Source organism: Undibacterium sp. Tian12W (genome assembly GCF_049339405.1).
Lineage (GTDB): Bacteria > Pseudomonadota > Gammaproteobacteria > Burkholderiales > Burkholderiaceae_D > Undibacterium.
The window spans coordinates 1-115,343 of record NZ_JBMPPK010000006.1; the positions used below are offsets into that span (position 1 = coordinate 1).

The following is a 115,343-nucleotide window of genomic DNA, read 5'->3' on the forward strand; positions in this document are numbered from 1 at the left end:
ATTCTGCTTGTTTGGAGAAGCTGTCGGCGATTTGGTTCAGTGTGAAACCTTGAGCCATCCAGTAAGCCAGACCATTTGGGTCTGCTGGGCGGTTGAAGTATGCGATGTAAAGCTTTTGGATATCAGCTGATGTGTTGGCCATTTAAGTGTCCTGTTTGGTTATTGTTAATATTAAAAATGTACGATCCCTGTCTTCAACCGTTTAAAGCATTAAATAAATAGATGCGGGGGATCTTATTAATTTGCGAACGCAGATTAGCATGTGACATTATTTTTCAATGTGACGTCAGTCACATTAAGTCACAATGTTACAGATATTTACTTCATTTCCATCGAATTCCATGACTTATTTGTACCTCTGATAATCACACTTTAATTTCCACATACTTTTTTCCAAATAAAAAAATTTCTCATAGGTATATACTAAAATTAAACGACTATGACTAAGCCACATCACCTTCAAAGGGGGAAACATGCGTTTGAAATTAATGGCAGTTGCTGGCGCGATATTATTATCTGCAAATACAAGTTGGGCTGCGAATAGCATACAAGATGTGCAATGGCTGCAAGGCTGCTGGCAGGCAGCAGGTGCAGAAGCTGGTTCGGAAGAACACTGGCTGGCACCGGCAGGCGGCTCCATACTGGGCATGGGTCGTACAGTGCGCAAATCAAAAACCGTCGCATGGGAATTCATGCGCATACAAGAAAATGCAGATAGCCTGGTTTTTACTGCCCTCCCCTCGGGTAAACCAGAAGCCAGTTTTCAATTACTGTCATTGGACAAGCAAAGAGTGGTTTTTGAAAACCCCAGGCCTGAATTCCCTCAGCGCGTCATCTATCAATTAAATGCAGACGGCAGTTTGCTAGGACGCATAGAGGGCAAGATGAAAGATCAGGAAAAAGGAATCGATTTTCTCATGCAAAAGATTAGCTGCAATAAGTAATATTGAATTGCTTATCCAGCGCTTAATGAATACACAACAAACACCCAATAAAAAAACCGCATCACGCGGTTTTTTTATTGGGTGTTTGTTGGATGTTTTTTATGGATACCGCGACCAGAACACTTTCATTACAGACCGGTATTTTTTGCGATATAGGCCTTCATCGCATTAACATCGGCAGTCATGACTTCAAATCGTTGCGGCAGCGCCTCTATGTTTTCAAAGCCAGCCGGGCGCTCAGCATCGCGATCCAATGCCTCTTTGATCGTTTCATTGAATTTGGCTGGCAAGGCTGTTTCCAGTACGACCATAGGCACGCCCTCTTGCAGGTGCTCAAATGCGACTTTGATGCCATCGGCAGTATGCGTATCAATAGTGATGTTGAATTCTTTCTCTACCTGGCGTATGGTTTGCAAGCGGTCTGCATGTACAGATTTGCCTGATACAAAACCAAACTTGGCAATCTTGTTGAATTCATCGCCATCACTGCCTGGTCTGCCTGACAAATCAAAGCCACCTTCGGTTTCAACTTTCTTGAACAAGGCAGCAACACGGGTAGCGTCCCTATCCAGCAAGTCGTAGATAAAACGTTCAAAATTCGACGCCTTGGATATATCCATCGATGGGCTGGTGGTATGCCAGGTTTCTGCTGATTTGCGCACGCGATAAATGCCTGTGCGGAAAAATTCATCCAGCACATCGTTTTCATTGGTCGCTACGACCAGCTTATCGATAGGCAAACCCATCATGCGGGCAATATGGCCGGCGCAGATATTACCGAAATTACCAGACGGCACAGTGAATGAAACTTTTTGTTCATTGCTGGTGGTCGCGCTCAGGTAACCACGGAAGTAATACACCACCTGCGCTACCACACGTGCCCAGTTAATCGAATTGACCGTACCTATTTTTTGGCGATTTTTGAATTCCAGATCATTTGACACAGCCTTGACCATGTCCTGGCAATCATCAAACACGCCTTCGACAGCGATATTGAAAATATTCGGGTCTTGCAGGCTGAACATCTGGGCAGTCTGAAAGGCGCTCATTTTATTATGCGGGGACAGCATGAAAACACGTATGCCCTTCTTGCCGCGCATCGCATATTCAGCAGCGCTGCCAGTGTCGCCAGAAGTGGCGCCAAAGATATTCAGCTCTGCATCATTCTTGGCCAAGGTGTATTCAAACAAGTTACCCAGCAATTGCATGGCCATGTCCTTAAAGGCAAGGGTTGGGCCATTCGACAAGGCTTGCAAAACCAGCTTGCGGCCATCCTTGTCTTGCAATACACGCAAGGGTGTAATTTGTGCTGTAGACTCATCACTGCGGGCATTTTTATAGACATCTGACGTATAAGTTTTTTCTGCCAGCGCCCTTAAATCAGCCTCGGGAATATCTGTAGCAAATTTTTTCAAGACTTCAAACGCCAACCCGGCGTAAGACAACTTGCGCCACGCATCGAGTTCTACATCAGTTACCTGCGGGTAGGTTGTTGGCAAATAAAGGCCACCATCGGGAGCCAGGCCGCCTAAGAGAATTTCCGAGAAATTTTGTGCTGCGGTATGCCCGCGTGTTGAAGCGTATTGCATAAGTCGACAGGATGAAGAAAAATTGATTGGAAGGAAAGAACGAATATTCTTCCTATTATAACTTTCTTACAGGCCTAAAACCTGTGTAAATTTGGTAAAAATCCAATTTCATCCCTGCTTCATTCGGCCAGCAGTCTTTCTGGATGCGTGTAAACCACGTAACCATGTTGCCGTACAAAGCCGATCAGGCAAATCCCCGCTTGCTCAGCAAGATCAATGGCAAGCGCAGTTGGTGCCGATAATGCGGCTAAAATAGCAATATTGGAGCGTGCTGCTTTTTGTACCAGCTCATAACTAAGCCGGCTACTCATAAGGACGAAACCTTCAACTTGCAATTTGGTTTTTACTTTTGCAATTGCTAAAGCACCAAGCAATTTATCCAGAGCATTATGCCGGCCTACGTCTTCACGCAACACCAGTATTTCCCCTTGCATATCAACCCAGGCCGCAGCATGCACAGCCCCCGTTTGCAAATTAATGGCCTGCAAAGAACTCAAGCCCTCCAGTGCCTTTGATAAACTGGCTTTGGATAATTGTTGAATAGCTTCGGTCTTGATCGCCGGGAGATGCAGTTGCAAAGCCTGCAAACTATCTTTGCCACATAAACCACAACCAGTATTACCTGCAAGATGACGGCGACGCTCTTTTAACGCAGCAAATCTCGGTGCGGATATCTGCATTTGCACCTCTATGCCCTGCATTTCTGGATTTGACTGGCATTCCATGTCATAGATTTCACTGGCATCATCAACTATGGCTTCAGACAGGCTGAAACCTAGCGCAAAGTCTTCCAGATCAAGAGGAGTTGCCAGCATGACTGCATGTGAGATACCGTTATAGACCAGCGCAACCGGCACTTCCTGTGCAATCTGGTCTATCAACTCCTCAGCAACCTGGTTTGAAAAAGCATGTCTTTGTACCTTGCGACTGACGACGCCTATCTGCATCTCAGGCTCACCATCTGACTGGCTCGCTGTCGATTCGCAAACACGCCGGCCTTCTTCAGTCAGGCTCAGCAAACTACGGTCACCATCCTGTTGCAAATGAACCCACCCTGCCCCTTTGTGCTGACCGATAGATTCTTGACCCAGATAAGCAATGCAACGCAGCAAAGTACTTTGTCGTACCCCCAGCTTTTTGCACAGACGTGGCAATGACAAAGCTTCGGCATGCTGTGCCAGTTCTGCCATCAAGGCATGACTGAGTTGATCCCGCGAATAATTAAGCGATTCCATTGAAACCCACACTAAACCAAAGCTTGATGCGCGTGGATGATCACAGGTATAGATTTGGATGTCGGCGTACGTGCATGATCAGCGAAACTTGATAAAGCTACCAAGCCATTCGTCTCTGGGAAGTAGGCTGCCAGGCAACCCTGGGGAATATTGTAGGCCACCAGCATGAAACGTTTTGCCTGACGCTTTACACCGTCGTCACACAGACTTTCCATATCCACCCAGTCACCAGCCTGCATGCCCAGAGCATTGATATCTTCCTGACCTATGAACAGCACACGACGTTCACCGAATACGCCACGGTAGCGGTCATTCATGCCATAGATAGTCGTGTTGTATTGATCATGCGAACGCATGGTAGCCAGATTGAAAACAGGGGATTGCCTGTTCCTGCGCGCCTGATGAATAGGCAAATCAACCGGGACAGCATGAGTATTGAAATTAGCTTTGTTAGTTGCCGTTACCCATAGCCTTTCAGCGGCAGTATTACGCAAATGAAAGCCACCCGGCACTTTGACGCGTGCATTGAAATCAGCAAAATCATCAAACACGGCGGCAATTTTGTCACGTATGCGGCTATAGTCAGCCAGTAACCAGGCCCAAGGTGTTTTGCTACTGTCTTTCAGGGTAGCTTGCGCCAGACGCGCAACTATGGCCACTTCAGACAGTAAATCTGTAGAAGCTGGCGGATTGATACCAGATGACAGATGCACCATGCTCATGGAATCTTCCACTGTCACCGCCTGCGGGCCAGTCTCTTGAATATCTATTTCTGTACGGCCAAGGCAAGGCAGGATGATCGCTTCATGACCGCAAATCAAGTGACTGCGGTTGAGCTTGGTAGTCACATGCACGGTCAATGCGCAATTTTTCAGGGCTTTGTGGGTGACTTCTGTATCCGGCGTAGCAGTGGCAAAATTCCCGCCCATGCCAAAAAACACTTTACCGCCTTCCCTCAACATCGCCTCAATAGCACCCACGGTATCATGACCATGTTTTTGCGGCGGCGTAAAATCAAATACCTGCCCCAAACGTTCAAGAAATGCCTGTTTCGGTTTTTCTATGATGCCCATGGTGCGGTCGCCTTGCACATTACTGTGACCACGCACTGGACATGGGCCTGCACCAGGACGACCGATATTGCCACGCAAGAGCAAGAGGTTGACAATCATTTGTATGGTAGCCACAGAATGCTTGTGCTGGGTGATGCCCATGCCCCAGCAGGCGATCACTTTGCCAGCACCCATATAGGTATCAGCCGCACGCTGTATCTGCGTCCTGTCGAGACCGGATTCACGGATAATGACATCCCAGGATTCTGCCAGTGCCTCGGCAGCGAATTGCTCAAAATTGGCCGTGTGCTCTGCGATGAAATCTGTATCGATAACTCTGGCGCGCCCTTCTGCCTGCGCCAGTTGATCCGCTTCCAGCACACATTTGATCATGCCTTTGACGGTTGCCAGATCCCCGCCAATTTTCAACTGAAAATAATCAGATGAAATAGTCGAAGACTGATCTGTCAGCATATCCAGCGCATTTTGCGGGTTCTGGAATTTTTCCAGGCCGCGCTCACGCAAGGGATTGAAAGAGACAATGGCAGCGCCACGCTTGGCGGCAGAACGCAACTCGCCCAACATGCGCGGGTGATTGGTACCGGGGTTTTGACCAAAAATCAAAATCGCATCGGCAATCTGGAAGTCAGACAGCAATACCGTCCCCTTACCCACACCTATCGCTTCACGCATGGCAAAGCCAGAAGGCTCATGGCACATGTTTGAGCAATCAGGAAAATTATTGGTGCCAAATTCACGTACAAATAGCTGGTACAGAAAAGCAGCCTCATTACTGGTACGGCCTGAGGTATAGAAAATGGCATCATCAGGTGTTGGCAAGGCATTCAGGCGTGTTGCGATCAACTCAAAAGCCTGATCCCAGCTAATGACTTTGTATTTGTCACTGGCGCGCTCATATTGCATGGGTTGGGTCAAACGTCCCTGCGCTTCCAGCCAGTGATCAGATTTTTCTGTCAGTTCACTTACCGTCAAACTGGCGATCAGTTCTGGTGTGGCGCGGCGTGCTGTCGATTCAGCCGCCACAGCCTTGGCACCATTTTCACAAAATTCAAAGGTCGATGTGTGATCTGCATCTGGCCAGGCGCAACCAGGGCAGTCAAAACCATCTGGTTGGTTGGCGGACAACAGGGTCAATGCCCCTTTGCCAGGTATGCCTTGTTCTATGATTTGCTGGGCAACACTTTTCAATGCACCCCAGCCACCTGCTGGCCGATTATAGACTTTGATTGTTTCGTTCTTACTCATACTGCTTAATCTCCACGCTACCAAGGCTTGATACGACCAACATTATTGCAGCCAAATGGCAAAATATTATGTGGTGAACAAGTTTTCAATCCAAATGTTACCAGAATCCATGCTTCAGCATGGCTGTTGAGCGCTATCGATGGATCACTACCAGCAAAGCCTTTGCCTCGGTCTTACCCAAGTTGCGTATAGCATGATTCTTGTCGGCGTTATAACGTGCAGTTGCGCCCAGCTTCAATTTTTTGCATACACCATCGACTTCCACCTCAACACTGCCATGCAGCAAAGTCAGATGCTCGGATGCCCCGGGATCATGGGAATTCGACACCAGTGCGCCGCCGGGTGCCAGCGTCAGCTCATACCATTCATATTTACCCGCCAGTTCCATAGGGCCAAGTATGCGCAGGATATAGCCTGCGTGTTCACCCGGCAAGGTGGGCGTTTCATGCGATTCCAATACCCGTATCGCGTCTGGCTTAGGTGATTCTGATGACAACAGCTCCGCGATACTGACACCCAGAGCATTTGCCAATCGCCATGCAACGGCTATAGTGGGATTAGCCTTTTCTCTTTCTATTTGGGACAGCATGGACTTTGACACGCCAGCGGTACGCGACAAATCTTCCAGCGTCAGGCCGCGTTCCAGACGCATTTTTTGCAAAGTCGCGCCCACTTCTGGCGGTGTATTGGGTAAAACTTTTTTCATAGAGACTCTTGCATCAGTAAAAAAGCTAGCTTAATATTCGATATATCGAACTTTAGTTCTAGATATTGAATTATTCAATCATTTTAGAAATTTCTAACAATAGTGTAACAGTGCGATTGATATGCAAGCATGAAATTGCCAGTGATTAAGCAATAACTATCTGAAAACAATCAATCCGCACAGCAACACAACAGTAAATAATAATCAGGGGACATCATGAGCCAGAACACTTCCAGGACAAACTTCATCAGCAATTTAGCTGGCAATCTGGACAATTTGCGCGAACAAGGTCTTTACAAGCCAGAACGTGTGATCGCCTCGCGCCAGGGTTCTGAAGTCACTTGCGATGATGGCCGCAAGCTCATCAATTTGTGCGCAAACAATTACCTGGGCTTGTCTGGTGATGAATCCATGGTGCAGGCATCCATTGCGGCGACTGAGCAATATGGTTATGGCCTGTCCTCTGTACGTTTTATCTGCGGTACACAAACTGTACACAAGCAACTGGAAAAAGCATTGTCGAGCTTTCTCGGCACAGAAGATTGCATCCTGTACGCAGCCGCATTTGATGCCAATGGCGGCGTATTTGAGCCCTTGTTTGATGAAAATGACGCCATCATCTCTGATGCGCTGAATCATGCCTCCATCATAGATGGTATACGCCTGTGCAAGGCAGCACGTTTCCGTTATGTCCATAACGATATGGCAGATCTGGAAAAACAATTGATCGCCGCTGCTGACAAGCGTCACCGCATCATCGTGACTGACGGCGTTTTCTCCATGGATGGCACGATCGCCCAGCTCGACAAGATTTGTGACCTGGCCGACAAATATGATGCATTGGTCATGATCGATGAATGTCATGCATCAGGCTTCATGGGCGCAACGGGTCGCGGCACCCATGAGCATCACAATGTCCTGGGCCGTATAGATATTATTACAGGCACTTTGGGCAAAGCACTGGGTGGCGCCATGGGTGGTTTCACCGCGGCACGTAAGGAAGTCATCGACACTCTGCGTCAAAAATCCCGCCCTTACCTGTTTTCCAATACCCTGGCACCGTCGATAGCCGGCGCCTCTCTGTCTGTCCTGGAACGTCTGTCCAGTTCCACCGAACTACGCGACCGCCTGCATGTGAATACGGCACACTTCCGTCGTGAAATTGAAGCTTTGGGCTTTACCATCAAACCCGGCACCCATCCTGTCGTGCCCGTCATGCTGTTTGACGCGCCGGTTGCGCAAAAATTTGCTGCACGCCTGTATGAACTTGGTGTACTGGTAACCGGCTTCTTTTACCCAGTCGTACCCATGGGCCAGGCCCGCGTGCGCGTACAACTGTCTGCCGCACATACGACTGAACAATTGAATACTGCTCTGGCTGCATTTGCGCAGGCTGGCCGCGAATTAAACATCATTAAGTAAGGGATATCCATGGAACGCATATTAGTGATCGGTGCCAACGGCCAGATCGGCAGTGAATTGGTAGAAGCACTGGCAAACCAGCATGGCGCAGATAATGTCATCGCTGCCGACATCAGGCCAGAGAGCCTGTATGGTGCAAAAATCTATGAAGTCATTGATGTATTGAATACAGAAAGACTGGCGCAAGTCGTTGCTCAATACGACATTACCCAGGTCTATCAACTGGCAGCCATGCTGTCAGCTACGGGCGAACAAGCACCATTGAAAGCCTGGACCTTGAACATGGATGGCCTGCTCAATATCCTTGAACTGGCGCGTATTCGCAATGAAGCTGGCAAACCCCTGAAAGTATTCTGGCCATCATCGATTGCTGCATTCGGCCCGAACACGCCGCCAGTCAATACGCCACAATACACAGTGATGGACCCAAGCACCATCTACGGTATCAGCAAACTGGCAGGCGAACGACTATGCGAATATTACTTTCAAAAATATGGCGTTGATGTCCGCAGCATACGTTACCCTGGCATCATCAGCTACAAGTCCCCTCCTGGCGGCGGCACTACGGACTATGCAATTGCCATTTTCCATTCAGCGCTGCGTGGCGAAACCTATGAATGCTTCCTGGAGTCAGAGACTAGTTTACCCATGATCTACATGCCTGATGCGATACGCGCCACCATTTCATTGATGGATGCACCAGCAGCCAAACTTTCTATACGTTCTTCTTACAATGTTGCAGGTTTAAGCTTTAATCCACGGGAATTAGCGTTTGCAATCAAACAAAATTTGCCTGCATTTGACATACACTACGCGCCTGACAGCCGTCAGGCAATCGCCGCATCCTGGCCACAGAGTCTGGATGACACAGTGGCGCGAGCAGACTGGGGCTGGCAAGCACAAGTAGGCCTGCAACAACTGGTGGAAGACATGCTGAAGAATATTCGTGTCGATCAAAAGAAGTTGAAGGAGTTGAACCAGGCTGCATAAATAATTATCAGAGACAAGTAAAAAAGAGGTGAATTGATGGACATGCGTGTATTCGAATTATTTAAAATAGGCGTGGGTCCGTCCAGTTCCCATACGGTAGGCCCCATGTTGGCTGCCCGACGTTTTTTACTTGAATCTGCCGATCTCTACAAAGCTGTCAAAATACAGGTAGCTTTATATGGATCCCTCGCCTTGACAGGTCATGGTCATGCGACTGACAAAGCAGCCTTGCTGGGTTTGATGGGTGAAACCCCGCAGGACGTGGTGCCTGAAAGCGTCGATGAAAAACTCGCCAACCTGGCAACCTCAGGGAAATTGAATTTATTGGGTGAATACCCCGTCAAGTTCGATACCGCCACCGATATTCTTTGGTTCAAGCAGGAAGTATTGCCTGGCCACCCGAATGGCATGAAGTTCATACTGACCCGCAATGACGGCAGCAGTTTTGAAAAGGTCTATTACTCCACTGGCGGTGGCTTCATTTATTCGGCAGAAGAACTCGCGAATACTGATAGCTCTGAAAACACTGACAAGAAACCACTGCCCTATCCTTTTGCGACGATGGCAGAACTGCTGGCCCATGGCAAGCGTACCGGCTTATCCATCACGGATATGTTGCGTGCCAATGAAAATGTGTATTGCACCGATGAAGAACTGGATGCAGGCCTGGATAAAATCTGGGCAGTCATGAAGGGCTGTATTTCACGTGGTCTGCAAACATCGGGCGAATTACCGGGCGGTTTGCACGTCAAGCGCCGCGCTGCCAAATTATGGCGCGCTGCTAATGAAACTGCCGACGTATTACCACATGATGGCTTGCACCGTGTCAGCCTGTATGCCATGGCAGTAAATGAGGAAAATGCCGCTGGTGGCCGTGTTGTCACAGCTCCTACCAATGGCGCAGCTGGCATTATCCCGGCAGTGCTGCGCTATTACGCCGAAGACTGCAAACCCAGCCACCCGGAACAAGGCATACGCAATTTCATGCTGGCAGCGTCTGCCATAGGCATGCTATGCAAAACCAATGCCTCTATTTCTGGCGCTGAAATTGGTTGCCAGGGCGAAGTCGGCGTAGCATGCGCCATGGCTGCCGCTGGCCTGACTGCCGCTTTGGGCGGCACCAATGAACAAATTGAATCAGCCGCTGAAATTGGTATAGAACATCACCTGGGCATGACTTGTGACCCTATTGGTGGCCTGGTACAAATTCCTTGTATAGAACGCAATGGCATGGGGGCAGTCAAGGCAATTACGGCTGCGTCATTATCTTTGCGCAGCGACGGCACACATCATGTCAGCCTCGATGACGTGATAGAAACCATGCGCGCAACTGGCTTTGACATGCAGGCCAAATACAAGGAAACCTCATTGGGTGGCCTGGCGGTGCATGTGGTTACCGTCAACTACGCAGCCTGCTGATATCTCAAATTTAAATGAAGCACTGCGACAGTGCTTCATTCCTTGGACTTGCCCCCAAAACTGTAACGCACGCCCAGCCATATCATGCGTGGCGCACTGGGCGTGTAGAAAGTCGTCCCCTTGGCGTCAGAATTGCTGTAGCCACCATTAGCGGTGATGGCATAAGGGCCAAGCTGTCCAGCCGTGTAATAACGCTGATCAAACAGATTGCTGACATTGACAGACAATTTCCATTGCGGGTTTGGTCTGTAACTCGCAGACAGGCTGACGACTGCATACCCCGGCATATTACCCGCCCCAAAATTTGTCAGACCATCAGGTGCATGGGCATTGTTTTCATTGCCCCGCACAAAACTCTTGCCTACTCCTAGCACTTCAATGCCTGCCGAGGTTTGTGCATTAAATTCATAATTTGCATGAGCTTTAAAAATTTGCTGCGGAATCAGCGGTATCAGGTCTCCGGGCTTGACGCTGATATTGGCACTAGCATTTGCAAGGCTGTTATTTTGCGAACCCAGGATGTCTGTACTTTGGTAGCTTGCCTTTATCCAGGTGTAGTTCAGCCCATAACTGAAATTATCCTGACTGCTTGCAATACCTGCCTCAACCCCCTGCCGCCTGGTTTGTCCAAAGTTCTTGAAATAACCAGTCGCAGCGGAATTGGCCACGAACAGGATGTCATCTTCGTTGACACCCCTGAAAACACCTGCAGTCCATACAATTTTGCCAGGTAATTTACCACGCAGGCCAGCTTCCCAGGTTTTGGAAATCACCTGCTTCAATGCCGGGTCGCCTGCCATGGAATTTGGCAAGCGGCAGCCAAAGTCAGGGTCAGCACAACCCAGCTCTATAGAGGTTGGCGCCCTGCTGCTCTCGCTATAAGCTGCATAGATATTCGTGGCCGGACTTGCCACATAGCTGACACCGACAGCCGGATTAAAACGCCTGAAGACGTGATCCCCATCCAGGGAACCACGTTGAGCACCCTTGGTCGTGGCATTGTTATAGGGGTAAAGTCGGTCAGTATTTTTAAGGCTGGTGTTATTGTAACGGGCAGACACAGTCAGATGCCAGGCATCTGCCAACGTCAGGGTGTCGCTACCAAACAGGCTCCAGGTCATTGTTTGCCCATCCAGATTGACGCGCTGGTCAAAAGCATTTTCAGAATTCTGTGTACCATCTGCATAAGCATTGACAGCCGTGATGCTGCGATCAGGATTCAGGTAACCAAACTGGCTAGCCTGATTAAAGCTGGTGCGACTGGCATCATAAGCAGCACCGAAGACAATCCGGTTACTATATCCAGGCGCTCTGCTTAGTGAACTCAATTGCGCACTGAGGCCATAGTTTTGCTGACGGGTATTGGTATTGGTAATAATGCCAGTGCATTTTTCATTTGGTTCAGCATTCGTACCCGCCTGGGCAATACAGCGCAGACTAGGGAAGGAGAAAGCAGAGCTTATCCTGCTGTTGCTACTTTCAATTACAGGGTTATAGCCATGCGCCAGCAACCAGTTCTTGTCCGCCGTTTGACCGGTGTAATACAGGGACTCGCCAAGAGCCTCCTCATTCAGGTCACCATTCGTAGTAACAGTATGAGTATTGCGATAGTAGGCATTGGCGGATAATTGCAAGGTGTCACCGAAATTTGTTTTGGCTTCCAGATTGATGAAACTGGCCCGGTTTTTTGTCACATCTGGCAGGGTGAACACACTGGCATAGCGACTATCCAGCAACTGCTGCTCCTGCGATCCATTACCGGTCATCTCACTGCTGGCCCATGCATAGCCAAGCTTGAGTTCGCTTTTGGTATCATGCCAGCCCAACTTGCCAAAGAATTGCTTCAACTTAGATGGAGAGGCATCCCTCCAGCCATCTTCCTGGTAATTATTAGCGATAAAGTACCAGTCCAGGCCTTGTTGATTTGTTCCACCATGCTCAATGCTGACATTACGACGCGCATAAGAACCTGCGCCTAGTTCCAGCGAGGTGCCGGCATCATGCCTGCCATCTTTGGTTTGCAGCGATAAAGCACCCCCAAGTGTATTGAGACCGAATAAAGGGTTTGATCCCGACATCAGTGTCACGGAAGAAATAGCGGACTTTGGAATCAAATCCCACATCACTACGTCACCAAATGGCTGATTCAGGCGTACACCATCCAGATAAACAGATAATCCCTGCGGCGTACCCAATAATGACGATGCGGTGTAACCACGGTAGTTCACATCATTCATGAAAGGATTGCCCTGCACATCATTGACATGCACGCTACCCAGATAGCGGTTGAAGAAGTCAGAAAGATTCAGTGCCCCGCTCTTCTCAATATCTTTGCTATTGACAGTTTGCACAGCAGATGGGATTTGCTCCTTGTTCAAACCTGTGCCAGGCAAGACGGTGATGCCTATAATTTCTACTGGAGGACTGATGATGGTTTCAGTAGCAGCACTGGCCTGATCAGTGAGGGTGGAAAGAGATAGGGCAAAAACACAGAACAGGGGTTTGGGGAAAGGCAAATAATTCATAGCTCCACACATTTGCTATTTTCATAATTTAATTATATATAATATAATAAATATGAAATAGACAAAAAAATATCACCCCAAGTGTGGCCTCAGGGTGACATTTGAGAAATATGGACTAACCATAAGCAGTAATTGATGGCAGCTCTACATCAGGGCTGCAAAGAAAATCCTTTTTGCCCTGTCTGCCAAAGCAGGAATGCCCAGTTATCAGCCTGCTCGGCCAGAGCGTCCGCCTTCCACGCATTCGCGAAATCAGTACGAAATAAAACAGGTCTGGACTTGTTCACAGTTGCCGCCTGCAAACGTGCGACGAATTTGCTGCTCATCCAAATCGGTGCATCGGCAAGACCAAAACGTGCAGAGATCAGGGCAGCAGGATAAGACTGCCCATCACGCAAGCCCAGGTAGGGGTTGCTACTTGCAAGCCTGGACTTGTCTGTCGCAGTGAGTTTTTTGGATTTACCAGTGCCTGTTGACTCAGACTGCAAAGCTGCACTTTGTACCGCAGCAAATAACTCCGGACGCCGGCTAATGGCTTGCGCCAGCCAGCGTCTACCTGGAGTTGGCTCTTGTGTGACCAGCTTGGCTGAACTGGTATAAGCCTCGCTCACAAGATAGTCAGCAGCAGCGAGAAATTCATCCAGCCCTGCATTAGCGCTTCTTTGTTTGATATTCTCATTTGCAGGAACATAGACGATCGCCATCACAGCATCCTGCTCCAGCCAGGCCAGGCGCAATGCGTCGAATTTCGCCAGCTTCGACAAACCTGTACCAGTTTCCATTGTCAGCAATAAGGGATGTTTGCCATCGAGTTCCATGCCTTGCGGATATAAGAGCGTCAGTGCAATTTGCTTATTACTGCCCGGCTTGGTGAAGCTCAAGTTTTTACTGGCAATGCGATGAAAGCCAACTTGCGGCGAACGGAAAACTTCTACATTCCTGATTTGCCCGCCTGCCAGAGCGCGATAAGACAAGGGCGCGGCATTCGCCGCCTCTAATATAAACAAGGCACCATCGCTGTCTATATCTGCATTCAATTCACTGATGCGGCCAGAATAAGGCAAAGTCAGCTCTTCTTTTTTGCTGCCATCCAGCTCAGTTTTGATGAGCTTGCTATAACCAGCTTCAGCCACATGCATGTACAGCGCATTTTTCGCGACCACCATGTTCAGCAACTCATCGCTAGTAGCTGGAACTACCTCCTTCGCAGCAATCAATTGTGGCATTTTTAAATCCAGCTTCAGGATCGCTCCCGTATTTTTCTTTTTTGTTGAGAGCAGATAAAGCTGCTCACCTGCCAGCCAGGCATTTTTGATTTTGTCTGTGGGTGAAGCCAATTTTTGCCAGGCAGTTGCTGCGCCCTTTAGCTGATCTTGCTTGATAAGATACAAACTGCGATCCTGACTCTGTCCGTGTTGAACCTCGGCCAACAGGTAAGGAGAATTTTGACTACTTTTAATTACTACCGCATCAGTGGCGGTAAATCGCCGACTCTTGCTGACACCCGGACCTATGAGCGGCAAATCTGTTTCCAGTTTGCTTCCCAGCACATGTTGCCAGACTGCGCCGCGGTCGGCACCAGTTTTGGCAGGTGCCTTGCGATAATAAATCGCAGTCGAGTCAGACTTCCAGGCTACTTCCTTGTTGTCCGGGGCTATTGCATCGAGATTGTCCTTTAACATGCCAGCGTCGCTGGTTTTGATAATGCGCAGGCTATGCCGCTGGCGCCCGGCGTTAACGATATCAACAGCCACATGACTGCCATCGAGAGATGGGGTAAAAAATCCCAGACTCTGTCCAGACTCGGTTAGTAATAACAGGCGCTCAGCATTGGTAGCAGCATTGCGCATGAATAGTTGGTGTCGGTTATCAGCCGTCGTGCGGGCAAAAAACTGCATGCCACGCACCTCAATCAACCTGCCCGCACCAAATTCCGTTGCCTGCAAGACTTTGAGACGCTTCAGCAATGCATCACGCCCACTGATGCGGGCCAGCACGGTATTACTAAAGTCCGTCTGCTTTTTCATCCAGGAGCGGACTTGCGTGTCGCTTAATGACTCCAGAAAGCGGTAAGGATCAGTCAGTGTTGAGCTTTGCTCTGTCGCCCCCTGCTTGGGTAATGCAGGGTAATCACCCCAGGCCTGCAACTGGGCATGCGCCAGCGCAGGCACAATGCCAAGTACTGCCAATAGCTGTTTTATGTTCTGTTTTGCTGGCATGCTGGTTCCAAGTCCTGGTTTCCTGACAGGGCTACAGTATCTCTCACACCTGCGGAAAATTGCAAAAATCACCTGATTTTTTTAATGCAGTCTTCACTGCTCATGTTTCAATTCTTGAATTTCATCCCTTACTTTCTGCATTTCATCGCAAACGCATGGCAGACAGGGGGCAGCTTGCTTAAAGTGCTCACATCGCAAGAACAAATGAAAACCAGGGAGAAAAAAATGAACATCATTAAGAAAAGCAATTTAACACTCTTAACCATTTGCGTATTTGCTGCTACCATAGTGCCAGTGGCCACATATATTAATAGACTTGCTGTAAAAACAAGTATCCCCACAGTCACAATAACAGCGCAAAGACTGACAGAAGAGCAAAAGATAGCTTTTGATATCGAACAGACTGGCAATACGATGCAAACCGTCTTCATTGCGGCTAAACGCCTCAGCGCAGAAGAAAAATTCGCTTTTGACCAGCTCGACAGACAGACTCAACAGGCAAAAGTGCGCGTACACAAGAAACCGCAATTGCTTGTCTAAGCCCTGCTATCCAAAAGATGCACTTTTGCAAAAATGAGCATAAAGTCACTCACCGCATTTAGCACATTTGCCATGTTGCCTGGTTTGTAATGATGAGTGATATTTGTTTTGATATTTGTTTTGATATACGCAGCACTTATTAATTTGCAGGCAATCATGTTAAAAAAATCCATCTTCCTGTGTTTGCTGTCTTCCACTTTGCTGGCTGGCATTGCCTTTTCGCAGGATTTTATGTTTGCGCCTTCCATTCCGACTCAACATGATGAGCAAGACAAGACGACAGAGATAATGCAGGAAGCGCCGGCACAGACACCGGCAGCACCGGCACCTTTGCAACTAGACCGTAGCGGGGTCGATCGCGCATCAGTACACTTGCAAATACTGCAGCAATCGAACCAGCGTTTTTCTGACAATGCACAAACAGCTCCTGCGCCCACCAAGAAAACAGCTTCAGATGATAAAAAATCTCAAGCCAAGTCAGCGAGTAGTACTTAATACTTCCTGTACAACCCGGATTTCATCGTGACATCCGGGGTTCCATCGCAAGCGGCTACAGTGCACCGCGGTCTATCCTCTTGCTCAGTATGATTGAGGTTGAAGTCTGCCTGACCCCATCCAGAGCACCTATCTGATCAAGTAGTTTATCCAGCGTTTCTGTATTACTGCACCGTAAGGTCAGCATATAGTCAATAGCACCACTGACTGCGCATAGCGTCTCAGTTTCTGGTAATTGCTGCAGATATTTGATCAGGCCTGCAGCATAACGCGCCTCCACCGACAAGCCTACATAAGCACGGACAGCAGGCTGCACCATTTTTTGATTCAACTTTAAACCATAGCCGGCAATGACACCGCGCTTCTCCAGCGCTGCTATACGGGCGATGACTGTCGTCCGCGCTATGCCTACCGATTTGGCGATGCTGGTCACGGGCAAGCGGGCATTGTCCATGAGCAAGGCCAGGATTTTGTCATCTATATCATCAAGATCAGGTTTCATGTCGTCATTATGTCCAATTATTTAGTCATATTATCTCGCAAATACACAATATGACGATAACTTTGCTGCTATTAACTGACAAAACTAAGCCCTAGACTTCCATATCAATCTTACATTTTCCTTTTCGTAAGAAACGACTACAAACCACAACAATCAGATAACGGAGACTATGATGGCAACTAAATTAATTCTTTTGGGCGCAGGCAAAATCGGCGATGCGATCCTCAATTTGCTGTCCCATACTGGCGATTACCATATCACCGTTGCAGACCGCGACCCGGAACGCCTGAAATATGTAGAACAGGCTGGCTTCCCTAACACCCGCATCGTACAGGCTGACCTTGGCGACAAAGCAGCAGTGACAGAGTTGATACGCGGCCATAAAGTCACCATGTCTGCCTGCCCTTACTTTTTGACGCCCATCATTGCTGGCGCCGCACGTGAAGCCAACTCGCATTATTTTGATTTGACTGAAGACGTGGAAAGCACACGCATCGTCAAACAACTGGCCGAAGGTGCTGATTGTGCCTTTGTTCCACAATGCGGTCTGGCGCCAGGCTTTATTTCCATCGTGGCCAATGATGTAGCCAAGCGTTTTGAAACCTTGCGTGATGTCAGCATGCGCGTCGGCGCCCTGCCCACCTTCCCTAATAATGCATTGAAATACAACCTAACCTGGAGCACTGACGGCCTGATCAATGAATATTGCAACCCATGCGAAGCGATTGTTGATGGTCAACTGCGCGAAACCGCAGCACTGGAAGAAATCGAGCATTTCTCTCTCGATGGCATAGATTACGAGGCTTTCAATACTTCCGGCGGCCTGGGTACTTTGTGCGAAAGTCTGGAAGGTAAAGTGCAAAACCTGAATTACAAAACCGTGCGCTACCCTGGTCACCGTGATATCGTCAAAGTGTTGATACGCGACCTGCAACTGGGCAAACTGGAGCGTCGTCCAATTTTGAAAGAAGTCATGGAAACAGCGATACCCATGACCAAACAAGACGTGGTACTGGTGTTTGTCAGCGTCGTTGGCATGCGTGATGGCCGCCTGGAGCAAGAATCCTATGCCAAGAAAATCTATGCGCAACAAGTCAATGGTCAACTATTGTCCGCCATACAATTGACAACAGCCTCCGGCATTTGCGCCATGGTTGATCTGGTGGTGACAGGTAAATTGCCTCAACATGGCCTGGTACGTCAGGAACAAGCTGTACTGGCTGATTTCCTGGCCAATCGCTTTGGTCAATACTACTCCGCGTAATCAGAGGCGATGCAGCACTGGGCACAAGATTGCTGCCAGCGCTACAATATAGACACTGGCATTAAACCCATCCAATAAACGAATCCATTAACGAAGGCAGGCTTTCCAAAAGAAAGCCTGCCTTTATAAAACATACCGAGGCAAACAAGATGGAAAACACCACTTTGCAAGCAATCCTGAAAGAGCTTGATATCAATTTGAGCGATTATCAGGGTAGCGACATACACAGCATTTCCCCTATAGATGGCAAAAACCTGGCCAGCCTGCGTGCCCATACAGCAACAGAAGTCAAACAGCGAGTAGATCGCGCCCATGCCGCATTTTTACAATGGCGCAACGTGCCAGCACCACGTCGCGGTGAACTGGTACGCCTGTTTGGTGAAGAATTGCGCACGCACAAACTGGCACTGGGTCAGCTGGTAACGCTGGAAGCGGGCAAAATCCTGCAAGAAGGCCTGGGCGAAGTACAGGAAATGATCGATATCTGCGATTTCGCCGTTGGCCTGTCGCGCCAGTTGTATGGCCTGACTATCGCCTCTGAGCGTCCTGGTCATCGCATGATGGAACAATGGCATCCGATTGGCGTGGTTGGCGTGATCTCGGCTTTTAATTTCCCGGTCGCCGTCTGGGCCTGGAATGCAGCACTGGCCTTTGTCTGCGGCAACAGCGTGACCTGGAAACCATCTGAAAAAACGCCCTTGACAGCCATCGCTACGCACGCCCTGTTCATGAAGGCAGTCGCCCGCTTTGGCAGCGATGCCCCTGCTGGTCTGGCAGAATTGATCATAGGTGGACGCGATACTGGCGCACAAATGGTAGAAGACAAGCGCATCGCCCTGGTCAGCGCCACTGGCAGCACACGCATGGGCCGCCAGGTCGCCGAAGTCTGCGCCAAGCGCCTGACGCGCACCATACTTGAACTCGGCGGCAATAACGCCATGATCGTTGCTCCTAGTGCAGACCTGGAAATGGCTGTTCGTGCCATCACCTTTTCTGCAGTAGGTACTGCCGGACAGCGCTGCACCACCCTGCGCCGCCTGTTCGTGCATGACAGTATTTATGACACACTGGTGCCACGCCTGAAGAAAATCTACGCAGGTCTGCCTGTCGGCAACCCTCTGGAAAAGACGACTCTGGTTGGCCCCTTGATCGATGCCGGTTCTTTCGATGCCATGCAAAGCGCGCTGGCAATTGCCAAATCAGAGCAAGGCCAAGTATTTGGCGGTGAACGCAAAGTTGTCGCTGGCTATGAAAATGGTTTTTATGTCAGCCCGGCCCTGGTAGAAATGCCAGCCCAGACGGCATCCATGCACCATGAAACCTTTGCGCCTATCATGTACATCGTACGTTATAGCGATTTACAGCAAGCGATCAGTTTGAATAATGAAGTGCCGCAAGGCTTGTCGTCTTCGATCTTCACGACAGATATGCGCGAAGCTGAGACCTTTGTTTCTGCTGCTGGCAGCGACTGCGGTATTGCCAATGTCAATATCGGCCCTTCTGGCGCAGAAATTGGTGGTGCATTTGGTGGTGAAAAAGAAACTGGCGGTGGCCGTGAATCTGGTTCTGATGCATGGAAAGCTTATATGCGTCGCACTACAAATACCTTCAATTACAGCAACTCATTGCCCTTAGCACAAGGCATCAGCTTTGATATTTGATGTAATATTTGATCCAGATCAAATTGATTAGTTTTAAGAAGACCGCCTTTTGGCGGTCTTTGACTTTATAGGAACAGAAATTAGTTTTAAAATTTCATCTTCAGCGACCCAAGCAGCCAGAAGAATAAAAAGACTTATGAAAAAAGCACTCACTTGCAAGGATATCAAACAGTTGGAGCAACTGCCAAATGTCGGCAAGGCGACGGTGGCTGACTTGCACCTGCTGGGAATTACCGAGCCAAAGCAACTCAAGGGACGCAATCCCTACCAGATGTATGATGAACTTTGTGCGCTGACCAAAGTCAGGCATGACCCCTGTGTCTACGACGTTTTCATTTCCATAGTAAAATTCATGGATGGCGAACCACCTCAGGCTTGGTGGCATTACACAGCAGAGCGCAAAGCTCATCTGGCATCACCCTCCTCACTATAAGCCTATTCCTGACAAGATTACTCAAGTTTGCTATACTTGACTAAAATGCTCAACAACTCAGGGCATTCAGCTTTTTCTTGCGTGGAGTATCCCGGAGTAACTATGCGACTGACCACCAAAGGACGTTTTGCCGTGACGGCAATGATAGACCTGGCCCTGCGCCAGGATAAAGGGCCTGTAACCCTGGCTGGCATTAGCCAGCGTCAGGACATTTCCCTGTCCTATCTTGAGCAATTGTTTGGAAAACTGCGTCGCCATGAAATCGTTGAATCCGTGCGTGGACCTGGCGGCGGCTATAATCTTGCCCGCAAGGCACAGAATGTCACCGTTGCCGATATTATCATCGCAGTTGATGAGCCTCTTGATGCAACGCAATGCGGTGGCAAGGGCAATTGTCATGGCAGCGACCATGAAAATGGCCTGCACTGCATGACGCACGACCTGTGGGCGACGCTGAACGCCAAAATGGTCGATTACCTGGATTCTGTTTCACTCCAGGATTTGGTCAATCAGCAAAGACAGAAAGCATCAGAAAATCATGTTGTCGTCATGCATCATGTGCATGCCAGCCACATTGCCTCTTGAATATTTGGAGTTTTGAATGAACGCCCCTTTGGAACAAAGCCTGCTGGACACACTGAAGTCACCACACTTTCCTATTTACATGGATTATTCGGCGACGACGCCAGTTGATCCTCGTGTTGCTGACAAGATGATTCCCTTCCTGCGTGCGCAGTACGGCAATCCGGCTTCGCGCAGCCATATGTATGGCTGGGATGCAGAAAAAGCGGTGGAAGATGCGCGTGCGCAAGTGGCAAATCTGGTCAATGCTGATCCGCGTGAAATCATCTGGACTTCCGGTGCGACAGAAAGCAATAACCTGGCGCTCAAGGGTGCAGCAAACTTCTACAAGTCCAAGGGCAAGCACATCATCACAGTAAAAACCGAGCACAAGGCTGTGCTGGATACCGTGCGTGAACTGGAGCGTCAGGGTTTTGAAGCTACCTACCTGCAGCCAGGTGATAATGGACTGATCACCATAGAACAATTAAAAGAAGCCATACGTCCAGATACCATCCTGGTATCGGTGATGTGGGTCAATAATGAGATTGGCGTGATACAGCCTATCGCTGAAATTGGCGAACTGTGCCGCGAAAAAGGTATTGTTTTCCATTCCGATGCTGCCCAGGCAACTGGCAAGGTGCATATCGATCTGGAAAACACCAAGGTTGATCTGGTCTCTTTCTCTGCCCACAAATCCTATGGCCCGAAAGGCATAGGCGCTCTGTATATTCGCCGTAAACCACGCGTACGCCTGGAAGCACAGATGCACGGTGGTGGTCATGAACGCGGTTTCCGTTCTGGCACGCTGGCGCCTCACCAGATCGCCGGTATGGGCGAAGCCTTCCGTATCGCCAAAGAAGAAATGGAAAGCGAACTAGCGCATGTACGCGCCATGCGTGACCGTCTGGCAAAAGGCTTGCAAGAAATTGAAGAAACTTATGTCAATGGCGACATGGAGCACCGTGTACCGCACAACCTGAATGTCAGCTTCAACTATGTTGAAGGCGAATCCCTGATCATGGCGATCAAGGATATCGCAGTATCATCCGGCTCTGCGTGTACCTCTGCCAGCCTGGAACCTTCTTATGTATTGCGCGCACTGGGCCGTAGCGATGAACTGGCGCACAGCTCGATACGTTTTACCATAGGCCGCTTTACGACAGAAGAAGATATCGACTTTACGATAGACCTGTTGAAAACCAAGGTTGCCAAGTTGCGTGAATTGTCACCGCTCTGGGATATGTACAAGGACGGCATTGATATCTCCACTATCCAGTGGGCTGCGCATTAATTCAATTTGAATGCGTATTTGAACAAGCGTATTTAAGAAACGCATTTAAGAAACATCAAGGAGCATCAAAATGGCTTACTCTGAAAAAGTTTTAGATCACTACGAAAACCCCCGCAATGTCGGCGCTTTTGAAAAAGGCGATGACACCGTAGGTACAGGCATGGTCGGTGCACCTGCTTGTGGCGACGTCATGAAATTGCAAATCAAGGTGGGCGCTGATGGCGTCATCCAGGATGCAAAATTCAAGACTTATGGTTGCGGCTCTGCGATTGCCTCCTCTTCCCTGGTGACTGAATGGGTCAAGGGCAAGACACTGGACCAGGCACTGGAAATCAAGAACACGGCTATTGCTGAAGAGCTGGCGCTGCCACCAGTCAAGATCCACTGCTCCATCCTAGCGGAAGATGCGATCAAGGCTGCTGTACTGGATTACAAAAACAAGCACAGCGCTGAACAAATCGTCTGAAATTAGCTTCAAGATTCGTTTCAAAAAAAGCAACGGCAAAAGTTTAGTAGCAAAAAACTGGAATAAATATGGCTATCACACTCACAGAAAAAGCGGCAAAACATGTGACCCGTTATATGGAACGTCGCGGCAAAGGCATAGGCCTGCGCTTTGGGGTACGTACAACCGGCTGCTCGGGCATGGCCTACAAGCTTGAGTATGTGGATGAAGTCGGCAACGACGATCAGATTTTTGAATCCCATGGTGTCAAGGTATTTGTCGATCCAAAAAGCCTGCCTTACATCGACGGCACTGAACTGGATTTTGCGCGCGAAGGCTTGAACGAAGGCTTTAAATTCTACAATCCCAACGTCAAGGACGAATGTGGCTGTGGCGAAAGCTTCAGGATTTAAGGCTGGTGCAGATGCAGAATCATTTTGAGCTGTTTCAGTTGCCGCAGCAGTTTGCGCTTGATCAGGGACAATTGGATGCAGCTTACCGCGAAGTGCAAAATCGCGTACATCCGGACAAGTTCGTGCAAGCCAGCGAAGCTGAAAAACGCGTTGCCATGCAATGGGCAACGCGAGCCAATGAAGCCTACCAGACGCTGAAGAAACCTTTGAAGCGCGCCCGCTATTTATGTGAATTGCAGGGCGTGGATTTACAGACAGAATCCAATACCTCCATGCCTGGTGCATTTTTAATGCAGCAGATGGAATGGCGCGAATCCTTTGATGACGCGCGCAAGGATAATAATCAGGCTGCGCTACTGAGACTGGAGCGCGAGTTGAACAGCGCCATGAGAACACAGTTACACGCTGTGGGAGATTCGCTTGACCAGAATAATTTTCAGGATGCGGCGTTGCAAATCCGCACCTGCATGTTCCTGGAAAAATTCATTGCGGATATCGCTGCTCTCGAAGAGTAATTTCGAATAACCCGGCAAATCTGTCACTGCTGATTTGCCCTTTTTTGGATGTCAAGTCATCCCACCTCATCATGGCATTACTGCAGATTTCTGAACCTGGCATGTCCACAGCTCCACACCAGCACAGGTTGGCAGTAGGCATAGATCTGGGCACCACCAACTCTCTGGTTGCAACCGTACGCAATAGTATCCCTGAAGTGCTGAACGATGAAGAGGGTCGCCCGCTGCTGCCTTCAGTAGTGCGCTATCTGCCGAATGGTCATGCGCATATAGGTTTCAAGGCACAGGCAGAACAAAGCAATGACCCCAGGAATACCATAGCCTCAGTCAAGCGCTTCATGGGTCGCGGCTTGAAAGACATCGCTTACGCTGAAAACCTGCCCTATGATTTTCATGATGAACCTGGCATGGTGCAGATCAAGACTGTGGCCGGCATCAAGAGCCCAGTAGAAGTGTCGGCGCAAATTCTGGCAACCCTGCGGCAGCAGGCAGAAGACGCGCTGGGCGATGACCTGGTTGGCGCCGTCATTACCGTCCCTGCCTATTTTGATGATGCACAAAGACAAGCAACCAAGGATGCCGCCAAACTGGCTGGCCTGAACGTCTTGCGCTTATTGAATGAGCCTACCGCCGCGGCAATTGCCTACGGCCTGGACAATTCTTCAGAAGGCATCTATGCCGTCTATGATCTTGGTGGCGGTACCTTTGATATTTCCATCTTAAAAATGAGCAAGGGTGTATTTGAAGTATTGTCTACCGGCGGCGACTCTGCCCTCGGTGGCGATGATTTTGATCACCGACTGTTTTGCTGGATCTTGCAAGAATCCAAATTACCGCCCTTGTCTGATGAAGATACCAGTGCACTGATGATCAAAGCGCGCGAAGCCAAGGAAATATTATCCAGCAAGCCCAGCACTTTTATTGATGCCAAACTCAATTCTGGTGAGTCCGTGCACTTGCAAATCAGTGCAGCAGCATTTGCCGAGATGACGCAAAACCTGGTGGTAAAAACCACGACGCCTTGCCGCAAAGCCCTGCGCGATGCTGGCCTCACTGTAGATGATATCGATGGTGTGGTACTGGTAGGCGGCGCTACGCGCATGCCGCATGTACGCAAGGCTGTTGGTGAATTCTTCCAGACCACGCCACTGGCCAATATTGATCCCGACAAAGTGGTAGCTCTGGGTGCTGCAATACAAGCCAACCTGCTGGCGGGCAATCGTGCCCCTGGTGATGACTGGCTGCTGCTGGATGTGATTCCTCTGTCATTGGGTGTGGAAACCATGGGTGGTCTGGCTGAAAAAGTCATCCCGCGCAATTCCACCATCCCCTGCGCACGCGCGCAAGAATTCACCACTTTCAAGGATGGACAAACTGCCATGGCCATTCATGTTGTGCAGGGCGAACGTGAACTGGTCAGCGAATGCCGCTCACTGGCACGCTTTGAGTTGCGTGGCATCCCTCCCATGGCTGCAGGTGCTGCGCGTATACGCATTACTTACCAGGTCGATGCTGATGGTTTGCTTTCAGTTTCAGCACGCGAACTGCGCTCTGGTGTGGAAGCAGCGATCACTGTCAAACCATCATATGGCCTGGCCGATGATGAGATTACACGCATGCTGCAAGACTCGTTCACCTCGGCAGATGCCGATATGCAAGAACGCGCATTGCGTGAAGAAGTCGTCGAAGCCGAACGTATTTTATTGGCAACCCAGTCGGCCCTAAATGGCGACGCCCAATTACTCAGCGACGCCGAGCAAACACAAATCAAGATGTTGATGGACCAGGTCGCCAGCCTCAAAAATGGCAAAGACCATCAGCTACTGCATGATGCGATAACCGCACTCGCTGATGGGACGGAAGAATTTGCCGCCCGCCGCATGGACCAAAGCGTGCGCAGTGCACTGGCCGGAAAAAAACTCGACGAGATTGTCTGAGCAACATCAGACATCGTTACAGACAGCGCCCATATATATTGAAATAGCCAGATTACGAGAACAACATGCCACAAATTATTGTCTTGCCCCACCCTCAGCTTTGCCCAGAAGGAACAGTCATTGATGCACCAGAAGGCAAATCGCTGTGCGAGGCTTTGGTCGAAAGTGATGTCGAAATCGAGCATGCCTGCGAAATGTCTTGTGCCTGCACCACTTGCCACGTTGTCGTGCGCGAAGGTTTTAATTCCTTGAATGAATCTACTGACGATGAAGAAGATTTGCTGGACGCCGCCTGGGGTCTGGAAGCAACTTCACGCCTTTCTTGCCAGGTCAAACTGGGCAAACAGGACATCACCATAGAAATTCCTAAATACACCATCAATCACGCACGCGAAAATCACTAATACTGATTTCCCCCGTCGTTGGCATAGTCAGAAGTGGAGCACATCATGAAATGGACTGATACCTTCAGAATCGCCGAAGCACTCTACGATAAATTCCCTGATATTGATCCACTGACAGTACGATTCACTGACCTGCACAACTGGATCGTCGATCTGGGAGAGTTTGATGATGACCACACGCGAGGGGGTGAAAAAGTATTGGAAGCAATACAGATGGCATGGGTAGAAGAAAGCAAATAACCTTTTCTTCTGCTTTCGTAATTTACATATCTTAGATACAACTCTTGCGCAACAATTTGTCCTTTTTTGGACAATTGAACACACTGAGTAAGCACTCAAGAATCATATCTTGCCGAAACGCAAAAAACCTTTTAGTATTTTAAAATTGTTTGTGCGATCATCAAGCATGGTTGTCCATGCCTGATCTGTATATGAATGTCTGGTGGAAATGTATGATGTTCCGTCTGACTATATCTTCCGGGAAGTGTTGCACAAGGACCTCGCAATGCAGTTTCGACATCTTTTATCCGCACTACGCCGCCGAATCACGCTAAGACTGGCGATTATTCTGGCTGTTGTATTCGGATTAACCGTCCCGGCTGCCATCCTCATCCCTTATCACCTGCACACCATAGAAACTGCGGCACAGCTCAGGAATGCCGAAGATCACAATCGCCTGGTCGAAATTCTCTCCGTTATCCTGAGCGAACCCCTGTGGCAGATCACGCCCGAGATTGCCAATATCTCCAGCGAAGTGGTGTATTCCGATCCCAGGGTGGCAACCATAGAAGTGATTACCCTGCCCGACCGCAAAGAATTCATCAAGAACGATACCCGCAAGCAAACTCAAAAAGGACCGTTCACCAGCATGGTCAGGGAAATCAAGCACGGTGGTCAGGTGATAGGCCAGGTCAGGCTGACACTGGCAGAAGACCTGCTGCAAGAGAGTCTGGCATCCGACTTCCGTCGTTATGTCACGACCGCTGTGCTTTCGCTGATACTGGCTATTATATTTATCCTGGTGGTATTGCAATGGCGTCTGGTACAACCAGTAAGAATACTGATGGGCGAGTCGGACAGACTGGCAAATGGCGAACTGAATGACCCTATTGCCCTGAACCGCGAAGATGAACTGGGTCACCTGGCAACCAGTCTCGAAGCCACCCGCCAGGCTTTGCAAAGATCATTTGGTGAACTGGAAATCAAGAATCAACAATTGCTTGAATACTCAGGCACACTGGAATCCAAGGTCCGTCAGCGCACTCAGGAACTGGAAACAGTCAACCAGAACCTGGAAGCCGCCCTGAATAATGTGAATTCAGCGCAGGCAGAACTGGCAAGGGTAGAACGCATGGCAGCACTGGGCTCTATGGTGGCAGGCGTAGCACATGAATTAAATACCCCGCTGGGCAATTGCCTGCTGGTTGCTAGCACCCTTGAAGAAGAAACCCGCAACCTGGTCAGAATGGTCGAAGAAGGCAAAATGAAGCGTTCTGACCTGACACGCTATGCAACCACAGCTGTAGATTCCACCAAATTGCTATTACGAGGATTGCAACAGTCTGCCCATCTGGTTGGTGACTTCAAACAGGTAGCCGTTGATCAGTCCAGCGCCCAGCGCCGGCAATTTGCCCTGCTGGTCATGCTGCAAGAACTCACTGCCCTGCTGCACTCGAGCTTGCGCAAAACTCCTTTCACGCTGGAACTTGATATTCCTGGTGAAATACAGCTAGACAGCTACCCAGGTTTGTTAGGTCAAGTGTTCACCAATCTGGTCAATAATGCAGTCGCTCATGGTCTCGAAGGACGTGAAGAAGGTCATATGCGCTGCACTGCGACGCAACAGGGTGACCACGTCATTATTATTTTTGAAGACAATGGCAAGGGTATCTCAGCAGAAATCATTAACAGAATATTCGAACCCTTCTTTACCACCAAGTTTGGTCAGGGTGGCAGCGGCCTGGGTCTGAGTATTACTTTCAACATCATCTCCAATGTACTCGGCGGCACTATCCATGCAAGCAGCATAGTCGATCAGGGCACCCGGTTTGAAATCAAATTGCCGCTGGTAGCACCCGGCGAACCGGAATCCAGCAACCCCCTGTTGAGCAAACGCTAAACCAATTAGACCGGATCTCAAAAAGCTGGCTCATTGCCTCAACTGAGTCAGTCTCTCTACAATCTCCAAGTGTTTTTTCCTGCCCTAAGGTATACTGCCGCCTTAGATAAGATAGCAACTAACATAGCAATTTATTAAGCACCATGCACCAATACCTTGACTTCATGCGCCATGTGAAAGAACACGGCACCCAAAAAACGGACAGAACCGGCACTGGCACAGTGTCAGTCTTTGGCTATCAGATGCGCTTTGACCTGAGCAAGGGCTTTCCATTGGTAACCACCAAGAAGCTGCACCTGAAGTCTATCGTGCATGAACTGATCTGGTTTCTGGCAGGCTCCACCAATATCAAATACCTGACAGACAATGGCGTCTCTATCTGGAATGAATGGGCAGATACCAATGGTGATCTTGGTCCGGTTTATGGTTCACAATGGCGCAACTGGCCTACACCGTCCGGCGAACACATAGACCAGATCAAGCAAGTCATAGAACAGATACGCAATAATCCTGACTCACGCCGACTTATCGTCTCTGCCTGGAATGTTGCTGACATCCCGCAAATGAAGCTGCCACCATGTCACATGATGTTCCAGTTCTACGTCGCTGACGGCAAATTATCTTGCCAGTTGTATCAGCGCAGTGCCGATATCTTTCTGGGTGTGCCTTTCAATATCGCATCCTATGCCTTGTTGACCCATATGGTGGCGCAACAAACAGGTCTGGAAGTTGGTGATTTTATCTGGACCGGTGGTGACTGCCACTTGTATTCCAATCACATGGACCAAGTTAACGAACAATTATCACGTAGCACTTTGCCATTGGGTCAATTGATTATCAAACGCAAACCTGAATCCATCTTTGATTATCAGTTTGAGGATTTTGAGTTTGCCAATTACCAATTCCACTCTGCAATCAAAGCACCTGTTGCTGTTTAAACTCTGGATTCATGAGCATGTCATCTTTAAGTATTATTGTTGCAACCGACTCCAGACTGGGCATAGGCATAGATAATAAGCTGCCCTGGCATTTGCCTGAGGATCTTGCCCACTTTAAGCGGACCACCACTGGTCACGCCATTATCATGGGCAGGAAAACCTTTGAATCCATAGGTCGGGCGTTGCCAAACAGGCGCAATATTGTAGTCACGCGTAATCATGACTGGCAGCATGCGGGCGTAGAAACTGCGGCATCACTTGATGCCGCCCACGCTTTGCTGAATGATGATCTGGCCTACATTATTGGCGGTGCCGAGATTTATCAGCAAAGCCTGGATCTGGCCAATGAACTGATCGTGACTGAGATACAACAGGAATTTGCATGTGATGCTTTTTTCCCTGCCATCGATCCACTACTATGGAAAGAGACAGGAAGAGAAAAACATTACTCCGAAGCAAGTAATTTACATTTTGCATTTGTCACTTATAAAAAGATTTAGGATTACTATGTCAGGACACGGTTTTCACGTACACGGACCACATGACCATGAATTGGAACATGCGGCTCACAGCAATGACGATTTCGCTAGCAAAATTGCAGTAATGACTGCCATTATGGCAACTGTAGGTGCTTTGTTTGGTTATGAAGGTGGTGCGACACAAAATGATGCAGCCATGCACAAGAATGATTCAGCCATTAAAAAGACAGAAGCATCGAACCAATGGAATTTTTATCAGTCAAAATCGAGCAAGCAAAACCTGGCGGAATTGGCAATGGTTATTCCTGGCGCTGATACTGCAAAATACAAGGCAGAAGTAGAGCGTTACAAGCTAGAAAAAGAAGAAATCAAGAAAAAAGCAGAAGCATTGGAAGAAGAAAGCAAAGCTTGGGAAAAAAAATCTGAGGAAGCGCTGCATCAACATCATCGCTGGGCGCAGGCCATGACTGCAGTGCAAATTGCCATTTCGCTGGCAGCAATTACCTTGCTGACGAAGAAAAAATGGCTGCAATATGCTTCCTATGGTGTAGCTGGCGTTGGTGTTGTATTGGCGGGGCTCGCCTGGCTGCACAAATAAAATAGAATGAGAAAAAAATAATGAAAAAAATACTGGGTATCACATTATTGGCGATAGCGTGCTCAGCAGGAGCACAGACCTCGCAATTTGTGCAACTGGTTCCCACTAGCTACCTGCCCAAGGATGTGAATTTCTCTCTGGGTGCTGTTGCGCTAAGTATGCCCAAATATACAGGCTCCGATGAGCGCCGTCTGGCTGCTTATCCCATGTTTGATGCACAATGGAAAAACGGTGCTTTCTTCAGTGCTGTGAATGGCCTGGGCTATAATTTCTCCAAGGATGCAAGCCTGCAATATGGTTTGCGCATGTCTCTGGAAGCTGCCCGTGATGAATCGCGCTCCGGCAAGCTGCATGGCCTGGGCGACGTCAACACTGCCATTGAACCAGGTGCATTCCTGAATTTCAATCTGGATCAAAATTTCTCTCTGGCCTCGTCCGTACGCTATGGTTCTGGCCTGGATCACAATGGGGTACAAGTCAGCTTTGGCGCGCGCGCCACTACTTTATTGAGTCCACAACATAGATTGTCTGCCAGCATAGGGGCAAACTGGGTTAATTCTGCCTATATGCAGTCTTACTATGGCGTGACTGCTGCGCAATCTGTAGCTAGTGGTTATGCGCAGTACACCCCATCGTCAGGCATTTCAGATATCAAACTGGGTGCCAGTTGGCATTGGAATATTGATAGCAACTGGTCATTGACAACCGGTGCATCCATCAGCCACCTGAATGGTGATGCCGGCAGAAGCCCGTTTGTCTTCCAAAAAAATCCCGTCACAATCTTTTCTGCCGCAAGTTATCGCTTCTGACAATTATCTTAGCAATTCTTGCCAGGACAAAAGAGTGCTTATATGAGCACTCTTTTTTACTTTTGCTTGACTGAGTAAGCAGGTCGAACTGAGGATTTATTGAATAAAATTCATCCTGAAACGTGTTTCACAATGCAAGATACGGCACAACAACTGCTTTGATGACAATCAGATGAAATTTTGCATTTTCCAACCAAAAACAGCGATTTTTTCACATCAGCCCCCACATATCTGAGAGAATTCGCTTCTTTGAATTTTCGGCGCGCAAGCGGTTGATTTAACTTGCCCAGGCGTCTCCCTTGTAACAAGCTTTTTTGGAGACCTCCATGAAATTCCGCTTCCCCATCGTCATCATCGACGAAGACTTCCGTTCTGAAAACACTTCTGGCCTTGGCATACGCGCGCTTGCTGACGCAATAGAAACCGAAGGCATGGAAGTACTGGGTGTGACCAGCTATGGTGACTTATCCCAGTTTGCCCAGCAACAATCGCGTGCGTCGGCCTTCATCCTGTCGATTGACGATGAAGAGTTCGGTGACGGCACCGATGAAGAAACAGATTACGCGTTGAAGTCCCTGCGTGCCTTCGTAGAAGAAATTCGCTACAAGAATGCGGACATCCCAATTTACCTGTACGGTGAAACCCGCACTTCCCGCCATATCCCGAATGATATCCTGCGCGAATTGCACGGTTTCATTCACATGTTTGAAGATACGCCAGAGTTCGTGGCACGTCATATCATCCGTGAAGCACGTTCTTACCTGGATGGCCTGGCACCGCCGTTTTTCCGCGCGCTGGTGCATTATGCCAATGATGGTTCCTACTCCTGGCATTGCCCGGGTCACTCAGGCGGCGTGGCTTTCCTTAAGTCACCGATAGGCCAGATGTTCCACCAGTTCTTTGGTGAAAACATGTTGCGTGCCGACGTGTGTAATGCCGTAGAAGAGCTGGGGCAATTGCTTGATCATACCGGTCCGGTCGCCGCGTCCGAACGCAATGCCGCACGCATTTTCAATGCAGATCATTGCTACTTCGTGACCAATGGCACCTCGACATCCAACAAAATGGTCTGGCATTCCACGGTTGCACCTGGCGATATCGTCGTGGTCGATCGTAACTGCCATAAATCCATCCTGCATTCCATCATCATGTGTGGTGCGATACCGGTTTTCCTGATGCCTACAAGGAATCACCTTGGTATCATCGGCCCTATCCCGCTGGAAGAATTCAGCATGGAAAGCATACAGAAGAAGATAGAAGCCAATCCTTTTGCCCGCGAAGCCAAAAACAAGAAACCACGTATCCTGACCATCACGCAATCGACTTACGACGGCGTGCTGTACAACGTCGAAGTATTGAAAGACTTGCTGGATGGTGAGATCGACACCCTGCACTTTGACGAAGCCTGGTTGCCACATGCGACTTTCCATGACTTTTATAAAGACATGCACGCCATCGGCAAGGACAGGCCACGTGCCAAAAAATCGATGATTTTCTCGACTCAGTCCACGCATAAACTGCTGGCTGGCATTTCACAGGCATCACAAATTCTGGTACGTGAATCCGAAACACGCAAACTGGACCGCGACAGCTTCAACGAAGCCTATCTGATGCATACTTCGACATCGCCTCAGTATTCGATTATTGCATCTTGCGATATCGCAGCAGCCATGATGGAAGCACCTGGCGGCACGGCACTGGTAGAAGAATCCATCCTCGAAGCACTGGACTTCCGCCGCGCCATGCGCAAGGTAGATCAGGAATGGGGCAAAGACTGGTGGTTCCAGGTCTGGGGGCCGGAAGAATTCGCAGCAGATGGCATAGGTTCGCGCGAAGACTGGATGATACGTGCTGAAGATGACTGGCATGGCTTTGGCAAACTGGCACCAGGCTTCAATATGCTCGACCCGATCAAAGCGACTATCGTCACACCTGGCCTGTCACTGGAAGGCAAATTTGGTGAAACAGGCATTCCTGCCTCTATCGTTACCAAATACCTGGCTGAGCATGGCGTTATCGTTGAAAAATGCGGTCTGTACTCATTCTTCATCATGTTCACTATCGGCATTACCAAAGGCCGCTGGAACACTTTGCTGACAGCCTTGCAACAATTCAAGGACGATTACGACAAGAATCAGCCTATGTGGCGCATTTTGCCCGAGTTTGCAGCCGCCAACCCACGCTATGAAGGCGTGGGCCTGAAAGACCTGTGCCAGGGCATACATGAAGCCTACAAAGGTCATGACGTTGCACGTCTGACGACAGAGATGTATTTGTCTGACATGCAACCAGCGATGAAACCATCTGACGCCTTTGCCATGATGGCGCACCGTGAAACTGAGCGAGTATCGATAGATGAACTCGAAGGCCGCGTCACGGCAATTCTGTTGACGCCTTATCCTCCAGGTATTCCATTGTTGATTCCTGGCGAACGCTTCAATCAGACTATTGTTGATTACTTGCGTTTCGTGCGTGATTTCAATGAAAAATTCCCTGGCTTTGAAACTGATTGCCATGGTCTGGTCAAAGCAGAAATCGATGGCAAACGTGGCTATTTTGTAGATTGCGTCAAATCCACAGCAGAAAGCGGTAAATAAGGCATCATCAAAAAACCTTAGTCTTTAGTCCTTACAGAGCACTTATTGCCATTCCCTGGCAATAAGTGCTTTTTATTATACAAAGGCACAACAAGACGCTTAATTTGCTCCAATTTTCGATATACAATCAGATTGATAATCAAGACTATGGATACAGTAAATGGGTGGTGCAACAGGACTAATGCCGATCAAGCATACGGAAATCAGCGTAGGTCAGACTGCGCCATGGCCTATCTATGACGAGCAAGGCCATCTGTTGATGGCGTCTGGTGTCAAAATTGAAAGTCAGCATCAACTGGAAGGCCTGCTTGAACATGGGTACTGCAATCCAGATGCCATGTGGGACACTATCCCCTCAAAACTCACGCCCATTTCCAAACCAGTTTCATCTCAATCTTCAGCACCTGGTTCCAGTCCTGCTCCGCAAGACGCGCACAAAGATACGCTGATGGAGTTGGACAGCGTACGCTGGAACGTGGGCGAAACCCTGTATCTGCAAGTCCACGACCATACCGCTGTGCGCTACACAGTGAAGTTGATCGGCTTTGTCAAAAATATGTCCATCATGGTGACAGCGCCGGCCATTGATGGCAAGGCCGTCATTATTCGTGACGGACAAACCTTTATAGTCCGGGCGTTCCCAGGTAAAAAAGCCTATGCGTTCACCGCATCGGCCATCAAATCCGTATATTCGCCCCACCCTTACCTGCATATCTCTTATCCCAAGCAAGTCCGTTGCACCACCATACGCCAGGGTTCGCGTGCCAATGTCAAAATCATTGCGTCCGTCACGATCGGTGATCCCGAGCAAACCGCAGCAGCTACTCTGGGTGACCTGAGTATGGGCGGTGCTTCCGGCGTGATGAAAAAAGTGGTCGGCAAAAAGGGAGATGTAGGTACCATTAAATTCAAAGTCAGTGCGGCGGGTAACGATGAATACCTGAGTCTGAATGTAATATTGCGTTCGCAGGCACCTACTGAAAACGGTCTGGAATACAGGCACGGATTTGAATTCGTCGATGTTTCTGCCCAATCCAAACTCATCCTGTCAGCGTTTGTTCATCAAACACTGGCCGAGATGGACTAAGGGATTATTATTAATTTCATTAACTTGCATTTGAATATAGACGCAAAATCTACAGTTAAGAAATTAATACCATAACAATTACATTTGCTTACCTTTGGTGGGCGTTTATGTGTTGCTTCACTGATTTGTTACACTTTTTGGCGTTGTGATTTTAGGGCATGGATTAAAATTGGCTTTCCCAAATGGAATTGTCTGGGAATGAACTTTCAGGAGTGACCATGCCGCTATTCAGGCTTAACACCGTCAAGCATTGTTTGCTTGTTTTATCCGTTTTTGCATTGAGCTCGTGTGGTGGCGATCAAAAAGCCAGCACATCTTCTGGCGAGGTTACGCCGGCCCCTCCTACAGTACTGGAGCGCCTGTTTGCGCCCGCACCAGTGGTCACCAGTACTACCATCAGTTTTGGTGGTAACCGTTCAAATTATGCGATTACCCAGACCAGCACTGGTTATTCAGTCAAAGACAATATTGGCACAGATGGCACGACCGATGTCAATTCCAGCATTCAGCAACTGATATTTAAAGATGTCTCAATCAATCTGCAGATTGCCAGCCTGTCTTCCAGCATTGCCGCAACTGACCTGAATAACATCATTGAGTTGTATATCTCCTATTTCAACCGCATTCCTGATGCGAATGGCCTGGCCTACTGGGTTACCCAATTCAAGAATGGCATGTCGATAGAAAAAATTGGTGATTCATTTTACATTGCAGCCATACAAGATGCGGCACTGACTGGTTATGCACCAGACGCCAACAATGTCGATTTTGTCACCAATGTTTACCGCAATGTATTGAGTCGCTCGCCACCAGACAAGGCCGGGCTGGATTACTGGACAAGCAGCCTCGCCAATGGCACTGTGACGCGCGGCATAGTCGTGCGCTCCATGCTGATTGCTGCCCATGGTTATGCGGGTGACGCAGTCAATGGCTGGGTCAGTACCCTGCTCGACAACAAAATCAGTGTTGCCAAAAATTTTGCGATTCAGCAGGGTTTCACCTATATAAGCAAAGCAGATTCCATCACCAAGGGCATGGCGCTGGCATCTACAATCACGCCTACAGATTCCAGTATTGCCAATGGCATGATACAAGCTCTGGTGGGCTTTCAGTCAACCAATACTGCCAATGCGCCTACTCCAGCCCAGGCTTCACGCTTCCTGGCGCAGGCCAGTTTTGGTGCGAACAATTCTGACATCAATAACCTGACTAACAGCAGCTATAGTGCCTGGATAGACAAACAACTGTCCATGCCACAGAAATTGCACCGCAGTTATATGGATGCGCAAGCTGCTGGCTTCATCAATGGCTTGAGTGATCTAAGTCAGAATAACTTCTTTGAATCATTCTGGCAGCAGGCAATCAAAGGCGACGACCAATTGAGACAGCGGGTCACCTTTGCCCTCTCACAAATATTCGTGGTGTCCTTCCAGGACAGTAATGTGTCCAACTACCCGCGTGGTGTTGCTGGCTATTACGATACGCTTGGGGCCAATGCCTTTGGCAACTTCCGCAATTTACTGGAATCTGTCAGCCTGCATCCTATGATGGGCAATTACCTGACTTCCTTGCGCAATCAAAAAGAATCTGGCACCCAGGTTCCCGACGAGAATTATGCGCGTGAAGTCATGCAGCTCTTCACCATAGGTCTGTATCAGTTAAATCAGGACGGTACTTATGTCATGAACGGTGGCAAACCAGTCGAGACCTATTCCAGCACAGATATACAGGGTCTTGCCAAGGTATTCACCGGATGGAGCTGGGCAGGCCCGGACAAGAGTGACAACCGTTTCTTTGGCGGTAATGCAGACGCCAACCGTGACTGGTTGCCTATGCAAAGCTACCCCAAATACCATTCAGTTTCGGCCAAGACCTTCCTGGGTGTGACGATTCCAGCGCAATCACCAGCCAATCCCGAAGCGAGTTTGAAAACTGCGCTGGACACGCTGTTCAATCATCCAAATGTTGGTCCTTTCATCGGCAAACAGTTGATACAGCGTCTGGTCACCAGCAACCCTAGCCCGCAATATATTTCCAGGGTTGCGGCAGCTTTCAACAACAATGGCTCGGGTACCAGAGGTGATATGCGTGCCGTCATCAAAGCAATTTTGCTGGACAATGAGGCGCGCAATGACACCACCCTGGCCTTTGCCAACACTGGCAAACTTAGAGAGCCGGTATTACGTCTGGCGAACTGGATGCGCGCATTCAATGTGAGTTCCACTTCTGGCCGATTCTTGATGACCAGCATGGATGACCCGCTCAGTGGATTATCAGAAACGCCAATGCGTTCACCAACGGTATTCAATTTCTACCGTCCGGGTTATGTACCACCAAATTCAGGCATCGCCAGCGCAGGCCTGGTATCGCCAGAAATGCAAATCACGGGTGAAACCTCGGTCGTTGGCTATCTGAACTTCATGCGCGATGTAATTCCTAACGGCACCGGTTCATCGCGTGACGTCAAGGCGGATTACAGCAGCCTCATCAATTTGGCGGCAACGCCGGACCAATTGCTGGATCAATTGAACCTGACGCTGATGTCGAATCAGATGAGCAGCAACTTGCGCAGCCAGATTTTGACAGCTGTTAATTCGGTAACGATACCGACCAACAATACAGCCAATGCGGATGCAGCGAAGAAGAATCGCGTCTATTTGTCAATTTTCCTGACTATGGCCTCTCCTGAATATCTGGTCCAAAAATGAACGGGATCCATCATGACTAAATTAAACGCTTCGCGCCGCGAGTTTTTGCGCTTCTCCACTGCACTTGGTGTTGCCGGTGCTGCAGGCAGCGCCAGTCTACCCTTTGCCATCAATCTGGCAACCATGGGTTCCGCTGCGGCACAAACCTCTTCCGGTGGTTACAAGGCACTCGTATGCCTGTTCCTGTATGGTGCCAATGATCATGCCAATACGGTATTGGCAACAGACAGCACGTCATGGACGCAATACACGACCGTACGCACCACCAACGAAGCGGGATCAATAGCCCTGCCCGCAGTAGGCAGCAATGGCGGCGTCTTGCCCATCAGCCCGACCACATCACAGGCTGGTCGCAGCTTCGCATTACATCCACAGTTGGGGCCATTGAAAAGCCTGTTTGACAATGGCCGTGCCGCAATACTCAGCAATGTCGGCCCATTGATTGTGCCCACCACTCTGGCACAGTACAAGGCTGGCAGCGTACCTCTGCCGCCGAAATTATTTTCCCACAATGACCAGCAATCCCTGTGGCAAGCCTATGCACCAGAAGGTGCAGCTTATGGCTGGGGCGGGCGCATGGGTGACATGCTGGCCTCTTCCAATGCCTATCCCGTATTTACGGCCATCTCAACGTCAGGCAATGCAGTGTTCCTGGCTGGCCGTAACATCAATCAATATCAGGTCAGTGCATCTGGCGCTGTGCCCATCAATGGCTTGACTGGCAGCCTGTTTGGTTCCAGTACCGCTGGCAACCCGCTGAAAAATATCATCTCATCGGACTCTGCCAATTTGTTCCAGAAAGAACATGCGGCAGTCACCAATCGCTCCATCAATGCACAAAGCCTGCTGAGCCCTGCAATGGCACCTGCAGGCGCTACTGGCGTACCCAACCCGACGCAATATACCAACCCGAACAATGGCAATCTGGCCAACAATGGACTGGCTTCCCAATTGCAAACGATCGCCAGGATCATCGCCGGACGCAGCGCCCTGGGCGCGCAACGACAAGTGTTCTTTGTCAGCCTGGGCGGGTTCGATACACATGATTTCCAGCGTACGGCGCATGCAGACCTGATGGCCAGACTGGCTCATGCCATCAGTTATTTTGATGGCGTCCTGGGTAATTTGCAGGGCACTGACATGCGCAAACAGGTGACCCTGTTCACGGCATCAGATTTTGGCAGAACCTTTACCAGCAATGGTGATGGCACCGATCATGGCTGGGGCTCACACCACTTCATCGTTGGTGGCGCGGTCAAAGGTAACAATATTTATGGTGACTTCCCGGTAACAGGTCTCAAGCATAGCCTGGATGTAGGCTCAGGCAGCTTGCTGCCACAAATCTCGGTTGATCAGTATGGCGCCACACTGGCAAACTGGTTTGGACTGAGCACGAGCCAGATCAATGATATTTTCCCGAATATCACTAATTTTTCTAACCGTAATCTGGGTTTCCTGACTTAAGCAATATAGGCCGCTGCGCGCTTGAGGGCGTGTAGTGGCAACTCATTAGCAGCTCAGTAGCAACCACTAGAAATCAGAATATGGACCTGGCCGTCAGCGTAGTAAATCGCTCCAGCGCATAGGTGCCCGCCAGCGAATTACCGGTAGCATCCAGCCCCGGCGACCAGACGGCCACAGCCAGTTCACCTGGTACCAGTGCCAGAATACCTCCACCAACACCGCTCTTGGCTGGCAAACCAACACGATAAGCAAAATCACCTGCCGCATCATAAGTGCCACAAGTCAGCATCAATGCATTCAGGCGTTTGGATGAACTGGCATCAAGGATTTGCTGCCCACTCCAGGGCACAGTACCATGATTGGCAAGGAAGCCGCCTGCCTTGGCCAATTCAGCACAAGTCATGGTCAGCGAGCATTGGCGGCAATAGCTATCGATGACGGTTTTGACGGGATTATGCAGATTGCCAAAATCTTTCATTAAATGGGCAATTGCATAATTGCGGTGCGCTGTCTGACGCTCAGACTGGGCGACCGCCATATCAAAATCGATGGTGGGTTCGCCAGAAATGGTACGGGCAAACTGCTGGACCGCAATATCAGATTGCACAAAGCGGGCCGACAAAATATCAGCAATGACCAGCGCACCCGCATTAATGAAGGGATTACGTGGCTTGCCACGTTCGTATTCCAGCTGCACCAGGGAATTGAAAGGATTACCGGAAGGCTCGCGCCCTACCCGTTCCCAGATCGCATCGCCCTCACGAGAAAATGCCAGCGCCAGCGCAAACAGCTTGGTGACACTTTGCAATGAGAATTTTTGCTGGCTATCACCAATACTATAGGTGCTGCCATCCAGGCAATACACAGCCATACCAAAATGCTGGGCCGACACTTTGGACAACTCAGGGATATAGGAAGCGACTTTCCCCTGAGACAATAAAGGCTGAACTTCAGCAAAAATAGTCTGAAGTATGGCTGCGTAATCCGGCTGCATGAATTTCTTGTATCAGTATTGTATTCAGTCTTGAATTCAGGTTTTCGGTAAAGTTACGCCAACTTGTCCCTGATATTTACCACCGCGGTCTTTGTAGGATGTTTCGCAAATTTCATCACTCTCAAAGAACAAGACCTGAGCACAACCTTCACCTGCATAAATCTTGGCTGGCAATGGTGTGGTATTTGAGAATTCCAGCGTCACATAACCTTCCCATTCAGGCTCGAACGGCGTGACATTGACGATGATGCCGCAACGCGCATAAGTGGATTTACCGAGACAGATAGTCAGTACGCTGCGCGGAATACGGAAATATTCCATCGTGCGCGCCAACGCGAATGAGTTTGGAGGAATGATGCAAACATCACCCTTGAAATCAACAAAGGATTTTTCATCGAAATTTTTTGGATCAACAATGGTGCTGTTGATATTCGTGAAAATCTTGAATTCGTCGGCGCAACGTATATCGTAACCGTAGGAGGAAGTGCCATAGCTGACGATGCGGTTACCATCACGTTCACGCACCTGGCCCGGCTCAAACGGCTCTATCATGCCGGTTTGCTCTGCCATGCGGCGTATCCACTTGTCTGATTTGATACTCATATACTTCTCCTGCCAAATTGATATTGGCGCGATTTTACGCGAAAACAGCTATATCTAATATGGAATTAGCTCTCAAAAAGATAAACAAATTCGAAAAAATTTACATCAATCACGCTACGTCAGATAGCGGCAGAGCAGCTTTAAAGCAAACATGGCAATGCTACAAAATCGCCTGATGCGTCTCAAAGCCCAGGATCACAAGAATAAATTATTAACAAATACATCATCGCACTTGCATGCAAGCTTTTGATTTTTCAGAAGAATTTCCTTATTGCCGCGCAAAACCAACAGCTTTCCGGTACAATTCCGTCAATGAACGCTCAGCCTAAAAATCTTTTCTCTTTTCCCCGTTTTCGCCCGGAAGTTGGCGGGAAAAATACTGCACCTTTCCTCCCCATGTCACGCGCCGAAATGGATGTGCTGGGCTGGGATAGTTGCGACGTTATCCTCGTCACTGGCGATGCCTATATCGACCACCCCAGCTTTGGCATGGCCCTGATAGGCCGTCTGCTCGAGCATCATGGTTTCCGCGTCGGTATCATCAGCCAGCCGGACTGGCAATCTGCCGATGCTTTCCGTGCACTGGGCAAACCAAATCTGTATTTTGGTGTCACTGCCGGCAATATGGATTCCATGGTGAACCGCTACACTGCCGACCGCAAGATACGCTCTGAAGATGCTTATACGCCAGATGGTGACCGCACCAAGCGCCCGGACCGTGCCCTGGTGGTTTATGCCCAACGCGCGCGCGAAGCTTATCCAGATGCCAATGTCGTCGCTGGTAGTATAGAAGCCAGTTTGCGCCGCATAGCCCATTATGATTACTGGTCTGACAAGGTAAGACGCTCAGTTCTGCCAGATTCCAAAGCCGACATCCTGCTGTTTGGCAATGCCGAACGCGCCCTCATTGATCTGACGCATAGACTGGCACAGGGCGAAGCCATCAAGGATATCCGCGATTTGCGTGGTACTGCCTTCATGACACCCAAAGGTTGGCTACCAGATGAAGAATGGACGGAAATCAACTCGGTCAAAATTGACACGCCAGGCAAGATAGAAGCGCATACCGACCCGTATGCCATGGTGCCTGAGAAAGAAGCAAAATGCGCCACGGGCGATGCACCTGCCACTGCTGCCGTTTCTACGCAAGCCAAGCCTGAAGTCAAAGCAGAAACCAAGGCTGACGTTGTGCAACTGCAAGCCATACGCATCATGAGTCGTGAAGAGCGCCAGCTCATGCTGCGCAACAAGCAACACAAATCGGTCATACGCCTGCCATCCTTTGATGAAGTCAAGGAAGATGCTGTCCTGTATGCCCATGCCTCACGCGTATTCCACCTGGAAGCAAATCCAGGCAATGCCAAGGCACTGGTGCAGGGCCACGGCGACCGTGATGTCTGGCTGAACCCGCCACCGCTGCCACTGGCCATGGATGAGATGGATGGCGTGTATGACCGCGCCTATGCACGTGCGCCCCACCCTGCTTATGGCAAGTCACGCATACCAGCCTGGGAGATGATACGTTTCTCGGTGAATATCATGCGTGGCTGCTTTGGTGGCTGTACTTTCTGCTCCATTACCGAGCATGAAGGCCGCATCATACAAAGCCGCTCCGAGCCATCGATTTTGCGCGAGATAGAAGAAATCCGCGACAAGGTCAAAGGCTTTACTGGCACTATCTCTGATCTGGGCGGCCCAACAGCCAACATGTACCGTCTGGCCTGCAAGGACAAAAAGATAGAAGAATCCTGCCGCCGCCTGTCCTGCGTCTATCCAAGCATCTGTTCAAACCTGGGCACTGACCACAGCAAGTTGATCTCAATTTACCGCAAGGCACGCGCCCTGCCAGGCATCAAAAAGATATTAGTCAGTTCCGGGTTGCGCTATGACCTGGCGGTGCGATCACCTGAATATGTAAAAGAACTGGTGACCCATCACGTTGGCGGCCTACTGAAGATCGCGCCTGAACATACTGAAGCTGACACTTTGTCCAAGATGATGAAGCCCGGCATAGGCAGCTATGATGAGTTCAAGGCTATGTTCCAGAAGTATTCAAAAGAAGCGGGCAAGGAACAGTATCTTATCCCTTACTTTATCGCGGCTCACCCAGGTTCTACCGATGAAGACATGGTGAACCTGGCTGTCTGGCTCAAGAAAAATGATTTCAAGCTGGACCAGGTGCAAACCTTCATGCCTACCCCTATGGCGCTGGCAACCACCATGTACCATACCCGCAAGAATCCACTGAAGAAAGTCACAGCAGATTCAGAAGTAGTGGAAACGGCACGTTCAGGCAAGGTACGAAAACTGCACAAGGCGCTGCTGCGCTATCACGCACCGGAAAACTGGGAAATCATCCACGAAGCTCTGGTACGCATGGGCAGGCGTGATTTGATAGGTAGCGGGCCCAAGCACCTGATCCCGCTGCGCCAACCGCACATCCCGATTACCATCGATGAAAGTGGTGTCGCCAATGGCAAACGCGTAGCAGCACCAAAAATTGATACTTTTGGCAAAAAGTCTTATTCTCGATCTGCAGGAAATGCAAAAACAACACCAGGCAAACCTGCTGCCACCAGTTCTGCACGGCCTGCGCTGGCGCACAAGGCAGCAAAGCCTAAGGCTGCGACCAGCAAGACAGGCAGACGCTAGCAAATTAACAATCAACAATAATCTGAAATAAATGGAAGCTGTGTTGACCTCGTCGGTCAGCACAGCTTTTTTTTAAGCTTGCCCTTTTTATGTCCTGCCACTGATGTAGAATCAAATCGTCACTTGCCACCAAATCCAGGTCATCAACACCACAGGGAGGAAGTATGAAACACATGAAAACAGTATTAATACTTGAGCATACTGAAGAAGTTTTCGACAAGCTCACCTGTGATGTCTGTGGTACAGAATCCAAATGGGATGAGAACTGGGCGACCAAAGAGCATGAAAAGTCCATCACCACCCTGCAACTGGAAGAGGAAGAGTCCTTCCCCCATGGCGGTCAGTCTACCCAGACGCAATACCATATCTGTCCATCCTGCTTCAAAACCCATCTGGCAAAGTGGATGGAAAGCCACAGAGAGTCGAAACCTACCGTCACCAACTCTGTCTGGTAACGATAAGCGTGCTGTACTAACGATCACTTTTGGCAAGTAATCAATAAACCCTGACAAATCTGTCGGGGCTTATTCGGAATTTAATATCATTTAAACATATCCACGTGAGCAAATTACATCAAGCGTCCTGCAGCAAGGTATAATGCAAGGTTTGATTGCATTAGAAAAGTATAAAATCATGGAAGCTGAACGCCTCAATAGCCTGTCCGCCCTGCTCGCCGACCTGACAGTCCGCGAAGCCGAACTCCGGAGGTATCTTTGACTTCGATATCAAGTCAGAGAAACTGGAACAAGTCAACGCCGAACTGGAAGACCCTGCCGTCTGGAATGATCCCAAACGCGCCCAGGAATTAGGCAAAGAAAAAAAATCCCTGGAAAACGTCGTCAATACGCTTGTCAAAGCGGATAGCGGCCTGCGCGACGCGAACGACCTGTTCGCCATGGCGCGCGAAGAAAATGACGACGATACCCTGGAAGCGATAGAAGTTGATGCCCAGAGCCTGCGTGAACTGGTTGAAGGCATGGAATTCCGCCGCATGTTCAATAACCCCATGGACCCGAACAACTGCTTTATCGATATCCAGGCTGGTGCTGGTGGTACTGAAGCACAGGATTGGGCATCCATGCTGCTGCGTCAATATTTGCGTTATTGCGAACGCAAGGGTTTCAAAGTCGAAATCATGGAACAGTCTGACGGCGACATCGCTGGCATCAAGACTGCCACCTTGAAGGTCGAAGGCGAATACGCCTATGGCTTCTTGCGTACAGAAACCGGTGTACACCGCCTGGTCCGCAAGTCACCATTTGACTCCAACAATGGTCGCCACACATCCTTCTCCAGCCTGTTTGTTTATCCTGAAGTGGATGACTCTTTTGAGATTGATATCAACCCGGCAGATGTGCGCACCGACACTTACCGCGCCTCTGGTGCTGGTGGTCAGCATATTAATAAAACTGACTCTGCTGTTCGTTTGACGCATGGCCCTTCTGGCATTGTTGTTCAATGCCAGAATGATCGCAGCCAGCACAGGAACCGTGCTGAAGCATGGGAAATGTTGAAGGCCAAACTGTTTGAACTCGAGCTGCGCAAGCGCATGAGTGAAAAACAAAATCTGGAAGATTCCAAGACCGACGTAGGCTGGGGTCACCAGATTCGCTCTTATGTACTGGATCAATCCCGCATTAAGGATTTACGCACGAATTTTGAATCAGGCAACACCAAAGCAATTCTGGATGGTGACCTGGATGAATTCATCGCGGCATCCTTAAAGCAAGGCGTGTAATTAATTTTGTACAGTGCGCAGGCGACCGCCTGCGCAGCCTTAAAGAATCAAAACCCGCAGGCCAGATGCCTGCCCTCCCTTAGGGAAAATTATGTCTGATATCAATAACACGACAGCAGGTGAATTGCCTGTTGATGAAAACTCCATCATCGCTGAACGCCGCGCCAAACTTGATGCCATCCGCTCCAAAGGCGTAGCATTTCCAAATGACTTCCGCCCACAACACAAGGCAGCGGAACTGGCAGAGAAATACGGAGCAATGAGCCGCGAAGAACTGGAAGCACTGAATGTTGAAGTCAGTGTCGCTGGCCGCATGATGCTGAAACGTGAAGCTGGCAAAAAAGCAGCGTTCGCGACACTGCAAGATGCATCCGGCATCAAGGCTGATGGCCGCATACAGTTGTATGTCACCACGGACAAAACCGGCGAAGCCGAGATGGAAGCCTTCCGTCACTATGATCTGGGCGATATCCTGGGCATAGAAGGAGTACTGTTCAAAACAAAAACTGACGAATTGACAGTCAAGGTCACGACCTTGCGCATGCTGACCAAATCCTTGCGCCCCTTGCCTGACAAATTCCATGGCCTGGCCAATCAGGAAACCAAATACCGCCAGCGTTATGTCGATCTTATTATGAGTGAAGATACACGCCGCACTTTCAAGGCACGTACGGCCGCCATGAATTCTATCCGCACATTCATGAACAGCAATGATTTCATGGAAGTGGAAACACCGATGTTGCATGTGATACCTGGCGGCGCAGCAGCCAAGCCTTTCATCACGCATCACAATGCGCTGGACATGCAGATGTATCTGCGTATCGCACCTGAGCTGTATCTGAAGCGTCTGGTGGTTGGTGGTTTTGATCGCGTATTCGAGGTCAACCGCAACTTCCGCAATGAAGGTGTATCACCACGCCACAATCCGGAATTCACGATGATGGAGTTTTATGCCGCTTACGTGGATTACAAATGGATCATGAACTTCACTGAGCAAGTCATACGCAAGGCTGCCGAAGATGCGCATGGCACCGCGGTACTAACTTACCAGGGCCGAGAACTGGATTTGAGCAAGCCTTTTGAGCGACTGACCATCGTTGGTGCCATTCACAAATACGCGCCAGGTTATACCGATGAACAACTGCACGATGCCGCATTCATCAAGACAGAATTGCTGAAGTTTGGCGTCAAGCCTTTTGTCACAGCAGGCCTGGGGGCATTGCAATTGGCCCTGTTTGAAGAAACCGCCGAAGCACAATTGTGGAACCCGACTTTCATCATCGATTACCCTGTCGAGGTCTCGCCACTGGCACGCGCATCTGACACCGCTGCAGGCATTACCGAGCGTTTCGAGCTGTTCATGACAGGTCGTGAAATCGCCAATGGTTTCTCTGAATTGAATGATGCAGAAGACCAGGCAGCGCGCTTCCAGGCTCAGGTTGCCAACAAGGATGCAGGCGATGAAGAAGCCATGTACTACGATGCTGACTATATCCGCGCTCTGGAATATGGCCTGCCACCGACTGGCGGTTGTGGCATAGGCATAGACCGTTTGATGATGTTGATTACTGACTCACCTAATATCCGTGACGTGATTTTGTTCCCGCATTTGCGCCGGGAAGATTAATAATTGACATAGTCAAGCATAAATAAGGAAGGGACTGTAGAATTTGCAGTCCCTTTTGTTTTTGTCATCTTCTGCAATTTTCTGCCATTAAGTAAATCCAGCCATGCCACCAGTCCACCCACTTAAAAAACTCCTGAATTATGCCAAGGCATATAAAACAGATCTTCGCCTCGCGACCATTTATTCGATATTGAACAAATTCTTTGATGTCTTACCTGAGGTCTTGATTGGTGTCGCAGTCGATATCGTCATCAATGGTGACAAGAGTTTTTTGGCAAAACGGGTACTGGGTGGTTTTGGCATTACCGATACCTGGCATCAACTGATGTTCCTTGGCGCAGTAAACGCTCTGATCTGGGGTGGTGAATCCTGGTTTGAATATTTGTTGTCAATCAAGTGGCGCAAGCTGGCGCAAAATCTGCAGCATGATCTACGTCTTGATACTTACGACCACGTCCAAAAACTGGAGATGGCTTATTTTGAAAACCAGCGCACCGGCAACCTGATGTCCATCTTGAATGAAGATATCAACCAGATGGAACGTTTCCTCAATGGCGGTGCTAACCAGATCATCCAGGTTATCTGTTCTTCCATCATGGTCAGCGCGGTGTTTTTCACATTACAACCATCTCTCGCTGTTATCTCCTTGTTGCCCGTTCCGTTAATATTGATAGGCGCATTCTGGTTTCAAAAACGCCTGGCACCGCGTTATTCTGAAGTGCGCGAAGCTGCTGGAGACGTCAGCGCTCGACTGAACAATAATTTGCTGGGTCTGGCCACCATCAAAGCCTTTGCGACCGAGACTTTTGAAAAGAATCATATAGCCGAAGCCAGCAACACTTATCGCGAAGCCAACAGCAATGCAATTGCTATCAGCGCCGCTATCACACCTGTCATACGCATGGCGATTTTGGCGGGCTTTACCGCCACTCTGGTATACGGTGGCTGGCTGACCTTGCAGGGCGACCTGGCTGTCGGCGCTTATTCTGTACTGGTGTATCTGACGCAACGCCTGCTGTGGCCCATGACAGGCCTGGCTGAGGTTGCAGACATGTACCAGCGCTCAATGTCAGCCATAGACCGCGCCATGGGTTTGCTGGATACCAAAATCAATATCCCGTATGAAGGCAAGCATGTTGCACCGACACAGATCAAGGGTGAGCTGCAGTTCGATCAAGTTGATTTTGCATATGGTGATCAAAAAACCTTGCAGCAAATCAGCCTGCATATACCAGCCGGCAAGACTGTCGCTTTTGTTGGCTCTACTGGCTCAGGTAAATCGACCCTGGTGAAACTGCTTTTGCGCTTCTACTCTGCACAAGCAGGAAAAATCACGCTGGATGGCACAGAAATCAATGACATCAACCTGCAAGACCTGCGTCGCTGCATAGGCTATGTTGCGCAAGACAGTTTCCTGACCGATGGCACGATAGCCGACAATATTGCCTATGGCATGCAGGATGCTGACGACGCAGCTATCCGGGACGCTGCACAGGCAGCAGAAGCCATGGAATTCATTTCAAAACTGCCGCTGGGTTTTGCTACCCGTATTGGTGAGCGCGGGCAGAAACTCTCTGGCGGCCAGCGCCAGCGCCTGGCATTGGCCAGGGCAATTTTGAAAAATCCACCTATACTGATACTGGATGAAGCCACCAGTGCTGTCGATAATGAAACCGAAGCAGCAATCCAGCGCAGCCTGGATGTTGTGAGCCGTGACCGTACCACCATCGTCATCGCCCATCGCCTGTCCACAGTACGTCAGGCAGATTGCATACACTTATTGGAAGCTGGCAAGATCATAGAAAGTGGCACGCATGACGAATTGCTGGCACTGGATGCAGGTTATGCGGCCCTGTGGCGCTTACAGACCGGTGAACGCACTCATGTATAATTTGAGGCCAGACTAAATGACAAAGGTTAAACAGATTCTGGTTTAACTTTGTTTTTCATACTGAATGGCAATTCGGTGCTACTCTTACAACATGGGAGAGTACAAAGCATGAAAAAATCACTGACGATAGGCGTAGCTGCCGTTTTGCTGACCTTGCTGGGCGTTACCTCCTATCAGGCCATTGCCTATGTCACGCAGGCGCAGCCGGCAAGTGCTACGGCTGTTAATTTGCCCGTCAAACCCTTTGAGGTTGATCCATCCTGGGTCAAGGAAGGCAAACCGAATTTCCGTGCCGCTGAATTTTTCAAATCCCATGATGGCGACACCAGTTCAGGCATTTTTGAATGTGATGGCCCCTCTACTTTTGAATGGCATTACCAGCTTGATGAAAGTATCTATGTGCTGGAAGGCGGCGTGGATATTGAATATGAGGGGAAAAAGTTTTCCCTGAAGCCTGGAGATACCGTGCTCTTCCGTGCAGGCACGAAAGCACTCTGGCATGTACCTAAAGGCATACGCAAGAGCTGGACCCTGCATGATGCTGGCAAACCCGCACGCGGGCTTGCCAAGTTACTCAAATAAGCACAGCAACAAGCAAACAATCAGTCAGGAATTGCCTTTGCCAGTGCCAGCGCACTGAGGAAGGCATTTTCCACCTTGCCTGCCCCTTCAAGACCAGCAGCAAACCAGTCTCCACAGACACCTATACCCTGTTTGCCATTCCACAAGAAATCAGAAGCCACTGGTTTTACTGCCTCGGCATAACGCCAGCGGTGCACGACAGCATGGATGGGCTGTATCCATGAGCCAGTCGCTTCATGAAAGGCCTTGGTCAGTTTTTCTTTGACCCGCTCATCATCATCTTCCAGATGTTCAATACTCCAGGCCTGAGTAGCGTGACAAACCCAGCGCTCACCTGCCCTGTGCAAAGGTTTGGCATCATCATGCGCTATCCAGCCAAGGCGGGAATTATTGATCCAGGCACCGTCATATGACAAATCCAGTGAAGTCTGGAAGCCCAGCATCAGCGTCCAGCAAGGTGCCAGGTGGGCCTGCTTGGCCTGTTTGGCCAGGGCTGGCACCACACTCAACAAGGGTTCAGCCTGGTCAGCGGGTATAGCCAGTATCACTGCGTCAAACGGCCCGGCGGTTGCTGCAATTGGTACCGTGGCTGAACGGATGGACAGCAGCCATTGCTTGCCATGCGCCTCCAAGGCGCTTACCTGCTGCTCTGCACGCACATCCAGACCATGCGCCAGTTGCTTGCCCAGCGAACTCATGCCAGGTACGGCAATATAGCGTGTACCACTACGCCCTGCTGGCTTGCTACTGCCAGCCTCCAACGTTGCCAGCTTGGCAGTCCACGGAACGACCCAGCCAAATTTTTTCCAGTCTGCAATTTCTTTTTTAAAACGGTCCGAGCCCGCGGTGAAATATTGTGCGCCATGATCAAAACCACCCAGCTCCGTATGTCTGGTACTCATGCGGCCACTGACACCCATGCTTTTTTCATACACAGTGACATGATGACCTTGCGTCTGTAATTGTCGCGCAACTGTCAACCCTGCTAATCCGGCACCAACAACAGCGATATGCATATTATTTTCCTTATCTAGCGTCCAAACAGACAATAAAAAACGCCCGCTATACAAGCTTGCGGGCGTCAATTGGTTTAGTGCATATTGATATCTACTTTAGGAACAGCGTTCTCGCGTCCATGCAGACTGGCGCGGCGTGCTGTACAGTCAGGAACACTGCCCCTGACCAGGCGCAACATCCTGGCAACGCTGCGGTCAGGCGCGTGTGGCATGACTCTCGTAGAAGGTATAGGTATCCCAGAGAAACCTGAACTTGCTGCGCCGCTGCTAAGTCTCATACTAAGTTTCATTCGCGATCCTGAAATAGATATCGACACACCTTGATCTTTGCGCATTGATCTTTATTGATGAATGCGCAAGCATTCGTGATTACTGCTCGTTTTCTTCCACGGGCCAGTCACGGATATAGGCTTTCAACATCTTGTTTTCAAAACTTTGCGCTTCCAGCACGGCTCTGGCTACGTCATAGAATGAAATAACACCCAGCAGAGTTTTGGCATCCATGACAGGCAGGTAGCGCGAATGCTTTTCCAGCATCATGCGGCGCACTTCATTGACTTCTGTTTCTGGTGTCACAGTCAGTGGATGGTCATCCATATACTTGCGCACAGTGCCATTACCAAGTGAGCCCTGGTTTTTATGGATAGCGCGGATGACTTCACGGAAAGTCAGTATGCCAACCAGATCGCCGTATTCCATCACGACCAGAGAACCTATGTCTTTCTCTTCCATGACGCTAACGGCTTCAGTGATAGGGATATCAGGTGTGATCGTGAAAAGGATATTACCTTTCACTTGAAGTATCTCTGAAACTTTCATGATGTCCCTCCTCTTATACATTTTTGTGAGCCTTCATTGCAATGTATCGCAAGCCTTGCAAAAAATCCAGCATGTAAAATATTTTATTCATCATTTCACGCGCTTTGCTCCAAGTTTTTGCCCGCCTTTTGCATCTCAGGCATCAGCGATGGTAGCATTGCTGCCTCACAATATGGAGACTCTCACCAATGAGCGGCCCTAAATATCATGGCTTTGATACCCTGTCCCTGCATGCGGGCGCTGCGCCTGATCCAGCCACAGGCGCACGTGCCACCCCTATTTACCTGACATCCTCATTTGTGTTCAAGGATTCAGATCATGCAGCATCGCTCTTCAATATGGAAAGAGCAGGTCACGTCTATTCACGCATCTCCAACCCCACCAATGCTGTGCTGGAAGAAAGAATTGCCGCACTTGAAGGTGGTGTTGCAGGCATAGCCGTTGCCAGCGGGCAAGCTGCCATGCATCTGGGTCTGACAACCATAGCTGGTGCAGGTTCCCACGTTGTCGCTTCACGTGCCCTGTACGGAGGTTCGCAAAACCTGCTGGCCTATACGATGAAGCGCTTTGGCATAGAAACCACCTTTGTCGATCCACGAGATCTGCATGCCTGGCGTACCGCGATACGCCCAAATACCAAGGTGCTGTTTGCTGAAACCCTGGGCAATCCCGGCCTGGATGTGCTGAACATCCCAGCAGTAGCAGAAATTGCGCATGAGCATCATTTGCCACTGATGCTGGACTCGACCTTCACAACACCTTATCTGCTGAAACCATTCGATCATGGTGCTGACCTGGTATTTCATTCAGCGACCAAGTTCCTGTGCGGCCATGGCACAGCCATAGGTGGTTTGCTGGTCGATGGCGGTACGTTTGACTGGCAGGCAGCCTATGAAAAGACCGGGCACTTTGCTGAACTCTGCGAGCCTTATGATGGCTTCCACGGGATGGTGTTCAGCGAAGAATCAACAGTCGCGGCATTTTCACTCAGAGCCAGGCGGGAAGGCCTACGCGACTTTGGTGCCTGCATGAGCCCACACAATGCCTTCACTATTCTGCAAGGCATAGAAACCCTGGGCATGCGCATGGACAGGCATGTCGCAAACACCCGCAAAGTAGTCGAATTTTTGGTGGCGCACCCGGCGGTCGAGTCAGTCTCTTACCCTGAACTGGAAAATCACCCCGACTATGAACTGGCAAAGACGCTTCTACCCAAAGGTTGCGGTGCAGTATTTTCATTCAATATCAAAGGTAACCGCGCTGCCGGACAGCGTTTTATTGAATCACTGAATATTTTTTCTCACCTGGCCAATGTCGGCGATGCCAAGTCCCTGGCCATACATCCAGCATCAACCACCCACTTCCGCGTGCCGGCGGAGCAGTTGCTGGCATCCGGCATTACCGAGGGAACTATGCGTCTGTCGATAGGACTGGAAAATGTCGAAGACCTGATTGAAGACCTGTCCCGTGGCCTCAAAGCTGCACAGAAAGGAGCCTGAGATGTTATTTGAAGTCAATGGCCAGACAGCCTATTGCTATACCGGCGGCAAGGCTTACAACCCTGCTCTGCCCACGCTGGTGTTTATCCATGGCGCACAAAATGATCACTCGGTCTGGGGTTTGCAGACCCGTTACCTGGCACATCACGGTTTTAATGTGCTGGCAGTCGATTTGCCTGGCCATGGCCGCAGCAAGGGGCAGGCACTGACCAGCGTAGAACAAATGGCAGACTGGCTGCTTGCTTTGCTGGATGTGGCGGGCATAGCGCAAGCCACGCTGATTGGGCATAGCATGGGTTCCCTAATCGCACTGGAGACCTGCTTCAAAGCAAGCTCACGTGTCAGCAAACTCATCATGGTTGGTACCGCCTATCCCATGAAAGTATCAGACACCCTGCTTAATGCTGCCCGCGATGAAGAGCAGACCGCAATTGATATGGTGAATATCTGGTCACATACTTCCATTGCACACAAGCCGTCCTGCCCTGGCCCAGGGTTTTATGTCATGGGTGTCAGCCAGCGCCTGATGCAGCGTATTTCTGCCATCAATCCTGACAAGGTTTTTTATACCGATTTTGCGGCGTGTAATGCCTATGCCAATGGCGAAGCAGCTGCGCAATCAGTCACTTGCCCCAGTCTGTTCATACTCGGTAAAAAAGACATGATGACGCCAGCCAAGACCAGCCTGACTCTGAGCAAAGCCATCGCAAACAGCCAGCAAAAGATCATAGACAATTGCGGCCATTCTCTGATGTCAGAACAGGCAGATCAGGTGCTGACGGCCATTCTTGATTTTGTGAAGGCATAAGCAGCGATGGCGATGAATCTGGAAAGCTGGGCCTTGTTCACAGCGACTGAGGCAGCCTTGTCACTGTCTCCCGGCCCCGCAGTCATGATGGTGGTTGCCTATGGCATAGCCAGGGGCTGGCGCACATCCCTGTTTGTCACGCTTGGCATATTGACGGGCAATGCTATTTACTTTGCAATATCGGCGACGGGTATAGGTTCGTTAATACTCGCTTCACCTAAAGTATTCATGGCGATCAAATACCTGGGTGCGGCTTACCTGGTCTACCTTGGTTTATCAGCCATCTTTGGCAAGCCATCGCCATTGACCATATCCAAACTGGATGGCGTAGCGCTTAGTGGAAGGAAGATATTCAGCAGCGCACTGATGCTGCAATTGATGAACCCTAAAACTCTGTTGATGTTTGTGGCGATACTGCCGCAATTCATTGACCCCAGGGAGCCGGTAGGTGTGCAGATGTTGATACTGGCGGCCTGTTCCATCATTCCTGAATTTTTTATTCTGCTCGGCTATGGAATGCTGGCCAGCAAAGCCAGTCACTGGGCAACGCAGGAAAGGTATGCAGTGATTACAGAAAGAATAGCCGGCACTCTGGTGACAGGTGCCGGCATCATGGTTGCATTAGTATAAGGATCTGCCTTTATGCATGTGCGGGCAGGCGCTGATTGAGGCTGGCGAGGTAGTCTGCCCTGAAGCGGCGCAAGACATAGTCCTTGTAATTGTCATGCTTCAGGCTATCCCAGGCTTCCACCCTCCCCTTGCTGGATTTGTCCTTGGCTGCTGCCAGCACTTCAGGGCTCAATTCCAGGTTGGCATCGGTCATCATTTCATAGCCATACAATTGCATGAATTCTTTGGTCAGACTTTCTATGACTTCAATTTCCTGCATGCTCAGTTGCTGCTTGAATTTGTCCTTGTTAGCCATGACAGGCGGGAAGCGGTTGGTGGCCCACAATGCCGACATCTGTGATATTTGCTGCGCTTCGCTGGAATGGGTCACATCCAGCATCTCGGGCAGGAACTGTATGCCAAAGAATTGACAAATGGCTCGCAGGACAGTTTCCTGGTTACTCAGGAAGTCTTCATAACGTATGGTCAGCACTCTGTCCGGATGACGTTGAATAATATCGCGCGATAACTGGTGCGCTTCCAGCCAGGCAAGCGCATTCAGTGTCGAGTCATAATCATGAATGATGGCCTTGTTCATCGAAGCAACTTGCGCCCGGGGGTCCCTGACCACATTCAGGAACAGCATATTCGGGAACAACTGCAATAGCTCTTCTGCATAGTGCACACTATCGAGTGACTTATCCATGACGATACTGGCATGGTGATGCTCACCTGTACGCAACAACAATTCCCACAATATCCTGTGCACGCTGCGCTGATCATTCTTGATGGATTCAAACACATCCACAGGGTCAAACACCATGCCTTTCCATTTCACCATGCTGGCGGCTTGCAAGCCAACCACATCAACGACCAGCCTGAAATAAGACTCATCATCGCTCAAGTCACCATAGCGCGGCACCAGGGGCATGAAGTCAACGATATGCAGGGGATAAGGCGAATAAAATTCCTTGCTGTTATTCAGGCGCAGACGCAGGGCATGGCTGCCACAGCGGCGCAAGGGTATCATCAGGACAGGAGTCGGACGCTTATTGGAAGTAGTCGTTTTTTCTATACTGCTTGCACTATCTGATTCTGCCATGATGCTCTCCCGATGCTTGAACGTAGGAATATGGAAAACCGCTTATGTATCAGTCAGCTTAATTAAGCTCAAGTCAGACTGAGCTGAGGTATTCCCATTTTCTCAAAATAAGCTATAAAAGCTTGCACAAAACTATCCACTTCAGATGCTGGCAAATGATTGATGCCGCCCGCGCCGCGCCTGCCACCACCCGTTGCAAACGCAGAACAAAATTGACCCGCTGGACAATGATCTGCATCGCCTGAACGTATGCTTACGACATAACTGCCGTCAGGCTTTGCTGTCAGCACCGCGAATGATTTTCCAGGTTCTTCCTGTGTCAATTGATTTGCCAGAATGCCCGACACGCGCCTGGCCCAGGCCTGGGCAGGCAAGATATAAATGGATGTCAATTCACTTTCCCTGTCAGCATGCAGTCCTTGCATGAATGCCATATCAATGGCATAGGCATTACGCAGCACTGTAAATTGCGCCGCATTATGCAAAAAATCGAAAGGATCAATATAGTCATGCACCGCCTGATACAAAGCAGCAGGATGGAAATGTAAATCCTCTACTGATTCACCATAGGCGTTGTAGTTGAGCAAAGTGCCAAGTTCCTGCAACTGCCCGCGTTGCGATTGATTCAGGCCCGCCTCACCCGCCATCACAGTTGCGACTGCTGGCAAGTTATCACCATAAGCCGCTACCACGGCCCACTTCCAATACAGACCGTTTAAATACCGATTGACCAGTATGCTACTGCATACATCGGCCGCTATGTCGCAATACAAATGCAGATGCTCATGTTCAAAGGCCTGTGCTGCATTGTGATGATCGAAGTAAGTGACTTCTGCACCTGCCTTCAGATGCTGACGCAGTGCGGCAATATTGCTGTCCAATGAAATATCCAGCACCGTCACCTTGTCACCTGATTTGGTGGAGAAACGATTCAGTAAATCAATATCCCGCTTAGCACCTGTAATCAATTCTGCCGTAAAGGGCTCAGCCAGTCTGAGCTGGTGCAATGCGCAGATGCCATCTGCGTCACCATTAAATACATCATAGGCTGCTACTGAATTATTGATCTCTGTTGACATGGCCGACGTCATCCTTTTGCTATTTGATATAGCATAATCCTATCAGGTGTCTATAGAGTTTTTCCGCCGCGTCTTCTATGGTGTGTTGCTCGGAATTGATTTCCAGGTCTGGATCAAGGGGAGCCTCGTAAGGCGCTGAAACCCCGGTAAATTCTGGTATTTCTCCCCTGCGCGCCTTGGCATACAGGCCTTTGGGGTCGCGCCTCTCGCAAACTATGCCTGGTGTGCTGACATGTACTTCGACAAAGCGCTCCTGGCCTATGATCTCTTTCGCCATCGCCCTGTCGTCACGGAATGGTGAAATAAATGCAGTGATGGCAATCATGCCAGCTTCATTCATGAGGTGTGCAACCTCGGCCGCCCTGCGTATGTTTTCACGTCTGTCGTGTGCCGAAAAACCAAGGTCGCTATTCAAATGATGGCGCAGGTTATCGCCATCAACAACGAAGCAGCAGTGCCCGCGTTCCAGTAATATTTTTTCCAGGGCATAGGCCAAAGTAGATTTTCCCGCGCCACTCAAACCAGTCAGCCACAAGGTAGCGGGACTTTGCCGCATCAGGCGTTCACGTGCATTGGAATTGACGACGCCATAGTGCCATTTAATATCTATGCCGTTAGTCTGTGGGCTTTGCACAAAACGGCCAAATTGTGTCCTGCGCTCTACCCTGACCGTAGTCTGCTCAACTTGAGGCTTGTCTTCCAGCATGCTCGTATTCGCTTGCATAGATTGCTCCCGGTTTTACCACTGATGCCCAACAATCAATTCAATTCATTAAAACTCTTCCCAATCACCGTTACCGGACTGAGGATTGCTTTTCGCATTTGCCACGCGCTTGATCTGCTTCACAGGTGCATTATTTTGCGGTGCAGCTTTTTTAATCAAAGGAACGATTTTTTTGTTTTCCATGACCGACTCCTGCCATGTAGCTTGAGCATTTTTTTCTGCCGTCAACTGGAAGGTACTTACCAGTTCAGACAAGTCGTCTGCCTGGTTTTGCAAGGCAGTAGCTGCAGCTGCCGCCTCTTCTACCAGAGCAGCATTTTGCTGTGTAACATCGTCCATCTGTACAATGGCTTCATTGATCTGCTCTATCCCTGCCGTCTGCTCCTGGCTGGCCAGCATGATTTCGCTCATGATGCCAGTGACGCGTTTGATACTGACGACTATTTCATCCATGGTCACACCAGCCTGATCAACCAGTTTGGCACCGACTTCTACCTTCGTGACAGAATCGTCGATCAAATGCTTGATCTCGCGTGCGGCTTCGGCTGAGCGTTGTGCCAGGTTTCTGACTTCTGTCGCAACCACGGCAAAGCCGCGGCCTTGCTCACCAGCACGGGCAGCCTCCACAGCAGCATTGAGCGCCAGTATATTGGTCTGGAAAGCAATGCCATCTATCACACCGATGATATCGACAATTTTGCGGGAAGAAGTATTGATCGAACCCATGGTATGAACAACCTCAGATACGACCGTGCCGCCTTTCACCGCGACATCCGAAGCAGATTGCGCAAGAATATTGGCCTGCCTGGCACTGTCGGCATTTTGTTTGACGGTAGAGGTAAGCTCTTCCATGGACGATGCTGTTTCTTCCAGAGAGCCAGCTTGCGCCTCAGTACGGGAAGACAAGTCCATATTGCCTGAAGCAATTTGCCGCGACGCTGTAGCAATCGTGTCAGTGCCTGAACGCACCATGCCAACAATGTCAGCCAAACCTTTTTGCATTTCGTACATGGCATGCATGAGACTATGTTCATCCTTGTCAGCCAGACTGATGGGCACTGACAAATCACCAGCCGCAATTCTCTCGGCAATTTGCACGGCGTAGCGGGGTTCGCCGCCCAATTGTTTCAACAAACTCCTGACGATCAGCCAGGCGGCCGCCATACCCACGAACAGGGCTGCAGCGCCAAACAGGTACATGAGTTTTTTTGCGCTGTTATAGTCTTGCTCTGCCTGCACTATTGCCGCTGAGTTTTGTTTTTCTTCATCAGAAATAAAATCATTCAGCAAATCCCACCACTTCTTCTGCACAGGACGAAATTCGAAGCGGAGTAATTTATAAGCTTCTTCCCCTTTTTTTTGCACGCCGAGATCGGCACCTTTGGCAATAAAAGACTCTGACAGCTTGGCCTGGTCCCTGATTTTACCGAGCAAGGCAATTTGCTCTGGAGAAGCATTGGGATCAGCATTCAGCATCTGAGTGAGCTTATCTTCTGCCTCAGTATATTTTTTTGTCTGTGCAGCTATCCTTTTTACTTCAATCTGGATTTCTGCTTCGTCTGACAACAAAATGAGATTTCGCAAAGCCAGTGCCCGCTCCGTCACAGTCAGATACATGGTAGAAGCCAGTTTGGACTGGACATTATTGACGTTGGCGATTTCTTCCAGACGCTGATGCATCTTCGCCATGTAAGTTATTCCCAGTAGCAAAACAACCAGCAGCAAGCCCAACACCAGGCCAAAACCTGTGATCAGACGGGTTGAGACTTTCGAATTCTCAATATTCATGATTCCCCCAAAAACGTTGTCAGCGACAAAAATGTTTGACTTGGTCTGTACTATCAGGGCTTGCATAAGTTTGTTCGACAAACTCATATTGCCACATGGAATTTAATGCCACAAGGAAATTATTAAAGATTGTGTCTTTTGAATAAAGCTTTTAACTTCAATTACTTACATCATTAAATATAACTATCAGGGACTGGTATCTAGTAGCAAAAAACATATATAGTTATGCTCAAAGTTTATATCATTGAATAATAGTAGATGTTTTTACAATGTCAATATTGCAATTCATCATTATTTTAGGCATTCAAGTACACAATGGAATAAATCATTTAAAGATTTAAAAATTAAGTGACCGACACGGGCATATAACCTACTATGCTTGTAGGACGGCAATGCTGAGGTCGAAAGTCATGTAGCTAAAGAGGAGACAAAAATGGCAGAGAAATTTACTGATTTTTCGAAGTTTTATGCTTTTTACCTGACCGAGCACAGCAACAAAACTTGCAGGCAATTGCATTTCCTGGGAAGCAGCCTGGTTATCTTGTGTGTCGCCACATTCATGGTCACGGGTCAGGCTGCTTATTTGCTGGCGGCACCAGTCTGTGGCTACGGCTTTGCCTGGTTAGGTCATTTTGTTTTTGAAAAGAATCGTCCGGCCTCATTCAAACAGCCCTTGTTCTCTTTCATGGGGGATTGGGTCATGTATTGGCAATTACTGAGCGGGGCAATCAGCTTTTCCCCTCAGGATGATGTGCGCAAAACTTGAAATAAAACATGAAATAAGACATGACATAAAACATAAAATCAAGATGCCGCCCTATCATACCAGGCCCGCTCTTGAATTGATCAGACGAAGTGGTAAATCATACTGACATGGGGAATGCCAGCCTCTTCAAAAATCTCGCCATCGCGGGTATAGCCTTCTTTAAGATAGAAGTTCTCTGCTGATTGTTGCGCATTCAAGCGCACAGCTACCTCGCCTCTGGCCTTCGCCTCTTTCATCAAGGCACGCAAAATCTGTGCGCCTACACCCAAACCACGCGCCGTTGCCAGCACAGCCATGCGGCCTATATGCGCGTCAGGCAACAGGCGGCCTGTTCCCACTGCCTTACCATCCACTTCATAAGCAACTGCATGCAGGCATTCTGCATCAGCTGCGTCCCACTCCAGCTCTACCGGGATTTTTTGCTCGATGACAAACACTTCATAGCGTATGGCTTGCGCATCTTTTTGCAGCGTGGCCCAGTCAGCAATGACCAGGCGGAGGTTTTCAGTATTCATGTTCGGGTATCAGCGGGTGCATGCGTTTCAAAGGATGAAATTATCGCACGCCATGCATCTGTGACGGTAACTGCCTTGCGTTTTTCTGTATCGGCATACACATACACCAGCTCGCCAGATATCAAATGATTTTCACCAAGATAAATTTCGAGGATAAACTGCAGAGAAGACCTACCTATGCTGGCACAACGCACACCAATATCGAGCTCATCATCAAACCTGGCTGGCGCCATGTATTCGATAGTAGATTTGCGGGCAAACAATTCTTTACCCTCGGCTGCCTGGGTAATCACATTCGGCAAACCGGTAGCACGCCAGTATTCGGTAAAAGCCACGTCAAAATAATTGAGGTAATTGCCATTAAAGACAATGGCTTGCATATCTACCTCAGACCAGCGCACCCGCAAGCGGTGAAAGAAAGCAAAATCTGCTTTGGCCATAATCCCTAACTTTGTAAAAATTGACGGATAAGACGGTTTACACGTTCGGGCTGTTCATGAATAACCCAGTGTGAACCCTCTGCAATGCGCTGTATCTGGATATCATCAACAAAATTCTCCAGGCCATCCAGCAAGGTCTTGGGCAAGGCCTTGTCATTCTCCCCCCAGATGACGCGGGTGGGTACCTTGACTTGAAAATCAGCCGGATTCAGATTCAACTGCAGCGGCCCCGGATTCTTTTCTGTCGGTGGGTGCAATGGTGAAGCACGGTAATAATTAACACCACCAGTGAGACCACGCGCCCAGCAAGCATGGTAAGCCGCTTGTGTCTCAGCATCAAACCACGCTGCATCACCCTGCCCCATGCCATTGAAGAAGCCATCCATGAGGGCGAAGTTATCTTTTGCAAGTGCTTCTTCAGAACCTGGATTGCGCAACCAGTTCATGTATTCGCTGGAGGTTTTTTGCGCAGGGTCAGTCGCCAACGCCTGCATGAACAGATAAGGATGAGGAGAATTGATAATAATCAGTTTTTCAAACAAGGCAGGCAAGGCAATCGCCATATTCCAGCATACCGCTCCGCCCCAGTCATGGGCCACAACCGTGGATTGCTGATAACCCAGATGGGCAATCAGCAAACGCAAGTCATCGACGATATGCCTAGCCTTGTAGGCAGCAACATCAGCAGGCATATCAGACAGATTGAAGCCTCGCAAATCCGGTGCCACGGCAAAATAATCCTGTCCAAACTCAGCCAGTTGTCCTGACCATTCGTACCAGAACTCTGGAAAGCCATGCACGAACAAGATCAATGGCCTGCCGCGCTCACCCGCGCTGGCGAAATGCAGGCGCGTTCCATTTTCCAGTGTGGCAAACTGATTACTTAATATTTCTACTGTCATCTAAGCTTCTCCCTGATGCTTGTAAAGTGATAATTAAGCCTTCAACTTGGCTCTGAGCATGTCACGGATATGCGGCGCCGCCTTGTAAGGGTCGCCAGGGTTGCGTTGCAGGACGATATCTTCCATGCGTTCCTGCACGTTACCAAGAGCACCGGGATGAGAGAAGATGTAGAACTGTTCATCAGCGATTGCCTTGAAGGTATTTTCAGCCACTTCTTCTGCCGTTACTTTGCCAGAATTCACAGCCTTGTCTGACATCGCCTGTGCTGCTCTCTGGCTGGCGGTTGGTGCAGAACCTGGGACATCTTCAGGGCGATTTCTATGCGATTGTGAAATGCCTGTTGGTACAAAATATGGGCACAACACAGATGCGCCTATCGGTGCTTCTACCAGTTTCAAATCCTGATACAGGGATTCTGACAAAGACACTACTGCATGCTTGGAGACGTTGTATACACCCATGGTCGGCGCATTGAGCAAACCGGCCATGGATGCCGTGTTGACGATATGTCCTTCAAATTGCGGGTCTTTCTTTGCACATTCCAGCATGAGGTTGGTAAAGATGCGCACACCGTGGATGACACCCCAGAGATTGACGCCTATCACCCAATCCCAGTCAGCCTGGGTGTTTTCCCAGATAAGGCCACCGGAACCGACACCGGCATTATTGAATACCAGATGCACAGCACCAAACTTCTCCATGGTAGCGTCAGCCAGGGCCTGTACTTCTTCTGCATGGCGTACATCGCAACGCATGGCCAGCACCTGCGCCCCTTGTGCTTCCAGCTCGGCTTTGGTCTTGTCCAGGGCATCTTGCTGTACATCAGCTAGCACCAGCTTCATGCCCAGGCGCGCGCCGATAATCGCAAATTCACGGCCAAAACCGCTGGCACCACCGGTGATTACGGCTACTCTGTCTTTAAATACTTTCATGTTGTCTCCTGTATGTGATTTATTAAATTTATTTGTTTTGGATTAATTTATTTTGCGCGTTTCATCTGGAAGCCTACACGTGGGAAATGCACGACCACAGTTCCGGCTCGTTCATCTTGACGGCGCACGGCTAATTCATTTTCACTGGCGATGACAAGTTCGCCCACGACCGGGTCCAGCGCATAGTCAGTCGGCATGATGGCAACCTGCTCACCCAGCGCTATGCCATGGCTGTCAACAAAATTGCGCCCTGCGATATCAAAGCCTTTCGCATTTTTGGCGATCTCCATTGCCTCCGTGCTGCTTAGAGTTGCAGACTGGTGATGGCCGAAGGCAGCGATACGATTCATCCACTCCAGTAGCTTTGGATAAGCATCAAAGACAGGATTAATTGCTGGAGCCAGTCGTATCAGCCACAAAGCCTGATAGACAGAAAAATCAGCAATACTGGCTTGCGCGCCCAATAGGAAAGGAGCATCACCACTGAGCATGTTTTCGAGACGACTTAAGTATTCTAGAAGCTGCCCTTTGGCTTCACCCATGCTGGTGCGTGGCATATTGCCACGCATGGTGGCACGGTCTGCACTGAAGGCCTGCAATTCTTCAGCGCTGATATTGCCGAATATGGATGGGATAGCTGCTGGCTGGAATGCATAGGGGATTGCTGTCCAGAACAGCGTAGTATCAGCCCATTGCGCCAGGTTGCGCGCAAGACCATTGACGGCAACCGGATAGAGAGAAGGTGCAGGTGATCGTTTTTCCACCACCTCTGCAATCAAAGATGTATCACAATAAATATCTCCACCGATTTGCAGTATCGGCGTGCGTCGGTAACCACCTGTCAATGCCGTTACATCCGGCTTGGGCATGATGATGGGTACCGTTACAGATTTCCACTTCAATTGTTTGAAACCGAAAATCAGGCGGATTTTTTCTGAAAACGGAGAAACTGCAAAATTATGGAAAATAATATCGGACATGATTGCTCTGCGCTCTTTTGGTTTATACGATTAACTCAAATCAGCTTTACCAACTGCTTGCCGAAGTTCTTGCCTTTCAACAGACCAATAAATGCTTCGGGCGCAGCAGCAATGCCTTCAGCAACAGATTCACGGAACTTCAGTTTACCAGTAGCAACCAGGCCACCCAGTTCTTTCAAACCCTGCGGCCACAAATCCATGTGTTCAGAGACGATAAAGCCACGCATGGTCAGGCGCATGGTCAAAAATACCCGGGCATTCTTGATACTCAGTTGTTCGCCGTTATATCCGGCAATCAAACCACACAGGGCGATACGGCCAAAGGCGTTCATGCGTGCCAGACTGGCATCAAAGATTTCACCGCCAACATTTTCAAATACGGTATCAATACCATCCGGCGTTGCAGCGGCCAAGTCGGCTTCCAGATTACCTGCCTTGTAATCGATACAGGCATCAAAGCCCAGTTCATTGACAACATAAGCACATTTGTCTGCACCACCGGCTATACCGACCACGCGGCAACCCAGTTGCTTGCCCAGTTGACCAACTACACTGCCTACTGCACCGCTCGCAGCAGACACCACGATAGTTTCTCCAGCTTTAGGTTGCATGATCTGGGTCAGGCCATACCAGGCTGTCAAACCGGGCATACCAACTGAGCCCAGGTAGGCAGATAAAGGAATATGCGTCGTATCCACTTTACGCAACAGCAAGCCATCAGACACACCCATTTCTGACCAACCCAGCATGCCTATGACTTTGTCACTGACATTGAATTTGGCATTCTTGCTTGCGACCACTTCACCTACCGTGCCGCCTATCATGGTTTCACCTATGACTTGTGGGGCGGCATAGCTTTTGGCATCTTCCATGCGGCCACGCATGTAAGGGTCTAAGGACATGTAATGATTTCGTACCAACAGCTCGCCATCCTTGAGTTCTGGCACAGGCAGAGATTCAAGACGGAAGTTTTCTGGCACAACCTGGCCTTTGGGGCGGGAAGCCAGTACGATACGTTGATACGCAAGTTGAGAATTAGTCGTCATGGTTTACTCATTTCATCAAGTGATTTGCCACAGCCTGGAAGGCGCGGTAAGTGACAGGGTCAGTCGCGCCATTGGCAGCAATGGGATGGGAAGAAAATTTAACGATGACCATTTCGGCGAGCGGGTCTATAAAGATACGTTGTCCGTGTATGCCCCGGGCTTCAAATGTCTGGTGGCTGTTGTGCCCTACCCACCACATATTGCGGTAGGAGTAACCAGGTAAAGTCGCGTAGCCAGCTTTAGCGAATTTGGCAGGGTCGGCACCCTTGCGTATGTCTTCTACAGCAGCGGCAGGAATGATTTGCTGGCCATTGAACTTGCCGTTCAAACGCATCATTTCGCCAAAGCGTGCCATATCGCGCAAGGTCAGATTCAAACCACCACCGCCCTGCTCTGTGCCTACACTATCCACAGAAAAATAGGCATCATTCTCGGTGCCCAATTTTTGCCAGATACGTTCAGACAAGAGATCAGACAGATTTTGTCCGGTAGCGCGTTTGACTATCCAGGCCAGCACTTCAGCATTCACGGTCTTGTAGGCAAAGGCTTCATCATGCTTGCCTTCTTTTTTCAATTTCACCAGGAAATCATAAAAGGTTTTAGGCCCATCATAAGTCGGCGCTGTCGGCAAAAGTCCGCCTGACCTGGCGTAATCCCAGATTTCCGCCTTAGGGTCTGCGTAATTTTCAGAATACTGCACACCTATGGTCATATCCATGACCTGGCGCACAGTGGCGTCACCATAAGCGGTGTCTTTGACTTCAGGAATATATTGCGTAACAGGTGCACTGGGATCGAGTTTGCCTTCCGCAGCCAGAGTCGCAGCTAGCGTACCTACAAAAGATTTGGTGACCGACATGGCAATATGCGGCAAGTAGGTCTTGGTAATACCGAGGTAACGCTCATAGACGATCTTGCCCTTGTGCAGTACCAGTATGCTGTCTGTATAAGTGCGGGCCTGCATATCGGTCCAACTTATATCGCTGCCCTTTTCATCTGCAAACCGTAGTTTATCGAGGTCACGCAAAGCCACCGGCAAAGTTGAAACAGGCCCTGCGCCATGCCAGACATTGCTGGTTGGCCCCAGTTCACGCCCGTGCGAAAACGACCAGCGGGTACGGGGAAACTGATAATTGCTGCCATTGGCAAATTTGATGAGCTTGTCAGGTGCCGGTGGGAAACCCTGCATCCAGCCCATTTTTTGCGGGTCACTTGCCTCAGCATCTGGCAAGGCAGTTTGTGCCGAAGACATGCTCATGAATGGTCCACAAATTAAAGCTGAAAAAAGTACTGCAAAGCGGGTCTGCTGCATGTTGGTCTCCATTTATTTTTATAAGACTTGCAGAAACGACGTCAATTTTTTTAATTAGTCACTACCATAAAGCTTTTTCATATTTTCGCCAGACTTCAAGCGTCGCAGATATTTGAAAGTACCCATGGCTTTGGCAATGAGCTTGTCGCCATTCCAGACCTCGCCCTCACAAAAACACATGGTGGTGGATTGATGGAATGCCTTGCCACGCGCTTCCATACGGCCACCTGGTACACCGCCTGGCTGCAGGAAAGTGGTTTTCATTTCCACTGTAACCACACCCTTGAGGTCACTATTCATGGAGCGTCCTGCCATCGCCATGACCACATCCAGCATGGTCATGATCACGCCGCCATGAGCAATTTGCCAGCTGTTCATATGTCGTTCGCTCAGGTCAAGCGCCAGTCGTGCATGACCATTTTCCATTTCCAAGAACTCGACGCCCAAGTCATGCAAAAAGGGATTCAATACCGGCGTTGGTTGCGTAATGGGGAGCGCCGCAGGAGACTTGGCCTCTGTCATACAGCAGATACCCCGCCATCCACTGCCAGGGTCTGACCAGTGATGTGCTTACCAGCGTCACTGGCAAACAGCATGGCTACGCCCTTCAAATCTTCATCATCACCTATGCGTTGCAAAGGTGCTTCTTTGGCAAGCTTTTCTTCGCCCAGATTTTCCAGTATGCCCTTGGTCATTTTAGAGGGGAAAAATCCCGGTGCAATCGCATTAACGGTAATGCCATGCACGCCCCATTCACCCGCCAGCGTGCGTGTGAAGTTGATGACGGCAGCCTTGGAAGTGTTATAGGCAATCGTCTGCATGGTACCGGGTGCATTGCCAGCCAAGCCAGCGATAGACGCAATATTGATGATGCGGCCATACTTGCGCGGTATCATCGAGCGCTTGCCAACTGCCTGCGAGATCAGGAATATGCTGCGGATATTCAGATTCATAACCTTGTCCCAGGCATCAACCGGGTAATCTTCCGCTGGCGCACCCCAGGTAGCGCCGGCATTATTGATGAGGATATCGATATGTCCCAGGCGGGCCAGTGCTTCATCCACCAGCGGTTGCACCGCTGCTTCTTTGGACAAATCAGCCGCGATCGCGCTGGCATCTATACCACGGCTTTTCAGGTGGGCGACAGCTTCATCCAGATCAGATTGCTTGCGTGAAGACAGCACCACTTTGGCACCCTGTTCACCCAGCGCTTCTGCCATTTGCAGACCCAGTCCACGCGAGCCGCCAGTGATCAGGGCCGTCTTGCCATGCAAGTCAAATAATTGTTGTACGGTACGAATTGCTTTGCTCATTTTTTGTCTCCGGTATGTGCGGCCGCCACCTGTCTGCGCGCAGACAGGAAGGGCATCGTTTGTTATGTGTTTTTGATTATTTCAAGGCTATGGTTCAGAACCAGGCATCCTGCATATCGAAAGTCGTCATATCGATATTCGACAGCAAATCCAGCTGGGGATGAACGCGTGGCAATTCCCAATGGAAGAAGTATTTACAAGCCTGCAGCTTGCCTGCATAGAAATCAGCATCATGGTGACTTTCTTTGTTCAGACACAAGCTGGCTTGCTCCAGCCACATCCAGGCAATCACGGCATGGCCAAATACTTCCAGATAAGCCGAGGCATTTGCCAGTGTCTTGTTGGTATCCCCCACGCCATGCAATTGCTGGGTAACGCTGGCCAGTCTTTGCAGCACACGTGCCAGTGATTTGGTATAGGCCAGCAATTCAGGATGAGCCGCAGCTCTCGCCAGCGTCTTGTGCATGATTTCGCCCAAAGCCTCAAGCGCTGCACCATCTTGCATGACAACCTTGCGACCCAATAAATCCAGCCCCTGTATGCCATGTGTACCTTCATGGATGGGGTTGAGACGGTTATCGCGGTAAAACTGTTCTACATTGTATTCACGGGTATAGCCATAGCCACCATGCACCTGTATCGCCAGATTGTTCGCTTCCAGACACCATTGTGAAGGCCAGGATTTGGCAATTGGTGTCAATATCTCCAGCATCTGCGCAGCATGGGTACGTGCTTCTGGCGATGGGGCAGTACGCTCTTCATCAACCAGTCTGGCGCAAAATAAATTCAATGCCAGGCCACCTTCGACATAGGCTTTTTGTGCCAGCAACATGCGTTTGACATCGGTATGCTCAATGATGGGCACTTGCGGTGCAGCCGGGTCTTTGTTCAGCGGTGCCCGTCCCTGTGGGCGGTTACGTGCATAATCCAGCGAGTGCAGATAACCGGTATAGCCCAGCATGACAGCCCCCAGGCCGACACCTATGCGTGCCTCATTCATCATGTGGAACATGTTTGCCATGCCACGGTGCAAGGTGCCCACCAGATAACCTATTGCACCAGCCCTGCCTTGCGGCTTGAATTTACCTTCACCAAAGTTCAGCAGGCAATTGGTGGTGCCGCGATAACCCATCTTGTGATTCAGGCCAGCCAGTACTACGTCATTACGCTCACCCAGGCTGCCGTCTTCGTTCACCAGTTTTTTGGGCACGATGAAAAGTGAAATGCCTTTGACACCAGGTATCAGCTTGCCGTTTGCATCCGGCACTTTGGCCAATACCAGGTGCACAATATTCTCGGCAAGCTCGTGCTCGCCCGCCGATATCCACATCTTGTTACCGGTCAGTCTATAAGTGCCATCTTCTTGCGGTTCAGCCCTAGTGACAATATCAGACAGGCTGGAACCAGCTTGCGGTTCAGACAAACACATGGTGCCAAAGAACCGCCCTTCCAGCATGGGCTTGACGAAGGTTTCTATCTGCTCAGGTGTACCGCATTTGAGCAAAGTATTGGCGTTGCCTATGGTCAGGAAGGGATAAGATGCCGTCCCTACATTCGCTCCTTTGAAGTAGGCAAAACCAGCTTTTTCAACGACACAGGGCAATTGCATGCCGCCGACATCAAAGTCTTGCCCTGCGGCCATCAGGCCAGCTTCGCAAAATGCTTTCAGGGCTGTCTTCACTTCAGGAATCATGTGCACTTCTTCACCATCGAAGTGCGGCTCCTGCTGGTCATTTTTTTTATTGTGGGTAGCGAACAGGTCTGTCGCTATTTGTTCGCAGGTATCAAGGGCGGCATTGAAAGTTTCGCGGCTATGATCGGCAAAACGCGGCCTTTGATTCAGTGACTCTACATTCAGCCATTCATACAGCATGAATTCGAGATCACGGCGGGAAAGAATTTTAGATTGCATGGCTTTATCTGGACAAAAGAGATGAGGTACTCATTTTGCCCAAACCGCATGACAACATCATGCAGCCTGGGCACCCGACATGCATCCAGTTTAGACTACTTCAAACAAACCTGCAGCGCCCTGGCCGCCGCCAATACACATGGTCACCACTACATATTTAGCACCACGGCGTTTGCCTTCTATCAATGCATGGCCAGTCAGGCGAGCACCTGAGACGCCATAAGGATGGCCCACTGCAATCGCACCACCGTTGACATTCAATTTATCCATAGGGATGCCGAGTTTGTCTGCGCAATACAAGACTTGCACGGCAAATGCCTCATTCAATTCCCACAAACCGATGTCCTCAACTTTGAGGCCCGCTTTTTTCAGCAATTTTGGAATGGCAAAGACCGGGCCTATACCCATTTCATCTGGCTCGCATCCTGCAATCGCAAATCCACGGAAAATACCCAATGGTTGCAAGCCCTTTGCTTCAGCCAGTTTGCTGCTCATCAGAATGGCAACAGAAGCACCGTCAGAAAACTGGCTGGCGTTACCAGCAGTAATGACACCACCTGGCACTGCGGTACGGATTTTGGAGACGCCTTCAAGAGTCGTATCTGCACGTATGCCTTCATCAGCAGAAATGGTGACTTCTTTGGTGATCAGCATGCCAGTCGCTTTATCGGCAACGCCCATGGTGGTAGTCATAGGCACGATCTCGGCATCAAACAGGCCAGCAGCCTGGGCTGCAGCTGCGCGCAACTGGCTTTGTACGCCGTATTCATCCTGACGCTCACGTGGGATGCCATAGCGCTTGGCAACAGTCTCAGCTGTTTGCAGCATAGGCCAGTAAACTTCTGGCTTGTGTTGCTTCAACCAGGTTTCAACGATCATGTGGCTATTGGCTTCGTTTTGTACGCAAGAAATAGACTCGACGCCACCTGCCGCATATACATCGCCTTCACCGGCAATAATTCTTTGTGCTGCTAAGGCGATAGTCTGCAATCCAGAAGAGCAAAAACGATTAACCGTCATGCCAGCAGTAGTTACCGGGCAACCCGCACGCAAAGCGATCTGACGGGCAATATTGCTGCCAGTTGCACCTTCTGGTGTGGCACAACCCATGATGACATCTTCCACCTCACCCGCTTCAATCTTTGCGCGGGTAATGGCTGCATTCAATACATGGCCACCCATGGTAGCACCATGCGTCATGTTGAAAGCACCCTTCCAGGATTTTGCAAGGCCAGTGCGGGCGGTGGATACGATAACTGCGTCAGACATGTAGATCTCCTGATTGATATAAGTATGTGTACAGGCTGGAACTGCTGATAACCATCATAAGTAGTAATTTGCCCTTTGCAAACCAACATGCAGGAACAAACTTCCACAGCCCTGTTTTGCCTGAACCGAATTGCCTTAATTAAAAGCATATAGACCAAGCTCAAAAAGAGAATATCACATTTTAGTACGACCGTTCGCAAATTAATTTCATCTTACTCCACGCTCCAATATTGCTCTTCTTCACATATTCAGGATAGTTCTTTTGTAAGTTTCTGTAAGTTTCGAGCAAGCAAGCCGTAAGTTTCGACTTGCACACTTTGCTTGCAATAAAAATTATGTCGGAAATGTGATTGTGCGTTTTTGACCGTTTTTTTAGCACACTTAAAATATACTTAAAAACAGGAGACAAGCATGGCGACAGCACCTATCGCAACGTCAGGCGGCATGACAGCAGAAGAACGCAAGGTTATTTTTGCGTCTTCGCTGGGAACCGTCTTTGAATGGTATGACTTTTATCTGTATGGAGCTCTCGCTCCCATTATTGCCAAGCAATTTTTTGCCGGCACAGATCCACAAACCGGCTTCATTTTTGCACTTCTTGCTTTCGCCGCTGGCTTTATCGTGCGCCCATTCGGTGCACTAGTATTTGGTCGCCTTGGTGACATGATAGGTCGGAAGTACACATTCCTCGTAACGATATTGATCATGGGTGGCTCCACATTTTGTGTGGGCTTGCTATTCCCATACTCACAAATCGGGATTGCTGCCCCAATTATCCTGGTAACTTTGCGCATTTTGCAAGGTCTCGCACTCGGCGGCGAATATGGCGGCGCAGCAACATATGTAGCTGAACATGCACCTCATGGAAAACGTGGTGCATTTACCGCCTGGATACAAACAACCGCTACATTAGGCCTGTTTCTTTCGTTAATGGTGATCTTGGGTTTTCGAGAAATGCTTGGGGAAGAAAAATTTGGAGATTTCGGATGGCGCTTTCCTTTCCTGGTTTCCATATTTTTGCTCGGCATATCAGTCTGGATTCGCCTTTCCATGAATGAGTCACCAGCATTTGCAAAAATGAAGGCGGAGGGCAAAACTTCTAAAGCTCCATTGACAGAGTCTTTCGGCCAATGGAAAAATCTCAAGATAGTTATACTTGCTCTATTTGGTCTGACAGCTGGCCAAGCTGTTGTGTGGTACACGGGCCAGTTCTATGCACTTTTCTTTTTACAGCAAACATTGAAAGTTGATGCTTCAACAGCCAACGTTTTAATTGCTGTATCGCTGGTCATTGGAACACCGTTCTTTATTATCTTCGGTACTTTATCAGATAGAATTGGCCGTAAACCCATCATCCTTACAGGCTGTCTGCTGGCGGCTGCAAGTTATTTCTATATATTCGCCGGGCTGACACATTTTGCAAATCCAGCACTGGAAACAGCACTAAAAAACTCTCCAGTGATCGTGACATCTGACCCTGCAGAATGCCAATTCCAGTTTAATCTGACAGGGCAAAAGAAATTTATCAGCTCTTGTGATATTGCAAAGTCAGTACTGGCAGCAAACTCTGTTAATTATGAGAATGTTGTTGGAGCACCAGGCTCATTAGCAAAGATCAAAGTTGGTGACACCGAAATTACTTCTTTCAACGCCGTACTCACAGCCGACAATCTTAATTTTGATGCGGAAAGTAAAAAGAAAGAGGCAGAATTCAAGAAAAATGTTGGGAGCGCGATTAAAGCTGCCGGGTACCCACCCAAGGCCGATCCTGCTCAAATGAACAAACCCATGGTCTTGGTGCTTTTAGTTATTTTGGTTATCTTCGTGACGATGGTGTATGGGCCAATTGCAGCAATGTTGGTCGAAATGTTCCCAACAAGAATCCGCTACACATCAATGTCACTGCCATATCATATTGGTAATGGCTGGTTTGGTGGATTGTTACCAACTATAGTTTTCGCTCTTGTTGCATTCAAAGGAAATATTTATTTTGGACTTTGGTATCCAATCGGCATAGCGTTAATGACCGTTGTGATTGGCTTCTTCTTCGTCAAAGAAACCAAAGACAATGATATCTATGCAGCAGATTAAGTATTAGGCACTGAGAAACAATAAAGAAAAAGCCCATCCGTCAAATTGACGGGTGGGCTTTTTAACATTTGAAAACTATAAAGAGTAGCTCATTGCCAAACTTGCCTGTCGCTCTGCCACATCCAGTTGCGCATCACTGCCAACCACCAGACTGGCACGGGTTGATACATGACCAAATGGCAGACCAGTGATAACCGGCACGTCAATCAAACTACGAATGTAAGCAAGCATGGCATTGAAGTCATAGCCATTATCATGCTCTGCCAGTTTGTAAGCAGAAAAATTCCCAAGTACGATTGCTTTTTGTTTATTCAACACACCGGCAAAGTGCAGTTGCAGCAGCATGCGCTCTATGCGGTAGGGGTGCTCACCTATATCTTCCAGGAACAATATGCCACCTTCAACCTCTGACCAATACGGTGTGCCGATTGCATGCGTCAGCATGGCCAGATTGCCGCCCCAGAGTTTGCCTTGCACCTGTAAGTCGTAACCCGCTTCAGTTTCAAATTCAACTTTGTGCGTGGTGTTGCTGACACATGCCTTGAATTGCTGCAGCGTATATTCAACAGGCTGCTCACGTATGTAATCATCACACAGCATGGGGCCGGCAATACTGGTACGGCCACGCGCCAGCATTGCCAGATGCACGAGTGTGAAATCACTATAACCAACAAAACATTTGCCACTATTTGCCAGTAAATCAAAATCAAGCAAAGGCATCAGCCTTGACATGCCATAACTGCCACGCAGGGCCATGACTATCTGCACATCTGGATTTTGCGCTGCTTCATGAATTTGCCTGACACGTTCGGTGTCGCTTGCACCAAAGCGCTGGAATTTGCCAGCAGGCTCATAGTAGCTGTGCACCTTAAAACCCTGATCAGCCAATCGCTGCAAGCCACGCTCAATCAGGCTGTCATCCAGCGGCGCACCACTGGGAGCAATAATAGCGATTCCGGTTTGCGTGCTTTGTTCAGGCATGGTGTGTTTCAGTCTTGTTTAGGAGATATGCTGGCATCAGCATTAGCGGCCAGCTTCTTTTGCGCAGCTACAGCGCGCCGGTGGGAAAAAAAATCCTTTAGCATGCTACTACACTCATCTGCCAATACCCCGCCAGTTACTTGTGTATGATGATTCAATTGCCCGTGTTCAAACACATTCAGCAAAGAACCGGCCACGCCGGTCTTGGGGTCACTGGCAGCGTAAATGACACGTGCCAGACGAGCGTGCATCATGGCCCCCGCACACATCATGCAAGGTTCAAGGGTAACGTAGAGTTCGCATCCGGGCAGGCGATAATTGCCAATTAACTCAGCGGCTGCACGCAAGGCCATGATTTCTGCATGGGCGGTGGGGTCGTGTTTGCCTATGGGGTGATTGTAGCCGGTGGCAATGATTATGCCATCCTTGACTACTACGGCACCTACTGGCACTTCGCCTTCATTTCTGGCCAGCAGGGCTTGCTGGTAGGCTGCCTGCATGAACTGTCTATCATGCAGGCTCTGCTTGTTCTGCTCACTTTGCGGTGGCAGATTTTGCGCGTCGGCCATTATCCGTCTATCTCAGCCCAGCAATTTGGTGTTTCATACAGCGTGACCTTGGTCAACTCCAAAGTGCGGCCAAACCTGCCGTGATAAACCACTTTCAAAATATCAAAAGCAATCTTGGCGAGATTTTCTACTGTTGGCACGCGGTCAATTACCACTGTTTTGTGACCTGGCAGCTTCTCCAGGAAATTCTTGATGATGTAATCCTTCTCATAGACGATGAAGGAATGGTCCCACAAATTCACCAGATGCTCGTTGGCGAGCGCCTTGATATCACCAAAATCCATGATCATGCCGTTGTCCGACTCGCCATCCTTCTGGACGACATCGCCGGTCAAGGTAATTTGCAAGGTATAGCGGTGACCGTGCAAATTGCGACACTGGCTGCCGTGATCGGGAATGCGATGACCTGCATCGAACTCCAACTTTCTGGTAATCGTTAACATGAAAACTCAAGGAATCTGTAATAGTTTATGGGTTTGCAAACTCAGCTTCCATTGTGGATGCTGTTTGCAGAATTCAATTGCGAGACGCAAATTATCGTCTCTTAAAGGGCCGTCCATGGCTTGTACAAAGTAATGTTCAAAATCAAAATTTGCATATGCCGCCATATCCTGACCAAACTGCGGGATCACCACTTTGAGCTCACTACCCTTGCGCACAACCAGTTCCGAGCCCATTTTTGGGCTGACACAAATCCAGTCCACGCCTGAAGGCACAGGCAAAGTGCCATTGGTTTCTATGGCAATCTCAAAGCCTACCGCATGCATGGCATCAATCAAAGCAGCATCAAGTTGCAACAAGGGTTCGCCACCAGTAAACACCACATACTTGCTTGCAGTATAGGACACTGGCCACAAAGCGTTGATCGTCGCAGCCAGCGCTTCGGCCTGCTTGAACTTGCCACCACCCTCACCGTTGGTACCAACAAAATCGGTATCACAAAATTGGCAAACCGCTGTCGCCCTGTCCTCCTCGCGCCCTGACCACAAGTTGCAGCCAGAAAAACGGCAAAACACCGCCGGGCGCCCGGCATGATTGCCCTCGCCTTGAAGAGTATAAAAAATTTCTTTGACGCTATAAGTCACGTCTTATTCCCGCATGATTGTCAGCAGCGACTTTGAAGGCTGCACAGGCAAGGCTTTTGACAAAGCCGCTCTCTTTTATACTGCATGCAAAATGCAGTATATGAAATTTAGTGCGTTTTTGGAACGCAAAAGGGAGACATGATACCACGGAGTGGCATATTGGCCTCGTTACTTCAAAGAGACCCAAGCACAATCACGTAAGCTTTTTATATCTTTAATAAAAAGCAACTCATTTATCAAGCAAAACACTGCTGTGTCCTCAGAACAAGTCCTTGACATTAAATTGTAATCGAGCAATTCACAAGAAAACATGTATTGCAAATCACTTAATTATAGTGCCAAATTTCATTAAAAAAATTAAATTACCTCCTACGCAGCAAGTGATTTATTGTTGAGGTGCCTCGAAGGCGCGCTGGTAACAGTTGATCTGCCTAAACACGGCTAGCGTCGGACAGTGTTGCGAGAGATGCCAAGTCGTCTGGCGATCTCCTGTAATGGAATCTGGTCACAAATGTGCCAGCATCGAATAATACCTAGTAATGCCACGTCAATCACCCCTGTTCCCAACTCATCAAGATAAGTAGGATTGCGTGCTAAACGTGGGTCACAATAGATGCAAATTATCAAGCAAAGTGGATCCATTTTCAGTGCAAATCAGCATAGAACACGATAAATGGGTCAAAGACTTGTTTTTAAAGTTTAAGCAAGTGTCGCCGCCTCCTCGTTTATAGCCGAGTATCCGATTTGAAGAAGTTAATTATCAGATCAAATTTAGCAAAGTATATGGTATTTTCACAATGAAGATTGCTTTAAAAGTCCATGCTTTAAAAGATATTCTCCCTCAGTAATACCGTGGTCTTTCAGAATTTCTAGCAGCGCGCTTCGAAGCTCACTGTAAGAAGCTTTGTCGATGTTCATTCGCACATTAGTAATTGTGCCCGAACTAGAAATTGTATTTGTGTCTTTGTCATTTATCGCCAATTCGATACCGTAATATTTAAGGCATTTTTCGAATTCATCATTAAGTATGACACTAGCAGGTTTTGGTTTGATATCAAAGAAAGTAATATCCTGAATAGCTTCGTTAGATAACATTTCCTCGTAAAGAAATGCCTCAATTTTTGCGTCAGGAGTACCGACAGAATTTAAAATCTGCTTTGATAGCATCTCGATTTTTGTATTCATAATTGATATCTCCTGCAAAGTGTCGGCAACCTGAGCTTGCTCATTTCGTTTATTGAGAAAGTCAAACATCATACCCGCCCATTGCTGCCGCAAATAAGACTCAATATCACCAAAATCGCGAAATGGTACCAGAGCATTATTACTTACTTGCCCACGAACTTCATCCATAAAATCAAAGACCTTGGTCGAATCGACAGAAGGAAATATTAATTTTGAAATATCAACATTTTTATTTTTTTTATTCTTAAGGAATACATGATGTTCATTATAAACGGCGCTATCTACTAGTGCGAAAACAGGTATTTTGAGACGCGCAGCTTCTTTATATTCTGCGTTTGTAATAGAAGAATCTGATTCTTTAAATGTACCTCCATATCTTCCACCAATAATAAGTACAAAAATTTGACAGTTTGGAACCTCATTAATGCATGCATCATGCGTATGTTCTGCTGGATTAAAATACACTGCTCCGTCTTCACTTAAAATTGGTTCATAACCCAATGTCTTAACGAAATAGCGCAAATTTTCGCGAATGTATTTTAAATCGTAGCAAGTAGAACTTATAAAAACACGAGGGTTAGCCATGGTGCGCCTTAGTGAAAAAATGCCAAACTAATATTTATCAAATTAATTACATTCAATTTGATTATAAAACCAAAACCCCAGAACGAAATTAAGATTTTAATTTAGCCCAACCATCAATCATATCCGCCCCATCCTGCAACATAGCCGTGCATTGCTCTCGATACTCGGCTTTGCTGTAGACCGCTCTAACCCCTCGCTGTTCATGCGCTAAGCACTTCTCAATCCTGTCAGTGTTGTACCTTGCTTCGTGCAGAGATGGTGATTGCGTCGTTTCATGCGCTCTTTAGGTATATTCCAAACGCGATCAGTAAAATTAATCTCACTGCAGGTCACATTGGTCAATTCACTTTTCCGAACCAAGGTTAGCAATAGCAGCTTAGCGATAGCCCGGATCGATGGTGTTGTCCCTACCTTTTCAATATACCAATACATCAACCTAATTTCATCAGGCGACAATGCCCGGTCTTTGGGCGTAAAGGTCTCTATCGTCGATGGTCGAACCAGATCAGCAGGATTTTGCGCTTTCTGGCCAGGCTCAATCGCCCACCTAGCCAGATATTGCCAGACCAAAAACACAAAAAGCCCGCAATAACGCGGGCTTCCAGGGTGTTTCGTGCTTTCAGTTGCCTGATGTTGCCAGGCCTGAAATCATTCCCATTCTATCGTCGCAGGCGGTTTGCCCGAGATGTCATACACGACGCGATTGATACCACGCACTTCATTGATGATGCGGTTGGATACCTTGCCCAGCAACTCGTGTGGCAGATGTGCCCATTGGGCGGTCATGAAATCCTGGGTTTGTACGGCGCGTAAGGCAACCACGTATTCGTAAGTGCGGCCATCACCCATAACACCAACGGATTTGACTGGCAAGAATACGGCGAAAGCCTGACTCGTTGCGTCATACCAGCTTTGCGGTTTTTCTGCGACTGGATCAACCAGGGTGTTGCGCAACTCTTCGATAAAGATGGCATCGGCACGGCGCAGCAGATCGGCGAATTCTTTTTTGACTTCACCAAGTATGCGCACGCCCAGACCAGGGCCAGGGAAAGGATGGCGATAGACCATGCTGTGCGGCAGGCCGAGAGCTACGCCCAGTTTGCGTACTTCGTCCTTGAACAATTCGCGCAGAGGCTCCAGCAGCTTCAGGTTCAGTGTGTCCGGCAAGCCGCCGACATTGTGGTGGCTCTTGATGGTGTGCGAGCCTTTTTTACCCTTGCCGGCACTTTCGATGACATCAGGGTAAATCGTGCCCTGTGCCAGCCATTTGGCATTGCTGAGTTTGCCAGATTCAACCTGGAAAACTTCAACAAACTCGCGGCCTATGATCTTGCGCTTGGCTTCTGGATCAGAAACACCGGCCAGATGACCCATGAACTGTGCAGTTGCATCAACGTGGATGACTTTGACGCCCAGGTTGTTGGCAAACATTTCCATGACCATCTTGCCTTCATCCAGGCGCAACAGGCCATGGTCTACGAATACGCAAGTGAGTTTATCGCCTATGGCGCGGTGTATCAGGGCAGCAGCTACACTGCTATCGACACCGCCGGACAAGCCAAGGATGACTTCATCATCACCGACCTGGGCGCGAATCGACGCAACAGCTTCGGAGATGTAATCAGGCATGTTCCAGTCAGATTGGCAGCCACAAATTTCATGCACAAAACGGCTGATGATGGCTTCGCCCTTCAATGTATGTGTGACTTCAGGATGGAATTGCACGGCATAAAAACGGCGCTCTTCATCTGCCATGGCAGCGATCGGGCAATTGTCGGTAGATGCCATCAATTTAAAGCCTGGCGGCATTTCATTGACCTTGTCACCGTGGCTCATCCATACCTTGAGCATGCCATGGCCTTCTGGCGTGACAAAGTCATTGATGTCCTTGAACAGCGCTGTATGGCCACGTGCACGGACTTCGGCATAACCGAATTCACGGACCAGACCATTTTCAACCTTGCCACCAAGTTGCTCTGCCATGGTTTGCATACCGTAGCAAATACCCAATACTGGCACACCCGCTTCAAATACGGCCATAGGTGCGCGAGGAGTGTCGCCCTCTGTCACGCTGTTTGGACCACCAGACAAAATAATACCGGCCGCACCATAGTTTTTAATGAATTCATCACTGACGTCATATGGATGAACTTCAGAAAAAACACCTGCATCACGGACGCGTCGAGCGATCAGTTGCGTGACCTGGGAACCAAAATCGAGGATAAGAATTTTTGAGTGCATAAATCAAATTATCATGTCAGGTTGTGCAGGCGTAGCCTGGACAACACAATTGTTTCCTGCATTTCTGGCGGAAAGCAGGGCTTTTTCTGCGAGGCTAATTAAAGTTTCTGGTTCGGCATCAGGAAAGATGTCAGTTGATGCGGTACCAGCACTGATCGTCAGCGCTGTACTCACATCATTCATTTTTTCAGGATGCATGAGTACGGAAGCACGTATGCGTTCCCCTACTGCGGTGACCACCAAATGCGATGCACCCGGTAACACCACCAGCAGCAAGTCCGTGCCAAACCGCCCCAGTGCATCAAATGGGCGCACACAAGAGCGAATACGGCTGACGGTCTTGACCAGTATCATGTCGGTGATGGCGATACCATGCAGATCACGCAAATGCTCCATCTGATCGACGCTGGCGATCAGCAGGGCCAAAGGTTTCATGGCCTTGGCACAGCGCTCCATTTCCAGCTTTAATGAACGAATAATGGCAGATTTGTTCCAGGTACCCAGCAAAGGGTCGATCAGTGAATCACGCTTGAGATTGCGGTTTTGCTTGATGATTTCGAGTTGCGCCTGATACAGGGCACTGAAAGCCATTTCACGCTCAACCATGGAAGCAAGATCAGCAAATGACTGCCTTTCTTCATCATTGAGGTCACGGGTTTGATAGTCGATCAGGATGACGCTGCCAATTAACTGGTTGCCATGATCAAAAATGGGATGAGAAGCAAAGAAACGTATTGATGGTGGGCCTGCCACCATAGAATGCTTACCCAGATGCTCATGCAGGCGCAGATCGGGTATGACCAGGATTTCATCAACAGGCGTAACCGAATCGCAAAACTCCGCTTCCATATTGGTAATGGAATGCACCAGATGGTCAAACCTTGGCACCAGAGCGCCAAAACTGACCAGGCAGTTAGCCACCCCAAACAACTTGATGCCAAGTCGTTCAAAGCGGCCCAGGCGCAACTCCATCCTTTCCGACACCATGCGCTCAAAACCCGAACTGACAGGTGTTGTTGTCGATGGACCGGAACGATCTAGGTTCGTTGACATTCCACTCTCCAGGCATCCTCAATTCGGGTCATGCTTCTCAAGCGCATCTCAGACATCAGTCAGCACGGTAATTTGGTGCTTCTTTGGTGATTTGCACGTCATGCACATGTGATTCACGCATGCCTGCAGAAGTGATTTCAACGAATTCAGATTTGGTATGCAAATCATCTATCGTCGCGCAACCACAATAACCCATGGAAGAACGTACACCACCCACCAGTTGATACAGGATGGCCAGCACGCTACCTTTATAAGGAACACGTCCTTCGATACCTTCAGGCACCAGCTTGTCGGCATTATTGGCCGCGTCCTGGAAATAGCGGTCGGCAGAACCATCAGCCATCGCACCCAGGCTACCCATGCCGCGATAAGACTTATAGCTACGTCCCTGGAACAGAATGACCTCGCCAGGCGCTTCTTCAGTACCGGCAAACATACTGCCCATCATCACTGTGGATGCGCCAGCAGCAAGAGCTTTGGAGACATCACCGGAAAAACGTACGCCACCGTCTGCGATACACGGTACGCCAGTGCCTTTGAGCGCATTGGCCACATTGGCTATTGCCGTAATTTGCGGCACACCAACACCAGCGACGATACGGGTAGTACAGATAGAGCCAGGGCCGATACCAACCTTGACTGCATCTGCGCCATGCTCAACCAGCGCCAGGGCTGCTGCTGCAGTAGCGATATTGCCACCGATGACTTCAATATGCGGGTAATTGGTTTTCACCCAGCGTACGCGGTCGAGCACGCCTTTGGAATGACCATGAGCAGTATCAACCACGATGACATCAACACCGGCTTTTGCCAGCAAGTCTATGCGCTCTTCATTATCAGGGCCCACACCAACAGCTGCGCCTACGCGCAATTTACCCTGATCATCTTTGGATGCAAAGGGATGTTCTGTTGATTTTTGGATATCCTTAACGGTAATCAGGCCGCGCAACTCAAAGGCTTCGTTGACAACCAGCACGCGCTCCAGGCGGTGCTTGTTCATCAGGCGTTTGGCTTCTGCCAGATCAGCTGTTTCGTTAACGTAGACGAGTTTTTCGCGTGGCGTCATTTTGGCGCGTGCTTCTGCATCCAGCTCTTCTTCGAAACGCAAATCGCGGTTGGTGATAATACCAACAACAGTCTTGCCTTCTACGACAGGGAAGCCGCTGATGCCATGTTGCTGAGACAAGGCAATGACTTCACGAATTTTCATACCAGGCGGGATGGTGATAGGATCACGCAATACGCCGGATTCAAAACGTTTGACCTTGGCAACTTCGCGGGCTTGCTCTTTTGCCGTCAAGTTTTTGTGAATAATACCGATACCACCTTCTTGAGCCATGGCAATTGCCAGGCGCGCTTCAGTGACCGTATCCATCGCAGCTGATACCAAAGGTATATTCAGATTGATGTTGCGAGTCAGTTTGGTCGCAAGTGAGGTATCTTTAGGGAGTATGTTCGAGTATGCAGGGACGAGTAGCACGTCATCGAACGTGAGTGCTTTTTGAAGTAAACGCATAGTATTTCCTATAGGCGCAAAACCGAATTATACAGAAAACTTGCGAAGTCGTCTTGCTCCGTGTAAAACTCTTGCATAATCCCATGTTTTTCTTGAAAGCAAAATTATGTCTATCTCACGAATATCACGAATATCACGATTAGGCTCTGCACTTTTAATGTCTTTAGCATTCTGCGCCGTCGCTCACGCGCAATATGTGTGGATTGATGACAAAGGCAATAAGCAGTTTTCAGACCTGCCACCACCGAAATCCGTACCCAAGGATAAAATCCTCAAAGCGCCAGGTGGCGCCAAGGCTGCCCAGGCACCTGCAGCAGATGACAAAGCAGCGTCTGCCAGTCAAGCTGCGCCCAAGCTGGAAAAACCTGTAACGCTGGCGACCAAGAACGAAGATTTCAACAAACGCCGTGCCGAACAGGCTGAAAAAGACAAGAAGGCCGAACAAGAAAAAACAGCTGCCGATGATAAGGCAAAAAATTGCGACAGAGCCCGCAACTATCAACAGTCGCTGAACTCTGGCACTCGCCTGAGTCGCACCGACAAAAATGGCGAACGTAGTTTTTTATCTGATGCTGAGCGTCAACAAGAGCTGGATACAGCAAAAAAAGCCCTGGCTGATTGCAAATAGCAAAAGTCAGGTCAGTGCCTGTTTTTTAGCCCTGCGCCTGCGGGCTTCCATCGGGTCTGCGACCAGGGGGCGATAGATTTCTATCCTGTCCCCTGAGTGCAATTGACTATCAAGTGCCTTAAGTTTGCCAAAAACACCTGTCTTGAGAACGTTGACATCAATCTCAGGATGATTTTGTAGAATGCCACTTTGCTGTATTACTTGCAGAACAGTGGCATCAACAGGCACCTTAATCTCCAGCAAGCTGGTCTTGTCCAGCCCGGCATAGCAGATTTGGACAGTCATGTTGATTTGCTCAGCCATATAATGTCTCGGCACGGGCGCAAAAAGAATCAACAAAACTGTTGGCGATCTTGGAAAAAACCGGGCCGATTAAATGCTCCAGTAATTTGCTGGAGAATTCATAGTTAAGCTCAAACTCAATTTTGCAGGCATCCACGCGCAATTCAGTAAACTTCCAGCAACCTGACAATTGCTTGAATGGCCCCTCAACCAGGCTCATTTCAATAGATTGAGGGCGTTTATTGCTGTTACGCGTCGTAAAATGTTGTTTTAAACCATGATAATTAATGGAAAGCGTGGCAACCAGCTCATCATCAGTGCGCTCTGCCACTCTGACCTCGCCACACCAGGGCAGAAATTGAGGATAATTTTCCACTTCATCAACCAGAGCAAACATTTGCTCAGTGCTGTAAGCTACGAAAACTGTTTTATGTACAACTGCCATCAAGAAGAACCATTTGGTAGAATCACAGGTTCGCATTTTAACCGAGTCATAAGCAGTACCAAAATGCATTCGTGCATTTCCATACTCTAATTTGACCAATTTTCATCCTACATGAGCATCGCTGATAATAAAAAAGCATTCCACGATTATTTTATCGAGGAACAATACGAAGCTGGCATCGTCCTGCAAGGCTGGGAAGTCAAAGCCATACGCGCAGGCCGTGCGCAGTTGAAAGAAGCCTATGTCATCGTCAAGAATGGTGAAATCTTCCTGTTCGGTGCGCATATTGGCGCCCTGCCGACGGCATCCACCCACATTCACCCTGACTCTGTACGCACACGTAAATTATTGTTAAATGCGGCAGAAATCAGCAAACTGATAGGAAAAGTGGAGCGTTCTGGCTACACCATGGTGCCGCTGAACCTGCATTTCACCAAGGGGCGCATCAAATGTCAGGTCGGCCTTGCCAAGGGTAAAAAGCAGCATGACAAGCGCGATACTGAGAAAGAAAAAGACTGGCAGCGTGAGCAACAAAAAATAATGAAGCAAAACAGACGCTGATATTTGTTGAGAGTTTGGGAAAGAATCTGGAAGGATTTAGCGGGCAGGACGATATAGTTCGTGCCCCACATCCTGAATCTGGCGACGCAGTGCGCGCTTTTCTTCCGGCGTGAGGCGACCAGCTTTTTTGCTATCCTCAGCACTGCCACAAGCGTGCTCGCCTATATGGCGTGCGTCATTACAGCGTTCAAGCAAGCTGTTTTTTTCAGTCTGTTTATTAAGTTGCCGCTCGTGCTGTTTTTCTTCTTTGCGCGCTGCGTCATTTTTTTGCTGGGCACTGCCGTTATTAAATCGTCCCCATAGAGCCGAACCACCATTGCCTTTATTATCCGCCATAGCCCCAGCAGTCACGATCAGCGACAACAGCAGGACAGAAATTTTTTTGTACGGTATATTCATCGACTTGAAAACGAATGGCCTTGCAAGCAAAACCGATGAGGCAAGCAAAAACATATAAATGGATTGCAATTCTAAGTGCAAATGGCTGTACCTTACCAGCATCAATTTGTATGAATTTAGTTTACGATAGCCAAATGAATTGCGCAGTCCCATTCCGTAAAGTGTGTAACAGTTTGTAATCCAGAATATTAATTTTGTTTGCAAGCTCACTCTATGACAGTACTATTAAGCCCATGAACACTACGCCCCCTACCCCAGACTCCACAAATAACAATTCCAGCAACCCCAAGGCCAAAATCCTGGTGGTTGATGATGACCTGCGTTTGCGCGATTTGTTGCGCCGCTACCTGACAGAACAAGGTTTTCAAGTAGTTAGTGCAGAAAATGCCCAGGCCATGAACAAGCTCTGGATACGTGAACGCTATGACATGCTGGTGCTGGACCTGATGCTTCCTGGCGAGGACGGCCTTGCCATCTGCCGCCGCCTGCGCGGTGCCGGCGACAAAACACCCATCATCATGCTGACCGCCAAAGGCGAAGAAGTCGATCGCATCATTGGGCTCGAAATGGGTGCAGACGATTACCTGCCTAAACCATTCAGCCCACGCGAACTGGTTGCCCGCATCAATGCCGTGTTGAGGCGTAAAGCTCCGGACGAATTGCCAGGTGCACCTTCCGATGGTCCCCAAACCTTTGCCTTTGGCGACTTTGTCCTTGACCTTGGAACCCGCACGCTGAAAAAGAATGATGACAATATTTCACTGACCACAGGTGAATTTTCAGTATTGAAAGTCTTTGCCCGCCATGCCCGTCAGCCGCTATCCAGGGAAAAACTCATGGAGCTGGCGCGTGGCCGCGAATATGAAGTATTTGACCGCAGCCTGGACGTACAAATCTCACGTCTGCGCAAACTGATAGAACCTGATCCCAGCAATCCACTTTACATACAAACAGTATGGGGTCTGGGTTATGTATTCATCCCGGATGGGCAGTCGCATTAAGAGCAGGATACTATTGCACCCTCCCCATTGTCTTTTTTGCAAACCTTGAATGCGTGACTACCTTAACAGTCTGGAATGGCTAAAAAGCGGACTGTTCTGGCGCACCTTCCTCATGCTGGCTGTGCTTGTCACCGCCAGCATGCTGGCATGGATGTCCAATTTTCGCACCCTGGAAACAGCACCGCGGGCGCAGCAAATGGCGGCACAGATCGTCTCCATTGTCACCATCACGCGCGCCGCCCTGACCCACTCTGCGCCAGAGAAGCGGCACGAACTTTTAAGAGACCTTGCCAACAAAGAAGGTGTGCAGATTTACCTGCTGGAAGATACTGATCGCGTAGAAGAGCCAGAAGCCACACCTTTCTTTCTTGAGTCTCGGCCCCTGATGTTGCGCGGACTGGGGAATAACACCCGGTTTGCCAGCAAGCTCAACGACATCAGCGGCTTCTGGATCAGCTTTGATATTGAAGATGATCATTACTGGCTGAGATTGGAGCAAGACCGCCTTGACCCTCCTATAGGCCAGCAATTATTTAGCTGGGCTGTCCTTACTCTCTTTTTGACCTTGCTGGGTGCGGCCATCATCTCCAAGCTCATTAATGACCCATTGTCACGATTGAGTAATGCGGCGCGCGCTGTCGCCAAAGGTAAACAACCACCGCCCTTGCCACAAAAAGGACCGAAAGAAATCCGCGAAACCAATGTCAGCTTCAACACCATGATGGAAGATCTGGTCAGGATAGAAACCGACCGCTCCATCATTCTGGCCGGTATTTCGCATGATTTACGCACCCCGCTGGCACGCATGCAGCTTGAAGTTGAAATGGCCAGCCTCAGTGATGAGGCCAGGACCGGCATGCAATCCGATCTGCAGCAAATGGATGACATCATCAGCCAATTCCTTGATTACGCCAAGCCCCTGGACAAGGTCGAATTCGAACGCATCAACATCAGTGAAGTCATGCAGCAAGTTATGGATGAGGCCTTCCGCTTTCAAAACCTGCGCCTGCGCACCGCGATCAAACCAAATATCTATGTCAATGGCAATCTGACTGAACTCAGGCGTTTGTTCAACAACATCGTGGAAAATGCCTGCCGCTACGGAAAAACCCCAGGCTCCCCTGTCATCACACTTGACGTGCAATGCTCACGCAAAAACAAAGACAGAAAGCTGGGCATACAAATCAGCTTCCGTGATCATGGGCTGGGCGTGGCAGAGCAAGATCTGGTCCGCCTGCTGCGCCCCTTCACCCGTGGTGATGCTTCGCGCAGTCAGGCCAATGGCTCCGGCCTGGGTCTGGCCATTGTCGATCGCATCATCAAAAGCCATGGTGGCAAATTACGCATCTACAATCACGCTGAAGGCGGTTTTGTCATCGTGATTGCACTACAGGAAGCGAAAGAAGCCTGAGCCTCTACAACCTAGCAGAAAACTTTGATCTGGCAATTGAACCGCACTACCTGGACAAATAGCCTGACGCACATCAATAAAACCCTCTGTTACATAAAAGTTTAAATGTTACAATTGCCGCAATTTTTAGGGCTCTTAAAGACCAATAAACTCATGCGTAACCAAATTTCAGCCCTGCTCCTCACCTGCATTGCAATCAGCTTACCTGCCTTTGCAGAAACCTATCCTCCTTCAGCCTATAAAGATGGCGCTGTAAAGTGCATGCAAGTACGCAGCTATGATTGTGCAGAAAAAAACTGGAACCAATACATCAAAATGCGTCCCACCGACGCAAAAGCCATCGCCAGTCTGGCAATCACTTATCATTGGGCAGACAAACCAGAGGCGAGTATCGTCCAGGCTGAAAAAGCCATCAGCATGGGTGAAGGTGCCTACGACCTGTTCGCCGCTTATTCAGAAAGCCTTGGAAAAACCGGTCGTATAGAAGAAGCCATAGACTGGGGCTATAAAACACTGGCAATAGTTCCCAGCCTGGTGAACGTGCGTGGCGACGTTGCGAAATATCTCGTCATGCGCAAGCGCGAATTTGAAGCCCTGACCCTGCTCGCCTCATTCGATTCGTCACTGGAAGCACAGGGGCACGGCCATTATTTTGACGGCCAGCGCATCGCCATTGAATCGTCATTGGAACGCCAGGGACAAACTGCCACCACAACGGTGAAAAGCATGCGTCTGCCAAAGACCAAAGAGCATTTTTACGCTCCTGTAAAACTTGGCAACAACAAAATAGAAGCCTTTATGGTTGATACCGGTGCCACCAAAACCACGCTCAGCGACGACATGCTTAACGACTCAAAAGTGTCCTACAAAGTGGTAAAACCGCTCGTCAATATGCAGACTGCGGATGGACGGGTCATACAAGCCCGCGTCGTCACGATCGACAATATGAAAGTTGGTCCATTTGAATTGCGCAAAGTGACTGCCGCAGTGTGCAAAACCTGCCAGTCGCTGTTGGGCCAGGGATCGCTCTCGCAATTCAATATGGCTTCTTCCAAGACGCAGGGAGTAGAATTTTTGACTTTGGAATTGCGTTAATTGCGTTAATTACCTGCACACATTAATCGCCCACTGCCATGCAATAGTTAAAAAGCCGCGCAAATTGCGCGGCTTTTTTTGTCCAGACTTTACTTCTACTTAGCGACTACCCGCCAAAGCCAGTTGAGTGGTCGTGACCTTGCTACCTTCGTCCGCCTGTGAGGGTGCCTGATCAGCAGGAGCGGCCAACTCATAAGTCATGTGCAACCCGCCATCTACTTTCTCGACTGGTGCAAGCTGTTCCAACACGGCTGTCTTTTGCGTCACTGCGCGGGAAGCTGTTGCACCATTTAAAGCAAAATTACTGAAACCGGCAAAACCTGCGATACCAGCGCACAGCAACAAACCGGCGATGACAGATGGGCGCAGACGGAAGCGTTTTTGTACTTCATCTTGCTGAACTGTCGCATCATAAGCCACAGTGATCGGTGCCGCTGCCAGCATTTGCTCAACCTGCTGGCGCCACTCTTCTGATGTTTGCCTGTTGCTGAGCAGTTTGCTGATCAGGGCTTGCGCCAGTTGTTCTGCTTCATGATGTTCGGCTTCCAGCGTTTGTTTCGCCATTTCTGCCTCAGCTTGCAATTCTTCTTGCTGTTGCTGGATCTGCAATCTGTTTTGCTCTTGCCATTCCCTGGCAGATGCCAAAGCTTGCTCAATGAAAGCCTGAGCGGCAGCTTGTTGCTCTGCGCGTTGTTGCAACATGGCTTGCAGTTCTGCTTCGTCAGCAGCTTGTTTTTCCAGTTGTACTTGCAAGGCTTTTTCGTCAGCGATGCGTTTTGCAGCGGCATCTGCCAGTGCCTGTTGTTTTTGCTGGGTTTGTGCTTCCACCGCGGTCAATTGCTGTTGCAGTTCTTCTTGCAATACGGCTTCCAGGGACAATTGTTCTTCTAGTTTGGCTTGCAAGGCACTTTGCTCTTCCATGCGTTTGGCGATAGATGCATTGAGCGCCTGTTCTTTCTGCAGTCTTTGTGCTTCAGCAGCTTCCAGTTTGGATGCCAGCTCAGCTTGCAATACTGCCCCTACTGCCAAGGCTTGTTCAGCTTGTGCCAGCAAGTCATTCTCTTTTTCTGCGCGTGCTGCAAAGCTTGCGGCCAAAGCCTGCTCTTTTTCCAGTCTTTGTATTTCAGCGACTTGCAGTTTCGACACGAATTCGGCTTTCAATTCTGCCTCTGCTGCCAATGCTTGCTCAGCGTGGGCCAACAATGTGTTTTCTTCTTCAACACGTGCGGCTATCGCTGCGGCCAGGGCTTGCTCTCTTTCCAGTCTTTGTGCTTCCAGGGTTTCAAGCTGGCTTTCTTCCAATAATTTGGCGCGCAGTTCTGGCAGTGCTTGTTCATCAGCGGCGATTTGCAGGGCTGTGGCTTCAGCAATTTCACGCTCCAGCGCCAGTTTTTCTTGTTCCAGTGCGTTGGCGATCAGCAGTTGTTCTGCGCGTTGCTTGCTTTGTTCTGCCAGTTCTGATTCCAGACGTACGCGTTCTTCTGTCGCCGTAATGACCAGACGCTCGGCTTCCATTTTTTCTTCAATGAGGCGCAAGGCGTCCTGTGTCATTTGCAGGCTATCCATCTCCATCTGCTTTTGCTGCTGGATAGTAATGATTTCGCGCTGTGCCAGTTCTGCACGTTGTTGTTCTGCTTGCTGCAGGGTAAACAATTCTTCCGCACGAGTCTGTGCTGCTTCAGTGGCTTGCTGCTCGGATATTGCCAGTGCATTGGCCAGCTCAGTTGCTTCTTTTTCGCTTTGCAACCTAGCCTGGATGGCGACATTGGCATCTTGCTCTGCATTGGCGCGAATTTCGCAAAGGCTCAAGTATTCTTGCTCAGCCAGTTTGCGTTGTTCTGCTTCTTGCGCTGCTTTTTGTTCGACAGCCAATTTTTGTTGCACCAGGCTCAATGCTTCAAGTTCGCTGGAGGCGCGCTGGTTTTCAGTCATCGTCAGAGCTTCTGCTTCGCGCAATCTGGTTTCTGTCGCTTCTGCTGCCAGTCGCTGTGCTTCTGCATGTTCTGCAGAACGGGCCAACAAAGCTTGTTCTGCATTGGCAAGACGCAACGTAGCTTCCAGTGCTTCTTGTTCTTTATAGGCACGTTCGCTTGCCGCTTCTGCAAATTCGCGTTCTATGGACAATTTGGCTTGCAGGGTGATTTCTGCAGATTCCTCTTGTTCCAGCTTGGTTTTCAGTTCAGCGCTGATTTGTTGTTCAACGGCGATTTTTTCCTGGCTGGCGCGGCTCAATTCCAGCAACAAAGCAGTTTTCTCTTCCAATGCGACGGCTGCCTGGCGTTTGATCAGTGCTTCCTGAGCAGCTTGTGCCAGCCATTGTTTTTCGGTTTCATTGAACTTCTCTGCCAGTTCGCGTGCTTGTGCTTCGGCAGCCTGGCGTTCTGCGATCAGTTTGTGTTGCGCTTGTTCTGCTACCAGGCGAGCTTCAGCTTCTGCAGTGGCTGCCAGTTCGGCCTGTTGCTTGGCAGTCAGACTGGCCAATACGGCTTGCTCAGCGGCGACGCGTTGTTGTTGCGCAGCCAGCAATTCTTGCTCTTGCTGCAGACGTTGTGCCAGCAATTCAGCCATGAGGCTTTGTGCATCAGCGTGGGCAGCCAGTTCCTGGAACAGAGCTTTTTCTGATGCCAGTGTTGCTTCAGTTGCGGCGCGGATGATTTTTTCTGCACGGGCACGGGCTTCGGCAAACTGCTGTGCTTCGGTTTCGCTGGACAAACGGCTTTGTACATCTTCATGTACTTCTTGTTCTGCTTGTAGTTTGGCTGCTGTCGTATCCAGCAAAGTCCGGTCATCTGCCAGGCGTTGTTGCAAGACGGCGTCCAGTTCAGCTATTTTTTTGTTCTTTTCAACGACCAGTTCATGCGCTTTATGCTGGCTGGCAGCATAGGCTTGTGCCTGGATTTGCAATGCTTGTTCAGCTTGCAGTTTGGCAGCTGTCAGTTCATTGGCCTCTTGCTCTGCCCTGGCCCTGACGGCTGCGGCTTGTGCATGTTGCTGTTCTGCTTTTGCTCTGGAAGTGGCGGCTTCTGTAGCAATTTTTTCTGCTGCCAGTTTCTCTGCTGCTGCTTTTGCTTCGAGCTCAGCAGCTTCAGCTTTTTGTTTTTCCAGTCTGGCTTGCTCTTCCAGCGCCTGGGCTGCCTGTTGTTGGGACTTTGCTTTTCCCTGTTCAAGCTGTACCAACTGGGTTGCGGCTTTTACACGAGCTGCAGCAGCAGTTGCTGCTTGCTGTTCGGCCTTGGCTTGTTGATTGTTTTGTTCCAGCAATTTTTTCTCTTCAGCGACCTTGCTTTCCATAGCAACGCGCAAAGCTTGCTCAGATTGCAGACGTGCCAGATGCTGGTCGCGTTGCTCTTGCTCTACAGCTGCCTTAGCTTGCAATTCTGCTGTCAGGCGTTTTTCTGCTTCCAGTTTTTGCTGGACCAGATTCAGGGCTTTTTGCTCAGACTCTGCACGCAAGCGCAAAGTTTTGCCGAGCTCTTCGGCCTCAACAGCCTTGGTTTGTGCCAGTACCGCAGATTGTTTTTGCAGATCTGCATGTTCCTGCATTTTTTGCAGGCGTACTTGTTCAGCGGCAATCATCGCCTGACGCGCCGCACGGGCCTCTGCCTCTTGCTGTTGGCGTGCGTTCAGGACATCAGTATGCTCACGGTCAGCATGTGCACGGGCAATGACTTGCTCGGCGGCTGATTTTTCCGCTTCCAGTTTGTCTTGCGCGGCCCTGGCTGCCTGTTTTTCTGCCTCCAGATGCATTTGTTCTGCACGTGCCATTTCTGTGGCTTGATGGCTAATCAGCAAAGCGACCTTGGCTGCCTTGCATTGCGCATCTTTTTGCAGTTCTGTTTGTTCAAGAGTAGTTTTTTCTGCGTCGAGTGTGGCTTCCAGCGCCAGTCTCTCTTCGCGTTCAGCTTGTTCCCTGGCGACGGCTATTGCCTTGGACTCTTCTTCCGCACGCAGTCTGGCTTCTGCTTCTTGCTGGGCAGCTTGTTCGAGTTGCAGTTTTTCCTGGGTTGCCTTCAGCACTTGTTGCACTGCATTGGCACGGCGACGTTCTGCCTGTAGTTTTTCTTCCTGAAGTTCCATCGCTTTCACCTCATCATTAGTGCGTTGCTGTTGGACGCGCAGAAGTTCGCTGGCATCTTGATTTTTCCTGGCAGCGGCTGCGGCCATTTTTTGCTGCAATTCCACCTGCTCCATGGTTTTTTCCAGGCTCAGTTTTTCTGCTACACATTCTGATTCCTGAGCTATACGACGGGCATGCTCCGCCTGTTCTTGCATACGCAAGATTTCTGCATGTGATTGTTCTGCTTCAGCCAAGGCTTCCGCTTCTTCTGTCATTTTGCGTTCAGCAAGCAATTTCTCCTGCAATGCGGCGGCGGCTTTTTGCTCTGCTGCGGCGCGCATTTTTTCAGCCATCATCAATTCCTGGGCTTTTTTGGCTTTGTCTGCAGCAGCAAGGTTGGCGCGTTTCAGCAATTCAGCCTGAAAGGCGCTGGCACTCAGAGCTTGTTGTTCAGAATCGGCTTTTTCACGGGCATCTTGCACGGCCTGTTTTTCAATTTCCAGGCGTTCTTTAGCCAATGTAGCGGCACGGCGTTCTTCGGCGACACGTTGACGGGCATTGTCAGCAGCTTCCTGCTCAGCCAGGCGACGTTGACGGGCTTCTTCTGCCAGCACAGCTTCTGCATTTTGTCTTGCGCGGGCCTGCATGTCGGCTTGCTGCTCGTTTTCTATGCGTGTCATGGCGGTTGATTGCAATTCGCGGTCTGCGCGTATGCGTGACTCGGTCACCATGCGGATTTTATCTTCTGCTTCACGACGGGCCTGGGCAGTCGCAGCAGCAATTTTTTCTGCCTGCTCGCGCTTGTTGGCAGCAATGCGCAAGTCTTCTTCTGACTGCATGCGCAACTGTATGGCTTCTGCTGCCTTTCTTTCAGATTCCATCCTGGCCTGGGCGATTGCCTCTTGACCTTGCTCCAAGGCAACGCGCGCCAGTGCATCTTCACGGGCACGCAGTTCTACCGGTGCGCGATTGATCGCATACTCCAGCGCCATGGCTTCTGCCTGGTCGCGCTCTTTACTGACTTGCAGGGATTCGCTGCGGACTTTGGCGAGCATTTCTGCCGTTTCACGGGCTTCGCGGTCGCGTTTTTCACGTTCGCGTGCGAGTTCAGTGATACGGGCATCAGCGCGGGCGCGTTCTTCTGCCTGTTGGCGGGCAGATTGTGATGCGGCAAAGCGTTCTGCAGCCCAGTTACGGGCATTGGCAGTTTGCGTCGCAAGTTTTTCTGCTTCGGCATGGGCTTGAGAAGCCAGTTCTGACTCAGCCTTGAACTGGTGCTCGGCTTTTTCTATAGCTTGTTGTTCGAGTTTGGCGCGTTGTTCTGATTGTTCACGGGCCCGTGACTCTATCAGCGTGCGTTCTTGCAGATTCCTAGTTTCTTCAGCAGTGGCGGCGATTCTGGCTTCACTGGCAGCGCGCGACTGGCGCTCGGCCATCAGTTTTGCCTGCGCGCCGGCAATGGCTTCTTGTTCCAGTGCCAGTTTGCGCTGTGCCAGTTCAGCGGATTCTGCTTCTGCCTGCGCTCTGGTTTCTGCCAGTGCTCTGGCTTGGGATTCTGCTTTAAATCTGGTTTCGGCTGCTACGGTGGCCCTGGCTTCTGCTTCTACCCGCGCGATGGCTTCACGGATACCTTTCACATCGATGCGGGTATTGGACTCAATTGCCTCTTCTGGTGGCAAATAATTGTCCTTGCGGTCGCCATGGCGATCGAGGGAATAATCTCCCAGAGATAATTTATTTAACAACGCCTGATTGCTGTCCATTTCTGCACTCCTGATCTGATAGTCGTTCACCGTCATTGCGGGCCCTGCCATGCCGGAACTTCTTATACTGGATTATCAATCAAGAAAAATTTGATGATGGCTGGAGCAGAAGTGGAAAAACACCTCAATTCCTGATTTATCCGTTTCCCTTAATGCTGGCAGGGACGTAAAATAGCGGTCAACACAACATTGCCGGAGAATTACCTTGAACGAACTCGTTACCGAAATAAGACACCCACTGGTGCAACACAAGCTGACACTGATGCGCAGCAAAGATACACCGACGGATAATTTCCGCCGTCTGTTGCGTGAAATCAGCCAGATGCTGGCCTATGAAGTCACCCGTGACCTGCCGATTGAACTGGTCAAGATCGAAACACCGATTACTACCATTGATGCGCCGACCATTAGCGGCAAAAAACTGTGCGTGATTTCGGTCTTGCGCGCTGGCAATGGTATTTTGGATGGCATGCTGGATTTGCTGCCAAATGCACGTGTAGGCCATATCGGCCTGTACCGTGATCCGGAAACCCTGGAGCCAGTCGAGTATTACTTCAAAGTGCCAGAAGATATTGCGGACCGCCTCGTGATCGTGGTTGATCCTATGCTGGCCACCGGCAACTCAGCTGCTGCAGCAATCACCCGCCTGAAGCTGCGCGGCGCTACGACAATCAAATTCGTTTGCTTGCTGGCCGCACCTGAAGGCATCAAGGTCATGAATGCCGCTCATCCTGATGTGCCAGTCATTACGGCCTCCATTGATGACCATCTCAATGAACACGGTTATATCGTGCCAGGCCTGGGAGATGCTGGTGACCGTTTGTTTGGTACTAAATAATCGTTTTATATTAATCGCTTTGTATTAATTAATAGTTTTTGAAGAGTTTCACTGATGACGACCACTGCCCGCTTCGTACCTGAGTCTAAATTGCCCGAAGTGGGCACCACCATCTTTTCAGTGATGTCTGCCCTGGCAGCAGAGAAAAAAGCGGTCAATCTTGGTCAGGGCTTCCCTGACTTTAGCTGCGACCCTGCTCTGCCCGCCCTGGTGGCGCAAGCCATGACGGATAATTACAATCAATATCCGCCCATGCCAGGCATGCCGCAGTTGCGCGAGCAAATAGCCGCCAAGATCAAGAGCATCTATGGCCATGCTTATGATTTGAATACAGAAATCACCGTTACAGCTGGCGCGACCCAGGGCATTTTGACGATATTGCTGGCCTGCGTACATGCTGGCGATGAAGTCATTGTCATTGAACCTGCGTATGACAGCTATGTATCAAGTATCAAGCTGGCAGGCGGTGTGCCGGTATTTGTGAGCATGGAACTGGGTGAAAATGGCTACACCATCCCCTGGGATAAAGTAAAAGCCAGCATCACGGACAAGACCCGTTTGCTGATGTTGAATTCGCCGCACAACCCTACCGGATCAGTGCTAAGCGTGGATGACATCACCACCTTGACAGATATCGTGCGTGACACCAAGGTCTTGATCGCATCCGATGAGGTGTATGAGCACATGGTGTTTGATGGCCAGCGCCACGAATCGCTGTCGCGTTACCCTGAACTGGCGGAACGCAGTTTTATCATTTCCAGTTTTGGCAAGACTTATCATGTGACTGGCTGGAAGGTCGGCTATGTGACAGCACCGGCAGCGCTGATGGCAGAATTTCGCAAAGTCCATCAGTATAACGTCTTTACCGTCAATACACCTATGCAGGTGGGACTGGCGCAGTATATGAGCAAGCCTGCTCCGTATCTGGAGCTATCGGACTTTTATCAAAAGAAACGTGATTTGTTCAGAGCTGGCCTCGCCAATTCACGCTTGCGCCTGTTGCCATGTGCTGGAACTTATTTCCAGTCGGTTGATTATTCAGCAGTTTCCGACATGACAGAGCTGGACTTTGCCCGCTGGCTGACGACTGAGATTGGTGTTGCTGCCATCCCGGTTTCTGCTTTTTATCAGCAAGGCAAGGAATCTGGCATCGTGCGTTTTTGCTTTGCCAAGCAGGATACTACCCTGCAAGACGCCTTGCAGCGCCTGCAGAGCATTTAATTCCCCTCAAAAGACCTGAAAACACTAAGATCGCAAACACGTACTCAGGTCTTTGCCTTGTCTTCCGACATATTCTTCAGCAGGGACCATACCATCCCGCCCAATAATAATAAACCAACACCTAATGCTGCCCATAACCAGGGCTTGTGCTCTTTAGTGGGTGTTTTCTCAGCGGCTGGCTTGATAGCAGCCTGAGGTGCGACATAGTCAGCAATTTCCACACTGGCGATATCAGACTGCACTGGCTTGCTCAGATCCATTTTGGGAATCAGCGTTATCAAAGGTATTGCAGCGCCCTCTTTGTTCTCCACTCCCCATTCCAGCTGATAAGGCGGTTTGCCACGCGCCAGAAAAATCAGCCTGCGCGGTAAGCTGGCGATCTGTATCTCAGGCAAGGTTTTGCCCAACTTACTGAATGGGCTATCGGTTTGCAAGCGCAAAGTCTTATAGCTGGCACCATCCATGAGCAAATCAGGTGATTTGACTTCACCATTCTGCAGATTGATTTTATAGACCAAGCTGTCATTCAACCAGACTTGTTGATCCACCACCTGTACTTCAGCATTGCGCTTTTGATTCCTTAAAACATGCAGAGGATATAGCGGACTATGCCTGTGATGATACGAGGACACCGGCGCAGTTGTTGTAGTCACCTGTGCCAGTACCGTAATATGCAGCAGGGTGTTAGGCTCGCCGACCAGCAGGCGCAGGCTGTCTATCGGTGTGTTGTCCGGGATGGAATAATCACAGTAATTTGCAGCACAGGCTTTCACAGGAATAGGCTTACTCCATTGCAAAACCGGTGGTGTATAGACTTCTTGCTGGCTGTCTATACTGACATTGTCCAGCCAGGGGGCATCTGCAGGATTATTCCAGCGCAGGCGCAAATACTGTGCGCTGACATGGTGTAGCCTGATACCAAGATTCTGCAGCACTGAGCCCTGATGACGCAATTGCACCAATTGCTCGCTACCCAGCGATTGCCAGTTTTTTAGGTCATTACTGCTTTCCAGTGTGAAGCCGAACATGCCATCTACCTGCTCAGCTATACCGAACCTGGCTTGCAATAACTTGCCCTTGATCTTGCTGACATCAATAATCCAGGCAGGAACAGGATTTTGCCTGGTGATTTTCACTTGCGACAAGGCGGTCAGTGAACCATCAGCATTTTGCCGGAAGCTGCTGAAACTGCCGCTTTGTATGTCTTTTACAGGAAACGCACTGACAGTTTTACTCTCCAACTTGGCACTGGACGTTTCCATATCAGCCCAGGCAAACGACAAGACGTCACCTTCAGCATTGCGCACGCGTACATCATGCAGATCGGGATACAGGCTGCCAGGGTAAATACTGGTTGGTATATCCAATTGAAAATACGGGCCCGCTCCAGTGCTAGAGATGACTGCATGCTTTAGCTGCGGACTAATCGCCTGTGCTGCAACGACAGCGGAAGCTATCGCACAGGCAGCCAGCAATAAGAGCTTCAGTTGCAATTTCATTTTCAGCTTACTGATACTCATGACGCCTTCTCCTGATCTTCTGGTGTCTCGTCATCCGCGGATGCTGCAACCGCCTGCATTTCTTTTGGCTTGACAGGCACAGGTGCAAAGTAGCCAACCACCAGCAACAAGATACCAACACCGATGAAAGAAACGATACGGTATAAACCACCCCGGTCTGCCAGTTCTATCAGGAATAGTTTCAACACCACGACTCCCAGCAAGACAGCGCCAGCTATCCAGATGCTTCGTGACATACGGCGGTTACCAAACAACATCACAGACACGCCGCAAATTGCCCAGGTAATGGAAACGGCAGCCTGACTCAGGCGCGAAGCAAACAAGGCATCTGCATCCCAAGGCACGCCGGCAAAATGGTGGCAGCTACGCAAGACCATGCCTGTCAACAAAGCCAGGGCTGTAGCGGCTACCAATGCTGTCGCAGCATGTTTGGTGTCTGTCTTGAGTGCAGCCACAGGTAAAGCGCGCCACCAGTGCAATAAGGACGCCAGCACCAGCCATTGCCCCAATTCCAGCGGATTCAGCAAAGGCAGATAAGGCAAGGGGCTGGCATCGCCCGCACTGAAGGCATTGGTCAACCAGCACCATGCCAGCAAATACAAGGCGACAGGTGCGCATGCCTGCTCTATATAGGCTTTACGGTAAGAATTAAGCGGCCACCTGACTGCCAGCGGTTTGGCACCAATGAACCAGAAGACCAACGCAGGCACCAGCACCCAGCCCAGTAATGGCCAGCTCGACCAGGTATCAGCCAGAGGCGCAAGACGTGCCTGACCTTCGCGGGCTGCCAGCAACAGGAAGAACCAGAAACCGGCGATATGCGTCAGACTCAAGAGTGGCGAAGAAGCAGCCATCCAGTTTTGTTGCTTCTTCAGTAGCTGCAAATGCCAGGCCAGTGCCAGGGGCCAGGCCAGCCAGCCCAGGTTTGCCGATGGCAAATAAGACCCTTCCGTACCAACCATACCTATCAAACCAGCAAAAATCAGTAATGGTAAAGTGACGATGGTGGCAAAACCCATTTGCGGCCATTGTCGCCAGCCTGCCAGTGCCGCCATCAGGACTGAACTGACCAGACCTATGACGATAGCAACGGTCGAAGAATAATTGCGGTGATCTGTGCGCACCAGGGCTTCCAGACTTTCAGGGAACCAAGCACTCAACCACCATGCGAGCCCCCACACAACTGGCAAACCAAGCGCCAGCTTGCTATTGCACCAGGGATTGAGCCAGACCGATGGCAATTTTTGCCCTGAAGTATTGACCTCATCCAGTTTTGCAGCATGACCAAACCCACTCAAGTCCAGCAACACGGCACGCATTCTGGCAGCTTCAGCCCGGATCAGATCAGCACTGAGCCATGCGGACACAGCCAGCGACAAAGGTACCAAAAAGCCCAGATGCGCAAATGCCGTGCCCTGGTATTTGCCAGGCTCCACCAGACACAAACCAGCCGCAATGACTTGCAAAGCAGCAGAAAAACCTGCCAGCGCACCATGCGACATGCGCAAACCTACCCATAGCAAGAGACAGGCAGTTAATGGCCAGATCAATGATGCCTGCGTCAGGTTGATGGCAAACAGCATGGCCAGGTGCAACAGTGCACTACCACTGACAATGGCCACCTGGTTCCAGATTGACCAGGCCGGCGGCAAAGATTGTGCCTGTGCAGCCCGCTTGGCCGCCACCATGGAGCGCCCTGCACTGAACAATATGCTAGCAGCAATGATCAGGGCAGCCAGGCCACCTTTCCAGCCATCTTCCAGCGCAGCATTGCCATTGGCGGCAACATGCAGGGTCAGCATGAAAGACGCCAGCGCGGCCGCCTGCAAAGTGGCAGAAATATGTTCAAAAGCCTTCAGGACATAACGACGGGCAATAGCCGATACCAGCAAGGCCATGACAGCCATAGAAGCAGCCGCAAACTGTGGAACCAGCAACATCCAGGGCAATAAAGCCAGTGAAGCCGTACCCAGCCATGGCAAGGCTGCATTTGGCATGGCTTCCCAGCTTGCAATATTCTCTGGCCTGGCTTTTCTATGCAGATTCCAGACCATAAAGCAGCTAATTGCCAGCAATACCGGGCCCAGCAAACCACCCTGCAACAACGGCCCCGTTGCCTCGGGATTGATGTAGATACCATGCAAGAGCTTGTATGCCGCCCCCACCATGACAACATAAGCAAAACCGCGTGCATAAGGACGCTGCTGGCGTATGCCCAGCCAGTACATGCCTGCCCCCTCGATGGCCCAGGCGGCACCTGTCCATACGCCTTCCAGCCCCAATGGTATTGCCAGCGTCGCAAAGATGGCAGCCACGATGACATAGGCTTCTGCCAGCAGAGCCAATCCCTGCCTGGCTTTGGAGAACACGAATCTGGCCAGCAGCAAATAAAAGAAGCCAACAGCCAATGCAGAAAAGGCTGCACCAAACTCGGTATGTTTGACCAGCATGTATTGCATGCCAAAAGCGGTGATGGGATTGCCAAACACCAGCGCACTATCAACCCGCCCTACCCGCTTCAGGGTATCTAAAGGACCTTCTTGTACTTCTGCTTCTTTCAGAGTGCGGCGGGCGAACAGCAAGCCTATCAGGGCAAACAGGACAAAGAAGAAAATCAGGAAAGGCTGGACTATGCCGTACTGGCTATCGGTATAGTTTTGTTCTGCCCAGCCCAACGCCAGGGTAAAAGTACCGACAAAACCGATCAGATTCAGCACACGCCAGGCATTGAACCAGGCAACCACGAAGATACCTATATCCAGCACGGCCATGTACGTGAACAAACCGAGCGGACGGTTTTCCCCGGTGGAAATCAAAACAGGGGTGGCAAAACCTTCAATTGCGGCAACAATGGCCAGCACAGGGGCATTTTGCAAGACCGCCAATATGGCACTGAGAACAGACACCAGGAACAGGAAGCCGAAGCCGACATCAGGAGTGATCAGTGCATGCAATTTCATCGCTGACAGTGTAGTCAGGTAAAACACCCCTATCGCCATGCCTTGCAATATCAAGGCATAGTCACGGCGCTTGCTGCGCAAGAACCAGCCCAGCGCCAGCAAGACCACGCCAGACAAAGCCACACCTGCGTAGCGCAACTCTACCGGTACCGTAACCCGCTCTGCGGTATAACGCAACAAGAAGGCCAAGCCCAGGAACAAGATCAGGACACCGACTTTGACCAGCGCATTACCACCAAAAATCAGTTTCGCCAACGGTGCAGGCAAGCTTTCCCTCAGAGTTTTTGGAGGTGGCGGTGGTGGGCGCTTCGCTACAGGTGGTTTTACGATGGCAGGACTTACTGTTGGCGATTCAATTGCTGCAGCTGCTACAGGTGCCAAAGGTTCTGCTGCCTGCACTGCCGTCATTGGAGTGACTTGCTCTGCAATGATTGCGGGAATTTCTCTGGCAAGAATCGCTTCTTCCAAAGGCTGTATTTCCAGGTCCAGCGCTGCCGGCTGCGCATTTTCTTGCGCGCCAGCAGTAACAGCTTCAGCCTGTGATCCAAATGCCGTTGTCAGCGGCACAGCTACGCTAGCGCTGGCGTCGGCTGCTTTTGCAGCAGCAAGGGCTACCTGGGGTTCTGCCACTGCTTTTTCTTCTGCAGCCGGCTGGCTTACCGGTTCTGGCTGTGCTGCGACATTCTTGGTGATCACGCCGCCGGCTTTGAGCTCGGCCATTTCACGTTCCAGCGTTTGCAGCCGGTGTTCAAGCGTGAAGATTTTTTGGCGCATCTCTGCCATGGCATCGACAGGTTTGCTTTGCGCAGGCTGGTGTACCGGTTTATTCGCCACCGGCTTGGTATCGGTATTAGTCTTGCGCGAACTAGCGATCAGATATCCAACAAAGCCGCCGGTCAAAGCAAAAAAGAACATGGCAGCACCAGAACCGGTCGCCACACCCAGAATAAAGCCGATAATCGCGCCCACAAACCACATATATCATTTCCTTGGATTACAGTATGCCAATGCGGCTAACGCCAGACTGTAAGGAAATTTTTAGAGACTTGCAATACTTATATCGCAGTGCGGGATGGGATTCCATATTCAAATCTTGCCGCAGGCAACAGACTGCTATCACTTGCGGGCATTGCGCCAGCAGTGTTACCCCGGTCTCAGCAACTAAAAGCCCGGGACACTCCTTCAAATAGCGGCATTTGAGCAGAGAAAAGACTTACAGCCAGTTACAAATCTCTCAGCAGTCAGGGCTTGGCCTGACGTTGCGCCAATTCTCTGTCAAGCTGTTCTATATGGAGCTTACGCTGCAAGGCTTTGGCTTCCAGGGAAATTCTTTGCAGAGCAACGATGTATTGACGGCGCTTTTGCTTTACGTCGCTAAGGCAATCATTGACAAAAAATGTATCGTGACAAGCCCGCTCAGACTGTTCGTACCAGCTTTGCAAACGCAGTTGTGCTGCATTACTTTCTTGCAGGGCAAGCTCGGCCTGTTCTGCACTGCTGATACTACCTGCTGCATATTTTTGATCCAGGCTGGCAGACAGATTTGCGATCTGTGTCAGCTCGGTGCCGCCGGGTGTTGCCAGCGCATGCGAGGCAAATATCATTTGCGCAAACAATGCAAGGATTACAGGCAATAAACGATTCATCAGGCAATATTCTCCGCAAGTTGGCGTTGGTCAGCATCCATATATTCTTTTGATTGCATTTCTATGATGCGTGACACTGTTCTGTGAAACTCATTAGACAAGGTACCATTGGTATAAAGTTCCTCGGGTGGCACTTCTGCCGACATAATTAGTTTCACTTTGTTATCGTAAAACACGTCTATGAGCCAGGTGAAGCGCCTGGCCTCGGAAGACATGGCTGCCGACATGCGCGGTATCGAAGACAAAACAACAGTATGAAAGCGACTGGCGATTTCAAGATAATCATTTTGTGAGCGTGGGCCGCCACATAAAGTAGCAAAATCAAACCAGATCACACTGCCTGCACGTCGCAGGGATTTGAGTTTGCGCCCCTCAATATCGACTTGCGGGTCTTCATCACTGGTTTCTGCAACGCGGGCAAAAATATCACGCAAAGTCTTGTCGGTAGCAGCACTCAATGGTGTCAGGTAAGCCTGCACTTGTTCCATCGCACGCTTGCGGTAATCGTTGCCGGAATCGACATTCAGAATATCGAGTTTCTCTTTGAGCAAGGCAATCGTTGGCAACATGCGGTCGCGATGCAGGCCATCTGGATACAAGGTATCAGGCTGGTAATTCGATGTCATGACGAAAGACACGCCATTTTCAAACAGGGCATTCAGCAAGTTATACAATAACATCGCGTCTGCCACGTCAGACACATGAAATTCATCAAAGCAAATCAGACGATATTTTTTGGCGATTCTGCGTGCCACTTCATCGAGCGGATCTGCCACGCCTTTGAGTTCGTCCAGCTGCCGGTGCACGGCACGCATGAATTCGTGAAAGTGCAAGCGGGTTTTGCGCACCACTGGCACAACCGAATAAAAACTATCCATCAAAAATGATTTGCCGCGCCCGACTCCGCCCCACATATAAACGCCCCGCGGCACTTCAGGACGGGTGATCAAGCGAGTAAATTTATTCGCACGCTTGCCCTTGTACTCCACCCATTCTTCATAGGCTGTCTGCAGGCGATCAACCGCACGTTTTTGTGCCTCATCGGCCTGAAAACCGCGCTGACTCAAGGCATCCTGATAATACTCTATGACATTCATGGGCGAGGGATACTATCTTTGCTGGCTTGCCTGCGCATGGCAGGCGGGTAAAAAGCGACGCACCCTACCCCAATCAAACTGAGGACAGAGTGCGCTGCCAATGTGGGCGCAAATTTACACCCATGTTTCAAACAAGCGACTTGAATCAGAAATTCAATGAGCGCTTATCGACTGCCAATGCGGCTTCTTTCGTTGCTTCAGACAGAGATGGATGTGCATGGCAAATACGGGCGATGTCTTCTGCCGATGCCTTGAATTCCATCGCTACTACAGCTTCGGAAATCAATTCAGATGCCATAGGACCGACGATGTGCACGCCCAGGATTTCATCTGTCGTTGCATCTGCCAGGAACTTGACCATGCCTGAAGTATCACCCAGCGCACGCGCACGGCCATTCGCCATGAACGGGAAAGTGCCGGCTTTGTAAGCCACGCCATCAGCCTTCAATTGCTGCTCAGTACGACCTACCCATGCGATTTCCGGAGATGTGTAGATGACCCATGGGATGGTATTGAAGTTTACATGGCCATGCTGACCAGCGATACGTTCAGCCACGGCAACACCCTCTTCTTCTGCCTTATGTGCCAGCATAGGGCCACGTACCACGTCGCCTACAGCCCAGACATTCGCCAGATTGGTTTTGCAATCACCATCAACCGCGATGAAACCACGTTCATCGAGTTGCAGGCCAACAGCTTCAGCATTCAAACCATTGGTGTTAGGTGTACGGCCAATAGAGATGATCAGTTTGTCAAACACTGCCTTGTGCTCAGCGCCTTTGTCATCAGTGTAGTTGACAGTCACATCGCTGCCGCCATTGACGATCTCGCCTATCTTGACGCCCAGATTGATGGACAGGCCTTGTTTGACAAACAGCTTGTGTGCTTCTTTAGCAATTTGCTCATCCACAGCGCCAAGGAAAGTTGGCAATGCTTCCAACACGGTCACTTCAGCACCCAGACGACGCCATACGCTACCCATTTCCAGACCAATCACACCAGCGCCGATAACGCCGAGTTTTTTCGGTACTTCTGAGATCTTCAATGCGCCATCGTTCGACAGGATGGTCGTTTCATCAAATGCAGCACCAGGCAATGCACGTGCATTCGAGCCTGTCGCCAAGATGATGTGTTTGCCTGTGATAGTTTCTTCTGTCTTGCCAGCCACCTTGATTTCATAGGCACCTGCATCGCCTTTAACAAACGAACCATGGCCGTGGAAGAAAGTCACTTTATTCTTTTTAAACAGGAACAGGATACCGTCATTGTTTTGCTTGACGATAGTGTTCTTGCGACCCAGCATTTTGGCAACGTCAAGGCCCAGGCCTTGTACATTGATACCGTGGTCAGCGAAAGCATGGCCAGCATGCTCATAGTGTTCGGAAGACTGCAACAGTGCCTTGGATGGAATGCAACCTACATTTGTGCAAGTACCACCTGGAGCCGGGCCACCTTTTTCGTTGGTCCATGCATCGATACAGGCAGTAGAAAACCCCAGTTGGGCAGCGCGGATTGCGGCGATGTAGCCGCCAGGGCCACCACCGATAACGACGACGTCAAATTGTTTGCTCATGAAAATATCCTGATTTTATATAGATGAATTTAGCGATGAATCTGGCCATGACTTTAGACGTGAAGTTCAAGCTTTGCTTTGTGCTTTTCAGCTCTCTTCGGGGATGAATATCCAGGCCAGCAGATAGGCCACTACGCCGGCACCAAAGTAAAGACTGAAGAAGACAAACATCAAACGCCAGATCCAGGAATCCAGGCCAGTAAATTGGCCCAGGCCACCACAGATACCACCCAGCCACTGGTCACTTTTTGACCGGCGAAACTGGTTCAAATGGTTGAAACCCTGACCCTGCTGGTTGCCAGATGCGGAAGTGTCGCCAGTTGCCAGCAATCTGGCTTTGGCTTGTGCAAATTCTGCATCAGACAGGGCTCCTGCCTGATGCAGTTCATGCAGACGTTTGATTTCGTCAGCGATATTCACGGAATGATTCTCGCTTTGCGTGTTGAACCTGAATTACAGATCAAGCAACAGGCGGGCTGGATCTTCCAGCGCGTCTTTCATTGCCACCAGACCCAGAACTGCTTCACGACCGTCAATGATACGATGGTCATAAGACATAGCCAGGTAATTCATAGGACGGATCACGATCTGACCATTTTCAACTACAGCACGGTCCTTGGTCGCATGCACGCCCAAAATTGCGGATTGTGGTGGGTTGATAATAGGTGTAGACAACATGGAACCGAAAGTACCACCATTCGAGATGGAGAACGTACCACCAGACAAATCGTCCAGTGTCAGTTTGCCGTCTTTTGCCTTGGCACCAAATTCGCCGATTTTCTTTTCGATTTCAGCAATCGTCATTTGATCCGCATTGCGCAGGATAGGCACTACCAGGCCGCGCGGGGAACCAACAGCGATACCGATGTCGAAGTAACCGTGATAGACGATGTCGTTGCCATCAACAGAAGCGTTGATGATAGGGTATTTTTTCAATGCAGCAACAGCAGCCTTGACGAAGAAAGACATGAAACCCAGTTTCACGCCATGTTCTTTTTCAAACTTGTCTTTGTACTTGTTACGCAAGTCCATGACTGGTGCCATGTTGACTTCGTTAAAGGTAGTCAGAATAGCGTTAGTGGATTGCGATTGCACCAGACGTTCAGCGATACGTGCACGCAAACGGCTCATCGGTACGCGTTCTTCAGGACGGTCACCCAGGCTGGCGATCGTTGGAGCAGCGACTTGTTGCAGTGCTGACTTGCCAGCTGCAGGTGCCGCCAGAGGGGCAACTACTGGTGCTGCGGCAGGTTTGGCGGCTACGGCTGCCAATGCATCACCTTTGGTAACACGGCCATCTTTGCCGGAACCGTCAACTTGCGCTGCAGTCAGGTTATTTTCTGACAGGATTTTTGCTGCTGCTGGCATCGCAACACCAGCAGAAGATTTTGCGTCAGCAGCGGGAGCAGATGCGGCAGCTACAGTAACAGGAGCTGCGGATACTTCCATTGGGCTTACTTTTGCAGATGCATCAGTATCGATAATCGCAATGATTTCACCGGCAACGACAGTGCTGCCATCGCCCTTGATGATTTGTGTTATCACGCCAGCGTCAGGTGCTGGCAGTTCCAGTACGACTTTGTCTGTTTCTACATCGATCAGGTTTTCGTCGCGGCCGACTTCCTGACCAACTTTTTTATGCCAGGACAACAGGGTTGCTTCTGCGACGGACTCAGATAACTGAGGAACTTTTACTTCGATAATTGCCATTTTTTTACTCTCCGATTCGGGTAGCCAAATGCGACATCAGCTTCTGATGTCGCATCGCGTCATTATTTGGTCAGGACAAAGCCTTTGAGTTTGGAAAATGCCGTTTCCAGCAAAGCTTTTTGTTGTGCATAGTGCTTGTCATAGTAACCGACAGCTGGCGATGCACTAGCTGGACGACCTGCATAAGCAAGTTTTTGACCTTCTTCCAGGCTTTCAAAAATATTGTGCTGGATCTGGAACCATGGTCCCTGATTTTGCGGCTCATCTTGTGCCCAAACCAATTCCGCCATGTTCGGGAATTTTTTCAGTTCAGCAACAAAACTCTTGTGCGGGAAAGGATACAGTTGTTCGACACGGACAATTGCCGTATCAGACTGACCACGTTCTTTACGGGCATTGACCAGGTCGTAATACACTTTGCCGGAGCAAGCGATAACGCGCTTGACCTTCTTCGCATCAATCTTATCGTCAACCTCACCGATGACTGTCTGGAAGCTGCCTTTAGCCAGGTCGGACAAAGGTGAACCTGCATCCTTGTTACGCAACAAGGACTTTGGTGTCATGATGACCAGAGGCTTGCGGAACATGCGTATCATCTGACGACGCAACAGATGGAAAATCTGGGACGCAGAAGTAGGCTGAACCACTTGCATATTGTTGTCAGCGCACAGTTGCAGGAAGCGTTCTGGGCGAGCAGATGAATGCTCAGGACCCTGACCTTCATAACCATGCGGCAGCATCATGACCAGACCGGATGCGCGGCCCCATTTCACTTCACCAGAGCTGATGAATTGATCGATCACAACCTGGGCACCATTGGCGAAATCGCCGAATTGCGCTTCCCAGATAGTCAGGGTATTTGGCTCTGCTGTGGAGTAACCATATTCAAAGCCCAATACCGCTTCTTCAGACAACACGGAATCGATGACAGTAAATGGTGCCTGTTTGTCAGAAATGTTTTGCAGAGGAATGTACGTACCAGCATCCCAACGCTCACGGTTTTGATCATGCAAAACAGCGTGGCGGTGAACGAAAGTACCGCGACCTGCATCCTGCCCTGTCAAACGGATGGCATAACCGGAAGAAACCAGAGATGCGTAGGCCAGATGTTCGCCCATGCCCCAGTCCAGGTTCATATCGCCACGGCCCATGGCTGCACGGTCACCCAGTACTTTTTCTACCAGGCTATGTGGCTTGAAGCCTTCAGGCACGACTGTGATGCGTTCTGCCAGGCGCTTCAATTCTGTGGATGGCACGGCTGTGTCAGCCGCATCTGTCCATTTACGGTTGAGGAAAGGAATCCAGTCAACAGCGTATTTGTTTTTGAAATTGGAGATAACCGGATCATGCGTGTGCTTGCCGGCATCCATTGCATCACGGTAAGCTTTGACCATCTGATCGCCACCATCCGCCGGGATAGTACCTTGCGCAGACAATTTGTCTGCATACATACGGCGTGTACCTGGGTGCTGACCAATTTTCTTGTACATCAAAGGCTGAGTCAGTGCAGGTGTATCTTGCTCGTTATGGCCCAATTTACGGAAGCAGATGATATCAACAACGATATCTTTCTTGAATTCCATACGGTAGTCCAGAGCGATTTGCGTCGCCAGAACCACTGCTTCAGGATCATCTGCATTGACGTGCATGACTGGCGCTTCAATCATCTTGACGACATCGGAGCAATACAGCGTAGAACGTGAATCGCGTGGATCAGAAGTCGTGAAACCGATCTGGTTATTGATGACGATATGCATCGTGCCACCAGTACCGTAACCACGAGTTTGCGCCAGATTCAGGGTTTCCATGACCACGCCCTGCCCTGCAAACGCGGCGTCGCCGTGTACCAGGATAGGCAATACTTGTGAGCCATCTTTGTCGCCGCGACGGTCCATACGCGCTTTGACAGAACCTTCAACCACTGGATTAACGATTTCCAGATGGGAAGGATTGAACGCCAGCGACAAGTGAACCGGGCCGCCTGGAGTAGAAATATCAGACGAGAAGCCTTGGTGATATTTAACGTCGCCTGCTGGCAAGTCATCACCGTGTTTGCCTTCAAATTCAGCAAACAGATCCTGAGGCATTTTACCCAGGGTGTTGACCAGTACGTTCAGACGGCCGCGATGGGCCATACCGATAACGATTTCTTCGACACCACGCTCACCGGCGCGCTGGATAGTCTCATCCATGGAAGCAATAAAGCTTTCGCCGCCTTCCAGGGAGAAACGCTTCTGACCAACATATTTGGTATGCAGATAGCGTTCCAGGCCTTCAGCCGCAGTCAGGCGGTCAAGGATGTGTTTTTTCTTTTCAGGAGAGAAAGATGGCGTGGAGCGTATCGCTTCCAGCTTTTGTTGCAACCAGCGCTTTTCTGTCGGGTCACTGATGTACATGAACTCAGCACCGATGGAACGGCAATAAGTATCACGCAGGGCATTCAAAAGGTCGCGCAATGATGCTGTTTCTGGCCCGAAATAGGTATTGCTGATATTGAACTGTATGTCCATATCTGCATCGGTAAAGCCATAGAAACTTGGTTCCAGTTCTGGAATACTTGGGCGTTCCTGGCGTTGCAGTGGGTCCAGATTGGCCCAATGGCTACCGAGGAAGCGATAAGCGGCGATCAGTTGCTGGGCAGCGACGCGCTTGCGTCCCATTTCAGCGTCAGCAGTCGCATTGACTGTGCGTATCGGACCTTGTTTGGCACGTTCGGCAAACGATGCAATAACAGGTGCATGGGCAACGTCTGGCTTGGAAGAGCCATCAACGGCAGGCACGTTTTGCATGGCGTCGAAATACGCGCGCCAATTATCAGGAACAGAACCGGGATTATTCAGGTACGCTTCATACAGTTCTTCTACATACGGCGCATTGCCGCCGAACAAGTACGAGTTAGCGTTATATTGTTGCATCATCTTGCTCACCTTTCTTCGCGTTTCGCGAGATTAGCGGGTTAATCTAACCTTCCGCGACACGGCCTGACCGGTTAGCGGATTGCACATCAAGTTGTGGGGAAGGGCTTAATTCAAAACTATCCTCGTGATCAAATCAAAAAGCATGTCATTTAAATATGTTTTTTGATTAGATCGCGAAAGTTATTCCTAAAAATTACTTTCGTGGCGAAGCATAGCATAATTACTGAAGAAAAAAAAAGCGAGTCGTAAAGACTCGCTTTTTACAACAACATCTAATAACTAAAGATTAACCTTTGAATTAACGCTTCGAATTAACGTTTATCAATAGCTGGCACATCACGCTTAGGTGAGCCAACAAACAATTGACGTGGACGGCCAATTTTTTGCTCTGGATCAGAAATCATTTCTTTCCACTGAGCGATCCAGCCTACTGTACGTGCCAGGGCAAAGATACCGGTGAACAATGCAGTTGGGATGCCCAGTGCACGTTGTACGATACCAGAGTAGAAATCGACGTTAGGATACAGCTTGCGGCTGACGAAGTATTCGTCTTCCAGCGCGATTTTCTCCAGAGCCATGGCCAGCTTGAACAATGGATCATCTTGCAGACCCAGTTCTTGCAGCACTTCATAGCAAGTTTCACGCATCAGTTTGGCGCGTGGATCATAGTTTTTGTAAACACGGTGACCAAAGCCCATCAGCTTGACGCCAGAGTTCTTGTCTTTGACTTGAGCGATGAACTCAGGAATATTATCGACGCTACCGATTTCTTCCAACATGCTCAAGGCAGCTTCATTCGCACCACCGTGAGCAGGACCCCACAGACATGCGATACCAGCAGCGATACAAGCAAATGGATTGGCACCAGAAGAACCCGCCAGGCGCACTGTCGATGTAGAAGCATTTTGCTCATGATCTGCGTGCAGGATCAGGATACGATCCAAGGCGCGTACCAGCACTTCATTGGTTTTGTATGGCTCACATGGCGTAGAGAACATCATGTGCATGAAGTTCGCGCTGTAAGACAAGTCATTGCGTGGATACACGAAAGGCTGGCCGATAGAATACTTATAGGCCATCGCTACCAGTGTAGGCATCTTGGCGATCAGGCGGATAGCTGACACTTCGCGGTGATGTGGATCATTGATATCCAGCGAATCATGGTAGAAAGATGCCAGTGCACCAACTGTACCGACCAATACCGACATAGGATGCGCATCACGGCGGAAGCCGCGGAAGAAGAATTGCATCTGCTCATGCACCATGGTGTGATTGGTGACAGTCGCTACAAATTCTTTCTTTTGATCTGCCGTTGGCAGTTCGCCATTCAACAACAGATAGCAGGTTTCCAGGAAATCGCCACCATTGACTGCCAGTTGCTCAATAGGGTAGCCGCGATACAGCAGCTCGCCTTTATCGCCGTCAATATAAGTAATGGAAGAATTACATGCTGCCGTGGACATGAAACCTGGGTCATAGGTGAACATGCCGGTAGAACCATACAATTTACGGATGTCGATGACATCAGGACCAATAGAGCCCTTGTAAATCGGCATTTCCAGGGCTGGTGAGCCATCGGAGAATGATAGGGTGGCTTTTGTTTCAGAATTTGTCATGGCTCTTCCTTCAGATAAGAGGTGAGTCGTTAATCAAAAAAACACAAAAAATCAAATTGACTTACGCCGTTTGCAGACGCAGCAATAATGCATGTACATGAGGCAGATCGACTTCGGCTTCCGGTTTTGTCTTGGCCATGATCAGATCCATTAATGTATTGTCCGGCAACTCCATCAGGCAGCTAAAAGCATCCACTTCCTCATCTGTCAGGGATTCTTCATTGGCATCCAGAAAACGCGTCAAGATAAGATCGTTTTCCAATAAACCTCGCCTTGCCCGCCACCGCAGCCTGGCCCGCTTTACCGGGTCGCTTTGATGGGATATAGCTTGTGACTCAGACATAATTAATTCTCTTCCATACTGACTATTTCATGCGGCTCTCAGCTTGCCTGGAAAACCGCATGAAATAGTAGCGATGCCATCAGACATCGCTACTATGCAAACTAAACTGCAAACCTGACTTTGAACTTAAGCCACAAACCCAAGTTGCAAATCCAGATTACAAAATTAGACTGCGCGACGCACCATCAGTTCCTTGATCTTACCGATAGCACGGGTAGGATTCAGGCCTTTTGGACAGACGTCCACACAATTCATGATGGTGTGGCAACGGAACAAACGATATGGATCTTCCAGATTATCGAGACGGGCACCAGTTGCTTCATCACGGGAATCAGCAATAAAGCGATACGCTTGCAACAAACCTGCCGGGCCAACAAACTTATCAGGATTCCACCAGAAAGATGGGCATGATGTGGAGCAGCATGCGCACAGGATGCACTCATACAAACCATCGAGCTCTTCACGCTCTGCAGGCGTCTGCAGACGTTCTTTTTCCGGAGGAATGGAATCATTCATCAGGTAAGGCTTGATCGAATTGTATTGCTTGAAGAATTGCGTCATATCGACGATCAAGTCGCGAATGACAGGTAAGCCTGGCAAAGGACGCAAAATGATAGGTTCGCTCAATTCATTCAGGTTGGTGGTACAAGCCAGGCCATTCTTGCCATTGATGTTCATCGCGTCAGAACCACACACACCTTCACGGCATGAGCGGCGCAACGCCAGAGAATCATCGACATCAGACTTGATACGCTGCAAAGCATCCAGCAACATCTTGTCAGTGTCTTGCAACTCAACGGTCAAGTCTTGCATGTAAGGCTTGGCATCCTTGTCCGGATCGTAGCGATAGATTTTAAATTTCAGTGTACGTGCCATATCGGTATCTCTTTAGAATGTACGTGGTTTTGGTTTGAAGGTTTCTACAGTCAGTGGCTTGGTCACGACTGGCTTGTAGTCGAGGCGATTGCCTTCGGAATACCACAAGGTGTGCTTCATCCAGTTAACGTCGTCGCGCTGTTCATAATCGCGATGTGCATGCGCACCACGGGATTCTTTACGGGCGGCGGCAGATGTAATCGTTGCCTTGGCTGTTTCGATCAGGTTATCCAGTTCCAGTGCTTCTACACGTGCAGTATTGAAGACCTTGGATTTATCCTTGAAAGAAACATGCTTGCGACGCTCATCAAGCTCCATAATTTTCTTGTAGCCGGTTTGCAGCAATTCATCCGTGCGGAACACGCCGCAGTATTGCTGCATGGTGCCGCGAATCGCGTTGGCAACATCTTGTACGCGCTCGGAACCAGTGCTGGTTTCCAGCTTGGACAAACGTGACAGCGCCAGATCAGCTGCATCAGCAGGCAAATCTTTATTGCTGCGCGCCTTGAGGTTACTGGCAACCACATGATTACCTGCTGCACGGCCAAACACCAGCAAATCAAGCAGGGAGTTCGTACCCAGACGGTTTGCACCATGCACGGATACACAGGCACATTCACCAATTGCATACAAACCATTGACGATTTCGCTGCCACCGTTTTTCGGAGCTACTACCTGACCATAGATGTTGGTAGGGATACCACCCATCTGATAGTGAATCGTAGGAACGACAGGAATCGGCTCTTTGGTTGCATCCACGTTGGCAAACTTATGCGCGATTTCCAGAATCGATGGCAAACGTTTTTGAATAGTGTCAGCACCGATATGACGCAAGTCCAGCATGACGTGATCTTTATTAGGACCACAGCCACGGCCTTCTTTAATTTCCTGATCCATGGAACGGGAAACGAAGTCACGTGGGGCCAGATCTTTCAGTGTAGGCGCATAACGTTCCATGAAGCGCTCACCCTGGCTATTCACCAGAATACCGCCCTCACCTCGCACACCTTCGGTAATCAGGACGCCAGCACCGGCAACACCGGTTGGGTGGAATTGCCAGAATTCCATATCTTCGAGTGGCAGACCAGCACGAGCCGCCATGCCCATACCGTCACCGGTATTGATAAATGCATTGGTAGAAGCTTGCCAGATACGACCGGCACCGCCTGTGGCAAATATCGTGGTTTTGGCTTCCAGCATCATGACTTCGCCAGTTTCCATTTCCAGCGCAACAACGCCCAGCACATCACCTTCCGCATCGCGGATCAGGTCAATTGCCATCCACTCAACAAAGAAATGGGTACGGGCGCGGACGTTACGTTGATACAAAGTGTGCAGCAAGGCGTGACCGGTACGGTCAGCTGCAGCGCAGGCACGCTGCACTGGCTTTTCACCAAAATTGGCAGTATGGCCGCCGAAAGGACGCTGATAAATCGTGCCATCCGCATTACGGTCAAAAGGCATGCCAAAATGTTCGAGCTCATACACGACTTTTGGAGCTTCACGACACATGAATTCGATCGCGTCCTGGTCACCCAGATAATCAGAACCCTTGACCGTGTCAAACATATGCCAGTACCAGTTGTCTTCCGACATATTACCAAGGGAAGCACCAATACCGCCCTGCGCAGCCACTGTATGAGAACGAGTAGGAAATACTTTAGACAGTACGGCAACATTCAGGCCAGCTTCTGCCAATTGCAGCGAAGCACGCATGCCGGAACCGCCAGCACCAACGATGACCGCATCAAAACGGCGGCTAGGGATTGTGGATTTAATTGCAGCCACTTTTATACTCTCCACAAAATCTGTGCAGCATAGCCAGCACAAGCAATCAGCCACAGAATAGTGGCAACTTGAAATACCAGACGAACAAATACATTGTGCGTCACATAATCCATCCAGATATCACGCATACCAACCCAGGCGTGATACAGCAGGCAGATGACAACAGAGAAAGTCGCCAGTTTGAACCATTGCATGGCAAATATGCCAGTCCAGCCAGCCTGATTGAAATTTTTACCTGTCAAAAACAAACCAAGCAAAATGACGGTGTACAGTGCCATGACGATGGCAGTAACACGCTGCGCCAGCCAGTCACGTAAACCGTAACTAGCTCCCACGACCAGGCGCTTTGGTCCAATATTATTATTTGCCATTTTTAGAATACTCCGAACAGTTTCAAGGCTATCAATGCTGCCAGCACAAGACTGATCGCCAACACACTCACTGCTGACTGACGTGCGCTATCCTTGTCGAGGCCATAGTGCAGATCCATCAGCAAGTGACGGACACCAGCGCAGAAATGGTGCAGATAAGCCCATGACAAAGCCAGGATGATCAGCTTGACGAAAACACCAGATGTCAATGCCTGCAGTTCGGCAAATGTTGCTTCTGATGTCAAACTCTTATCTAGCAAATACAAGATGAATGGCAACAACAGGAACATCAGCATTCCACTTGCCCGGTGCAAGATGGAAACAAAGCCTGCCAGCGGCAACCGGTAACCGGTTGCATCTATCAAGCGCATTACACCAAAGCGTGGCTTGGTTCTTACAACTTCAGACATAAATAATCTCCCCATTAACTAGTCTGTACATAAACCTTGCAATTTTCGCTCATTTTGGTGCATTGCACCAACAAAAATCATCACGATTAACAAAATATCGCTATCTTAAACCTAAAGCCCCATACATGCTGAGCCAGCAAAATTGCAGCTCACGAGACTTTTCACACCCAAAAACCACAGCAAATCAAATACCTGATTGATTTAGCTCAATTCATTTCTGTAGTGATGATTCATCGTCAGATATAAACCGCGGCGCAACTCAACCGGCTTGTCACCATAAGTAAAAGAAACGCGCTCCACATTGAGCAAAGGCGTACCTGCATCGACATTTAACAAATCAGCTATCGCTGCATCTGCACAAACGGCCCTGATTTGCTCAGAAGCCCGTATCATGTGCGTGCCAAATTCAGTTTCAAATAAACCGTACATCGGACCCTTGTATTCATTGAGACGCTCAGCGGTCAGGCCCTTGAAGATGGAGCCGGGCAACCACAGGTCATCAAGAATAGTGGGGACGCCAGAAAAAGATTGAACACGTCGGATAAAAACGACGGAGTCGCCAGATTTAATATCAAGCAAACGCGCCACTTCTGCCGGCGCACGCATACGCTTGACTTCAATGATGCGGTTTTCAGGATAATGTGGCACGCCCTCATCAGGTGCCAGACGCAAGAAGCGGAACTGCGAACGCGCCTCATGGTGAGTGGCGACAAAAGTACCTTTACCCTGCCGACGCACGACCAGATTTTCAGCCGACAATTCATCAATCGCCTTGCGCACTGTACCCTGACTGACCTTGAAGCGACTGGCCAACTCCATCTCACTGGGAATTAACTCACCTGGCTTCCACTCACCGGATTGCAGGCTCTGGGTAATCAGGGCTTTGATCTGCTGATATAATGGACTAAAGGTGGGAGAAGCACTCAAAGACGATGCGCCGACGCCAGCACCTGGAGTAGCCGGGGTAACAATCGGATTATTTGCGGTTGGTATGATTGAATTCATAGACTGCAATTTCACCACAAAACCACCCAGCACGTCCAGAACAAAAACTAAGTGATATGTCTTATATAAGACATAAGATATTGATTGACACTTAGCCCCACACGACCTACACTCCCGTACAAATAATAGTTGGGGTCTGCATCAGGCCGCCCTCAACTATCGATCTGTCACAAAGCAGTCACACCAAGCAATATAGTCCGAACGCTTTCAATGTAAAGGACGAAAACATGTTTGCAGCGGATTTTGGCTGACTGACAGCGCTTTCAACGGTATCATTAAGTGTTTTACATAGCGTCGGCTTATCAGTCGCTGCAATTGTTTGAACATCGTTTTCACACCACTTCGGAGATGCATCATGGCGAAATCCCCTATGCGCGTAGCTGTTACAGGCGCCGCAGGCCAAATTGGCTATTCCCTTCTGTTCCGTATCGCCAATGGCGACATGCTGGGCAAAGACCAGCCAGTGATTCTGCAATTATTGGAAATTCCTGACGAAAAAGCCCAGAAAGCGCTGAAAGGCGTAATGATGGAAATCGACGACTGCGCATTCCCACTGTTAGCTGGCATGTCAGCTCACAGCGATCCAATGACAGCGTTCAAAGATATCGACGTCGCCTTGCTGGTTGGTGCACGTCCACGCGGCCCAGGCATGGAACGCAAAGATCTGCTGGAAGCCAATGCACAGATTTTCACTGTACAAGGCAAGGCACTGGATGCAGTAGCATCCCGCAATGTTAAAGTTTTGGTCGTTGGCAACCCAGCCAATACCAATGCTTACATCGCGATGAAATCGGCACCTTCCCTGCCAGCGAAAAACTTCACAGCAATGCTGCGCCTGGATCACAACCGCGCCTTGTCTCAAGTGGCTGCCAAAGTTGGCAAGCCAGTTGCTGCAGTTGAAAAACTGTGCGTATGGGGCAACCACTCCCCAACCATGTACGCTGACTATCGCTT

The 115,343-nt window shown here is 49.6% G+C and carries 99 protein-coding genes and 2 pseudogenes (1 of these 101 running past the window's edge); 45 read left to right on the forward strand and 56 right to left on the reverse strand.

The window, feature by feature from the left end; translation table 11 throughout:
• Positions 1–473: 473 nt before the first annotated feature.
• Positions 474–944, forward strand: a complete 471-nt coding sequence (locus tag ACO0LI_RS08795) for a DUF6265 family protein (RefSeq protein WP_423032298.1) — start codon at positions 474–476, stop codon at positions 942–944.
• A 128-nt stretch (positions 945–1,072) separates the two neighbouring features.
• Here ACO0LI_RS08795 and thrC read toward each other — a convergent pair whose 3' ends face one another.
• The 4 genes from thrC to ACO0LI_RS08815 all read right to left on the reverse strand — a co-directional run bounded on the left by thrC (position 1,073) and on the right by ACO0LI_RS08815 (position 6,792).
• Positions 1,073–2,533: a threonine synthase gene (thrC, locus tag ACO0LI_RS08800; protein ID WP_423032299.1), complete on the reverse strand. Its 1,461-nt coding sequence runs from the start codon at positions 2,531–2,533 to the stop codon at positions 1,073–1,075.
• Between the two features lie 119 nt (positions 2,534–2,652).
• Entirely contained in the window at positions 2,653–3,768 is a 1,116-nt protein-coding gene (gene fdhD, locus ACO0LI_RS08805) for a formate dehydrogenase accessory sulfurtransferase FdhD (RefSeq protein WP_423032300.1), read from the reverse strand.
• 11 nt (positions 3,769–3,779) lie between these two features.
• Positions 3,780–6,086: an FdhF/YdeP family oxidoreductase gene (locus ACO0LI_RS08810; RefSeq protein WP_423032301.1), complete on the reverse strand. Its 2,307-nt coding sequence runs from the start codon at positions 6,084–6,086 to the stop codon at positions 3,780–3,782.
• A gap of 133 nt (positions 6,087–6,219) precedes the next feature.
• Positions 6,220–6,792, reverse strand: a complete 573-nt coding sequence (locus ACO0LI_RS08815; protein WP_423032302.1) for a helix-turn-helix domain-containing protein — start codon at positions 6,790–6,792, stop codon at positions 6,220–6,222.
• Positions 6,793–7,008: 216 nt separating this feature from the next.
• Between ACO0LI_RS08815 and kbl the strand changes: the two genes are divergently transcribed.
• Genes kbl through ACO0LI_RS08830 form a run of 3 tightly spaced genes read left to right on the forward strand, consistent with a single transcriptional unit; the run spans position 7,009 to position 10,623 of the window.
• Complete coding sequence (kbl, locus tag ACO0LI_RS08820) at positions 7,009–8,214, forward strand: glycine C-acetyltransferase (RefSeq protein ID WP_423032303.1); 1,206 nt, start codon at positions 7,009–7,011, stop codon at positions 8,212–8,214.
• A 9-nt stretch (positions 8,215–8,223) separates the two neighbouring features.
• Entirely contained in the window at positions 8,224–9,204 is a 981-nt protein-coding gene (locus tag ACO0LI_RS08825) for an NAD-dependent epimerase/dehydratase family protein (protein WP_423032304.1), read from the forward strand.
• 36 nt (positions 9,205–9,240) lie between these two features.
• Entirely contained in the window at positions 9,241–10,623 is a 1,383-nt protein-coding gene (locus ACO0LI_RS08830) for an L-serine ammonia-lyase (RefSeq protein ID WP_423032305.1), read from the forward strand.
• 35 nt (positions 10,624–10,658) lie between these two features.
• Here the strand turns inward: ACO0LI_RS08830 and ACO0LI_RS08835 are convergent, their stop codons facing one another.
• Both ACO0LI_RS08835 and ACO0LI_RS08840 read right to left on the reverse strand, forming a co-directional pair.
• Positions 10,659–13,148, reverse strand: a complete 2,490-nt coding sequence (locus ACO0LI_RS08835) for a TonB-dependent receptor domain-containing protein (RefSeq protein ID WP_423032306.1) — start codon at positions 13,146–13,148, stop codon at positions 10,659–10,661.
• Positions 13,149–13,297: 149 nt separating this feature from the next.
• Entirely contained in the window at positions 13,298–15,367 is a 2,070-nt protein-coding gene (locus tag ACO0LI_RS08840) for a hypothetical protein (RefSeq protein WP_423032307.1), read from the reverse strand.
• Positions 15,368–15,592: 225 nt separating this feature from the next.
• Between ACO0LI_RS08840 and ACO0LI_RS08845 the strand changes: the two genes are divergently transcribed.
• Positions 15,593–15,907 (forward strand): hypothetical protein, encoded by a 315-nt coding sequence (locus ACO0LI_RS08845; protein ID WP_423032308.1) that lies wholly within the window; start codon positions 15,593–15,595, stop codon positions 15,905–15,907.
• A gap of 156 nt (positions 15,908–16,063) precedes the next feature.
• Entirely contained in the window at positions 16,064–16,402 is a 339-nt protein-coding gene (locus ACO0LI_RS08850) for a hypothetical protein (protein WP_422952619.1), read from the forward strand.
• A gap of 55 nt (positions 16,403–16,457) precedes the next feature.
• Here ACO0LI_RS08850 and ACO0LI_RS08855 read toward each other — a convergent pair whose 3' ends face one another.
• Positions 16,458–16,904, reverse strand: coding sequence for an Lrp/AsnC family transcriptional regulator (locus ACO0LI_RS08855; protein ID WP_423032309.1), 447 nt, complete (start codon positions 16,902–16,904; stop codon positions 16,458–16,460).
• A 172-nt stretch (positions 16,905–17,076) separates the two neighbouring features.
• Here ACO0LI_RS08855 and ACO0LI_RS08860 point away from each other — a divergent pair, with 172 nt between their 5' ends.
• The 20 genes from ACO0LI_RS08860 to ACO0LI_RS08955 all read left to right on the forward strand — a co-directional run bounded on the left by ACO0LI_RS08860 (position 17,077) and on the right by ACO0LI_RS08955 (position 38,630).
• Complete coding sequence (locus ACO0LI_RS08860; protein WP_422952620.1) at positions 17,077–18,168, forward strand: saccharopine dehydrogenase C-terminal domain-containing protein; 1,092 nt, start codon at positions 17,077–17,079, stop codon at positions 18,166–18,168.
• Between the two features lie 149 nt (positions 18,169–18,317).
• Complete coding sequence (locus tag ACO0LI_RS08865) at positions 18,318–19,829, forward strand: aldehyde dehydrogenase family protein (RefSeq protein WP_423032310.1); 1,512 nt, start codon at positions 18,318–18,320, stop codon at positions 19,827–19,829.
• A gap of 136 nt (positions 19,830–19,965) precedes the next feature.
• Positions 19,966–20,262 (forward strand): helix-hairpin-helix domain-containing protein, encoded by a 297-nt coding sequence (locus ACO0LI_RS08870; RefSeq protein WP_423032311.1) that lies wholly within the window; start codon positions 19,966–19,968, stop codon positions 20,260–20,262.
• A 102-nt stretch (positions 20,263–20,364) separates the two neighbouring features.
• Positions 20,365–20,847, forward strand: coding sequence for a Fe-S cluster assembly transcriptional regulator IscR (gene iscR, locus ACO0LI_RS08875; protein WP_422970744.1), 483 nt, complete (start codon positions 20,365–20,367; stop codon positions 20,845–20,847).
• Positions 20,848–20,863: 16 nt separating this feature from the next.
• Positions 20,864–22,117 carry an IscS subfamily cysteine desulfurase gene (locus tag ACO0LI_RS08880; protein WP_423032312.1) on the forward strand — a complete coding sequence of 418 codons (1,254 nt, stop codon included), beginning with the start codon at positions 20,864–20,866 and terminating at the stop codon, positions 22,115–22,117.
• A 70-nt stretch (positions 22,118–22,187) separates the two neighbouring features.
• Complete coding sequence (gene iscU, locus ACO0LI_RS08885) at positions 22,188–22,583, forward strand: Fe-S cluster assembly scaffold IscU (protein WP_423032313.1); 396 nt, start codon at positions 22,188–22,190, stop codon at positions 22,581–22,583.
• Between the two features lie 68 nt (positions 22,584–22,651).
• Positions 22,652–22,975, forward strand: coding sequence for an iron-sulfur cluster assembly protein IscA (gene iscA, locus ACO0LI_RS08890; protein WP_110253627.1), 324 nt, complete (start codon positions 22,652–22,654; stop codon positions 22,973–22,975).
• Positions 22,976–22,986: 11 nt separating this feature from the next.
• Entirely contained in the window at positions 22,987–23,490 is a 504-nt protein-coding gene (hscB, locus tag ACO0LI_RS08895) for a Fe-S protein assembly co-chaperone HscB (protein ID WP_422970741.1), read from the forward strand.
• A gap of 71 nt (positions 23,491–23,561) precedes the next feature.
• The gene (gene hscA, locus ACO0LI_RS08900) at positions 23,562–25,427 is read left to right on the forward strand and encodes a Fe-S protein assembly chaperone HscA (RefSeq protein WP_422952627.1); all 1,866 of its coding nucleotides are present in this window, start codon (positions 23,562–23,564) and stop codon (positions 25,425–25,427) included.
• Positions 25,428–25,492: 65 nt separating this feature from the next.
• A complete protein-coding gene (gene fdx / locus ACO0LI_RS08905; RefSeq protein ID WP_422952628.1) occupies positions 25,493–25,831 on the forward strand; it encodes an ISC system 2Fe-2S type ferredoxin in 339 nt (112 codons plus the stop codon).
• Between the two features lie 45 nt (positions 25,832–25,876).
• Positions 25,877–26,071 carry a Fe-S cluster assembly protein IscX gene (gene iscX, locus ACO0LI_RS08910; RefSeq protein WP_422952629.1) on the forward strand — a complete coding sequence of 65 codons (195 nt, stop codon included), beginning with the start codon at positions 25,877–25,879 and terminating at the stop codon, positions 26,069–26,071.
• Between the two features lie 265 nt (positions 26,072–26,336).
• Positions 26,337–27,950, forward strand: a complete 1,614-nt coding sequence (locus ACO0LI_RS08915; protein ID WP_422952630.1) for a sensor histidine kinase — start codon at positions 26,337–26,339, stop codon at positions 27,948–27,950.
• 143 nt (positions 27,951–28,093) lie between these two features.
• On the forward strand, positions 28,094–28,888 hold the full coding sequence (locus ACO0LI_RS08920; RefSeq protein ID WP_422952631.1) for a thymidylate synthase: 795 nt from the start codon (positions 28,094–28,096) through the stop codon (positions 28,886–28,888).
• Between the two features lie 17 nt (positions 28,889–28,905).
• Positions 28,906–29,388 carry a dihydrofolate reductase gene (locus tag ACO0LI_RS08925; RefSeq protein ID WP_423032314.1) on the forward strand — a complete coding sequence of 161 codons (483 nt, stop codon included), beginning with the start codon at positions 28,906–28,908 and terminating at the stop codon, positions 29,386–29,388.
• 7 nt (positions 29,389–29,395) lie between these two features.
• The gene (locus ACO0LI_RS08930; protein ID WP_422952703.1) at positions 29,396–29,965 is read left to right on the forward strand and encodes a DUF4337 domain-containing protein; all 570 of its coding nucleotides are present in this window, start codon (positions 29,396–29,398) and stop codon (positions 29,963–29,965) included.
• Positions 29,966–29,985: 20 nt separating this feature from the next.
• Entirely contained in the window at positions 29,986–30,774 is a 789-nt protein-coding gene (locus ACO0LI_RS08935; RefSeq protein ID WP_422952633.1) for a MipA/OmpV family protein, read from the forward strand.
• Positions 30,775–31,100: 326 nt separating this feature from the next.
• The gene (locus ACO0LI_RS08940; RefSeq protein ID WP_422952634.1) at positions 31,101–33,371 is read left to right on the forward strand and encodes an Orn/Lys/Arg decarboxylase N-terminal domain-containing protein; all 2,271 of its coding nucleotides are present in this window, start codon (positions 31,101–31,103) and stop codon (positions 33,369–33,371) included.
• A gap of 181 nt (positions 33,372–33,552) precedes the next feature.
• Positions 33,553–34,458: a flagellar brake protein gene (locus tag ACO0LI_RS08945; protein ID WP_422952635.1), complete on the forward strand. Its 906-nt coding sequence runs from the start codon at positions 33,553–33,555 to the stop codon at positions 34,456–34,458.
• Between the two features lie 218 nt (positions 34,459–34,676).
• Complete coding sequence (locus tag ACO0LI_RS08950) at positions 34,677–37,166, forward strand: DUF1800 family protein (RefSeq protein WP_423032315.1); 2,490 nt, start codon at positions 34,677–34,679, stop codon at positions 37,164–37,166.
• 12 nt (positions 37,167–37,178) lie between these two features.
• A complete protein-coding gene (locus ACO0LI_RS08955) occupies positions 37,179–38,630 on the forward strand; it encodes a DUF1501 domain-containing protein (RefSeq protein ID WP_422952637.1) in 1,452 nt (483 codons plus the stop codon).
• Between the two features lie 73 nt (positions 38,631–38,703).
• Here ACO0LI_RS08955 and ACO0LI_RS08960 read toward each other — a convergent pair whose 3' ends face one another.
• Positions 38,704–39,624, reverse strand: a complete 921-nt coding sequence (locus ACO0LI_RS08960) for a glutaminase (RefSeq protein ID WP_422952638.1) — start codon at positions 39,622–39,624, stop codon at positions 38,704–38,706.
• A gap of 36 nt (positions 39,625–39,660) precedes the next feature.
• The gene (gene dcd / locus ACO0LI_RS08965; protein WP_422952639.1) at positions 39,661–40,227 is read right to left on the reverse strand and encodes a dCTP deaminase; all 567 of its coding nucleotides are present in this window, start codon (positions 40,225–40,227) and stop codon (positions 39,661–39,663) included.
• Between the two features lie 312 nt (positions 40,228–40,539).
• Between dcd and ACO0LI_RS08970 the strand changes: the two genes are divergently transcribed.
• The 6 genes from ACO0LI_RS08970 (at position 40,540) to ACO0LI_RS08995 (ending at position 48,717) form a co-directional block, all read left to right on the forward strand.
• Complete coding sequence (locus ACO0LI_RS08970) at positions 40,540–42,879, forward strand: YgiQ family radical SAM protein (protein ID WP_423032316.1); 2,340 nt, start codon at positions 40,540–40,542, stop codon at positions 42,877–42,879.
• A 164-nt stretch (positions 42,880–43,043) separates the two neighbouring features.
• Positions 43,044–43,334, forward strand: a complete 291-nt coding sequence (locus tag ACO0LI_RS08975) for a hypothetical protein (protein WP_423032317.1) — start codon at positions 43,044–43,046, stop codon at positions 43,332–43,334.
• A gap of 178 nt (positions 43,335–43,512) precedes the next feature.
• Positions 43,513–44,617 (forward strand): peptide chain release factor 2 gene (prfB, locus tag ACO0LI_RS08980; protein WP_186951525.1). Its coding sequence is split into 2 segments (ribosomal slippage): positions 43,513–43,593 and positions 43,595–44,617, totalling 1,104 coding nucleotides; the frame shifts between segments, so codons are not numbered across the junction.
• A 91-nt stretch (positions 44,618–44,708) separates the two neighbouring features.
• Positions 44,709–46,244, forward strand: coding sequence for a lysine--tRNA ligase (gene lysS / locus ACO0LI_RS08985; RefSeq protein ID WP_423032318.1), 1,536 nt, complete (start codon positions 44,709–44,711; stop codon positions 46,242–46,244).
• 103 nt (positions 46,245–46,347) lie between these two features.
• Entirely contained in the window at positions 46,348–48,135 is a 1,788-nt protein-coding gene (locus ACO0LI_RS08990) for an ABC transporter ATP-binding protein (RefSeq protein WP_423032319.1), read from the forward strand.
• 108 nt (positions 48,136–48,243) lie between these two features.
• Entirely contained in the window at positions 48,244–48,717 is a 474-nt protein-coding gene (locus tag ACO0LI_RS08995) for a cupin domain-containing protein (protein ID WP_423032320.1), read from the forward strand.
• Positions 48,718–48,737: 20 nt separating this feature from the next.
• Here ACO0LI_RS08995 and ACO0LI_RS09000 read toward each other — a convergent pair whose 3' ends face one another.
• From ACO0LI_RS09000 to ACO0LI_RS09010, 3 genes are all read right to left on the reverse strand, one after another.
• Positions 48,738–49,733: an NAD(P)/FAD-dependent oxidoreductase gene (locus ACO0LI_RS09000; protein ID WP_423032321.1), complete on the reverse strand. Its 996-nt coding sequence runs from the start codon at positions 49,731–49,733 to the stop codon at positions 48,738–48,740.
• A 74-nt stretch (positions 49,734–49,807) separates the two neighbouring features.
• On the reverse strand, positions 49,808–49,945 hold the full coding sequence (locus tag ACO0LI_RS09005; RefSeq protein WP_423032322.1) for a hypothetical protein: 138 nt from the start codon (positions 49,943–49,945) through the stop codon (positions 49,808–49,810).
• Positions 49,946–50,102: 157 nt separating this feature from the next.
• Positions 50,103–50,552: a CBS domain-containing protein gene (locus ACO0LI_RS09010; protein WP_162041529.1), complete on the reverse strand. Its 450-nt coding sequence runs from the start codon at positions 50,550–50,552 to the stop codon at positions 50,103–50,105.
• A 188-nt stretch (positions 50,553–50,740) separates the two neighbouring features.
• On the opposite strand from ACO0LI_RS09010, the gene ACO0LI_RS09015 reads away from it, so the two are divergent.
• From ACO0LI_RS09015 to ACO0LI_RS09025, 3 genes are read left to right on the forward strand one after another with little or no spacing between them, the layout of a single operon-like run.
• Positions 50,741–52,051 carry an O-acetylhomoserine aminocarboxypropyltransferase gene (locus ACO0LI_RS09015; RefSeq protein WP_423032323.1) on the forward strand — a complete coding sequence of 437 codons (1,311 nt, stop codon included), beginning with the start codon at positions 50,741–50,743 and terminating at the stop codon, positions 52,049–52,051.
• Position 52,052: 1 nt separating this feature from the next.
• Positions 52,053–52,859 carry an alpha/beta fold hydrolase gene (locus tag ACO0LI_RS09020; protein ID WP_423032324.1) on the forward strand — a complete coding sequence of 269 codons (807 nt, stop codon included), beginning with the start codon at positions 52,053–52,055 and terminating at the stop codon, positions 52,857–52,859.
• A gap of 6 nt (positions 52,860–52,865) precedes the next feature.
• Positions 52,866–53,489 (forward strand): LysE family translocator, encoded by a 624-nt coding sequence (locus ACO0LI_RS09025; protein ID WP_423032325.1) that lies wholly within the window; start codon positions 52,866–52,868, stop codon positions 53,487–53,489.
• A 10-nt stretch (positions 53,490–53,499) separates the two neighbouring features.
• Here ACO0LI_RS09025 and ACO0LI_RS09030 read toward each other — a convergent pair whose 3' ends face one another.
• The 4 genes from ACO0LI_RS09030 to ACO0LI_RS09045 all read right to left on the reverse strand — a co-directional run bounded on the left by ACO0LI_RS09030 (position 53,500) and on the right by ACO0LI_RS09045 (position 58,161).
• A complete protein-coding gene (locus ACO0LI_RS09030; protein ID WP_162041533.1) occupies positions 53,500–54,570 on the reverse strand; it encodes a sulfotransferase family protein in 1,071 nt (356 codons plus the stop codon).
• A 68-nt stretch (positions 54,571–54,638) separates the two neighbouring features.
• The gene (locus ACO0LI_RS09035) at positions 54,639–55,649 is read right to left on the reverse strand and encodes a hypothetical protein (RefSeq protein ID WP_423032326.1); all 1,011 of its coding nucleotides are present in this window, start codon (positions 55,647–55,649) and stop codon (positions 54,639–54,641) included.
• 19 nt (positions 55,650–55,668) lie between these two features.
• Entirely contained in the window at positions 55,669–56,373 is a 705-nt protein-coding gene (gene cysC / locus ACO0LI_RS09040) for an adenylyl-sulfate kinase (RefSeq protein WP_423032327.1), read from the reverse strand.
• Positions 56,374–56,421: 48 nt separating this feature from the next.
• A complete protein-coding gene (locus ACO0LI_RS09045) occupies positions 56,422–58,161 on the reverse strand; it encodes a methyl-accepting chemotaxis protein (RefSeq protein ID WP_423032328.1) in 1,740 nt (579 codons plus the stop codon).
• Between the two features lie 433 nt (positions 58,162–58,594).
• Between ACO0LI_RS09045 and ACO0LI_RS09050 the strand changes: the two genes are divergently transcribed.
• Positions 58,595–58,927 (forward strand): Mpo1-like protein, encoded by a 333-nt coding sequence (locus tag ACO0LI_RS09050; RefSeq protein WP_422952654.1) that lies wholly within the window; start codon positions 58,595–58,597, stop codon positions 58,925–58,927.
• Positions 58,928–59,007: 80 nt separating this feature from the next.
• Here the strand turns inward: ACO0LI_RS09050 and ACO0LI_RS09055 are convergent, their stop codons facing one another.
• The 11 genes from ACO0LI_RS09055 to ACO0LI_RS09105 form a co-directional block, all read right to left on the reverse strand.
• A complete protein-coding gene (locus ACO0LI_RS09055) occupies positions 59,008–59,442 on the reverse strand; it encodes a GNAT family N-acetyltransferase (protein ID WP_422952655.1) in 435 nt (144 codons plus the stop codon).
• Complete coding sequence (locus ACO0LI_RS09060) at positions 59,439–59,882, reverse strand: acyl-CoA thioesterase (protein WP_423032329.1); 444 nt, start codon at positions 59,880–59,882, stop codon at positions 59,439–59,441. Before ACO0LI_RS09060 ends, ACO0LI_RS09055 begins: the two co-directional genes overlap by 4 nt.
• A 5-nt stretch (positions 59,883–59,887) precedes the next feature.
• Entirely contained in the window at positions 59,888–60,784 is an 897-nt protein-coding gene (locus tag ACO0LI_RS09065) for an alpha/beta fold hydrolase (RefSeq protein ID WP_423032330.1), read from the reverse strand.
• Between the two features lie 33 nt (positions 60,785–60,817).
• Complete coding sequence (locus ACO0LI_RS09070; protein WP_423011859.1) at positions 60,818–61,717, reverse strand: SDR family oxidoreductase; 900 nt, start codon at positions 61,715–61,717, stop codon at positions 60,818–60,820.
• A gap of 47 nt (positions 61,718–61,764) precedes the next feature.
• Complete coding sequence (locus tag ACO0LI_RS09075) at positions 61,765–62,697, reverse strand: glutathione S-transferase family protein (protein WP_423032331.1); 933 nt, start codon at positions 62,695–62,697, stop codon at positions 61,765–61,767.
• 35 nt (positions 62,698–62,732) lie between these two features.
• Positions 62,733–63,743, reverse strand: coding sequence for an NADP-dependent oxidoreductase (locus ACO0LI_RS09080; protein ID WP_423032332.1), 1,011 nt, complete (start codon positions 63,741–63,743; stop codon positions 62,733–62,735).
• Positions 63,744–63,750: 7 nt separating this feature from the next.
• Complete coding sequence (locus ACO0LI_RS09085; RefSeq protein ID WP_423032333.1) at positions 63,751–65,001, reverse strand: serine hydrolase domain-containing protein; 1,251 nt, start codon at positions 64,999–65,001, stop codon at positions 63,751–63,753.
• Positions 65,002–65,109: 108 nt separating this feature from the next.
• Positions 65,110–65,577: a PaaI family thioesterase gene (locus ACO0LI_RS09090; RefSeq protein WP_423032334.1), complete on the reverse strand. Its 468-nt coding sequence runs from the start codon at positions 65,575–65,577 to the stop codon at positions 65,110–65,112.
• Positions 65,574–66,356, reverse strand: a complete 783-nt coding sequence (locus tag ACO0LI_RS09095) for an SDR family oxidoreductase (RefSeq protein WP_110254229.1) — start codon at positions 66,354–66,356, stop codon at positions 65,574–65,576. Before ACO0LI_RS09095 ends, ACO0LI_RS09090 begins: the two co-directional genes overlap by 4 nt.
• Before the next feature lie 106 nt (positions 66,357–66,462).
• A complete protein-coding gene (locus ACO0LI_RS09100; RefSeq protein WP_423032335.1) occupies positions 66,463–68,280 on the reverse strand; it encodes an acyl-CoA dehydrogenase in 1,818 nt (605 codons plus the stop codon).
• 90 nt (positions 68,281–68,370) lie between these two features.
• On the reverse strand, positions 68,371–69,549 hold the full coding sequence (locus ACO0LI_RS09105) for an acetyl-CoA C-acyltransferase (RefSeq protein WP_423032336.1): 1,179 nt from the start codon (positions 69,547–69,549) through the stop codon (positions 68,371–68,373).
• A gap of 411 nt (positions 69,550–69,960) precedes the next feature.
• On the opposite strand from ACO0LI_RS09105, the gene ACO0LI_RS09110 reads away from it, so the two are divergent.
• Positions 69,961–71,640: an MFS transporter gene (locus tag ACO0LI_RS09110; protein WP_423032337.1), complete on the forward strand. Its 1,680-nt coding sequence runs from the start codon at positions 69,961–69,963 to the stop codon at positions 71,638–71,640.
• Positions 71,641–71,715: 75 nt separating this feature from the next.
• Here ACO0LI_RS09110 and ACO0LI_RS09115 read toward each other — a convergent pair whose 3' ends face one another.
• From ACO0LI_RS09115 to guaB, 10 genes and pseudogenes are all read right to left on the reverse strand, one after another.
• Complete coding sequence (locus ACO0LI_RS09115; protein ID WP_423032338.1) at positions 71,716–72,621, reverse strand: LD-carboxypeptidase; 906 nt, start codon at positions 72,619–72,621, stop codon at positions 71,716–71,718.
• An 8-nt stretch (positions 72,622–72,629) separates the two neighbouring features.
• Positions 72,630–73,190, reverse strand: a complete 561-nt coding sequence (gene tadA / locus ACO0LI_RS09120; RefSeq protein ID WP_423032339.1) for a tRNA adenosine(34) deaminase TadA — start codon at positions 73,188–73,190, stop codon at positions 72,630–72,632.
• Entirely contained in the window at positions 73,190–73,633 is a 444-nt protein-coding gene (gene queD, locus ACO0LI_RS09125) for a 6-carboxytetrahydropterin synthase QueD (protein ID WP_422941532.1), read from the reverse strand. The genes tadA and queD overlap by 1 nt, the downstream gene beginning before the upstream one ends.
• A gap of 6 nt (positions 73,634–73,639) precedes the next feature.
• Positions 73,640–74,275: a 7-carboxy-7-deazaguanine synthase gene (gene queE / locus ACO0LI_RS09130; protein ID WP_423032340.1), complete on the reverse strand. Its 636-nt coding sequence runs from the start codon at positions 74,273–74,275 to the stop codon at positions 73,640–73,642.
• A gap of 444 nt (positions 74,276–74,719) precedes the next feature.
• Positions 74,720–74,830: pseudogene (locus ACO0LI_RS09135) on the reverse strand (helix-turn-helix domain-containing protein); the annotation flags it as partial.
• Positions 74,831–75,067: 237 nt separating this feature from the next.
• Positions 75,068–76,045, reverse strand: coding sequence for a DUF4062 domain-containing protein (locus ACO0LI_RS09140; RefSeq protein ID WP_423032341.1), 978 nt, complete (start codon positions 76,043–76,045; stop codon positions 75,068–75,070).
• Between the two features lie 88 nt (positions 76,046–76,133).
• Positions 76,134–76,594, reverse strand: a pseudogene (locus tag ACO0LI_RS09145) (tyrosine-type recombinase/integrase); the annotation flags it as partial.
• 99 nt (positions 76,595–76,693) lie between these two features.
• A complete protein-coding gene (guaA, locus tag ACO0LI_RS09150; RefSeq protein ID WP_423032342.1) occupies positions 76,694–78,286 on the reverse strand; it encodes a glutamine-hydrolyzing GMP synthase in 1,593 nt (530 codons plus the stop codon).
• 3 nt (positions 78,287–78,289) lie between these two features.
• Positions 78,290–79,339: a GGDEF domain-containing protein gene (locus ACO0LI_RS09155; protein ID WP_423032343.1), complete on the reverse strand. Its 1,050-nt coding sequence runs from the start codon at positions 79,337–79,339 to the stop codon at positions 78,290–78,292.
• A 55-nt stretch (positions 79,340–79,394) separates the two neighbouring features.
• Positions 79,395–80,855: an IMP dehydrogenase gene (guaB, locus tag ACO0LI_RS09160; protein WP_423032344.1), complete on the reverse strand. Its 1,461-nt coding sequence runs from the start codon at positions 80,853–80,855 to the stop codon at positions 79,395–79,397.
• A 157-nt stretch (positions 80,856–81,012) separates the two neighbouring features.
• Here guaB and ACO0LI_RS09165 point away from each other — a divergent pair, with 157 nt between their 5' ends.
• On the forward strand, positions 81,013–81,483 hold the full coding sequence (locus ACO0LI_RS09165) for a DUF4124 domain-containing protein (RefSeq protein WP_423032345.1): 471 nt from the start codon (positions 81,013–81,015) through the stop codon (positions 81,481–81,483).
• Between the two features lie 6 nt (positions 81,484–81,489).
• Here ACO0LI_RS09165 and ACO0LI_RS09170 read toward each other — a convergent pair whose 3' ends face one another.
• A complete protein-coding gene (locus ACO0LI_RS09170) occupies positions 81,490–81,768 on the reverse strand; it encodes an RnfH family protein (RefSeq protein ID WP_423032346.1) in 279 nt (92 codons plus the stop codon).
• 10 nt (positions 81,769–81,778) lie between these two features.
• On the reverse strand, positions 81,779–82,210 hold the full coding sequence (locus ACO0LI_RS09175) for a type II toxin-antitoxin system RatA family toxin (RefSeq protein WP_423032445.1): 432 nt from the start codon (positions 82,208–82,210) through the stop codon (positions 81,779–81,781).
• Positions 82,211–82,321: 111 nt separating this feature from the next.
• Here ACO0LI_RS09175 and smpB point away from each other — a divergent pair, with 111 nt between their 5' ends.
• The gene (gene smpB, locus ACO0LI_RS09180) at positions 82,322–82,771 is read left to right on the forward strand and encodes an SsrA-binding protein SmpB (RefSeq protein WP_162059114.1); all 450 of its coding nucleotides are present in this window, start codon (positions 82,322–82,324) and stop codon (positions 82,769–82,771) included.
• Positions 82,772–82,807: 36 nt separating this feature from the next.
• Here smpB and ACO0LI_RS09185 read toward each other — a convergent pair whose 3' ends face one another.
• The gene (locus ACO0LI_RS09185; RefSeq protein WP_423032347.1) at positions 82,808–83,374 is read right to left on the reverse strand and encodes a hypothetical protein; all 567 of its coding nucleotides are present in this window, start codon (positions 83,372–83,374) and stop codon (positions 82,808–82,810) included.
• 29 nt (positions 83,375–83,403) lie between these two features.
• Between ACO0LI_RS09185 and ompR the strand changes: the two genes are divergently transcribed.
• The 3 genes from ompR (at position 83,404) to ACO0LI_RS09200 (ending at position 86,677) form a co-directional block, all read left to right on the forward strand.
• On the forward strand, positions 83,404–84,171 hold the full coding sequence (gene ompR, locus ACO0LI_RS09190) for a two-component system response regulator OmpR (protein ID WP_162059116.1): 768 nt from the start codon (positions 83,404–83,406) through the stop codon (positions 84,169–84,171).
• A gap of 49 nt (positions 84,172–84,220) precedes the next feature.
• Positions 84,221–85,582, forward strand: coding sequence for an ATP-binding protein (locus ACO0LI_RS09195; RefSeq protein WP_422952677.1), 1,362 nt, complete (start codon positions 84,221–84,223; stop codon positions 85,580–85,582).
• A 315-nt stretch (positions 85,583–85,897) separates the two neighbouring features.
• Positions 85,898–86,677, forward strand: a complete 780-nt coding sequence (locus tag ACO0LI_RS09200) for a retroviral-like aspartic protease family protein (RefSeq protein ID WP_423032348.1) — start codon at positions 85,898–85,900, stop codon at positions 86,675–86,677.
• Positions 86,678–86,776: 99 nt separating this feature from the next.
• Here the strand turns inward: ACO0LI_RS09200 and ACO0LI_RS09205 are convergent, their stop codons facing one another.
• Positions 86,777–92,548 carry a hypothetical protein gene (locus ACO0LI_RS09205; protein WP_423032349.1) on the reverse strand — a complete coding sequence of 1,924 codons (5,772 nt, stop codon included), beginning with the start codon at positions 92,546–92,548 and terminating at the stop codon, positions 86,777–86,779.
• 154 nt (positions 92,549–92,702) lie between these two features.
• Here ACO0LI_RS09205 and upp point away from each other — a divergent pair, with 154 nt between their 5' ends.
• Positions 92,703–93,335, forward strand: a complete 633-nt coding sequence (gene upp / locus ACO0LI_RS09210; protein WP_422952680.1) for a uracil phosphoribosyltransferase — start codon at positions 92,703–92,705, stop codon at positions 93,333–93,335.
• A gap of 54 nt (positions 93,336–93,389) precedes the next feature.
• On the forward strand, positions 93,390–94,556 hold the full coding sequence (locus ACO0LI_RS09215; RefSeq protein WP_422952681.1) for a pyridoxal phosphate-dependent aminotransferase: 1,167 nt from the start codon (positions 93,390–93,392) through the stop codon (positions 94,554–94,556).
• Positions 94,557–94,600: 44 nt separating this feature from the next.
• On the opposite strand, the gene ACO0LI_RS09220 is transcribed toward ACO0LI_RS09215, so the two are convergent.
• The 15 genes from ACO0LI_RS09220 to ACO0LI_RS09290 all read right to left on the reverse strand — a co-directional run bounded on the left by ACO0LI_RS09220 (position 94,601) and on the right by ACO0LI_RS09290 (position 114,389).
• Positions 94,601–96,076 carry a DUF3999 family protein gene (locus ACO0LI_RS09220; protein ID WP_422952682.1) on the reverse strand — a complete coding sequence of 492 codons (1,476 nt, stop codon included), beginning with the start codon at positions 96,074–96,076 and terminating at the stop codon, positions 94,601–94,603.
• Positions 96,073–100,014, reverse strand: coding sequence for a DUF2339 domain-containing protein (locus ACO0LI_RS09225; RefSeq protein WP_423032350.1), 3,942 nt, complete (start codon positions 100,012–100,014; stop codon positions 96,073–96,075). Before ACO0LI_RS09225 ends, ACO0LI_RS09220 begins: the two co-directional genes overlap by 4 nt.
• Positions 100,015–100,277: 263 nt before the next feature.
• The gene (locus ACO0LI_RS09230) at positions 100,278–100,682 is read right to left on the reverse strand and encodes a hypothetical protein (RefSeq protein ID WP_423032351.1); all 405 of its coding nucleotides are present in this window, start codon (positions 100,680–100,682) and stop codon (positions 100,278–100,280) included.
• The gene (zapE, locus tag ACO0LI_RS09235) at positions 100,682–101,779 is read right to left on the reverse strand and encodes a cell division protein ZapE (protein WP_422952686.1); all 1,098 of its coding nucleotides are present in this window, start codon (positions 101,777–101,779) and stop codon (positions 100,682–100,684) included. The genes ACO0LI_RS09230 and zapE overlap by 1 nt, the downstream gene beginning before the upstream one ends.
• Positions 101,780–101,924: 145 nt before the next feature.
• A complete protein-coding gene (gene lpdA / locus ACO0LI_RS09240; RefSeq protein ID WP_423032352.1) occupies positions 101,925–103,352 on the reverse strand; it encodes a dihydrolipoyl dehydrogenase in 1,428 nt (475 codons plus the stop codon).
• 87 nt (positions 103,353–103,439) lie between these two features.
• Complete coding sequence (locus ACO0LI_RS09245) at positions 103,440–103,772, reverse strand: PspC domain-containing protein (protein WP_423010350.1); 333 nt, start codon at positions 103,770–103,772, stop codon at positions 103,440–103,442.
• Between the two features lie 33 nt (positions 103,773–103,805).
• The gene (gene odhB / locus ACO0LI_RS09250) at positions 103,806–105,062 is read right to left on the reverse strand and encodes a 2-oxoglutarate dehydrogenase complex dihydrolipoyllysine-residue succinyltransferase (RefSeq protein WP_423032353.1); all 1,257 of its coding nucleotides are present in this window, start codon (positions 105,060–105,062) and stop codon (positions 103,806–103,808) included.
• A gap of 62 nt (positions 105,063–105,124) precedes the next feature.
• Entirely contained in the window at positions 105,125–107,980 is a 2,856-nt protein-coding gene (locus ACO0LI_RS09255; protein WP_423032354.1) for a 2-oxoglutarate dehydrogenase E1 component, read from the reverse strand.
• A gap of 311 nt (positions 107,981–108,291) precedes the next feature.
• On the reverse strand, positions 108,292–109,596 hold the full coding sequence (gltA, locus tag ACO0LI_RS09260) for a citrate synthase (protein WP_422952691.1): 1,305 nt from the start codon (positions 109,594–109,596) through the stop codon (positions 108,292–108,294).
• Between the two features lie 61 nt (positions 109,597–109,657).
• Entirely contained in the window at positions 109,658–109,939 is a 282-nt protein-coding gene (locus ACO0LI_RS09265) for a succinate dehydrogenase assembly factor 2 (RefSeq protein WP_423032355.1), read from the reverse strand.
• 165 nt (positions 109,940–110,104) lie between these two features.
• Complete coding sequence (locus tag ACO0LI_RS09270) at positions 110,105–110,815, reverse strand: succinate dehydrogenase iron-sulfur subunit (protein WP_422952692.1); 711 nt, start codon at positions 110,813–110,815, stop codon at positions 110,105–110,107.
• A 12-nt stretch (positions 110,816–110,827) separates the two neighbouring features.
• Positions 110,828–112,603, reverse strand: coding sequence for a succinate dehydrogenase flavoprotein subunit (gene sdhA / locus ACO0LI_RS09275; protein WP_422952693.1), 1,776 nt, complete (start codon positions 112,601–112,603; stop codon positions 110,828–110,830).
• 2 nt (positions 112,604–112,605) lie between these two features.
• Positions 112,606–112,974 carry a succinate dehydrogenase, hydrophobic membrane anchor protein gene (gene sdhD, locus ACO0LI_RS09280; protein WP_422952694.1) on the reverse strand — a complete coding sequence of 123 codons (369 nt, stop codon included), beginning with the start codon at positions 112,972–112,974 and terminating at the stop codon, positions 112,606–112,608.
• Positions 112,975–112,976: 2 nt separating this feature from the next.
• The gene (sdhC, locus tag ACO0LI_RS09285; protein ID WP_422952695.1) at positions 112,977–113,384 is read right to left on the reverse strand and encodes a succinate dehydrogenase, cytochrome b556 subunit; all 408 of its coding nucleotides are present in this window, start codon (positions 113,382–113,384) and stop codon (positions 112,977–112,979) included.
• Positions 113,385–113,585: 201 nt separating this feature from the next.
• Positions 113,586–114,389: a GntR family transcriptional regulator gene (locus ACO0LI_RS09290; RefSeq protein WP_423032356.1), complete on the reverse strand. Its 804-nt coding sequence runs from the start codon at positions 114,387–114,389 to the stop codon at positions 113,586–113,588.
• 355 nt (positions 114,390–114,744) lie between these two features.
• Here ACO0LI_RS09290 and ACO0LI_RS09295 point away from each other — a divergent pair, with 355 nt between their 5' ends.
• Positions 114,745–115,343, forward strand: the 5' portion of a protein-coding gene (locus tag ACO0LI_RS09295; RefSeq protein WP_423032357.1) for a malate dehydrogenase. 391 nt of this gene lie beyond the right edge of the window; only the first 599 of its 990 coding nucleotides appear in the window; its start codon is at positions 114,745–114,747; its stop codon lies off the right edge, out of view.

What these genes read in the sequence shown, in the direction of transcription:
- dcd (WP_422952639.1), bottom strand. Translation starts at nt 40,227, where the DNA reads ATGAGTATCAAATCAGACAAGTGGATACGCCGCATGGCAGAGCAAACC.
- ACO0LI_RS09035 (WP_423032326.1), bottom strand. Translation starts at nt 55,649, where the DNA reads ATGTCAACAGAGATCAATAATTCAGTAGCAGCCTATGATGTATTTAAT.
- ACO0LI_RS09050 (WP_422952654.1), top strand. Translation starts at nt 58,595, where the DNA reads ATGGCAGAGAAATTTACTGATTTTTCGAAGTTTTATGCTTTTTACCTG.
- ACO0LI_RS09110 (WP_423032337.1), top strand. Translation starts at nt 69,961, where the DNA reads ATGGCGACAGCACCTATCGCAACGTCAGGCGGCATGACAGCAGAAGAA.
- ACO0LI_RS09265 (WP_423032355.1), bottom strand. Translation starts at nt 109,939, where the DNA reads ATGTCTGAGTCACAAGCTATATCCCATCAAAGCGACCCGGTAAAGCGG.
- iscR (WP_422970744.1), top strand. Translation starts at nt 20,365, where the DNA reads ATGCGACTGACCACCAAAGGACGTTTTGCCGTGACGGCAATGATAGAC.
- ACO0LI_RS08920 (WP_422952631.1), top strand. Translation starts at nt 28,094, where the DNA reads ATGCACCAATACCTTGACTTCATGCGCCATGTGAAAGAACACGGCACC.
- ACO0LI_RS09270 (WP_422952692.1), bottom strand. Translation starts at nt 110,815, where the DNA reads ATGGCACGTACACTGAAATTTAAAATCTATCGCTACGATCCGGACAAG.
- ACO0LI_RS08960 (WP_422952638.1), bottom strand. Translation starts at nt 39,624, where the DNA reads ATGCAGCCGGATTACGCAGCCATACTTCAGACTATTTTTGCTGAAGTT.
- ACO0LI_RS09055 (WP_422952655.1), bottom strand. Translation starts at nt 59,442, where the DNA reads ATGAATACTGAAAACCTCCGCCTGGTCATTGCTGACTGGGCCACGCTG.
- ACO0LI_RS08845 (WP_423032308.1), top strand. Translation starts at nt 15,593, where the DNA reads ATGAACATCATTAAGAAAAGCAATTTAACACTCTTAACCATTTGCGTA.
- ACO0LI_RS09115 (WP_423032338.1), bottom strand. Translation starts at nt 72,621, where the DNA reads ATGCCTGAACAAAGCACGCAAACCGGAATCGCTATTATTGCTCCCAGT.
- ACO0LI_RS08935 (WP_422952633.1), top strand. Translation starts at nt 29,986, where the DNA reads ATGAAAAAAATACTGGGTATCACATTATTGGCGATAGCGTGCTCAGCA.
- ACO0LI_RS08940 (WP_422952634.1), top strand. Translation starts at nt 31,101, where the DNA reads ATGAAATTCCGCTTCCCCATCGTCATCATCGACGAAGACTTCCGTTCT.
- sdhD (WP_422952694.1), bottom strand. Translation starts at nt 112,974, where the DNA reads ATGGCAAATAATAATATTGGACCAAAGCGCCTGGTCGTGGGAGCTAGT.
- ACO0LI_RS09230 (WP_423032351.1), bottom strand. Translation starts at nt 100,682, where the DNA reads ATGAATCGTTTATTGCCTGTAATCCTTGCATTGTTTGCGCAAATGATA.
- fdhD (WP_423032300.1), bottom strand. Translation starts at nt 3,768, where the DNA reads ATGGAATCGCTTAATTATTCGCGGGATCAACTCAGTCATGCCTTGATG.
- ACO0LI_RS09200 (WP_423032348.1), top strand. Translation starts at nt 85,898, where the DNA reads ATGCGTCCCACCGACGCAAAAGCCATCGCCAGTCTGGCAATCACTTAT.
- hscB (WP_422970741.1), top strand. Translation starts at nt 22,987, where the DNA reads ATGCAGAATCATTTTGAGCTGTTTCAGTTGCCGCAGCAGTTTGCGCTT.
- ACO0LI_RS08995 (WP_423032320.1), top strand. Translation starts at nt 48,244, where the DNA reads ATGAAAAAATCACTGACGATAGGCGTAGCTGCCGTTTTGCTGACCTTG.
- ACO0LI_RS09065 (WP_423032330.1), bottom strand. Translation starts at nt 60,784, where the DNA reads ATGACAGTAGAAATATTAAGTAATCAGTTTGCCACACTGGAAAATGGA.
- ompR (WP_162059116.1), top strand. Translation starts at nt 83,404, where the DNA reads ATGAACACTACGCCCCCTACCCCAGACTCCACAAATAACAATTCCAGC.
- ACO0LI_RS09010 (WP_162041529.1), bottom strand. Translation starts at nt 50,552, where the DNA reads ATGAAAGTTTCAGAGATACTTCAAGTGAAAGGTAATATCCTTTTCACG.
- ACO0LI_RS09090 (WP_423032334.1), bottom strand. Translation starts at nt 65,577, where the DNA reads ATGACAGAGGCCAAGTCTCCTGCGGCGCTCCCCATTACGCAACCAACG.
- thrC (WP_423032299.1), bottom strand. Translation starts at nt 2,533, where the DNA reads ATGCAATACGCTTCAACACGCGGGCATACCGCAGCACAAAATTTCTCG.
- ACO0LI_RS09165 (WP_423032345.1), top strand. Translation starts at nt 81,013, where the DNA reads ATGTCTTTAGCATTCTGCGCCGTCGCTCACGCGCAATATGTGTGGATT.
- hscA (WP_422952627.1), top strand. Translation starts at nt 23,562, where the DNA reads ATGGCATTACTGCAGATTTCTGAACCTGGCATGTCCACAGCTCCACAC.
- ACO0LI_RS08925 (WP_423032314.1), top strand. Translation starts at nt 28,906, where the DNA reads ATGTCATCTTTAAGTATTATTGTTGCAACCGACTCCAGACTGGGCATA.
- ACO0LI_RS09290 (WP_423032356.1), bottom strand. Translation starts at nt 114,389, where the DNA reads ATGAATTCAATCATACCAACCGCAAATAATCCGATTGTTACCCCGGCT.
- ACO0LI_RS08990 (WP_423032319.1), top strand. Translation starts at nt 46,348, where the DNA reads ATGCCACCAGTCCACCCACTTAAAAAACTCCTGAATTATGCCAAGGCA.
- smpB (WP_162059114.1), top strand. Translation starts at nt 82,322, where the DNA reads ATGAGCATCGCTGATAATAAAAAAGCATTCCACGATTATTTTATCGAG.
- ACO0LI_RS08850 (WP_422952619.1), top strand. Translation starts at nt 16,064, where the DNA reads ATGTTAAAAAAATCCATCTTCCTGTGTTTGCTGTCTTCCACTTTGCTG.
- guaA (WP_423032342.1), bottom strand. Translation starts at nt 78,286, where the DNA reads ATGCACTCAAAAATTCTTATCCTCGATTTTGGTTCCCAGGTCACGCAA.
- ACO0LI_RS09015 (WP_423032323.1), top strand. Translation starts at nt 50,741, where the DNA reads ATGAGCGGCCCTAAATATCATGGCTTTGATACCCTGTCCCTGCATGCG.
- ACO0LI_RS09000 (WP_423032321.1), bottom strand. Translation starts at nt 49,733, where the DNA reads ATGCATATCGCTGTTGTTGGTGCCGGATTAGCAGGGTTGACAGTTGCG.
- fdx (WP_422952628.1), top strand. Translation starts at nt 25,493, where the DNA reads ATGCCACAAATTATTGTCTTGCCCCACCCTCAGCTTTGCCCAGAAGGA.
- ACO0LI_RS08835 (WP_423032306.1), bottom strand. Translation starts at nt 13,148, where the DNA reads ATGAATTATTTGCCTTTCCCCAAACCCCTGTTCTGTGTTTTTGCCCTA.
- ACO0LI_RS09205 (WP_423032349.1), bottom strand. Translation starts at nt 92,548, where the DNA reads ATGGCAGGGCCCGCAATGACGGTGAACGACTATCAGATCAGGAGTGCA.
- ACO0LI_RS08815 (WP_423032302.1), bottom strand. Translation starts at nt 6,792, where the DNA reads ATGAAAAAAGTTTTACCCAATACACCGCCAGAAGTGGGCGCGACTTTG.
- zapE (WP_422952686.1), bottom strand. Translation starts at nt 101,779, where the DNA reads ATGAATGTCATAGAGTATTATCAGGATGCCTTGAGTCAGCGCGGTTTT.
- ACO0LI_RS09100 (WP_423032335.1), bottom strand. Translation starts at nt 68,280, where the DNA reads ATGCAATCTAAAATTCTTTCCCGCCGTGATCTCGAATTCATGCTGTAT.
- ACO0LI_RS08855 (WP_423032309.1), bottom strand. Translation starts at nt 16,904, where the DNA reads ATGAAACCTGATCTTGATGATATAGATGACAAAATCCTGGCCTTGCTC.
- ACO0LI_RS09195 (WP_422952677.1), top strand. Translation starts at nt 84,221, where the DNA reads ATGCGTGACTACCTTAACAGTCTGGAATGGCTAAAAAGCGGACTGTTC.
- ACO0LI_RS09215 (WP_422952681.1), top strand. Translation starts at nt 93,390, where the DNA reads ATGACGACCACTGCCCGCTTCGTACCTGAGTCTAAATTGCCCGAAGTG.
- ACO0LI_RS09005 (WP_423032322.1), bottom strand. Translation starts at nt 49,945, where the DNA reads ATGCCACACGCGCCTGACCGCAGCGTTGCCAGGATGTTGCGCCTGGTC.
- ACO0LI_RS09140 (WP_423032341.1), bottom strand. Translation starts at nt 76,045, where the DNA reads ATGGCTAACCCTCGTGTTTTTATAAGTTCTACTTGCTACGATTTAAAA.
- ACO0LI_RS08810 (WP_423032301.1), bottom strand. Translation starts at nt 6,086, where the DNA reads ATGAGTAAGAACGAAACAATCAAAGTCTATAATCGGCCAGCAGGTGGC.
- ACO0LI_RS08945 (WP_422952635.1), top strand. Translation starts at nt 33,553, where the DNA reads ATGCCGATCAAGCATACGGAAATCAGCGTAGGTCAGACTGCGCCATGG.
- ACO0LI_RS09025 (WP_423032325.1), top strand. Translation starts at nt 52,866, where the DNA reads ATGGCGATGAATCTGGAAAGCTGGGCCTTGTTCACAGCGACTGAGGCA.
- guaB (WP_423032344.1), bottom strand. Translation starts at nt 80,855, where the DNA reads ATGCGTTTACTTCAAAAAGCACTCACGTTCGATGACGTGCTACTCGTC.
- ACO0LI_RS09045 (WP_423032328.1), bottom strand. Translation starts at nt 58,161, where the DNA reads ATGAATATTGAGAATTCGAAAGTCTCAACCCGTCTGATCACAGGTTTT.
- ACO0LI_RS08915 (WP_422952630.1), top strand. Translation starts at nt 26,337, where the DNA reads ATGCAGTTTCGACATCTTTTATCCGCACTACGCCGCCGAATCACGCTA.
- queD (WP_422941532.1), bottom strand. Translation starts at nt 73,633, where the DNA reads ATGTTAACGATTACCAGAAAGTTGGAGTTCGATGCAGGTCATCGCATT.
- lysS (WP_423032318.1), top strand. Translation starts at nt 44,709, where the DNA reads ATGTCTGATATCAATAACACGACAGCAGGTGAATTGCCTGTTGATGAA.
- ACO0LI_RS09080 (WP_423032332.1), bottom strand. Translation starts at nt 63,743, where the DNA reads ATGACGACTAATTCTCAACTTGCGTATCAACGTATCGTACTGGCTTCC.
- lpdA (WP_423032352.1), bottom strand. Translation starts at nt 103,352, where the DNA reads ATGAGCAAACAATTTGACGTCGTCGTTATCGGTGGTGGCCCTGGCGGC.
- ACO0LI_RS08840 (WP_423032307.1), bottom strand. Translation starts at nt 15,367, where the DNA reads ATGCCAGCAAAACAGAACATAAAACAGCTATTGGCAGTACTTGGCATT.
- ACO0LI_RS09220 (WP_422952682.1), bottom strand. Translation starts at nt 96,076, where the DNA reads ATGAGTATCAGTAAGCTGAAAATGAAATTGCAACTGAAGCTCTTATTG.
- ACO0LI_RS09085 (WP_423032333.1), bottom strand. Translation starts at nt 65,001, where the DNA reads ATGAGCATGTCTTCGGCACAAACTGCCTTGCCAGATGCTGAGGCAAGT.
- ACO0LI_RS08975 (WP_423032317.1), top strand. Translation starts at nt 43,044, where the DNA reads ATGAAACACATGAAAACAGTATTAATACTTGAGCATACTGAAGAAGTT.
- ACO0LI_RS08825 (WP_423032304.1), top strand. Translation starts at nt 8,224, where the DNA reads ATGGAACGCATATTAGTGATCGGTGCCAACGGCCAGATCGGCAGTGAA.
- ACO0LI_RS08795 (WP_423032298.1), top strand. Translation starts at nt 474, where the DNA reads ATGCGTTTGAAATTAATGGCAGTTGCTGGCGCGATATTATTATCTGCA.
- iscX (WP_422952629.1), top strand. Translation starts at nt 25,877, where the DNA reads ATGAAATGGACTGATACCTTCAGAATCGCCGAAGCACTCTACGATAAA.
- kbl (WP_423032303.1), top strand. Translation starts at nt 7,009, where the DNA reads ATGAGCCAGAACACTTCCAGGACAAACTTCATCAGCAATTTAGCTGGC.
- ACO0LI_RS09030 (WP_162041533.1), bottom strand. Translation starts at nt 54,570, where the DNA reads ATGGCAGAATCAGATAGTGCAAGCAGTATAGAAAAAACGACTACTTCC.
- ACO0LI_RS08950 (WP_423032315.1), top strand. Translation starts at nt 34,677, where the DNA reads ATGCCGCTATTCAGGCTTAACACCGTCAAGCATTGTTTGCTTGTTTTA.
- ACO0LI_RS08880 (WP_423032312.1), top strand. Translation starts at nt 20,864, where the DNA reads ATGAACGCCCCTTTGGAACAAAGCCTGCTGGACACACTGAAGTCACCA.
- sdhC (WP_422952695.1), bottom strand. Translation starts at nt 113,384, where the DNA reads ATGTCTGAAGTTGTAAGAACCAAGCCACGCTTTGGTGTAATGCGCTTG.
- odhB (WP_423032353.1), bottom strand. Translation starts at nt 105,062, where the DNA reads ATGGCAATTATCGAAGTAAAAGTTCCTCAGTTATCTGAGTCCGTCGCA.
- ACO0LI_RS08970 (WP_423032316.1), top strand. Translation starts at nt 40,540, where the DNA reads ATGAACGCTCAGCCTAAAAATCTTTTCTCTTTTCCCCGTTTTCGCCCG.
- iscU (WP_423032313.1), top strand. Translation starts at nt 22,188, where the DNA reads ATGGCTTACTCTGAAAAAGTTTTAGATCACTACGAAAACCCCCGCAAT.
- ACO0LI_RS08955 (WP_422952637.1), top strand. Translation starts at nt 37,179, where the DNA reads ATGACTAAATTAAACGCTTCGCGCCGCGAGTTTTTGCGCTTCTCCACT.
- ACO0LI_RS08930 (WP_422952703.1), top strand. Translation starts at nt 29,396, where the DNA reads ATGTCAGGACACGGTTTTCACGTACACGGACCACATGACCATGAATTG.
- iscA (WP_110253627.1), top strand. Translation starts at nt 22,652, where the DNA reads ATGGCTATCACACTCACAGAAAAAGCGGCAAAACATGTGACCCGTTAT.
- ACO0LI_RS09225 (WP_423032350.1), bottom strand. Translation starts at nt 100,014, where the DNA reads ATGTGGTTTGTGGGCGCGATTATCGGCTTTATTCTGGGTGTGGCGACC.
- ACO0LI_RS09155 (WP_423032343.1), bottom strand. Translation starts at nt 79,339, where the DNA reads ATGTCAACGAACCTAGATCGTTCCGGTCCATCGACAACAACACCTGTC.
- ACO0LI_RS09175 (WP_423032445.1), bottom strand. Translation starts at nt 82,210, where the DNA reads ATGGCAGTTGTACATAAAACAGTTTTCGTAGCTTACAGCACTGAGCAA.
- ACO0LI_RS08865 (WP_423032310.1), top strand. Translation starts at nt 18,318, where the DNA reads ATGGAAAACACCACTTTGCAAGCAATCCTGAAAGAGCTTGATATCAAT.
- ACO0LI_RS09255 (WP_423032354.1), bottom strand. Translation starts at nt 107,980, where the DNA reads ATGATGCAACAATATAACGCTAACTCGTACTTGTTCGGCGGCAATGCG.
- ACO0LI_RS08870 (WP_423032311.1), top strand. Translation starts at nt 19,966, where the DNA reads ATGAAAAAAGCACTCACTTGCAAGGATATCAAACAGTTGGAGCAACTG.
- ACO0LI_RS09105 (WP_423032336.1), bottom strand. Translation starts at nt 69,549, where the DNA reads ATGTCTGACGCAGTTATCGTATCCACCGCCCGCACTGGCCTTGCAAAA.
- ACO0LI_RS09060 (WP_423032329.1), bottom strand. Translation starts at nt 59,882, where the DNA reads ATGGCCAAAGCAGATTTTGCTTTCTTTCACCGCTTGCGGGTGCGCTGG.
- ACO0LI_RS08830 (WP_423032305.1), top strand. Translation starts at nt 9,241, where the DNA reads ATGGACATGCGTGTATTCGAATTATTTAAAATAGGCGTGGGTCCGTCC.
- gltA (WP_422952691.1), bottom strand. Translation starts at nt 109,596, where the DNA reads ATGACAAATTCTGAAACAAAAGCCACCCTATCATTCTCCGATGGCTCA.
- ACO0LI_RS08860 (WP_422952620.1), top strand. Translation starts at nt 17,077, where the DNA reads ATGGCAACTAAATTAATTCTTTTGGGCGCAGGCAAAATCGGCGATGCG.
- cysC (WP_423032327.1), bottom strand. Translation starts at nt 56,373, where the DNA reads ATGCAAGCGAATACGAGCATGCTGGAAGACAAGCCTCAAGTTGAGCAG.
- ACO0LI_RS09075 (WP_423032331.1), bottom strand. Translation starts at nt 62,697, where the DNA reads ATGTCCGATATTATTTTCCATAATTTTGCAGTTTCTCCGTTTTCAGAA.
- ACO0LI_RS09020 (WP_423032324.1), top strand. Translation starts at nt 52,053, where the DNA reads ATGTTATTTGAAGTCAATGGCCAGACAGCCTATTGCTATACCGGCGGC.
- ACO0LI_RS09170 (WP_423032346.1), bottom strand. Translation starts at nt 81,768, where the DNA reads ATGACTGTCCAAATCTGCTATGCCGGGCTGGACAAGACCAGCTTGCTG.
- ACO0LI_RS09070 (WP_423011859.1), bottom strand. Translation starts at nt 61,717, where the DNA reads ATGAAAGTATTTAAAGACAGAGTAGCCGTAATCACCGGTGGTGCCAGC.
- tadA (WP_423032339.1), bottom strand. Translation starts at nt 73,190, where the DNA reads ATGGCCGACGCGCAAAATCTGCCACCGCAAAGTGAGCAGAACAAGCAG.